The sequence below is a fragment of the Streptomyces sp. NPDC048172 genome, assembly GCF_043202595.1.
Lineage (GTDB): Bacteria > Actinomycetota > Actinomycetes > Streptomycetales > Streptomycetaceae > Streptomyces.
On the sequence record NZ_JBIDAT010000015.1, the window covers coordinates 1 to 112,466 of the forward strand.

The following is a 112,466-nucleotide window of genomic DNA, read 5'->3' on the forward strand; positions in this document are numbered from 1 at the left end:
CGGTACTTCGGGCACCACACCACGTGGAGCCCAAGGTCATACACGCCGCCGGAGAATCGGCGAACCTTCCTGGTCACAGTCACGCGATCAATATACACACGCCACAGGTCTAGTGCGGCAGAAAGGTCGCCTCAGGTGAAAACCGCGGATCCATGCACACCGCTGACGTCACAGCAGAGCTCTGAAGCCATCCCCCACCCCGCTGAAGCGGGGCGTCCCTGGCTAGGTTCTGATGGAGGGCATGACGGAAGAGGGACGGTCGGCGGACGAGGTGCTGGACATCGTGGACGCCGAGGACCGGGTCGTCGGGCAGCGCCCGCGCGGCGAGGTGTACGCGCGGGGGCTGCGCCACCGCAGCACGGCGATCCAGGTGCGGGACGCCGAGGGGCGGATCTTCGTCCACCGGCGCACCCCCACCAAGCTGATCTTCCCCTCGATGTACGACGTGGTGGTGGGCGGCGTCGTGGGCGAGGGCGAGGAGTACGACGCGGCGGCGCTGCGCGAGGCCGAGGAGGAGCTGGGCGTCAGCGGGCTGCCGACGCCCGAACGGCGGCTGAAGTTTCTCTTCGGCACGGCCGAGCACTCGTGGTTCCTCACCGTCTACGAGGTGGTGTGCACCCTGCCCGTACGCCCGCAGGCCGAGGAGGTCGCGTGGTGGGACTGGATGGCCCCGGACGAGCTGGAGCGGGCCCTTCCCGGCTGGGACGTGGTGCCGGACGGGCTGGAGTGCCACCGACGCCTGCGGCTCCTGCGCGAAGGGCGGACGTAGGCTCGGAACATGATCACCCGGTTCGCCGAGACCCTCCGCCTCTGGTTCGCGCCCCAGCGCATCAAGGCGGAGGGCACCACCCCCGACTACCGCTTCTCGCTCGCCAACGAACGTACGTTCCTCGCCTGGGTCCGCACGGCGCTGGCACTCGTCGCGGGCGGCATCGCGGTCGACCAGTTCCTGACGGGGCTGCGGTGGGGCGTCCGCACCACCATCGCGGTCGTCCTGCTGGCGGGGGCCGCGGCCTGCGCGTTCCGCGCGGTGAACCACTGGCTGCGCTGCGAGCGCGCGATGCGGCGCGGCGAGGACCTGCCCACCTCGCGCTTCCCCGTCCTGCTCGCGGCGGGCACGGCGGTGGCCGCGCTGGCGGTGATCGTGGTGGTCGCGTTCGGCTGGGCCGGGAAGTGACCACGCCGCCGGAGACGGAGGCCCCGGACCGCCCCGTCCGCGACCCGGGCGCGCAGCCGGAGCGCACCCGCCTGGCCTGGCGCCGTACGACCCTGACGTTCGCCGTCTCGGTCGGCCTCGCCCTCCGCACGGTGGTCGCGGGCGACACGGGCCCCCTCGCCCTCACGGGCGTCGCCCTCGCCGCGCTCGCCTGGCTGGCGTTCCTGGTCGTCGCCCACCGCCGCATCCAGGAGCTGGGCACCCGCGAGACACCCCGCGCCCTGCGCACCGGAGAGATGAGGGCGACCCTGGCCTGCGTCCTGCTGCTGGTCGCCGTGGGAGTGATGCTGCTGTGAAGCCGCTGGTCGTGGTGATGGGTGTGTCGGGGAGCGGGAAGAGCACCGTCGGGGAGCGGCTCGCCGGGCGGCTCGGGCTGCCGTTCGCGGACGCGGACGACTTCCATCCGCCGGAGAACATCCGGAAGATGGCGGCCGGTCAGCCGCTCGACGACGCGGACCGTACCCCCTGGCTGGCGGCGATGGCCGACTGGCTGAGCGAGCGGGTCCGGTCGGGAGAGGGCGGGGTGCTGGTCTGCTCGGCGCTCAAGCGGCGATACCGCGACCGGCTGCGCCGGGCCACGCCCGCGCTCTTCTTCCTCCACCTCGACGGGCCCGAGGAGCTGATCGCGGAGCGGCTGCGCGCCCGTAAGGGCCATTTCATGCCCGCGAGCCTGCTCCGCTCGCAGTTCGAGGCGCTGGAGCGGCTCCAGGAGGACGAGCGCGGCGCGGCGGTCCCGGTGGACGGCCCTCCGGAGGAGACGGAAGAGGCGGCCGCGGCGGCATTGAAACGCGCGGGAGCCGGGCAGCATCAGCCGCATGACCGACGCCCCTGAAGCCGCCGCCTCCGAAACCGCCGCCGCCGAAGCCGTGCCTGAAGCCGCCGCCGGCGCCCCGTTCCGCCGCGAACTCGCCCCCGGCGTGCACGCCTACGTCCAGCCGCACGGCGGCTGGTGCCTCAACAACGCCGGGTGGGTGACCGACGGCACGACCACGCTCCTCGTGGACACCGCCGCGACCGAGCGCCGCACCCTGGCGCTCCGCGAGGCGCTGCTCGCCTCCGGTGCGCCGCTGCCGCGCCTCGTCGTCAACACGCACCACCACGGCGACCACACCTACGGCAACTCCCTGTTCACCGCGGAGCCGCCCGGCGCGACCGTCGTCGGCCACACGTCCTGCCGCGCCGAGGTGCTCCGCGCGGGCCGCCAGCTCCACTCCATGTGGCCCGACGTCGACTTCGGGGAGATCGTGATCTCCCCGCCCACGCTGACGTACGAGGGCGAGCTGACGCTCCATGTCGGCGGGACCGAGGTCCGGATGCTCCACCCCGGCGTCTCCCACACCACGGGCGACACGGTGGTGTGGCTGCCGGAGCAGGGCGTCGTCTTCACCGGTGACCTGGTCTTCCACGGTGGTACGCCCTTCGTGCTGATGGGCTCCCTCACGGGGTCCCTGCGCGCCCTGGACCGGCTCCGCGCGCTGGAGGCGCACACGGTGGTCCCGGGCCACGGACCGCTGGGCGGGCCCGAGGTGTACGACGAGGTGGAGCGGTATCTGCGGTTCGTCGACGGCCTGGCCCGCGACGCGCACGCCCGGGGTCTCTCCCCGCTGGAGGCGGCCCGCGAGGCGGACCTCGGCGAGTTCGCCGGGCTCCCCGAACGCGAGCGCCTGGTCGCCAACCTCCGCCGTGCCCTCACCGAGCGCGCGGGGGCGCCGGAGGGCACGCCCGTCGACGTGCCCGCGGCGTTCGCCGACATGGCCGAGATGAACGGCGGCGTCCCGGTGCCGTGCGCGGCGGCGGTGGGGCCGTGAGCCCTGGCAGGCGCGTCACTCCGCGACCGTACGGGCGTAGTGCTCGGCGATCTCGTCGCTGGTGGTGAGCCAGACCCCGGGGTGCTGGGCGATGTGTTCCAGCGCCTGGTCCAGGTACCGGTGCCGGAAGGGCTGGTTGATGACGAACGGGTGGAGGACCAGGGACATCACACGCCCGCTGTCGGCCGACTCCTCGTAGAGCTGGGCGAGCTGGTCCTTGACGATCTGGAGGAAGTCGGGCCCGCTGAGGCTCTTGCCGACGAACATCTGGACGTCGTTGATCTCGATCGAGTACGGCACGCTCAGCATGCCCGGCACGTTGAGCCGGTACGGCTGGTCGTCGTTGGCCCAGTCGAGCACATAGGACAGGCCCAGCTCGGCGAGGAGTTCCGGCGTGCGGAAGGTCTCGGTGAGGGCGGGCCCGAGCCAGCCGCGCGGCCTGCGTCCGGTGGCCTTCTCGATGGTCCCGACCACCTCGGCGAGATAGGCGCGCTCCTCGTCGGCGGTCATGTCCGCCTGCAGGACGGAATTGTTCCGGCCATGTGCGGCCCAGACCCAGTCGCGCTCCAGGCCCGCGCGGACGATCTGCGGATAGCGCGCGGCCACATCGGAGTTGAGCATCACGCTGGCGCGCAGCCCGTGCCGGTCGAGGCTCTCGATGAGCCGCCAGATCCCGACGCGGGGCCCGTAGTCGCGCCAGCCGTAGTTGAGGGGGTCGGGGGCCAGGTTCCGGGTGTCGGGGAAGATGCTCGTGGACGGCCGGTCGATCTGGTAGTGCTCGACGTTGACCCCGACGTAGAACGCGACCCGCGCGTCCCCCGGCCAGCGGAGGGGCTCACGTTCGGTGATGGGGCTGTAGTCGAAGAGCTGGTTGTCCATGGGAGTCGACCTCGTCTCGCGGTGTGCTGCGGTGCGGTACGGCCCCATCGTCGAACCTTCACATCAATGAGAAGGTCAACCCGGGCGCGCGTGGGCGCCCGGGCCCGCGTGGGCGCCCGGGCGCCTTCTGCCGCATGCCTTACGCGACGGCCGCCGTCCGTACGCGCCGTCGCGCCGTGCCCAGGGCGAGGGCGACGACGGCGAGCGCCGCCAGCATCAGGGCCGCGCTCACCCACGCGGGCGCGCGGTGACCGAGGCCGATGCCGAGCGCGCCACCGAGCGCGGTGCCGCCGAGCCAGGGGCCGAGGGTGGCGCCGACGTTGAACGCGGCGGTGGCGTAACCGCCCGAGAGCGTCGGCGCCGCCTCGGCCTGCCGCAGGGCGCGCGTGATCAGCGCGGGCCCGGTGCCGAACGCGAGCATGCCCTGCACGAAGACGAGCGGCAGGACGACGGCCGCGCTGCCCGCGCCCAGCGCGAGCGCGGTCCAGCCGACGGTGAGGGCGACCATCCCGGCGACCATCATCCCGACCGGCCGCGCGTCGATGACACGTCCGCCGACCGTGACGCCCACGAACGAGCCGACGCCGAAGAGCGCGAGCACCCCCGGCACCCACCCCTCGGCGAGGCCCGTCACCTCGGTGACCAGCGTCGCGAGATAGGTGAACGTGCAGAACGTGGCGCCCTGCACCAGCGCCATCATCAGCAGCGTGAGCAGCAGCTGCGGCCGGGCGAGCACCCGGAGTTCGTCGCGCGCGCCCGCCCGCGACGGCGCCGGACGCCCGCCCGGGATCGCCCGCGCGAGCGCGAGGACTGCGGGCAGCGAGACCAGCGCGACGGCCCAGAACGCGGCCCGCCAGCCGAACTCCCCGCCGAGCACGGCCCCGGCCGGTACGCCCGCGACGCAGGCGATCGTCACGCCGCCGACCACCACGGAGGTGGCCCGCGCCTTGTGCCGGTCGTCGACCATGCCGACGGCGGTCGTCATGGCGACGGCCCAGAACCCGGCGTTGGCGACCGCGGCGAGCACCCGGGTGGCGAGCAGCACCTCGTAGTTGGGGGTGAGGGCGCCGACGACATGGACGGCGACGAAGACGCCGAGGAAGACCAGCAGCGCGCTGCGGCGCGGCCAGTTCCGGCTGAAGAGCGCCATCAGGGGCGCCCCGACCGCCATCCCGACGGCGAACCCGGAGGTCAGCAGTCCGGCGGCGCCGAGCGAGACACCGAGGTCCTCGGCGATGCCGGGCACGAGCCCGGCGAGCATGAACTCCGACGTGCCCTGGGCGAAGACGGCCAGCCCGAGCACATAGACGGCAAATGGCATGAAAAGGCTCCATGAAGGGAGAAAACAGACAGAAGAGGGCGTGCGGACGTACGGCAGGTACGGCAGATACGGCAGGTACGGCACCGGGGAACGGAAGATGACGTCGAACGTCAGAACACGCGGGAAGGCGTCAGAAACAGCCCGTGAAATGGCGGTCCGGCAAGGGCGGACGGCGGTCGCGCGTCAACAGTGCCTACTGGAGCGACGACAGCGGGTCAGCCACCGGACGACCGGTGGCTAGCGTTGATTCGCCTCGGGGCTGGACATGAGCGCGACGGTAACATCCCGGCGCGCCCGCCCTCCACCCCGTTCTTCCGGATCCGGACGACCCCTGGACTCCATACCGACTAGTCGGCATGATCGGTACGACCGACGCAGAGGAGCGCGCACACGATGAGCGAAGCAGACAGCGAAGCGGCCCACCCGCCGGGGCTCGACCTCGACAGGCTCGCCGGGCATCTGGCGCGTGAGCGCCCCGGGCTCGTCCAGGGGCCGCTGAGCGCCGAGGTGGTCCAGGGAGGCCGTTCCAACCTGACGTACCGGGTGACGGACGGGACGTCCCGGTGGGTCGTACGGCGCCCGCCGCTCGGCCATGTGCTCGCCACCGCGCACGACATGGGGCGCGAGCACCGGGTGATCAGCGCCCTGCACGACACCCCCGTGCCCGTGCCGGGGACGGTGCTGCTGTGCGAGGACCCGGAGGTGATCGGCGCGCCGTTCTACGTGATGGAGCACGTGGACGGGACGCCGTACCGCACGGCGGAGGAGCTGGCTCCGCTCGGCCCGGAACGGACCCGCGAGGTGGTGCTGGCGCTGCCGGACACGCTCGTCGCGCTGCACGCGGTGGACCCGGAGGGCGTGGGGCTGGGGGACTTCGGGCGGCCGGACGGCTTCCTGGAGCGGCAGCTCAGGCGCTGGAACAAGCAGTTGGAGGCCTCGCGCAGCCGCGAGCTGGCCGGTATCGACGAACTGCGCGCCGCGCTGGGCGAGAAGCTGCCCGCGTCCCCCCGGCCGACGGTCGTGCACGGCGACTTCCGGCTCGACAACGTCCTGGTGGACGAGGCCGACCGGGTCACGGCCGTGCTCGACTGGGAGATGTCCACCCTGGGCGACCCGCTGACCGACCTCGGCCTCCTGGCCATGTACAGCGAGGGTCTCGACGTCCCCGGCTCCCCCATCAGCACCACGAGCCACGCGCCGGGCCATCCGGAAGCGGCCGAGCTGATCGAGCGGTACGCGTGCGCGTCGGGCCGGGACGTGTCCCGTATCCACTGGTACACGGCGTTCGCGTACTTCAAGCTCGCCGTGATCCTGGAGGGCATCCACTACCGGTACACGCTCGGCCAGACCGTGGGCGCGGGCTTCGACCGGATCGGCGATCTCGTCCCGGTCTTCATCGACAACGGACTCACCACGCTGCGGAAGGGCTGAGAGATGGACTTCGCCTTCGACACCCGGACCGAGGAACTGCGCGCGCAGCTCTGGTCGTTCATGCGCGAGCACGTCCACCCGGCGGAGGCCGCGGCCGACGAGCAGCGTGAGGCGCAGGACTCGCCCTGGCGTACGCCGCCCGTGGTGGAGGAGCTCAAGGCCACGGCCCGCAAGCTCGGCCTGTGGAACCTCTTCCTGCCGGACCCGAGCTACGGCGCGGGGCTCACGAACCTCCAGTACGCGCCCCTGGCGGAGATCACCGGGCACAGCCCCCGGCTGGCGCCGACCGCGCTGAACTGCGCGGCGCCGGACACGGGGAACATGGAGGTCCTCACCGAGTTCGGCACGCCCGAGCAGCGCAGGCAGTGGCTGGAGCCGCTGCTGTCCGGGGAGATCCGTTCCGCCTTCGCGATGACCGAGCCCGACGTGGCCTCCTCGGACGCCACGAACATCGGGACGCTCATCCGGCGCGACGGCGACGACTACGTGATCAGCGGCCGTAAGTGGTACATCTCGGGCGCGATGAACCCCGACTGCAAGATCTTCATCGTGATGGGCAAGACCGACCCGGACGGCGAGGACGTGCGCCGCCAGCAGTCGATGATCCTCGTCCCGCGCGACACCCCGGGCGTCGAGGTGCGCCGCGCGATGCGGGTCTACGGGTACGAGGACCACTACCACGGGGGCCACGCCGAGGTCGTCTTCCACGAGGCGCGGGTGCCCGCGCGGAACCTGATCGGCGAGGAGGGCGGCGGCTTCGCGATCGCCCAGGCCCGGCTGGGCCCGGGCCGCATCCACCACTGCATGCGGCTGATCGGCATGGCCGAGCGCGCCATCGAGCTGATGTGCCGCCGCGCGCTGGACCGTACGGCCTTCGGCAAGCCGCTGGCCCGGCAGGGCGTGGTGCACGAGTGGATCGCCGACGCGCGGGTCCAGGTCGAGCAGCTGCGGCTGCTGGTGCTGAAGACGGCCTGGCTGATGGACACGGTGGGGAACAGGGGCGCGCACACCGAGATCCAGGCCATCAAGATCGCGACGCCGAGGGCCGTGGGGGACATCCTCGACCGCGCGGTGCAGCTCCACGGCGCCGGCGGCGTCAGCCAGGACTTCCCGCTGGCCGAGCTGTGGGCGGCGGCCCGCACGCTGCGCCTGGCCGACGGCCCGGACGAGGTCCACCAGCGCTCACTGGCCCGCCGGGAGCTGCGGCGCTACGCGTAGGCCGTGTCCGGTGGATCCTGGTTGCCCTCTGCCGTGGCTGCTGGGCAGGGGCTGCCCCGCCCGCCGGTCGCAGACCGCGGGTCGGGGGTGGTCGCTCGCGCAGTTCCCCGCGCCCCTGACGGGGCGCTCCGCTGACGGGGCGCTCCGGAGAGCGCCCTTTAGGGGCGCGGGGAACTGCGCGACAAGCCACGACACAGCCGCGCCCTGCGACGCGCGGCACGGGGCAGCCCCTGCCCAGCCCCGAGAAGAGGGCAACCACGATCCGCCGCACAAGGCCCAGGCCGACACGCGGGGCGGCCGTCCGGCCAGTGATCCCCTGGCCGGGTGGCCAGGGGATTCTGGCCGGTCAGCAGATGCCGGGGCTGATCGCCGCGCCTACCGTCGAGGGCATGGAAGATTTCGGCGGCGGCCAGACCGCTCAGCAGGACGTGCTCGTGGTGACGACGAACGAGGTGCCCGGGTTCCAGGTGCAGCAGGTGATGGGCGAGGTCTTCGGCCTGACCGTGCGCTCCCGCCACCTGGGCAGCCAGATCGGCGCGGGCATCAAATCGGTGTTCGGCGGCGAGCTGAAGGGCCTCACGAAGACCCTGGTGGAGTCGCGGAACGAGGCGATGGAGCGCATGATCGAGCAGGCCCGCCTCCGTGGGGCGAACGCGGTGCTGGCGATGAGATATGACGTGAGCGAGGCCGAGGACGTCGGCTCCGAGGTGTGCGCGTACGGCACGGCGGTGCTCCTCAGCGGCGAGCCGTCGTGACGGCCCGCCGCTGACCGCGCCTGTGCCGGGGGCTCAGGGGCGGACGCCTCGGGGTGGACGTCTCAGAGGCGGACGTCTCAGGGGCGGACGTCTCAGGGGTGGACGGTGACCCGGCCCGTCGTCACCCCGTCGAAGACCCGCTGGACGGCGTCCGCGGCGTCCTCCAGCCCGACCCGTTCGCTGACCAGCGGCTTGATCGCCCCGCTGTCCGCGAGCTTCGTCAGCTCCTCGTGGCAGGACCGGATCGCGGCGGGCTCCTTGGCGGCGTAGAGGCCCCAGTGCAGCCCGAGAATGGAGTAGTTCTTGATCAGCGCGTGATTGAGCCCCGGCGTCGGCACGGCGCCGCTGGCGAAGCCGACGACGACGATGCGGCCCTCGAAGGCGACGCACTTGACGGACTTGGCGTAGGCGTCGCCGCCGACCGGGTCGTAGACGACATCGGCACCGCGTCCGCCGGTGGCGTCCTTGACGGCGGCGACGATGTCGTCGGAGCGGCGGTCGATCACCAGGTCGCAGCCGAGCGCGCGGGCGGTCTCCGCCTTGGCCGTCCCGCCGACGACACCGATCACGGTCGCGCCCGCGGCCTTGCCGAGCTGGACGGCGGCGCTGCCCACTCCCCCGGCGGCGGCGTGCACCAGCAGCGTCTCGCCGGGCTGGAGGCGGGCGCGGCGGTGCAGGCCGAACCAGCCGGTCTGGTAGCCGATGTGCAGCGCGGCGGCCTCCGCGTCGTCGAGGGACTCGGGGACGGGCAGGGCGCTGTCGGCGCGGACGACGGTCCGCTCGGCGAAGCCGCCGCTCGGCAGCGTGGGCTGGGCCAGCACCCGGGTGCCGGGCTCGGGGCCGCTGTCCCCGCCGCGGGCGAGGACCTCGCCGCAGAGTTCGACACCGGGGGTGAACGGGAGAGGGGGACGGACCTGGTATTCGCCTCGGCAGAGCAGGGCGTCGGGGTAGTTGATGTTGGCGGCGCGGACCCGCACGAGGAGTTCGCCGGGGCCCGCCTCGGGCTCGGGTATCTCCTCCAGCCGCATCACGTCGCGCGGTTCACCGTTCGTGTGGACGCGCCAAGCCTTCACTTGATCTCCCTACCTCTCGCTCTTCGTTCACGGGCGCTCGGGGCCGTTCAGGGACGCAGCGCGCGCAGCAGGAGATCGGCGAGATGGTCGGCGACCTCCTGTGGCGTCAGCTTCCCGTCGGGCCGGTACCAGCTGCTGAGGTGGTGCACCGAGCCGAAGTGGTAGTCCACCACGAGGTCAGCGGGGGTGGCAGTGCTGAACACCCCGCTCTGCTGACCCTCTTCGACGAGCGCCCGGAACCGTTCGTGGTACCTCCGCCGCTCCGCGCGCACCTGCTTCTGCTTCTCCGGGGAGAGCTGGTGCATGGAGCGGAAGAAAATCATGGCGTCGTCGAGATTGTCGATGGTGGTGACGACGACGTCGGCGGCGGCCGCGCGCAGCCGCTGCTCGACGGGGGCCTTGTCCTCGGCGAGGAGGTCGAGCCGCTCCTGCTGGAGGCGGAGCAGCCGCCCGTAGATCTCGTGCAGGAGGTCGTCCTTGGAGCCGAAGTAGTGGTAGAGGGCGCCCTTGGTGACGCCCGCGGCCTCCACGATCTCCTGGACGGAGGTGCGGTCGTAGCCCTGCTCGGCGAAGAGGCGGGTGGCGGCGGCCAGCAGCCGTTGGGGGACGGGCGCCGCGGTGCCGTTCGCCCGGGGCTGCCGGGCGGTTCTCTCTGCTCCGGCGGTGCCGGTTCTCGTGTCGGCCCTGGTCATGGCCGTCACCTGCCTCTCGTTCGTGTGCTCGTTCTCGCGGTCTACAGGCGGGAACGCAGCTCCCGCCGCAGGATCTTCCCACTGGCGGTCTTGGGAAGTTCCGTCAGGATCTCCACCGCACGCGGGTACTTGTACGCGGCGAGCGCCGCCGCGCAGTGGGCCCGCAGTTCATCCGGGGTGGCCTCGGCCCCGGGCCGCAGGCTGACGTACGCCTTGACGGTCTCGCCCCGGTAGTCGTCCGCGACGCCGACGACGGCTGCCTCGCGGACGGCGGGGTGACCGTAGAGCACGTCCTCGACCTCGCGCGGCCAGACCTTGAAGCCCGAGGCGTTGATCATGTCCTTCTTGCGGTCGACGACGTAGAGCCAGCCGTCGCCGTCCATGAAGCCGATGTCGCCGGTGCGCAGTTCGCCGCCGGGCAGGGCCGCCGCGGTCTCCTCGGGGCGCCGCCAGTAGCCGGGCACGACCTGGGGGCCGCGCACCGCGATCTCGCCCTGTTCGCCGAACGGCACGGGCTCGCCCGCCTCGTCCAGGATCCGCACCACCGTGTCCGGCCCCGGCACCCCGACGGCCAGCGTGCCCGACACCGGGTCGACCGGCGCCTCGCGGCCCGGCGGGACGGAGGCGCAGGGGGCCGTGCACTCGGTGAGTCCGTAGCCGTTGGCGAGGTACGGGCCGAAGGCGGCGCGGAACTTCTCCACGAGCGCGGGCGGCAGCGGCGCGCCGCCGGAGGAGAGGTGGCGGAACGAGGCGAAGTGCTCGCGGGTGGCGGCCGGATGGGCGGCGAGCGCCATGAAGGCCGTGGCGGGGCCGACGGTGAAGACGGGCCGGTGCTCCAGGAAGGCGTCGAGCACGGCGCCCGCCTCGAAGCGGTACGCGAGAGCCAGCGTGCCCCGGTTGGCCAGGCACGAGGCGAGCTGCGCGACCATGCCGGTGATGTGGAAGAGCGGGGCCAGCGCGAAGACGCAGGCCCCGTCGGGGAAGGCGGCGCCGACGCGCTGCCGCTCGGCGTTGAAGGCGATGTTCGCGTGGGTGTTCCGGGCGCCCTTGGGGGTGCCGCTGGTGCCGGACGTGTAGCTGATCAGCGCCGTGTCGGCGCCGGTCGGCTCGCGCCCCTCCGGGGCCGGTCCGCCCCGGCGGGCGGCCTCCAGCAGGTCCTCCGCACCGTCCCGGTCCGTCCCGGGACCGGCGGCGCGGGAGAAGCCCAGCACGCGCGGGTCGTCGCGGCTCTGGAGGTCCAGCTCGCAGGCGGTCAGCACGGCCCGTACGGGCGAGCGCGCGGCCGTCTCCCGCAGACACGCCTCCCAGGCGCGGTCCGAGCAGATCAGCGCGGCGGCCCCGGAGTCCTCCAGGGCGTGCGCGACCTCGCGGTCCTTGTACATGGGGTTGAGCGGCACGACCGTCGCGCCCGCCTTCCAGGCGCCGAGCAGCGCGAGGACGAAGTGCGGGGAGTTCTGGAGCATCAGCGCGACGCGGTCGCCGCGCGCCACGCCCCGGGCCGCGAGGTGCGCGGCGACGCCGTCGGAGAGGGCGTCGGCCCCGGCGTAGGAGAGCCGCCCGTCGAAGTAGGCGAGCGCCGTGCGCTCCGGCACGGCGCGGGCCGCGTCGCGGAAGGCGTGCAGCACCGTCTCGGGCGGGGTGACGGGCCCGCGCTGCGCGGGGTTGAGCTGGGCCAGCCAGGGCTTGTCCTCGTACCGGAGCGGTACGTCCGGTGTGCTCATCGCCCGCCCTCCTCCGCGAGCCGGGCCTCGACCTTCTGCTGGAGGTGATTCATGCCCGTCAGCCAGCGGTCGGGCTCGGCGGCCCGGGTGGCGTAGTAGCGGGCCGTGTCCGGGTGCGGGGTGACGAGGAACCGGCCCTCCCCGATCGCCGCCAGCAGCGCGTCGGCGACGGCCTCCGGCTCGATCGCGCCGGGCGCGAGCACGACGTCGCCGTGGGTGCCCGTGGCGCTCAGCATGGCGGTGCGGACGCCCTCGGGGCAGACCGCGTGCACGTCGATCCCCCGGTGCCGGTAGGTGACCGACAGCCACTCGGCGAAGGAGAGCGCGGCGTGCTTGGTGACGCTGTAGGGCGCCGAGCCGACCATGGTCAGCAGCCCGGCCGCCGAGACGGTCGCCACGAACCGCCCGCTCCCCCGCTCCAGCCACTCGGGGACCAGCTCGCGCGCCGCCCGTACGTGCGCCATCACGTTGAGGTCCCACGAGGCGTCCCAGGCGGCGTCGGGGGCCTCGGGGCCGCCCTCGGTGGCGGAGCCCGCGTTGGCGCAGAAGATGTCGATCGTGCCGCCGAGCGCGGCGCGGGCGGGGGCGACGACGGACGAGGCGTCCCCGGGCACGGCCACACCGCCGATCTCGGCGGCGACGGCCTCGGCTCTGGCGGCGTCGAGATCGTTCACGGCCACCCGCGCTCCTCCGGCGGCGAACCGGCGCGCGAGCGCGGCGCCGATGCCCTGGCCCGCGCCCGTGACCACGACCGTCCTGCCTCGCACCGCTTCGCCCATTCCGGAGCCCTCCTCGTCGGTCTGGTGGTTGCTCTGCAGTCAGCTGCCATCAGCTGCCGTCGCGGCAGACTAACCAGTCGGTATGTTCCCTGGGAACCCCTGGTCCGGCCTCGGACGTTGGAGGGGGTACGCCGTACGGACCGGGCATGTGGGGCCCGTGACGCGGGCGCACGGCACAGCCCATGTGTGACGCGCGCGCCTCGCGTGGCCCTGTGCGGCGGGTGGTGCGAGCAATTGTCCCGAACAGGAATAGATGCCTTGATGAGGGGTATTCCGCCACGCCATAGCACGCAGCAACACGCCGCAAGGGAGTGGGATCCAAAGCGCCCGTCGGTACGTCACATCCCCGACGACTCGGGTCCTCTCCGCCGGAGGTGGGATGATTGGCCGGTTTCAGAGCTCTCGCCCAGCAAGTCCGTGATCCAGAGAGGGAGCCGTCCCAGCGTCGGCAGGCTCTCCGCAAATGTCTCGAACGGTTCGCGCCGTACGGCCACCGGGCCACCTGGCGGCACCTGTGCGCGAGCGCGGGCTTCCACCCCGACGACCGCGAGCCCGAACCCTCGCTCCTCGTCGCGGCACTCGAGGAGCTGGAGGAGGCACGCGCGGTCTGGCTCGCCTACGAGTCGGAGGTCGCGGACCGGCGCAGACGGGAGAAGCGCGAAGGAATCAGACAGCCGACGGCCCTCGACGCCTGGCACAGTCTCACCTGGGGCGGCCGTTCGCTGCTCCGCTGCGACCCCGCGCAGCCCCCGACGCCGCGCCTGGCCGAGGTGCTGCGCCGCATGATCCGCTCCATGGACGCACAGGAGGAGCGCGAAGCGCGCCAGGGCCGGCCCAACGGGCGGGCGGCACGCGCGAGTTCCGCCCGGCGTCGCGCGTATCGCGGCACCGTGGTGCCCACCTGACCCCGATGCGAGGATGCGCCGTACCAGCACCCGCCAGCCCCGCGCGGGGCGTGACCGGACGGACGGCGTCATGTCCTCACTGCACGACCTCACCGCGACCGAGCAAGCGGCGGCGATACGGGCGGGCACGGTCTCGCCCGTGGAGCTGACCGCCCACTACCTGGAGCGGACAGACCGGCTCGACGCGGAGCTGGGGGCGTATCTGACCGTCACGCCCGAGCTGGCCCGCAAGCAGGCGTCCGACGCCGAGGCCGAGGCGCTCGCCGCGCGTCACGCGGGGCGCGCCGACGAACTGCCACCGCTGCACGGAGTCCCGGTGCCGGTGAAGGACCTCAACAACGTCGCGGGCGTACGGACGACCATGGGCTCGGCCGCCTTCTCCGACCATGTGCCCGACCGCGACGACCATGTCGCCGCGCGGCTGCGCGCCGGCGGCAGCCCGATGCTCGCCAAGAGCAACACACCCGAGTTCGGGATCCCCTGCTACACCGAGAACCTGCTGGCGCCGCCCGCGCGGACGCCCTGGGACCTCTCGCGCTCGGCGGGCGGGTCCAGCGGCGGAGCCGCCGCGGCGGTGGCCGGGGGCCTGGCCCCGGTCGCGCACGCCAGCGACGGCGGCGGGTCGATCCGCATCCCCGCCTCGGTCTGCGGCCTGTTCGGCGTCAAGCCGAGCCGGGGCCGGGTGAGCGCGGGCCCCGTGCAGCACGACGTGGCCGGACTGGCGACCTCCGGCCCGCTGGCCCGTACGGTCGCGGACGCGGCCACGCTGCTGGACGTGCTCGCGGGCCGGATGCCCGGCGATCCGTACACGGCGCCGCCGCTGGCCGACGGGGACACCTTCGCGGCGTGGGCGGACCCCGCCCGGGTGCCGGGCAGGCTGCGCGTCCTCGCGCTCACGGGCGCGCCCGTCCCGGAGATCCAGCCGCACCCGGAGTGCGTGGCGGCGACGCGCGGCACGGCGGAGCTGCTGCGGGAGCTGGGGCACGAGGTGGAGGAGGCCGCGCTGCCCGCCGACGACTCGCTGCGGCGCGACTTCAGCATCGTATGGGCCGTGCGTGCCGCCTCCCGGGTGGTGCCGGAGGAGGGCGAGGGGCTGCTGACGCCGCTGACCCGGTACATCCGGGAGCAGGGGCGCACGATTCCGGTGCCGGACTTCGCCCGCGCGCTCGCCTCCTTCAGGTCCGTCGCGCAGCTGCTGGCCGACACGATCCTCGCCCCGGGCACGGGGTACGACATGATCCTCTCCCCCACGCTCGCGCAGCCCCCGATGCCGGTCGGCGCGATGCGGGACGACGCGGATCCGGCGGGCGAGTTCGAGCGGTTCGCCCGGTTCACCCCCTTCACTCCGCTCTACAACGCCACGGGCCAGCCCGCCGTCTCGCTCCCCCTGCACTGGACGGACGAGGGCCTGCCGATCGGCGTGATGCTGGGCGGGCGGCACGGGGAGGAGGGCCCGCTCCTGGCGCTGTCGGCGCAGCTGGAGGAGGCCCGGCCGTGGCGGGACCGCAGGCCCGCGATGTGGTGACGCCGGGTGCCGGGCGCCGGACGGGGCAGCGGCACGGGCTGGCGTGGGGCCGGTGCGGGTGGCATGCTGAGCGCGATGTGACTGAGCAATCGCTTATTAGGCTTGCGCGTGCGAGACGCGCGAGCGCGGGAGGTTGTACGCATGGCTGAGCCCCGGGTCTTCACCTCGGCCGCCGAACTCACGGCGGCGGTCGGCCAGGAGCTGGGCACCAGCGGCTGGCTGGAGATCGACCAGAAGCGGATCGACCTCTTCGCCGACGCGACCGGTGACCACCAGTGGATCCACGTCGACCCCGAGAAGGCAGCGTCGGGCCCGTTCGGCTCGACCATCGCGCACGGCTATCTGACGCTCTCGCTGCTGCCCTCGCTGGTGCCGCAGGTGATGCGCGTCGAGGGCATGCGGATGGGCGTCAACTACGGGGTGAACAAGGTCCGTTTCCCCGCCCCCGTGCCCGTGGGCTCCCGGCTGCGCGGCCGCGTCGAGCTGACCGAGGTGACGGAGACGAAGGACGGCGGCGTGCAGATCGCGGCCAAGGTGACGGTCGAGCGCGAGGGCGGCGAGCGGCCGGTCTGCGTCGCGGAGAGCGTCAGCCGCTACTACTGGTGACCCCCGGCGGGCCCGTGGCCCGCCATGCGCAGGGCGAGCTCGGCGTAGAACACACCGAGCTCGTCCGGCGTCCTGCGGCCGTCCGGGCTGAACCAGCGGGCCACGTCGATGCAGAGCGACATCATCGCGAGCGTCGTGCCCCGCAGGTCCGTGACCGCGAACTCGCCCGCCTCCGTGCCGTCCCGCAGCACCTCGCGCAGGATCTCCTCGCTGCGGCGGCGGAGGACCACGATCTCGGCGAGATGCGGCTCGCTCAGCGCCGCCAGCTCGTACTGCACGACCCGCGCCGTCGTGTGGTGCTCGGCGTGCCAGCGGACGAACGCGCGCACCGCGCTCGTCAGCCGCTCCGCCGCCGTACGGTCGCCCGCCGTGGCCTCCTCCAGGATCCGCACCGAACTCTCGTGACCGACGCGGCTGATGTGGTGGAGCAGCTCTTCCTTGGTCTTGTAGTGGATGTAGAGCGCGGCCGGGCTCATGCCCGCGCGGCCCGCGATGTCGCGGGTCGTGGTGGCGTGGAAGCCCCGCTCGGCGAACGCCTCCACGGCACCCAGCAGCAGCCGCCGCGCGGCGTCGGGCGTCACATCGCCGAAGGACTCGTCGGACTCAACCGTCATCCCGTCACCCTAACCCGCGAGTGAGCGTGCGCTTAGGTCGTGTCTTCAAAGTCCCGTCTGCCCGGTGGCGCCTGGCACGCACGCTCGCGGCGTTGTCGTCAGTCGCCAATGCTCCGCAGTGGCTCCTTCCTCCGCCTTGCGATCGCACGCACCAGACGCCACCGGGCCCGCCCTTCGGGCGGACGACGCTACTTTGAAGACACTCCCTAGAGCGCTACTCCCCGCCCTCCGGCCCGCCCTCCGCCCCGTCCTCGTCCGGCCCGTCCTCCGGGAACGCGATCTCGTAGTACCGCACCCGCTCGTCCTCCCCCACGTACCGCATACCCGCCGCCAGCATCACGCGCTGGGAGGCGACATTGCCGAGGTCGGCGTCGCCCTTCACGCAGGAGAGGCCGCACTCGCGCGCGAAGCGCAGCAGTCCGCGCAGGGCCTCGGCGGCATATCCCTTGCCGCGCTCCGAGGCGATCAGCCCGTAGCCGATGGTGACGGTGCCCTCGGCGTCCGGCAGCCGGTTGAAGCCGGTGCCGCCGATGGCGACGCCGTCCGCCCGGCGCCGTACCTCGTAGTCGCCGAACGGCTGCGGGTCACCCGTCGTCCGGCAGGCGTGCACGAACGCCGTCGCGCCCTCCACGTCCACGGCGGAGGGATAGCCGGGCGCCCAGCGGTCGCCCTCCGCCGGTTTGCCCGCGGCCACGCGCTCCGCCTCAGCCGGTGTCAGGGGGTGCAGCACGAGCCGTTCCGTGAGGAGATCGTCCATGACCGCTCAGAATACGATCAGTGAGCGCCCTCCCCGCCCGGCGAGCATCGCCTCGAAGGCACCGCCCACCTCGTCGAGCCCGATCCGCTCGGTGACCAGCGCGCCCAGATCGAGCCGCCCCTCGCGCACATGCCCGGCGAGGACCGGCAGATCGCGGGCCGGATCGCAGTTCCCGTAGACACAGCCGCTGAGCGTGCGCGCGAAGTGGAAGACCTCCAGCGCCGAGAACGAGACCCGCTCGTCCTTGCTCCCGACGCCCACGACAGTCGTCCGGCCGCCGCGCCGCGTGGAGTCCCAGGCCGCCCGGATCGTCTCGGCGCGGCCCACGCACTCGATGGCCACATCGGCACCGCGCCGCCCGTCGGTCACCGCGCGCACCGCCTTCGCCGTGGCGGCCGGGTCGGCGCCCGCGGCCACGAAGTCCGTCGCCCCGGCAGCCCGCGCCAGCTCCTCCTTCTTCTCCGACACGTCCACGGCGACGATCCGCTCCGCGCCCGCCAGCCGCGCCGACTGAAGGGTGGCGAGCCCGACGCCGCCCACCCCGAAGACGGCCACCGACTCGCCCGTCCGCACGCGGGCGCTGTGGTGCACCGCGCCGTACCCGGTGAGCATCGCGCAGCCGAGCAGCGCCGCCTCCTCCAGCGGCACGCCCTCGGGCAGCGGCAGCACGGCCCGCTCGGGCACCACGGTCTCCTCCGCGAACGCGGCGACGCTCAGCCCCGGATACAGCTCGTCCCCACTGCGCGTACGGGCATAGGGCACGGTCGTGGCGGCATTGGCCTCCGTGCAGAGCCAGGGCTCCGACAGCTCGGCGCAGAAGTGGCAGGAGCCGCAGGACGGCGCCCAGTTGAGCACCACACGGTCGCCGGGCAGCACACCCGTGACCCCCTCGCCGACCGAGAGCACGGTGCCCGCGCCCTCATGGCCAAGGACGGCGGGCACGGGCTGGCGCAGCGTGCCGTTGGAGAGCGACAGGTCCGAATGGCAGACCCCGGCCGCGGCGAGCCGGACCCGCACCTGGCCCGGGCCGGGCTCCGGCAGTTCGATCGAGGAGACGACGAGCGGCGCCGAGACGGCCGAGAGGACAGCGGCTCGGATCATGGCTGAACTCCTTGAGGAGAGCCCGGAGCAGGCCCGGGGAAAGGAGGCGGGGAGGGGGAGATCGGGAGAGGGGGAACGGGTCAGAACTGGAGCGACTTCGTCTGGAGATACTCCTCCAGGCCGTGGGCGCCCAGCTCCCGGCCGACGCCCGACCGCTTGTAACCCCCGAAGGGCGCCAGCGGGTTGAAGCGGCCTCCGTTGATGTCCACCTGGCCGCTCTCCATGCGGCGGGCGAAGGCGACGGCCTCCTCCTCGTCCTCGGACCAGACGGCGCCCGCCAGGCCGTACTCCGAATCGTTGGCTATCCGGAGCGCGTCCTCGGCGTCCTCGTATTTCAGGATCGACAGCACCGGGCCGAAGATCTCCTCGCGCGCCACCACCATCCCCGGGGTCACATCGGCGAGGACGGTCGCGCGGACGTAGTGCCCCGCCTCGTGTCCCTCGGGGACCTCCGGGGGCTCGGCGCCGCCCGCGACGACGCGGGCGCCCTCCTTCTCCCCCTGCTCGATGTAACCGGCGACGCGCTCGCGCTGCTTGGCGTTGACAACGGGGCCGAGCCGCGTGCTCCCGTCCCGGGGGTCGCCCGGCACGTACTTCGCCGCGGCCTCGGCGGCCAGCCGGACGGCTTCCTCGTACCGACCGGCGTCGACCAGCATGCGCGTCCACGCGCTGCACGTCTGGCCGGAGTTCGACATCACGTTGGCCACACCGATCTTGACCGCCTTGGTCAGGTCGGCGCCGGGCAGGATCACGTTCGCCGACTTGCCGCCGAGCTCCAGCGCCACGCGCTTGACGCCGCCGCCCGCGAGCGCCCCGATCCTCTGCCCGACGGCGGTCGAGCCGGTGAACGACACGAGGTCCACGTCCTCGTGCTCGGCCAGCGCCTGCCCCGCCACCGGGCCGAGGCCCGTCACGAGGTTGAACACCCCGGCGGGAACGCCCGCCTCGTGCACCGCCTCCGCGAAGAGCTGCGCGACGAGCGGGGTGTCCTCGGCGGGCTTGAGCACCACCGTGCAGCCCGCGGCGAGGGCGGGGGCCGCCTTGGCGACGATCTGGTGCAGCGGATAGTTCCACGGCGTGATCGCGCCGACGACGCCCACGGGCTCGCGCAGCACGCGGGAATTGCCGACCGTCTCCTCGAAGGCGAACTCGGCGGCCAGCGTGGCATAGCTCCCGCACACGAGCACCGGCAAGGACGCGTGTACCTTGCGCGAGAGCGTGACCGGCGAGCCCAGCTCCGCGGTGACCAGGTCCGCGATCTCCCCGGCCCTCGCCTCCAGCACGTCCCGCAGGGCTCCGAGCCGCGCCGCGCGCTCGGCGGGCGGTGTCGCCGCCCACCCGGGGAGGGCGGCCCGCGCCGCCTTCACGGCCGCGTCCACGTCCTCGGCACCGCCCGCGGACACGGCCCCCAGGACCGATCCGTCCGCGGGATTCCGGACCTCGATGGCCCCCTCGCCCTTGGCGCCCCGCCACGCCCCGCCGATGTACATCGCGTCGTGTGCCTTCATGTGGCTCAACCTAGTTCAGAGAATCCAGCGGCGCTCCCCCTGTGGATAACCCCCGGAGCCGACGGCTCCGGGGGTCGTTCGCGCACGGACCCCGTTCACGAACCCCGCACGCGGACCCGGCTCACAGGATCCCGAACAGCAGCCCCGCCGCCAGCACCACCAGCGACGTCAGCGCCGCCCACTTCACCGTGAAGCGGGTGTGGTCCCCGAACTCCACCTTCGCCATTCCGACCAGCACGTACACCGCCGGGACCAGCGGGCTCGACATGTGCAGGGCCTGGCCCGTGAGCGAGGCGCGGGCGATCTCCGCCGAGGAGACGCCGTGCGCCGCACCCGCCTCCGCCAGGATCGGGACGATGCCGAAGTAGAAGCCGTCGTTCGACATGAAGTACGTGAACGGGATGCTCAGGACGCCCGTCACGATCGTCATGTAGGGGCCGAGGCCCTCCGGGAGGGCGTTGACGAGGGAGCGGGCCATCTCGTCGACCATGCCGCTCTCGGTGAGGACGCCGGTGAAGACGGCGGCGGCGAAGACCATTCCGGAGACGTTGAGGACGTTGTCGGCGTGCGCGGCGATGCGGGCCTTCTGGTCCTTCATGTTCGGGAAGTTGACCGTCAGCGCGAGCGCGGCGCCGAGCAGGAAGAGCACCGGGATCGGCAGCGTCTGCATGATCAGCAGGGCGAGCAGCGTCACCGTGAGCGCGGCGTTGAACCACAGGAGCTTCGGGCGGAGGGTCTCGCGGTCGGGGTCCAGGCCGATGAGGTCCGCGTCGGAGCCGGAAGAGGAGCCGGAGCCGGAAGAGGAGTCGGAGCTGGCGTCCGTGCCCGCACCCGCCGAGCCCTTCGGCTTGTCGAGCACGGCAGGACCGGAGCCAGAACCCGTACCGCCACCCGCCCCCGCGAGGACCGTCTCCTGCTCGCGCTCCCCCTCGCAGTCCAGCGTCAGCATCCCGAGCCGCTTGCGCTCGCGCAGCCCCAGCACCCAGGCCAGGCCGAAGACGAAGAGCAGGCCGACCGCCAGTGCGGGGATCATCGGGACGAAGATCTCGCTGGGGTCGAGCTTCAGCGCGGAGGCGGCGCGGGCCGTGGGGCCGCCCCAGGGGACGGTGTTCATGACGCCGTTCGCCGTGGCGGAGACGCCGGTCATGATCAGCACGCTCATCTTCAGCCTGCGGTACAGCGGCAGCATGGCGGAGACGGTGATCATGAACGTCGTCGAGCCGTCGCCGTCCAGCGAGACGATCGCCGCGAGCACGGCCGTACCGACCACGACCCGCATCGGGTCCGCCTTGCAGAAGCGCAGGATGCCCCGGACGATCGGGTCGAAGAGGCCGACGTCGATCATCACGCCGAAGTAGATGATGGCGAACATCAGCATCGCGGCCGTCGGCGCGAGGTCCCCGATGCCCTTGAGGACGTAGTCCCCGAGGCTCGTCGCCTGCCCCGCGAGCACGCAGAAGACGGCGGGGATCAGCACCAGTGCCGCCATCGGCGACATACGCTTCGTCATGATCAGCGTCAGAAATGTCGCAATCATGACGAAGCCGAGAATTGTCAGCATACGGGTTCCTCTACGTTCGCCCTTGAACGGTCGTGAACGGGGTCGTGAACGGTCGCTCTCCCTCGCCGGGCGCCGGGCCCGGGGGCGGAATCTGGATGACCGTAGGCGCCCGCCGACACCCGCCACAAGATGTGCAGCCGTGAACACTAAGGACAAAACTCAAGGTCAGCGAGGTGCGGCGACAGGGCCGCCGTCCGGTTCGTTGACGGGGGCACGAAGGATTCCTATGGTCCTGCACAGGAATCCCTCACACAGGAGTCCCTCACACGGCGGGAGTTGGCGTTGACCGAGCAGGCACGCAAGACGGCGGAGGGTCTCACGTACCTCTCCGGTTTCGGGAACGAGCACAGCAGCGAGGCCGTCCCCGGGGCGCTGCCCCTGGGGCGCAACTCGCCGCAGCGCGCTCCCCTCGGGCTCTACGCGGAGCAGCTCAGCGGTTCGGCCTTCACCGAGCCCCGGGCGCACAACCGCCGCTCGTGGCTCTACCGCATCCGCCCCTCGGCCGCGCACCCCCGCTTCGTCCGCGCGGACAACGGAGCGCTGCGCGGGGCACCCTTCACCGAGGCGGAGCCCGACCCCAACCGGCTGCGCTGGGGCCCGCTGCCCGAGCCCCCCGAGGGCACCGACTTCCTGGCCGGGCTCTGGACGCTCGGCGGCAACGGGGACGCCGCGCAGCGCACGGGCATGGCGGTGCATCTGTACGCGGCGAACGCCCCGATGCGCGACCGGGTCTTCAGCGACGCGGACGGCGAGCTGCTCATCGTCCCCGAGCGCGGCGGGCTGCTGCTGCACACCGAGTTCGGGCTGCTGCGCGCCGAGCCGGGCCATGTGGCGCTGATCCCGCGCGGCGTGCGCTTCCGCGTGGAGCCGCTGGACGAGTCGGCGCGCGGCTACGTCTGCGAGAACTACGGCCGCCCCTTCGTCCTCCCCGACCTCGGCCCCATCGGCGCCAACGGGCTGGCCAACGCGCGCGACTTCCTCGCGCCGACAGCGGCCTACGAGGACGAGGACCGGCCGGTCGAGGTCGTGAACAAGTTCTGCGGCAACCTCTGGAAGGCCACCTACGACCACTCCCCGCTCGACGTGGTCGCCTGGCACGGCAACCATCTGCCGTACGTCTACGACCTGCGCCGTTTCAACGTCATCGGCAGCATCAGCTACGACCACCCGGACCCGTCGATCTTCACGGTGCTCACCTCACCCTCGGACACCCCGGGCCTGGCGGGCGTGGACTTCGTGGTCTTCGCGCCGCGCTGGCTGGTGGGCGAGGACACCTTCCGCCCGCCGTACTTCCACCGGAACGTGATGAGCGAGTACATGGGCCTGATCGAGGGCGCCTACGACGCGAAGGCGGAGGGCTTCGTTCCGGGCGGCGGTTCGCTGCACAACATGATGTCGGCGCACGGCCCGGACCGGGAGACGTATCAGAAGGCCAGCGCCGCCGAGCTGCGCCCGCAGAAGATCGACGACGGGCTCGCCTTCATGTTCGAGACCCGCTGGCCCGTGGTGCCCACCGCACAGGCCCTCTCCGGCGGCCACCTCCAGGACGGCTACGACGGCGTCTGGCAGGGCCTGGAGCGCCACTTCCGGGCCTGACCGCGTCCCGGCCGACACGGGGAGGTGCCCCCGGCGTCGGCCGGGCTGATTTCATCGGAGCCATGACCGACTTCGCGCCCGACTCGCTCGCGCTGAACCGCAAGCTGCCCCTGTGGTACCAGGTCTCCCAGTCCCTCCGGGCCTCCATACTCGGGCGCGCGCCGGACTCCCCGCTGCGGCTGCCCACGGAGGAGAAGCTCGCCACGCACTACGGCGTCAGCGTCCTGACCATGCGCCAGGCCCTCAAGGAGCTGGAGTCGGAGGGGCTGATCAGCCGTCACCGGCGGCGCGGGACCTTCATCGAGCCGGACGCCCGCCGCGCACGGCCCGTACGGCTGCTGGGCTCCGTCGACACGATCGTCGCCCAGCAGTCCGGGGACCGCACGACACTGCTGGGGCACGGCACGGAGCCCGTACCGGCGGAGCTGGCCGAGCACTTTCCGGGGCACACGGAGGTCATGGCGTACCGCAGGCTGCGCCACGACCGGGAGAGCGGCGAGCCCACGAACTGGGCGGTGAATCTGATCCATCCGCGGATCGCGGAGCGGCTCGACCCCGCCGACCTGCGCCGGGGCTGGCCGATGACCAAGGTGCTGCGGGACGGGGTGGGGGTGCGGATCAGCAGGATCACGGACACCGTCGAGGCGCGGCTCGCCGACCCGGAGACGGCCCGGCTGCTGGACGTGCCGCTGCTGAGCCCGATCCTGCACTACACGGGGGTGACGTACGACGACGGGGGACAGGTCGTGGATGTCGTACGCATCCACTACCGGGGCGACCGCTTCTCGTTCTCGGTGACGCTGGAGAACGTCACGAGCTAGGGGAAGCGCGCGGACACGCACGCTGAAACGGCCGCCAGGACAGTCCCCTCGCAGTCCAGGCGGCCCGGTTCAGCCGCGCCCGCCGAAGAGCGAGCGGCGCAGCTTGCGCAGCGGCGCGAAGAGCGAGACCCGTGCGCTCCGCTTGCGCGAACCACTCCGTGTGGTCGTGTCGCGCTGCGTGATCTCACGCATCAGCGTCGTCGCTTCCTCCGTCTCGACCTGCGGGACCGCGGGCCCCGCGAGCACGGAGAGATGCCGGTCGAGCCGCGAACTGGTCGCGCTCGTCCCGCATTTGATCGCAGGCACTCGCGCCCTGCTGCTCATTGTTATCTGTTCCATGTCACTCCCCACCCGTACGAGGGCACCCGGCCCGGGCAGAGTAACCCTATCTCCCGACTCCGACACGCGTGTATCCCGGTCACAGGATTCACCTGCCCCACAAGCCGGTTGACGAACACCGTACGAGCGCTCAGCATCCGTAGAAGACCCTGGAATCGGGTCAAGGGGGACACAATGAGCGCAGACCGGGTGCTCGCGGGACGGTACCGGCTCCTCGGCGAGCTGGGCCGAGGCGGGATGGGCCTCGTCTGGCGCGCGTACGACGAGACGCTGCGCCGCGAGGTCGCGGTCAAGGAGGTGCGTGCCCCCGAGGGCATGGAGGAGCGCGACGTCCGCCAGCTCTACACCCGGCTGGAGCGCGAGGGATGGGCCGCGGGCCGTATCGCGCACCGCAACGTCGTCACGGTCTACGACGTGGTGAGCGAGGAGGGCCGCCCCTGGATCGTGATGGAGCTCATACGCGGACTCTCGCTGGACGAGGTGCTGGACGCCGAGGGGCCGTTGACACCGGAGCGCGCGGCGGCGGTCGGCGCGGAGGTGCTCGCCGCACTGCGCGCCGCGCACTCCGCCTCCGTGCTCCACCGCGATGTGAAACCGGGCAACGTACTGCTTGCCAACGATGGTCGTATCGTGCTCACCGACTTCGGGATCGCCCTGATCGAGGGCAGTTCGGCGCTCACACTCACCGGGGAACTGGTGGGCTCGCCGGAATATCTCGCTCCGGAACGTGCTATGGGCCGCCCGCCGGGCCCCGCCTCCGACCTGTGGTCGCTCGGCGTGCTGCTCTACGCCGCGGTGGAGGGCGGCACGCCCTTCCGGCGCGACACGGCGCTGAGCACGCTGCGGGCCATCGTGGACGAGGAGTTGCCGCCGCCCCGCCGCGCCGGGCCGCTCACGCCCGTACTGGACGGGCTGCTGCGCAAGGACCCGGCGGAGCGCCTCCCGGCCGAGGAGACGGCGGAGATGCTCGCCACGGTCGCCGCCGGGGGCGCTCCGCGCGACCCGTCCGCCGTCCCGCACTCCACTCCACCCGCCTACACCCCCACCGTCCGCGCGGACCAGGGGCACTACGCCTCGGCGCCGACCCAGGCGGCCCCCTCCTCGGGCGGAACGGGGAGCTACGGCCCGCCGCCCGGCGGGGAGGGGGACCGCCGAAAGCGCGGCACCGTCTGGCTCGCGGTGCTCGCCGTGGTGGCCGCGATCCTGGCAGGAGCCCTCTTCTACGCGTTCGCGGACGACGGCGACGGCTCCAGCGGCGGCAACGAGGGCGGCTCCTCGGGCGACGGCGGCAAGAGCACGGGGGGCGACGGCGGCAAGGACAGCGGGCAGAACGGCGGGGACGGGGGCGACGGAGGGGGCGGCAGCGACGGGCAGACCGCCTCCGGAGGAGGGAACGGCGGGGACGGAAACGGCGGGAGCGGCGGAAACGGGGGAAACGGCGGCGACAACGGGACCGGGGGAAACGGAGGCGGAGGCAAACCGTCCCAGAAGGTCACCGTCACCGTGCACGCGATCCGCGACAGCTACGAGGGCACCTGCCCTCCCCCGCAGGCCGAGGCGCCCTACTTCACCGGGGTCATCACCGTCACGAAGCTGCCCGCGAAGGTCGAGTACCGCTGGTACACCGGCAGCGGAAAGAGCTCGGGGCCCGGCTGGAAGACCCTCGACTATCCCGCGGGTGGCGCGAAACAGCGCACGGTGAACCATACGGAGACGACCTACGCGCCGGGCGGCACCCACAGCGACTGGATCGCGGTGGAGGTCCGGGCGCCGCGGCAAGTGGAATCAGGTCACGTGAAGTTCACCGTCACGTGCAAGGCCAGCCCCACACCCACCGTCTATCAGTCACAGTGACCGCGCACGGTTGACGCCCCGACGCGGGCTACGCCAGATTGAATAGGCGTAACCTGCGCTTCAGGGGGCATTCCGGGGGGCCGGCCGCCCATGCAGACCATTCACAGATCCCGCGTCACAAGCAGATCACGCGTCACAAGCGACTCCGTTCCCGCGCTGGCGGGGGCCGCTGTGGGGGTCGGCGCGGCCGGCGCCGCGCTGGCCCTGGTGGACATCGACTCGGTGCTGCGTGCCCCGCTGACGCTGTTCTTCCTCGTCGCCGCACCCGCGGGGGCGCTGGCCGCCCTGCTGCCCCGGCTCGATCCGCTCAGCCGCACCGTCGTCGCCGTCACCGGCGCGCTCGCCGTCGACCTGCTCGTGGGGCAGGCCATGGTCGCGCTGCACCTGTGGTCGGCGCGCGGCGGTGTCGCCGCCGTCGCCGTACTGAGCACCGCCCTGCTGCTCCTCTCCCTCGCCCGCGGCCGCACCGCCCGGGGCCGCGAAAGACAGCGCGAAAGACAGGAAGCCTGACGTGGACATCAGAGTGTGCCGCCCCGGAGAACTCAGCGCCGCCGACCGGGCGGCGTGGTCGTGCTTGCAGGCCAAGGCACATCTCCACGGTTCACCGCAGCTCGCGAACCCCTTCCTCTCCCCCGAGTTCACCCTCGCCCTCGGCCGCTGCCGCGCGGGCGTGCGGATCGCGGTCGTACGGGACGGGGACGGGGAGCCCGCGGCCTTCTTCCCGTACCAGCGCGGGGCGCTCGGCGCCGGGAAGGCCGTCGGGCTCGGGGTCTCCGACTGCCAGGGAGCCGTCCACCGGCCCGGCTTCGCCTGGGACCCGAAGGAGCTGCTGCGTGCGTGCGGGCTGGCCGTCTGGGAGTTCGACCATCTCGCCGAGGGGCAGCCGGGGTTCGGCGAGGGGATCTCGGGCGCCTTCGCCTCACCCGTGATCGAGCTCGATCAGGGCTACGCACAGTATCTGGGCGAACTTCGCGCCCGTACACCCAAGTTCGTGCGCACCACGCTCTACAAGGAGCGCAAGCTGGGCCGCAGGGTCGGCGAGGTGCGCTACGTGCACGACGAGCGGGACCCGGAGGCGCTGCGCACCCTGATGGCGTGGAAGTCCGCGCAGTACCGGCGCACGGGGCGCAGCGACCGCTTCGCGCACGCCTGGATCGTGCGCCTCGCGCAGCACCTCTTCCACTCGCGCTCCGACCGGTTCGCCGGACAGCTCTCGGTGCTCTACGCCGGGGAGCGCCCGGTGGCCGCGCACTTCGGGCTGCGCTCCGACCGGGTGCACAGCTGCTGGTTCCCGGCGTACGACCCGGCGTTCGCGCGCTACTCGCCGGGGCTCGTGATGCATCTGCGCATGATCGAGGCGGCGGCGCGCGAGGGGATCTCGTACGTCGATCTGGGCCGGGGCCAGAAGGAGTACAAGGACCTCCTCAAGACCCGTGATCTCACGGTCTACGAGGGCTGGGTGACGCGCCGCCACCCGGTGGCGCTCGGGCACCGGGCGCACCGCGCCCCGGTCCGCGCGCTGCGCAACGCGGTGCAGGCACGGCCCGAACTCTTCGCGTCCGCCGACCGGCTGCTCAAGACGGCGGGCACGATCCGCACCGCACGGACCCGACGGACCTGACAGAACCAGCGGAGGTGAGGCACCGAGTCAGGGCAGCACGGGAGACACGTCCCGGGCCCTGCCCATGGCTCCGACGCACTGATGACGTCGCACATCCACCCGCATCGCCCCACTCCGGTGGGGAACGCAAGCGGCGGCTCCTGGGGAGGGCGCGGCCGCCGCGGACGGAGGGGTGCGGGGCGCGGTTGGGGGGTGCCGTCCTGGACGGGCCGCGCGGGAAGTGACGAGGAATGCCAGCGCTCCGCGGAGGGCGGAGCAGCAACCCCCCTTTCGAACCGGACACATTGCCGGACCGCTCAGGCGCGTGCGGTCCACCGGACGAGAGGGAACGGACTCATGACATCAGCGGCGCGTCCGTTAGCCGACGGCGCACAGGCACAGGCACAGGCGCAGGCACAGGAAGAGACGCAGCAGCAGGCACCGCAGCAGTCCCGGACGTACCGGCCGGTCTCCTCGCACCTGGCGATCGCCCCGCCCGTGAGCGTGGTGATCCCGGCGATGAACGAGGCGGAGAACCTGCCGTACGTCTTCAAGTCCCTGCCCGGCTGGATCCACGAGGTCGTCCTCGTCGACGGCAACTCCGCGGACGGCACCGTCGCCGTCGCGCGCGAACTGCGGCCCGACGTCAAGGTGGTCCAGCAGCAGGGCAAGGGCAAGGGCGACGCACTGATCAGCGGCTTCGCCGCGAGCACCGGCGAGATCGTGGTGATGGTCGACGCCGACGGCTCGGCGGACGGCACCGAGATCGTCAGCTATGTCTCCGCGCTCGTCGGCGGCGCCGACTTCGCCAAGGGCTCCCGCTTCGCGAACGGGGGCGGCACGGACGACATGACACCGGTGAGAAAGCTCGGCAACCGCGTGCTGACCACCCTCGTCAACCGTAAGTTCGGCGCCCGCTACACCGACCTCTGCTACGGGTACAACGCCTTCTGGCGGCACTGCCTGGACGACATCGACCTGGACTGCGCGGGCTTCGAGGTCGAGACACTGATGAACATCCGCATCGTCCGCGCGGGGCTGCGCGTGCAGGAGATACCCAGCCACGAGCACGAGCGCATCCACGGCACCAGCAATCTGCGGGCCGTGCGCGACGGGCTCCGGGTGCTGCGCGTGATCCTGCGCGAGCACGGCGGCAAGAGGTACACCGCACGAGCCGCCACCCGGGAGGCTTCGTGACCCGGCCCCCCTCGCCAGCGGAGCCGGAGCTTCCGGTCTCCGTCGTGATCTGTGCCTACACCGAGGACCGCTGGGGCGACACGCTCGCCGCCGTGGCCTCGGTACGGGCGCAGTCGTACCGGGCGCGCGAGACGCTGCTCGTCGTCGACCACAACCCGACGCTGCTGCGGCGGCTCGACGCGCGCTTCGCCGGGACGAAGGAGGTGCGGGTGCTCGCCAACGCGGGCCCCCGCGGCCTCTCGTCCGGCCGCAACACCGGGATCGCCGCGTCGTCCGGGGAGGTCATCGCGTTCCTCGACGACGACGCCGTCGCCGAACGGGACTGGCTGCGCCGCTTCGTCGCGGCGTACGCCGACCCGCGCGTGCTCGCCGTCGGCGGCCGTACGGAGCCGGTCTGGGCGTCGGGACGGCGCCCCGCCTGGTTCCCCGAGGAGTTCGACTGGGCCGTCGGCTGCATGTACCGCGGCCATCCGCGCGGCCTGGTGCCGGTGCGCAACGTGCTCGGCGGCAACGCCTCCTTCCGGCGCCGGGCCTTCGAACTGGCGGGCGTCTTCGCGACGGGCATCGGCCGCGACGGCACCGGGCTGCCGCTGGGCTGCGAGGAGACGGAGCTGTGCATCCGGCTGCGGCGCGCGGCGCCGGACGACGCGCTGCTGCTGATCGACGACCGCGCGATCATCCACCACCGGGTGCCGGAGGACCGGGAGCGGCTCTCGTACCTGCGGACGCGGGCGTACGCGGAGGGCCTCTCCAAGGCCACGGTCGCGCGGCTCGCGGGCGCCCGGGACGGGCTGTCCACGGAACGCGCCTACGCGACGCGGGCGTTGCCGCTCGGCGTCGCGCGGGGCGTACGGGACGCCCTGCTGCTCCGCGAGGGCGGCGCGGGCCGCGCGGGCGCGATCGTGCTGGGCGGGGGCGCGGCGGCGTGGGGCTACGCCCGCGGGAGGCTCTCCCCCGCGCTCCCGGACACGCCCCCTCCTCCAGCCGCCGGGCCCGGACGGTCCAAGGGCGCACCACCCGTACGGCATGGGGCGACGCGGCGAGCGGACCTCGGTACCGTGCCCGTGCTGATGTACCACGCGGTCAGCGAGGCGCCCGCGAGGGCGACGCGGACGCTGTCGGTGAGCCCGGGGGCGTTCGCCGAGCAGATGGAGTTCCTGGAGGACGGCGGGTTCACGCCGCTCACCACGGCGGAGCTGGGCGCGCTGTGGCGGGCGGGGAAGGCGGCGCCGGAGCGGGCCGTGCTGATCACGTTCGACGACGGCTACGAGGGCGTGCACCGGCACGCCCTGCCGCTCCTCACCAAGCACTCCTTCCCCGCCAGCCTCTTCGTCTCCACCGGCTGGCTCCCCGGACCGCACCACGCGGGCGGCGAGCTGGACACCATGCTCACCTGGGGCCAGGTGCGCGAACTGGCCGACGGCGGGGTCGAGATCGGCGGGCACAGCCATACGCACCCGCAGCTGGACCAGCTCTCCGACGAGGCGCTGCACTTCGAGATCGCGCGGTGCCGGGAGCTGCTCGTCCAGGAGACGGGGGCGGCCCCGGTGTCGTTCGCCTATCCGTTCGGGTACTCCAGCAGACGGGTGCGCCAGGCCGTGCGGGACACCGGCTTCCACCAGTCCCTCGCCGTCAACAACGCACCGGCCAGCGCCCGGCAGAGCCCGTTCGCACTGACCCGGCTCACGGTGCGGCGCGGCACGGGCATCGAGGAGTTCGCGCGGCTCGTGGAGGGCCGGGCGACCGGCCGCGACTTCGCCCGCGACCGGGTGCTGGGCAAGGGGTACGCGGTCGTCCGGCGCACGCGCCGCGCGCTCCGCGTCGCGCAGGGCGTGAGAGGAGAGCACGGACCACGTGAGTGAGACCACCACCCCCGCGCGGACGGCCCCCGGCCACACCGGTCAGGGGCCGCCCGGCGCCGTAGGGGCCCCCGCCGGGGGCGACGGCAAGGGCGGTGGCGGCCAGCTCTTCCGCAACGCCTACGCGCTGATGCTCAACACCGGCATCTCCGCCGTGCTGGGCCTCGGCTACTGGGTCGTCGCGGCCCGCTACTACTCGGACGACGCGGTCGGGCAGGGCTCGGCCGCGATCGCCGCCATGAAGTTCCTCGCGGGCCTCACGGCGGTCACCCTGATCGGCGCGCTGGCCCGCTTCATCCCGGTCGCGGGGCGTACGACGGGACGGCTGATCCTGCGTACGTACACGGCGAGTTCGGCCGTCGTCGCGTTCGCCGCGCTGGTCTTCCTGCTGACGCTGGACTGGTGGGGGCCCTCGTACGGCTTCCTGCACGGGCCGCTGCCCGGCGTCGGCTTCGTGCTGGCGGTCGTCGCCTGGTCCCTGCTGACGCTCCAGGACGGGGTGCTGACCGGGCTGCGCAGCGCGAAGTGGGTGCCGGTCGGCAACACCGTCTTCTCCACGGTCAAGCTGATCCTGCTGGTCGTGCTGGCTGCGGCGATCCCCGCGAGCGGGGTGTTCGTCTCCTGGGTGCTGGCGATCGGCCTGTCCACGGTCCCGCTGGGCTGGCTGGTCTTCCGGCGGCTGGTGCCCCGGCACGTCGAGGCCACCAGGGAGACGGCCAGGCCCGCCGGATACCGCGAGATGGGCCGCTTCCTGGCGGGCGACTACACGGGCGCGCTGTTCTCCCTCGCGGTGGTCTACCTCGTGCCGGTGATCGTCGCCTCGCAGGTCAGCTCCGCCGACAACGCGTACTTCTACATCACCACCACCATCGGCGGCACGATCAATCTGCTGGCGATCAACATGGGCGCCTCGCTCACCGTCGAGGGCTCGCACAGCCCCGCGCGGATCGCCGACAACTGCCGGGCCGCGCTGCGCCGGATGGCCCGCATCATGCTCCCGGTCTGCGGCGGACTGTTCCTCTTCGCGCCGCAGATCCTCGGCATCTTCGGCAAGGGGTACGCGGACGCGGCGACGCCGCTGCTCCGGTTCTACGCGGTGGGCGCCGTGCTCCGCGTCGTCATCGAGACGTACTACGCGGTGCTGCGCGCCCAGAGCCGCACCTCGGGACTCGCGTGGCTGCAGGGCCTGCTGTGCGTGCTGGTGCTCGGCCTGACGGTGGCGCTGCTGCCGTCCATGGGGCTGACGGGCGCGGGCCTCGCCGAGGCGGGCAGCCTCACGCTCGTCGCGCTGATCGCCGGAGGAAAGCTGCGCGGCATCCTCAAGGCCCATCCGCCCTCCAGCGACCGCGCCCCGGCCCCGTCGGCCGACGCCGGCGACGCCGGGTCCCCCGAGAACGGCCACGCACACGGCGGTACGGGCGAAGGGCGCGGCCCGAGCTGGGCGCGGGACGTGGACGAACCGACGCTGCACCTGCGCGCCGACCTCGAACACCTGGAGCGCCACCCGAGCGTGACGCCGCCGCACGGCACGCCGCTGCCGGGAACGGGCACAGGAACGGGCATGGGCACAGGAACGGGCACGGGCACGGACGCCTCGGGGCTCTTCCCGCAGGAGCAGTTCGCGTTCCTCAGCAGCGCGGCGACGACCCTGTGGACGCTGCTGGCCCTCGCCGTCGCGCTCTACTGGCTGCCGCTGAGCAGCATGGGCGAACTCGACCTGGAGGCCATGGGCGGGCTCGGGCTGGTCTCGGTGCTGCCGGGCGCCACGCTGCTCGGCGCGGCGCTGCTGGTCTGCGTCTTCGCGGGCGCGCTGTGGACCACGCGGCAGCACCGGCTGCTGCTCCTCGTCACGCTGGTGGTCACGGTCGTCTCGCTGCACGCGGTGCCCGCCGTGCTGGAGGACGCGCCGCGCTTCCCGACGGCCTGGCAGCACCTGGGATTCCTGGACCACCTCACCCGTACGGGTACCGCCGTGCCCGATCTCGACGCGCGGTGGAGCTGGCCCGGGTTCTTCGCGGGCGCCGCGTTCCTCGCACAGGCGTGCGGCGTGGACGTGAACGACCTGACGGGTCTGATCCGCTGGTGGCCCACGCTGATCCAGCTCGCCTACCTCGCGCCACTGGCACTGCTGCTGCGCGCCGTACGGGCGGGCTGGCGGGCCAAGTGGTGCGCCCTGTGGTTCTTCGCGCTCGCGGGCTGGGTCGGACAGGACTACTTCTCCCCGCAGGGCTTCACGTTCCTCTTCTACCTGCTCTTCGTGGCGCTGCTGCTGGTGTGGTTCCGCGAGTCGCGCGTACTGCGCGGCGGGCGCGAGCCGGGCGAGGCCGAGCCGCCCCCCGTCACCTCACGAGCCGAGCGCGGCGTGCTCCTGGCCGTACTCCTCGCGCTCTTCCTGGCCTCGGTCGCGGGCCATCAGCTCACCCCGTTCGTGATGCTGGGCGTGCTGACCGGGCTCGTCCTGGTACGCCGCAGCGTGCTGTACGGGCTGCCGCTGCTGTGCGCCGTGCTGCTCGCCGTCTGGATCGGTTTCCTCGCCGAGCCGTACTGGTCGGGCCACTTCGACGAGCTCTTCGGCGGGGTCGGCGGCGTCGGCGGCAACGTCTCCTCGTCGGTCTCCGGCCGCATCGAGGGCGGCAGCGAGACGCACAAGCTCGTGCTCTACGCGCGGGTCGCGCTGGCGGGCGGCACGCTCGCGCTCGCCGGTCTCGGCCTGGTGCGGCGGCTGCGCGGCGGCATCTCGGACCGGTCGCTGCTCGTTGTGACGACTCTCCCCTTCCTCGCCTTCGGCGCCCAGTCGTACGGCGGCGAGATCGCGCTGCGCGTCTTCCTCTTCGCGGCGCCCGGCGCGTGCGTGCTCGCGGCGCTCGCGCTCTTCCCGCGCCCGCACGCGCGCCGCCCGCACTGGCTCGCGGGCGTCGCGACGCTGCTCGTCGGGCTCGTACTGATGGGCGGCTTCCTGGTGGCCCGCTGGGGCAACGAACCCTTCGAGCGCGTACGGGCGGGCGAGGTCGCGGCCATGGAGTACGTCTACGCCCACGACAAGCCGACCGTCCGCGTTTTGTGGCCCACCAACGACACCGTCAACAACGTGACGCCCGCGATGCCGTGGGGCGCGCGAGACATGGAACGCGTCGAGTACGTCCCCACGCTGGCGCCGCTCACCTCGCACAGGGCCCCGGCCCTCGTCGAGGCCCTGCGCGAGGCGGGCCCCCATTCCTATCTCATGCTCAACAGGGGCCAATCGACCGCCCTCCACTTCGACGCGGGCTACCCGAAGGAGTGGCAGGAACGGATGAGTACGGCGCTGGACGCGCGGAAGGAACTGCGCCGGGTCTTCTCGAACGAGGACGCGGTGCTTTACGAGCTCCGCTCGCAGCCGAGGACGAAAGCTGAGCGTCCGTCGCCTGGCCCTGTCTGGCCCAGCGTCACGTGGACCGCCTGGTCCGTGATGGGTGGACTGGCGGCCGTCGTACTGGTGGTGCTCCTCGCTGCGCGTGAGGCGGTGCGTGTTGTTGTGCCGCCCTCCGAGCGCAAGCTCGCTTGGCTCCAGAGCACGTTCTGGTTCAGCCTCCCCTTGACCCTGCTCTTGTTGGCCTCGCTCCTCCAACGCTTCACCACACTGAAGTAACCCAGCGAAGGGTCCCTGACGGGACAGGCCCCTGCTCCTCCCTCCGCCCCCCCTGTGCTTGGGAAGTCTGCGCAAGGCGCAGGGTTGGCAAGCGCAGCCCCCTGCGCCGGGTGTCCCGCGTACAGGGCCGGGTTCGGGGTGCCCCGGGCTGTGGTTCGCGGGCTGCCGCCGCGTCGTGGCTTGTCGCGCAGTTCCCCGCGCCCCTTAACGGGCAAGCCCCGACGTGTCGTGACCGTCGCGCCCACGCGGCGGAGCCGCAAAACAAACACAGCCCCGCGCCCCTGGAGGGGCAAGCCCAAGAGTATTGGGCCCGGCGTGGCCTTGCGGCGCGGGTCAGCGGTTGAGCCATTTCACCTCGTGACCCTTCATGGCGAACGTGCGGCCGTCGACCCGCGCCTCGATGGCGCGCGGCAAGGTGTTGACGACCAGGACCGCGTCCTTGTCGGCGAGTACGCGGACGTTCGGGGCGTCGTTCTTCGCCACGGGGACGCGAGTGAAGTGCGTGCCCGGAGGGAACTCGCGGGAGAAGCGGGACAGCAGGCGCAGCATGGGGAGTGGCGTGCCGCCGTCGCGCAGACGGGTGCTGCGCCAGAGGCAGCCCGCGCACGACGCGCCGTCGTTCTGCGGGTTCCAGTAGAAGCCCGCGGCGGCGCCGCTCCGGGCGAGGGCCATGAGGGCGGAGGCCTGCACGGCGGCCCGGTGCCGCTCGCTCCAGCCGTCCCGTTCGTCCTTCGCGTCGGGGACCTCGACGTACCACTCGGCCCACCAGACCGGCAGCCGGGTCTCCCCGCGGACCCAGCGCGTCACCGCGGCCAGCTTGTCCGTCGCGGCGAACTCGTCCGGCAGCTGGCGGTCGTCGCTCGTGTAGCTGGAGCCGTCGACGACGGCGAAGTCGGCGCCCTTCTTGTGCTTGTTCCAGTACGAGACGGCGTCGAGGGAGCGCTGGTCGAGGGCTCCCCAGGGGCCGCGCACCTTCGAGGCGTTGTGGCTGGACTTGGCGACGCTGTCCATGACGGCGTAGGGGCCGCCGACGAGGTTGTCCTTGTCCGCCTTCTTCAGCTCGGCGTGGACGAGGTTGTAGAGGCGGGTGTAGGACGATGCGTCCCAGCGCTGGGACGCATCGTCGTAGAAGCCCTTCATCTCGTTCCAGACGAGGAAGTGCCGCACCTCGGGGTAGCGGCGGGCGACCTTGCCCGCGAGCTCGGCGAAGTCCTGGAAGTGCCGGGGCGAGGGCGCCTCCTCCAGCGCGGACCAGTCGGTGGAGCCCGCGCGTCCGCCGTCCTTCATCCAGTCCGGCGCGCAGCACAGGGTGATGACGGGGGTGCCGCCGCTCTTCCGTACCGTCTCGACGCGCTTGTCCAGCGCGTCGAAGTCGTACTTCCCGGGGGACGGTTCGGGGTTGTCGGCGCCCCAGCCCATGATGTGCTGATTCTGCGGCAGCCGGGTGGCGGAGAGGAGCTTCGCGGCGCGGTCCCTGGCCGCGTCCTCGCCCTCGTCGGCGCTGGACCGGGTGTGGGTGAAGCCCCAGCCGACCTGTGCGTCGGGGTGGCCGGGGGGCGGGCTCGGGTCGCCGTAGACCCCCGGAGCGCCGCTCCCGCCTCCGCCGTTCTCGTCGCTCCAGGGCGGGGCGCCGAACATGGCGAGAAGCAGACCTAACGCGATGATTCCCACGCCGAGCAGGCTGGCCAGCCGCCAGCGTCCGACGTTCATCGCGGCACGGCCCCCACTGTGCTGCCCCATGCGTCCCACCCCATGTGTCGGCGTACGGTCCGTCACACCCGGTCTGGGAGGTTCCCTGAAACCCGGGTGCGTACCCTGGCTTCATGCCGGATCATGACCAGCATGTGTTCCGACCTCCGGCCCGACGACGGGAGTGACATCCTGGCTTCCCAGACCCCCCGGGCGACGCGCCCCGAGCTGACTCTGCCCCCTCGGCTGACGATTGACGACAGCGACTCGACCGGTGACGTCATCGACGCGCTGTTTCTCGGCCGTTTCACGACGGGCGAGCAGCCCTTCTCGCGCAGCCACACCGTGGACCGCGTCAAGAAGGGCCGCACCCTGCTGCCGCCGGACGCGCAGGTGCTGCGCGAGGCCCGTGACGACAATTCGGGCGCGGTGCTCGCCGAGGGCGAGGGCTGGACGGTGCGGGTCTCGCGCTGGAGCCAGGGCGCGGAGGTCACGGTCACGGCGGTCAGCGACGAGCTGGCGGAGCAGCGGCTGAAGCAGGCCGTCGAGGACGCGGAGGACGAGCCGGAGCCCCAGGAGGACGAGGTGTCCATGGGGTTCTGGTACCACTCCCCCATGCGCGGCCCCCGGCGCACGACGCGCACGATCAGCGCGGGCACCTGGGAGGAGGTCCGGCCCAACTACACGACGCGGGTGGCCTCGGCCATGGACGAGCTGATGAAGATCACCCCGGACGACATCTCGGGCCGGCTCCTCCTGCTGCACGGGCCGCCGGGCACGGGCAAGACCTCGGCGCTGCGGACGCTGGCGCGCTCGTGGAGCGACTGGTGCCAGGTGGACTGCGTGCTGGACCCGGAGCACCTGTTCAACAACATCGGCTATCTCATGGACATCGCCATCGGCGCGGACGACTCCGACTCGGAGGGGAAGCGCTGGCGGCTGCTCCTGCTGGAGGACTGCGACGAGCTGATCCGCGGCGAGGCGAAGTACGCGGCGGGCCAGGCGCTCTCCCGGCTGCTGAACCTGACGGACGGCCTGCTGGGCCAGGGGCGGAACGTGCTGGTGGGGGTGACGACGAACGAGGACCTGGAGCGGCTGCACCCCGCCGTCGTCCGGCCCGGCCGCTGTCTCGCCCGTATCGAGGTGGGCGCCCTCAGCCATGAGGAGGCCACCTCGTGGCTCGGCACGGACGAGGGCGTGGGCCGCGAGGGCGCGACCCTGGCCGAGCTCTTCGCCCTGCGGAAGGGGAAGAGCCCGGCGTCGGTCCCGGCGCAGGAGAAGGCCGGGGCGGGCATGTATCTGTAGCGGGTCGTGCTACGGGCGGGTGGCGGGCTCCCACCAGCGCACATGCGCCGCGGCCTCCGCCACCGGCTCGATGATCTCCCACGCCTCGGCGACGAGCCCGTCCTCGAACCGCCAGAGGTCCACGACGGCGATCTCGGGCCCGCCGTCGGGCAGCGAGCGCCGCGTGTGGATCATGACGTACGCGCCGTCGGCCAGTACGTGCGCGATCTCGACCCGCATGCCCGCCAGGGGGACGAGCGCTGCGCGTACGGCGGCGAGCCACTCCTCCTTGGCCAGCGTTCTGCCGTCGGGCCTGTGGTGGAGGAAGCCGTCGGCCAGCAGGGGCGCGAGCGCCTCGGTGCCGCCGCTCTCCAGGAGTTCCGCGAGCCCGCGCTGGACGAGCTCCTTGTGCTGTTCGGGCGTGTTCTCGGTGGTCATGCGCCGAGTCTCGGCCGGTCGGGGCAGGGTGTCGATGAACTCCCGTTTCATGGCGCCCGTACCGGCATGGACGTAGCCTCCGGCACGTGGACACGGTCGGAGAATTGTTGCGGCAGTGGCGGCAGCGGCGGCGGCTCAGCCAGCTCGATCTGGCGCTCGCCGCCGACGTCTCGGCCCGGCACGTCAGTCTCGTCGAGACCGGCAGGTCGCGGCCGAGCGCGGAGATGGTGCTGCGGCTCGCGGCGCAGCTCGACGTGCCGCTGCGCGAGCGCAACCGGCTGCTGCTGGCCGCGGGCTTCGCGCCCCGGTACGAGGAGCGCCCGCTCGACGGCGACGCGCTGGGCGCCGCCCGGGAGGCGGTCGCCCGGGTGCTCCGCGCGCACGAGCCGTACCCGGCGGTGGTGATCGACCGGCGGTGGAACGTCGTGATGACGAACCGCGCCGTCGATCCGTTCTTCGCCGATGTCGATCCGGAGCTGCTGAGGCCGCCGGTGAACATGGTGCGGCTGGGGCTCGATCCGCGCGGCTTCGCCTCCCGGCTGGTCAATCTGGCCGACGTACGGGCGGTGTTCCGTGCCCGTCTCGGGCGCCAGCTCGCCGCCGTGCCCGACCCCGGGCTGACCACGCTCTACGAGGAGCTGCTGGCGCCCGGTGAAGGGGACGAGGGGGATGCCGTCACCGTCGCGGACGATGTCGTCCTGCCGATGGTCTTCCGGATCGACGGGCGGGAGCTGCGGCTCTTCTCGACGATCACCACGTTCGGCACCCCGAGGGACATCACGCTGGACGAGATCGCGATCGAGATGTACTACCCGGCGGACGAGGAGAGCGCGGCCTGGTTCTCCGCGCTCTCCGGGGACGTGCCCGCGGTGCGCATCCGGCCGAACGAGTAGACGCATCCGGCGAGGGCCAGCATGGCCAGCAGCATGTAGCCGATGGCGTAGGAGTCCTTCGCGCTGTAGATGGCGCCCATGACGATCGGCGGGACGAAGCCGCCGAGGCCGCCGACCGCGCCCACGATGCCGGTGACGCTGCCCACCCGGGGCTGCGGCGTGACCTGGGAGACGAGCGCGAAGACGCTGCCGCTGGTGGTGCCGAGCCCCGCCGCCATCACGAGCAGGCAGATCGTGCCGACGGGGTAGAGGCCGGGGTCGAACGCCTGGAAGACCGCGAAGAGGGCCACGACGCCCAGCGCCCAGGCCGTGACGACCGCCGGGTGGATCCGGTCGGAGAGGGAGCCGCCGATGGGCCGGAAGATCACCGTGACGAGCGCGAACCCGGCGGCCTTGGTGCCCGCGTCGGTCGGGCTCAGCTCGTACCAGGTCTTCAGGTACGTCGGCAGGTAGACCCCGAAGGCGACGACGCCGCCGAAGCCGATGGCGTAGAGCGCGGACAGCTCCCAGGTGACGCGGAGCTCCCCGGCCTGGGCCAGCCGCTTGCCGAGCGACGTGGTCGGGATCGTGCGGTCGGGGTGGTCGGTGATCAGCAGCGCGCCGATCACCGCGAAGGCGGCGAGGGCGATCGCGACGACGAGGAACGGAAGGTTCTCGCCGTGCTTGTAGATGCGCGGCGTGAAGTAGCCGGAGAGCGCGACGCCGCCCATGCCCATGCCGAAGACGCCGAGCGCGAGGCCGCGCCGCGCGGGCGGGAACCAGGAGTTGACGAGCGGGATGCCGATGGCGAACGTCGTGCCGCCCAGGCCGAGGAAGAAGCCGACGATCAGCAGTCCGGCGAACGAGTCCTTGACGACGGTGAGCAGCAGCACCGGCACGATGGTGAGCGCGGTGACGGCGGGGAACATCAGCCGCGCGCCGTAGCGGTCGGTGAGCGCGCCCGCCGGGATCCGGCCGAGGGAGCCGACGAGGACGGGGACGGCGACCATCAAGGACTGCGCGAAGGAGCTGATGCCGACGTTCTCCGCGAACTGTCCGGCGAGGGGCGCGATGAGGTTCCAGGCCCAGAAGGTCAGCGCGAAGCCGACCGTGGCCGTGATCAGGTTGCGGTAGGCCGCCGAGGACGACGTGCTGGTCACTGGATGCGCTCCCATCCCCGGCGCTCGGGGCGGGCCGCGAGCTGCCGCCGGTCCCGGCTGCGGTAGACGATGTACGGGCGGAACAGGTACTGCACCGGGGCGCTGAAGATGTGGATCAGCCTGCTGAACGGGATCAGGGCGATCAGCGCGAAGCCGACGACCACATGGATCTGGTAGAGCACCGGCACGTCGGCCATCCGCGCGGAGTCGGGCTGGAGCGTGAAGACGCTGCGCAGCCAGGGCCCGATGGTGGCCCGGTAGTCGTAGCCCTCGCCGGTGGAGTGGGAGAGCTTGGCCCACATGCCGAGCACGATCGCGCCGAGCAGCACGAGGTACATCAGCTTGTCGTTGCCGGTGGTGGCGCGGAAGACGGGGCCCGCGGTGCGGCGCCGGTAGATCAGCAGGGCGATGCCGAGGACGGCCATCGCGCCCGCGACGGTGCCGGAGTAGAGCGAGACGAGGTGGTACGCGTGCTCGCTGACGCCGATCTTGTCGGTCCAGGACGCGGGGATGAAGAGCCCGACGAGGTGTCCGGCGAAGACGAAGAGGATGCCGTAGTGGAAGAGCGGCGAGGCGAAGCGGAGCAGCCTGGACTCGTAGAGCTGCGAGGAGCGGGTGGTCCACCCGAACTTGTCGTAGCGGTAGCGCCAGGCGGTGCCCGCGATCAGCAGCACGATCACGACGTACGGCAGGGCGCTCCAGAGGGTGGTCATCGGTCTGCTCCTGTGGCCTGGGTCGTGTGCGGGCCGAACGGCTCCAGGCCGACGTCCTCGCGCGGGGGCCCGCCGCGCGCCATCGCGCGGGCCGCGGCGCGGTCCTTGGGCGAGGCGCCGGGCAGCGTGGCGCAGACGGCCGCGAGCACGTCGGCGTACGGGGTGCCGCAGTCGGCAAGGGAGAGGCGGAGCAGTTCGAGGGCCGGGCGGTGCCGCCGCAGCAGGGTGTCGGTGCCCGCGCGGGCCGAGAACTCCAGGACGGCGGGGAGGAAGTCGGGCAGCTCGTCGCCGTCGGTGAAGTCGAGGCCGTGGGCGCGGTAGGTCTCCTTGAGGCGGACCAGGGACATGCCGCGGCGGCGGGTGTCGCCGTCGGTCCACCAGGTGAGGTAGAGGCTGCGGCGGTTCTTGAAGTCGAAGACCTGCACGTAGTGCGCGGCGAGTTCGGCGCGCGGGGTGGCCTCGGCGTCGTCGAGGAAGCCGCGCAGCAGCCGGGCGGGTTTGCCGCGCGGCTTGCCGGTCGCCTCGCGCAGCAGCGGCAGGTCGTCGTGGAAGGAGGCGTCGGGGTAGGTCAGACAGCACGCGGCGGCCTGGTGGAGGACGGCGTGCCGGTTCACTGTTCGTCACCCCGTTCGGGGAAGAGGCCGTCGGGGCGGCCGTTGCCGTCCCAGTTGAGGAGGTTCACGCGGCCTTTCGTACGGTCGCCGCCGGGCTCGGCCGAGGCGTCGGCCGTCTGGCGCTCGCGCAGGGCGTGGAAGTTCTCGACGGCGACGGCGGTCTCCTGCCCGGAGCTCTCGCCGACCGGGCCCGAGCCGCCCATGCCGGGGCCGCCCTCGAAGTCGAGGCTGCACTCGTCGGGGAGCGCGGACTCCTCCAGCCGCTGGGCGTCGCCGACGGCGGCCGTCGGGATCACGTACCGCTCCTCGTACTTGGCGAGGGCCAGCAGCCGGTACATCTCCTCGATCTCGCGCCCCGCGGGGTCGTCGGATCCGGCGGCCGGGCCGCCGAGGTTGACGTTCCGCATGTGGGCGCGCATCGCGGCGAGCTTCTCCAGCGCGGTCCGCACGGGTCCGGTGTCGCCCGCGGTGAACAGCTCGGCCAGGTATTCGAGGGGGATGCGCAGGGTGTCGATGGCGCCGAAGAGGTTGTCGGCGTCCTCACCGTCGTGCCCGCTCTCGCTGATGGCGTCGACGACCGGGGAGAGCGGCGGGACGTACCAGACCATCGGCATGGTGCGGTACTCGGGATGGAGCGGCAGCGCGACCTTGTACTTGCTGATCAGCGCGTGCACGGGCGAGCGGCGGGCCGCCTCGATCCAGTCGTGCGGGATCCCGGAGCGCTCCGCCTCGCGCCGCACCTCGGGGTCCTCGGGGTCGAGGAAGACGCCGAGCTGTGCCTCGTAGAGGTCCTGGTCGTCGGGGGTGGAGGCGGCTTCGAGGACCTTGTCGGGGTCGTAGAGCATCACGCCGAGGTAGCGCAGCCGTCCGACGCAGGTCTCGGAGCAGACGGTGGGCTGCCCGACTTCCAGGCGCGGGTAGCACAGCGTGCACTTCTCGGCCTTGCCGGTCTTGTGGTTGAAGTAGACCTTCTTGTACGGGCAGCCGCTCACGCACATCCGCCAGCCGCGGCACCTGTCCTGGTCGACGAGGACGATGCCGTCCTCGCTGCGCTTGTACATCGCGCCGGAGGGGCAGCTCGCCACGCAGGACGGGTTGAGGCAGTGCTCGCAGATGCGCGGCAGGTAGAACATGAAGGTCTGTTCGAAGGCGAACTTGACCTTCTCCGAGGCCTGCTCGGCGGCCTGTTCGCGCAGCTTGGCGACGACGGGGTCCTGGTCGCCGTGCTCGGGCATGCCGCCGAGGTCGTCGTCCCAGTTGGCGCTCCACTCGATCTTCATGGGCTTGCCGGTGAGCAGCGAGTGGGGGCGGGCGACGGGGATGTCGTCGCCGAGCGGCGCGTCGGTGAGGTTCTTGTAGTCGTACGTCCAGGGCTCGTAGTAGTCCTTGATGCCGGGCATCTTGGGGTTGGAGAAGATCGTGGCGAGCTTCTTGAACCGGCCGCCCGCCTTGAGCTTGAGCCGCCCGCGCTTGTTGAGCTCCCAGCCGCCGCGCCAGGTGTCCTGGTCCTCGTAGCGGCGGGGGTAGCCCTGCCCGGGCCGGGTCTCGACGTTGTTGAACCAGACGTACTCGACGCCGCCCCGGTTGGTCCACGCCTGCTTGCAGGTGACCGAACAGGTGTGGCAGCCGATGCACTTGTCGAGGTTCATGACCATCGCGATCTGCGCCATGACTGCCATGTCAGTACGTCACCTCCGACTCGCGGCGGCGGATGACGGTGACCTCGTCGCGCTGGTTGCCCGTCGGGCCGAGGTAGTTGAACGCCCAGGAGAACTGCGCGTAACCGCCGATGAGATGGCTGGGCTTGAGGATGAGCCGGGTCAGCGAGTTGTGGAGCCCGCCGCGCTTGCCGGTGGTCTCGGTCTTGGGGACGTCGACGGTGCGGTCCTGGGCGTGGTGCATGTAGACGGTGCCCTGCGGCATGCGGTGCGAGACGACGGCACGCGCGGCGACGACGCCGTTGCGGTTGACGGCCTCGATCCAGTCGTTGTCGCGGACGCCGACCGACTCGGCGTCCTGCGGCGACATCCAGATCGTGGGTCCGCCCCGGGAGAGGGAGAGCATGAAGAGGTTGTCCTGGTACTCGGAGTGGATGGACCACTTGTTGTGCGGAGTGAGGTAACGCACGGTCACCTCGCGTCCGCCGTCCGGGCCGAGGCGTGGCTCGCCGAAGAGCTTGTTCATGTCGAGCGGCGGCCGGTAGACGGGCAGTTGTTCGCCCAGCTCGCGGATCCAGTCGTGGTCGAGGAAGAAGTGCTGACGCCCGGTGAGGGTGTGCCAGGGCTTGAGGTGCTCGGTGTTGAGGGTGAACGCCGTGTAGCGCCGCCCGCCCGACTCGCTGCCCGACCACTCGGGCGAGGTGATCACGGGGACGGGCGCCGCCTGGGTGTCCTCGTACGTGACGCGCTTGCCCTCGTGCTCGGCGGCGAGGTGCGCCATCTCCTGGCCCGTACGGGCCTCCAGCGTGTGGAAGCCCTGGGTGGCGAGGCGCCCGTTGGTGGTGCCGGAGAGGGCGAGGATGGTGTTGCACGCCTTGACGGCCGTGTCGAGGAGGGGCCGTCCGTCGGCGGGGCCGCCCGTCTTGGTGCCGTTGCGCAGCTTGAGCTGCTCGACCTCCTCGTCGGGGCGGAGCGCGATGCCCTTGGCGGGCAGGCCCAGCTTCTCGACGAGCGGGCCGAGGGTGGCCATCTTGTCGGCGACGGCCGTGTAGTCCCGCTCGACGACGGTGAGCGCGGGCATCGTCTTGCCGGGCACGGGCTCGCACTCCCCCGCGCGCCAGTCGAGCAGCACGCCGCCGGGCTGCGCCGTCTCGCCGGGGGTGTCGTGCTGGAGCGCGGTGGCGACCAGGTCGCGGCGGGTGCCGAGGTGGTCGCGGGCCAGCTCGCTGAAGCGGCGGGCGATGGCGTGGAACGCGTCGAAGTCGGAGCGGGCCTGCCACGGCGGGTCCACGGCCGGACTGAACGCGTGCACGTACGGATGCATGTCCGTGCTGGACAGGTCGTGCTTCTCGTACCAGGTCGCCGCCGGGAGCACGACGTCCGACATCAGCGTGGACGACGTCATCCGGAAGTCGAGGGAGAGCAGCAGGTCGAGCTTGCCCTCGGGCCCCTTGTGGTGCCAGCGCACATCGCGCGGCCGGACGTCCTCGGGGGCCTCCTCGGAGCGCAGCGCGGAGTCGGTGCCGAGCAGGTGGCGCTGGAAGTATTCGGCGCCCTTGGCGGAGGAGCCGAGGAGGTTGGCCCGCCAGAGGGTCAGCACGCGCGGCCAGTTGGCCTCGGCGTCGGGGTCCTCGCAGGCGAAGCCGAGCTTCCCGGAGCGGAGCTGCTCCACCACGTACGCCGCCGGGTCCTGGTCCTCAGCCGCCGCCTCGTCGACGAGGTCGAGCGGGTTGCGGTCGAAGGTCGGGTACGAGGGCATCCACCCGGCGCGGGTGGCGGCGGCCAGGCAGTCGGCGCCCGTCATCCCCGCGAACCGGCCCTCGCCCAGCGGGGAGGCGAGGACGTCGGCGGTGAAGCGGTCGTAGCGCCACTGGTCGGTGTTGAGGAACCAGTAGGCGGTGCCGATCATCTGGCGGGGCGGCCGGGACCAGTCGTTGGCGGAGGCCAGGGTGGCCCAGCCGGTGGAGGGGCGGCACTTCTCCTGGCCGACGTAGTGGGCCCAGCCGCCGCCGTTGCGGCCCTGGCAGCCGGTGAGCTGGAGGAGGGCGAGGAAGGCGCGGTAGATCGTCTCGGAGTGGAACCAGTGGTTGGTCCCGGCGCCCATGAGGATCATGCAGCGGCCCCGGGATTCCTCCGCCGTCCGCCCGAACTCCCGCGCGATCCGCACCGCCTGCGCCGCCGGTACGGACGTCAGCGTCTCCTGCCAGCCGGGGGTGCCGGGCGCCGCCGCGTCCTCGTACCCCTCGGGCCAGCTCCCGGGCAGGCCCTCGCGCCCCACCCCGTACTGGGCGAGGAGCAGGTCGTAGACGGTGGTGACCAGCGGGCCCTCCTGGCCGCCCAGCCGGGTGGCGGGGACCCCGCGCCGTACGACCGCTCCCCCGCCCTGGCCGTGTTCCGGGCCGTCGACGTCGAAGCGGGGCAGGAGGACCTCGGTGGGCGCCGAGGTCGCGTCCTCGTACAGGGACAGCCGGGGGCGTACGCCGTCGAGGTCCAGGTTCCAGCGGCCCTTGCCGCCCTCGGTCCAGCGGAAGCCGAGCGAGCCGTTGGGGACCACGGGCAGGCCCGTCACGTCGTCCAGGGCGACGGTCTTCCACTCCGCGCCCTCGCCCTCGTCCCCGAGGGAGTCGCCCAGGTCGGCGGCGCGCAGGAACTTGCCCGGCACGTAGGCCCCGTCCCGCTCCTCCAGGGTGACGAGGAAGGGCAGGTCGGTGAATTGCCGTACGTACTCGTCGAAGAACGGGACGGTCCGCTCGACGAAGAACTCCCGCAGCAGCACATGCCCCATCGCGAGCGCCAGCGCCCCGTCGGTGCCGGGGTGCGGGTGCAGCCACTCGTCGGCGAACTTGGCGTTGTCGGCGTAGTCGGGCGCCACCACCACGACCTTCTGGCCCCGGTACCGAGCCTCGGCCATCCAGTGCGCGTCGGGCGTCCGCGTCACGGGGACGTTGGAGCCCCACATCATCAGATACGCCGCGTCCCACCAGTCCCCCGACTCCGGGACGTCGGTCTGGTCGCCGAAGACCTGCGGGGAGGCGACGGGCAGATCCGCGTACCAGTCGTAGAAGGACAGCATCGGGGCGCCGATCAGCGACATGAAGCGGGCGCCGGAGGCGTGGGACACCATCGACATGGCGGGGATCGGGGAGAACCCGGCGACCCGGTCGGGGCCGCGCGTGGCGATGGTGTGCACATGCGCGGCGGCGACGATCTCGACGGCCTCTTCCCATCCCGCGCGCACCAGCCCGCCCTTGCCGCGCGTCTTCTGGTACGTACGCCGCAGCTCCGGGTCGTTCTGGATCGAGGCCCACGCCTCGACGGGGTCGCGCAGCCGCCGCTTGGCCTCGCGGTACATCTCCAGCAGCACGCCGCGCACGTACGGGTAGCGCACGCGGGTCGGCGAGTAGGTGTACCAGGAGAAGGCGGCGCCGCGCGGGCAGCCGCGCGGCTCGTACTCGGGCCGGTCGGGGCCGACGGAGGGGTAGTCGGTCTCCTGCGTCTCCCAGGTGATGATGCCGTCCTTGACGTACACCTTCCAGCGGCACGAGCCCGTGCAGTTCACGCCGTGCGTGGAGCGGACGACCTTGTCGTGGCTCCAGCGGTCCCGGTAGAAGACGTCACCCTCCCGGCCGCCTTCCTTGGAGACCGTGCGCAGGTCGGGCGAGACCACGCCGCTGGTGAAGAACCTCCCCGTCCTCAGCAGCAGTTGGCTGGCCGCGCCGTCGAGGCCGGGCCTGGTCCTGCGGGAACTGGGGGCTGTCACGGGCTGCTCCTCGGTGACGACGCGGCTGCGCACCAGCTAAGGCGGCGGGGACTGCGGACGCGCGCGGAGCACGTCCGTACGAGTGAGCCTCCCTGGTGGGACCGGGTACGGCCGAGGGCCGGACCGTCCATGATCCGAGGGCCGACCGGCCCCTTGCCGGGGACGTTCCGGTCCCGGCGGACGGGCCTAGGATGACGACGGGCGTTCGGCTCCACGGGTGAACGGAGACGGGATGCGTGAGGTCGTCTATCTCTCGGACGGCAAGCTGCGGCAGTTCCTGCCGATACGGGGACGGCGGTGGCCCCGGGCGAGCAGGGTGAACGTCACCACGCCGTTCGGCGGCGCCGAGATGGAGCGGGCCGCCGCCGACACCGAGGCGGAGCGGCTCAAGAGACTCGGCAAGGTGGTCGCCGAGATCCAAAGCAGGGTCAGGGTGCCCGAGGACCCGGGGGTCAGGGCCGGGCACTGGATCGAGTTCGAGGCCCGGCTCCACCAGCTCACGCCCCGCGAGTTCGCGGGCATGCTGCTGTTCCTGTCGGTCGCGGACGCGGAAGGGGACGCGCGCGCGAACGGGCCCAGGCTGCTGCTGCACGGCTCGGCCGCGCACCTGGCCAACGCGATACCGCAGCCCGTGGACGGGCCGGCGGACGAGACCGTCGTCACCGGGACCGACGGCTTCAGCTCCGGCCCGACGTTCTTCACCCAGGTCGTACGGGCGTCTCCCGGCCGGGCGTTCCTCTCCGACCTGGAGGAGCAGCCGTCGGCCACGGACGTCGGGCGGGGGCCCGGTCTCTCACCGCTGCCGGAGGCGGTCGGCGAGCTGGTCAGGACGCTCGACCGGCAGACCTTCCCGGAGACGGCGGCGCGGATGCGCGGATTCGCGCGCGTCTCCGCCGAACCGCTGACCGACCCGGGCACCGGCGCGACCTTCCTGGTCGCGAGCCCCCTGCTGGTGGAGTACGCGACGGCGGGTCAGTCCGAGCCGTAGACCGCGCGGAGCGCCGTGACCGCCGTACGGAGCGCGGCCTCCTGGTCGAGGCCCAGGCGCTGGGCGCGGAGCGCGAAGGTGTGGGCGGCGTCGGCCGCCTCCCGTTCGGCCGCGTCACCCGCGGAGGCGATGAACGTGCCGTTGCGGCCCCGCGTCTCGATCACCCCGTCGGACTCCAGCGCGCGGTACGCCTTCGCGACGGTGTTCGCCGCGAGGCCCAGCTCTTCCGCGAGTCCGCGGACCGTCGGCAGCTTGTAGCCCGTGGGCAGCGTCCCGGCGCGCGCCTGCTCGGCGATCTGGGCGCGCAGCTGTTCGTAGGGCGCCTGGGGAGCCGACGCATCGATGACGACCTTCATGCGGGTGATTCTCCCCCGCGCCGGGCCGGGCGGAAAACGGGAGGCGGGGGCCGGGGCCGTCCCCGTAGCGTCCGGGCGCATGACTGTGACGAGACCGGCCGTGCGTCCCTTCCGGCCACAGGACGCGGAGGCCGTGGCGGGGATCCGGCGCACGACCGAGCCCTTCCTGGTGCTGACGGCCGAGACCCTGCTGTGGAAGGTGACCTCGTCCCCGGCCTCGCAGCGGGTGCGCTGGCTGGTCGCCGAGGACGCGGACGGCACGCCGCTGGGCTGCGCGGAGACGGGGCTCGTGGCGGGCAGCACCCGGGCGGACGAGGGGTTCCTCCACGTGGCCGTCCCGCCGGACCGTACGGGGCACGGCGTGGGCGGCGCGCTGGTCACGGCGGGCGAGGCACGTCTGACGGAGATCGGCGCCAGACGGGCGCACACCTGGGTGCGGGACGAGCCGCACGCGCTCGCGTTCGCCGGGAACCGGGGGTACGAGCGCCGCCGCGCGGCCCGCTTCCTCGGCCTCGACCTGGTGCGCGCCGCGCTGCCGCCGCTGCCCGACCCGCTGCCGCCGGGCGTCGAGCTGCGCACGGCGGCGGACTTCGGCGAGAACCTGCGTCCGCTGTACGAGGCGGACCTGGAGTGCGCCGCCGACGAGCCGGGCGAGGTCGCGACGGGCCGGATGCCGTACGAGGACTGGCTGCGCCTCAACTGGGGGCGGCCCGACTACGACCGGGTGCTGACGAGCGTGGCGCTGGTCGGCGGCGAGGTCGCGGCGTTCAGCGTGGCGCAGACGGACGGCCGGGAGCGGTACTGGTCGGGGATGACCGGCACCCGCAGGCCGTTCCGGGGGCGCGGGCTGGCCCGGCTCGCCAAGCTGGACTCGCTGCGCCGCGCCCGCGCGGCCGGGATCCGCCACGCCTTCACCGGCAACGACGCGACGAACGCGCCGATGCTCGCGGTGAACCGGCGCTTCGGCTACACGGCGGTGGGCGAGCAGTGGCGGTGCGTCAGGAGGCTGCAGGGCTGAGGAGATGAAGCGCCCCATCAGGGGCGCGGGGAACTGCGCGACCGGCCACGGACGCGGGCGCGGCCCGCGACGCACCGCACGGGGCAGCCCCTGCCCGGAACACGGTCTACAGCGCCGACCTGTCCCCGGTGTCCACGGGGGCGGTGGCCTGCGCGCCGCGCCGCGCCTGGTCGCGGACCTGGTCGGCGGTGAGCGCGTACCCCGTTCCCGCGTCGCTCGTGGAGCGGGCGAAGATCAGGCCGTAGACCTTGCCGTCGGTGGTGAGCAGGGGGCCGCCGGAGTTGCCGGGGCGGACCTTGGAGCGCAGCGCGTAGATGTCACGGGTGGTCAGCGCGTCGCCGTAGATGTCCTGGCCGCGGGCGCGGGTCCGCTCGGCGACGGCGGCGGCGCGCAGGTCCAGGCCGCCGTTCTCCGGGTATCCCGCGACGACGCCCTGGTCGCCCCGGGTGGCGTCGCCCGCGAACGGCAGCGCGGGCGCGGTCAGCCCTGGCACGGCGAGCACCGCGACGTCGGTGTCGGGGTCGAAGACGACGACCCGCGCCTCGTACGCGCGTCCGGTGCCGCCCACGCGCACGGTGGGATCGTCGACCCCGGCGACGACATGGGCGTTGGTCATCACGCGCTCGCGCGTGTAGACGAAGCCGCTGCCCTCCTGGCCCTGCTGTCCGCCATTGACGTCCGCGACACCCTCGACCTTGACGGTGCTGCGCTGGGCTGCCGAGGTGGCGGCGCGGGTGACGGCGTCGCCCGAGGGCTCGGGGACCGAACCGCCGGGCTCGCTCTGGAACGGGTCGTACACCTGTGGGAATCCGGCGGTGGTGAGCGCGCTGGTGGCGCGGTTGAACCAGGTGGCCGCCCGGTCGGGCATCCGGTCGTGGACGCCCTCCAGCACCGCGGAACCCCTTATGGCCTGGTTGAGCGCGGGCGACGGGGAGGCCGCGAGGGCGCTGCCCGCCATCCAGCCGAAGACGAGCACCGCGATCACGTTGACGACCGCGCCGCCGACGCCGTCCACCCAGCGCACCGGGCCCCAGTCCAGCTTGCGGCGCAGCAGCCAGGCGAGCCGGTCGGCGAGCGCGTGCCCGGCGAGCCCGGGCACCAGGACGGTGAGCAGCGCGACGACGGTGGACGCGGTGGTGCCCTTCTCGACCAGGTCGAGCGTGAAGGGCAGGAACCAGACGCCGAGCACGGCGCCGCCGATGAACCCGGCGAACGAGACGAGCCCGGCGACCAGGCCGCGCCGGTACCCGGAGACGGCGAAGGCGACGACGGCCAGAAGGATCAGGAGATCCAGCAGATTCACACGATCCCCCGCTTTCGCCCTACTGTCGTACGTTCCGGCCACAGGGCCGTTCGGGGGAGAAAACGCGCAAGCACTCCTCGCCGGTTCCGTCTGTGACAGAACGCACGGGACCCGTTGTGCAGGTCCAGACCAATCGCTACGGTCTGCACGGCACAAGGTTCAACCAAGTCCCCGCACCGGCTCCAGGCGAAATCCGTCCCTTTCACCCCCGGCGTCCCGCCCGCAACCCCCCTGAGCACCTCGCGCGCGGGCCGCACCGACACAGGGAGCCCGACTCGCATGAACTCCCCCGACGTCACTCTCGGCGACTCTGCCACCTCTCCCCGCACCTCCCGCGCCTCCGCCTCCGCCGCCGCGCCCGCCGCGGCGGCCGACCGGACCGGTCTCGACACCGGGCTCCTGGTCATCCGGCTCGTGATCGGCCTCTCCCTCGCCGCCCACGGCTCGCAGAAACTCTTCGGCTGGTTCGACGGCAACGGGCTCGACGGCACCGAGCAGTTCTTCGCCTCGGTCGGCTATCCGTCGGCCCGCGCCATGGCCGTCGTCGCCGGGCTCACCGAGGCCCTCGGCGGGCTCGGCCTCGCGCTGGGCCTGCTCACCCCGCTCGCGGGGGCCGCGGCGCTCGGCACCATGATCAACGCGATAGCGGTCACCTGGGAAGACGGCTATCTCTCCCCGGACGGCTTCGAGTACGCCTTCGTGCTGGCCGCTGCCGCGGGGGCCCTTGCCCTGACAGGGCCGGGCCGGTACGCGGTGGACCGCGCGCTGCCGGTGCTGCGCGAACACCGCCTCAGCCACGGTGTGTTCGCCGTGCTCCTGGCCTGCGCCACGGCAGGCGTCGTCCTCCTGATGCGCTCGTAGCGCCGTACGGAGAGCAAGCCCCTGCCCTTTTGCCGGTGCTGGGCAGGGGCTGCCCCGTGCCGTGATGTGCAGGCTGCGGGTGCGTCGTGGCTTGTCGCGCAGTTCCCCGCGCCCCTAAAGGGCACTCCCCGGAGCGCCCCGTCAGGGGCGCGGGGAACTGCGCGAGCAACCACGCACGACCCGCAGCCTGCAACACAGCAGGCGGGGCACCCCCTTCGCAGCCCCGAAAGACGGCGGCGAACCTATTCACCGCTTAGACGGAGATTAAGCGGTCCCTAAGGATCGGCGGGAACCCCCTTTCGCAGGCGAAACGGCCATGCGACGTGGCTAACGTTCGGGATCACCGGGCGGCCGGAGTCATCCCGTCCGGAACCCCCCACGTCCTGCCCCGTCGAGAAGGAGACCCCCCAATGACCGTTCGCCGCAAGGCCGCTGGGATCGCCGCGCTGGGCTTCGCCCCGCTGGCCGTCACCACGGCGCTCGCCACCCCGGCCGCTGCGCACGGATCGATGCAGGACCCGGTCAGCCGCGTGTCCGCCTGCTTCGCCGAGGGGCCCGAGAGCCCGCAGTCCGCCGCGTGCAAGGCCGCCGTCAAGGCGAGCGGCACGCAGGCGTTCTACGACTGGAACGAGGTCAACATCCCGGACGCCGCCGGGAAGCACAAGCAGATCATCCCGGACGGCAAGCTGTGCAGCGCGGGCCGTGACAAGTACAAGGGTCTCGACCTGCCGCGCAAGGACTGGCCCGCGACGAAGATGAAGGCGGGCAAGCACACGTTCAAGTACAAGGCGACGGCCCCGCACAAGGGCTCGTTCGACCTCTACATCACCAAGGACGGCTACGACCCGTCGAAGCCGCTGAAGTGGTCGGACCTGGAGTCCAAGCCGTTCGCCACGGTCAAGGACCCCAAGCTGGAGAGCGGCAGCTACGTCTTCAACGGCACCATCCCGAAGAAGTCGGGCCGCCACCTGATCTACAGCACCTGGCAGCGCTCCGACAGCCCCGAGGCGTTCTACACCTGCTCGGACGTGACCTTCGGCGGCAAGAACGCCGCGAGCACCCCGGCGACCGCGCCCGAGAAGCCGAGCGACGCGCAGATCGACAAGGGCATGGAGAAGTCGACCGTGGACCACAAGGGCCACGGCGGCGACAGCCACGGTGAGCACGCCGACCACGAGAAGACTGCGGGCTCCGAGGCCAACGCGCCCAAGCCCAACGGCGGTTCGGAGAAGCTCGCCGAGACCGGTGGCGACGACAACACCGCGCCCCTCGCGATGGGCGGCGCGGCCGTCGTCGCCGTCGGCGGCGCAGTCGTGATCGCCACGGCCCGCCGCCGCGCGGCGAAGGCCCGCGGCTGACGTTCGCCCCGCAGGACCCCGCCGCCCCGCGCCCCTCTTTCCCTTCACCTCAGGGGGCGCGGGGCGGCGGCGTACGATCAGGCGTACGAGCGACGAGAGGCGGGCCGCACATGTCGGAGCGGACACAGGACGCACAGGACGCGCTGGCCGGAGCAGTCGAGATCACCAGCGAGGCGGAGCTGCGCGAGCTGCTCGGCGAGCCGAACCGGCACGCGCGGGAGAAGGAGCGCACCTCCCTCCATCCGCTGGACCGCGAGTGGCTGGCCCACTCCCCGTTCTGCCTCGTCGCCACCTCGGCGGCCGACGGCACCTGCGACGTCTCCCCGAAGGGCGACCCGCCCGGCTTCACCAAGGTGCTGGACGACACGACGATCGCGGTGCCCGAGCGTCCGGGCAACAAGCGGGTGGACGGCTTCCGTAACGTGCTGAGCAACCCGCACGTCGGGCTGATCTACTTCCTGCCGGGGCGCGGCGACACGCTCCGGATCAACGGCAGGGCCCGGCTGGTGCGCGAAGCGCCGTTCTTCGACGACATGATCGTCCGCCGGAACCGCCCCAAGCTGGCGCTGGTGGTCGAGATCGAGGAGGTCTTCCACCACTGCTCGAAGGCGTTCCTGCGCTCGCGCACCTGGGAGCCGGACACCTGGACGCCGGACGCGGTGCCCTCCCGCGCCCGGCTGGCCAAGGCGCTCGACCGCCCCGAGGACTCGCTGGAGTTCCTGGAGGAGTACTACGGCGCGAAGTACGCCGAGAAGATCTACCAGGGCTGAACGGGCGGACTAGGAGAGGCACTTCGTCGGGGTCGCGTTCGCCGGGTCCAGGGCGTTGGCGGTCTCATGGAAGGCCATGCGGTCGGCGAGCCCGATGGCCAGGTGCTCGGAGACGTTGACCGGGCACAGGTCCTGGAGCAGCACGTTCTTGACGTTCGGCCCGTTCAGGAACTGGGACTTGTACGGGGTGACGACCTCGTCGTACTTCGTGGCGATGACCGTGTAGTTCACGCCGGGCACCGTGTCGCCTCCCTCGTTGAGCCGCTTGAGGAAGTCGGAGCCCTCCTTCTGCTGGAGCAGGGAGGGGCCGATCTCGTCCACGACGTCGCCGACGGGCGGGAACTGGTCGGCGAGCCTGGCGAGTCCGCTGAGGCTGGTGCCGTGGTTGCTGGGCGCGATGCCGACGAGCGCGTTCACCTTGGCGGCGCCGCCGTGGAACTTGAGGTACTGGCGGGGCATCATCCCGCCCTGCGAGTGCCCGACGAGGTCGACCTCGCGGGTGCCGGTGGCCTTCAGCACCTTGTCGACGTAGGAGTCGAGCTGCTTCGCGGACTCCTCGATGGGGCCGAGCCCGTGGAAGAAGGGCTTGCCCGGCAGCTGCCCGTAGTCCAGGGAGAAGACGCAGTAGCCGCGCTTGACCAGGTACGGCGCGAGGCCGAGCCAGTTGTCGACGGAGTTGCCGAACGTGCCGTGCACGAGCACGACGGGGCGGGGGTGCGCGGCGGAGGGCTTGCAGCCGTAGTCGTTCCAGCCGCTGCTGTCCGCCTGCTGAGCCTGCGCCGCCGCGGGCTGGGCTGTGAGCGGGAGAGCGATGACCGCGACCGCCGTCGCCACGGCGGCCGCGGGTCTGCGTACGCGTTCCAGTGACAGCTTCATGGTGCGTCTCCTCACGGTGACGTTATTGAATCGCTGTCAACGTACGCACGAGTAAGGAAGTTGGCCATACTCCGCACCGCGCGGAGTTCAGTGCCCGTGGCCGCCGGATTCCTCACTCCCGTGAGTTCCCTCGCTCTTCACGGTGCCGCCTCCCGCGTCGACGGTGAACGCGGCCGTACGGACCTCGTCGCCGTGCTTGAAGTCGAGGAAGAGGCGGTAGCTGCCCTCGGTCGGCGCCGTGGCCATGAACGAGACCCGCGAGCCCGAGGCGCCGCTGGGGTGGACGTGCAGATAGCCGAGGTCGCCCGCGCGCAGCGCGACCAGGTGCCCGGAGGCGCCGAGGTAGGGCTGGAGACCGCCGGAGACGGGCTTGCCGTCCTTGGTCACGTTCAGCGTGAGCTTCCGCTCCTGACCGGCCTTGAGGTTCCCTTCGAGCCGCACGCGGTACCCGTCCTCGGCGGCGACGGTGCGTGTGGGCTGAGGCAGCGCCTTGGGCTCGTACTCCCCCTCGGCCGCGAGATCGGCGCCGAGCGTGAGGCCCTCGGAGGCGCCGTGCGGCACGAAGTCGGCGAGCAGCCGGTAGTCGCCGGCGCGCGGCAGCTCGGCGCGCACGCTCCACTCGCCGCTCTTGTCGCGCTCGGGGTGGAGGTGGCGGTACGTGCCCAGGTCACGGGAGGCGACGATGAGGTGCAGCTCCTTCGTCTGCTCCTCCTCGTACGCCTTGAGGGCGCGGCCCTTCTTGTCGCGCACGGTGAAGCGGAGCTCCTCCTTCTCGCCCGCGGAGACGCGCGGGGTGCGCAGGTCGAGACGGTAGCCCCCGTCGGAGACCTGGAGCCCGCCGGGCGGCTCGGGGGCCGCCTCGGAGCCTCCCCCTCCCTTGTCCCCCTTGTTCCCCTTGTCTTCCTTCTTCCCCGCGTGCGTGTCGTGGGCCTCCGTCTTCTTCGGCTCCTGGTCGACCGGCTCCGCGGCCGCACCGATGCCGTACGCGCCCGCGAAGGCGGCGGCGAGCGTGACGGCGAAGGCGGTGACCTTACCCGTGGTGTTCATGGTGGCTCCCTTCGGCAGCTCCGCCCCGTGCGGGCCGCCACACCAGGTAACCATACCCCTCGGGGGTATGAATTCAAGCGGGGACGGAGCTTGCGTTGGATAGGGGGCAGGGGTATACATGGAAGGGCGCTGGAGATACCCCCCAAGGGTATCGCCGGATGCCATCGGAATCGTTCAGTTCCAGAGAGGACAACACCTCATGTCGGAAACGACCACGGCCACGACCACCGCCTCCACGGGCTCCTGCTGCACCCCCGACGGCAGCTGCCACTCCGCGGGTGTGACCACCGTCTACCAGGTGTCCGGCATGACCTGCGGCCACTGCGTCTCGACCATCTCCCGGGCCCTCGGCGCGCTGCCCGGCGTCACCGACGTCGAGGTCGACCTGACCACCGGGAAGGTCACCGTCGCCGCCGAGAGCGAGCCCGACGAGAAGGCGGTCGCCGCCGCGATCGACGACGCCGGATACGAGCTGACCGGCCGCGCCTGACGCGGTGGAGCGGCGGGGCGCCCTCGCCCGTCGGCCCCGCCGCTCCAGCGTCCTCTTTTTCCTGATACACATGCGAATCTCTGAGCACGAGGAGCAGTGATGACCGTCACCACCCCCGCGAACGCCGACGAGAGCACCGAGGTCGAACTCGCCATTGGTGGCATGACCTGCGCCTCGTGCGCCAACCGCATCGAGAAGAAGCTGAACCGGATGGAGGGCGTCACCGCCACCGTCAACTACGCCACCGAGAAGGCCAAGGTCAGCTTCGCGGACGGCGTCGGTGTGGACGACCTGGTCGCCACGGTCGAGGCCACCGGTTACACGGCGGAGCCGCCCGCCCCCGCGCGTACGGAGGCCGAGGGTTCCAGCGGTGGCACGGAGGAGGACGCGAAGGACGCCGAGCTGGCCACGCTGCGCCAGCGGCTGATCGGCTCGCTGATCCTCTCCGTTCCCGTGATCGCGATGGCGATGGCCCCGGCACTGCAGTTCGAGTACTGGCAGTGGCTCTCCCTCACGCTGGCCGCGCCGGTCGTGGTCTGGGGCGCCTGGCCCTTCCACCGCGCCGCCTGGACCAACGCGCGGCACGGCGCCGCCACCATGGACACCCTGATCTCGGTCGGCACCTCGGCCGCGATGCTCTGGTCCCTGTGGGCGCTGTTCTTCGGTACGGCGGGCGAGCCCGGCATGACCCACCCCTTCGAGCTCTCCATCGCACGGACCGACGGCGCCGGGAACATCTATCTGGAAGCCGCGGCGGGCGTGACCACCTTCATCCTGGCCGGGCGGTACTTCGAGGCCCGTTCCAAGCGGAAGGCGGGCGCCGCGCTCAAGGCCCTGCTGGAGCTGGGCGCCAAGGAAGTCACGGTGCTGCGCGACGGCCGCGAGGTCCTGATCCGCACCGAGGAGCTGGCGGTCGGCGACCGCTTCGTGGTCCGGCCCGGAGAGAAGATCGCCACCGACGGCACGGTCGTCGAGGGCAGCTCCGCCGTGGACGCCTCCATGCTCACCGGCGAGTCCGTGCCGGTGGAGGTCGGCGAGGGCGACGCGGTCACCGGCGCGACGCTCAACGCGGGCGGCCGGCTCGTCGTCGAGGCGACCCGCGTCGGCGCCGACACCCAGCTCGCGCGGATGGCCAAGCTGGTGGAGGACGCGCAGAACGGCAAGGCCGCGGCCCAGCGGCTGGCCGACCGTATCTCCGGGGTCTTCGTGCCCGTCGTGATCGGGCTCGCGCTCGCCACGCTCGGCTTCTGGCTCGGCAACGGCGCGGGGCTGACCGCCGCCTTCACCGCGGCCGTCGCGGTGCTGATCATCGCCTGCCCCTGCGCCCTGGGCCTGGCCACGCCGACCGCGCTGATGGTCGGCACCGGGCGCGGCGCCCAGCTCGGCATCCTGATCAAGGGGCCCGAGGTGCTGGAGAACACCCGCAAGGCCGACACCATCGTGCTCGACAAGACCGGCACCGTCACCACCGGCACCATGACCCTGCTCGGCGTCCACACCGCCGAGGGCACCTCCGAGGAGGAGGTCCTGAAGCTGGCGGGCGCGCTGGAGAACGCCTCCGAGCACCCCATCGCGCAGGCCGTCGCCAAGGGCGCGAGCGAGAAGTACGGACAGCTGCCCGCCCCCGAGGACTTCGCGAACGTTCCCGGGCTCGGCGTCCAGGGCGTCGTCGAGGGCCACGCGGTGCTGGTCGGCCGCGAGAAGCTGCTCGCGGAGTGGGCGATGGCCCTCCCCGAGGACCTGGCGGCGGCCAAGCTCGCGGCCGAGAAGGCGGGCCGCACCGCCATCGCGGTCGCCTGGGACGGCGAGGCCCGTGCCGTGCTGGAGGTCGCCGACGCGGTCAAGCCGACCAGCGCCGAGGCCATCGAGCGGCTGCGCGGCCTGGGCCTGCGGCCCGTGCTGCTGACCGGCGACAACCAGGCCGTGGCCGAGACGGTCGCCGCCGAGGTCGGCATCGAGCCCGCGGACGTGATCGCCGAGGTCATGCCCGAGGACAAGGTGAGCGTCGTCAAGAAGCTCCAGGACGAGGGCCGTTCGGTCGCCATGGTCGGCGACGGCGTCAACGACGCGGCGGCGCTCGCCCAGGCCGACCTCGGCCTGGCCATGGGCACCGGCACCGACGCGGCCATAGAGGCGGGCGACCTCACGCTCGTACGGGGCGACCTGCGCGCGGCGGCGGACGCCATCCGCCTCTCCCGCAGGACGCTGGGCACCATCAAGTCCAACCTCTTCTGGGCCTTCGCCTACAACGTCGCGGCGCTGCCGCTCGCGGCGGCGGGCCTGCTCAACCCGATGATCGCGGGGGCCGCGATGGCCTTCTCCTCGGTCTTCGTCGTCGGCAACAGCCTCCGCCTGCGACAGTTCCGGGCCGCGGTCAACTGACCGTCTCCCTACGAGGGGCCCCGGGCTGAGTCCCCGGGGCCCCTCACTTTTCCCGCTGGGCACTGCCCGTAAGAGCTGCATCCGGGCTGCCCCCGCGCGTGCGCGGCAGGCTGCCGCGCCACCGTGGCCGGTCGCGCAGTTCCCCGCGCCCCTGACGGGGCAAACCAGGGAGCTCGGAAATCCGTTCCCCTGCCCCGGTCCTTCGCATCTACCGTCGGCGGATGGCCACGTCGCCGTGGCCGGGCGCGCAGTTCCCCGCGCCCCTGACGGGGCGAACCGGCGGGGCCCGGAAAACCGTTCCCCTGCCCCGGTCCTCCCCGTCTACCGTCGGCGGATGACCGAACCCGACCTCTCCCGTCTCGGACCGCCCATCGACGCCGGGCCCCTCTTCGCGCCCGAGCACGCGGCGCTCATGGCCACCTTGCGCGCGCTCCGGCCGGAGGAGTGGCGTGCGGAGGCGGTGCCGGGGTGGACGGTGCGCGAGCTGGCGGCGCATCTGCTCGGCGACTTCTACGGGCGCCTCGCGCGCGACCGCGACGGGCACCGCGAGGGCCCGGCGCCCGCGCCCGGCGAGACGCTGGAGGCGTTCATCCACCGGATCAACCAGGAGTGGGTCGACGCGCACGCCCGGGTCTCCCCTGCCTCGCTGCTCGACGCGCTGGAGACGGCGGGCGCGCAGGTCGCGCGGTTCTTCGAGGCGGCGGACCCGGACGCGCCGTCGCTGGGCGTCTCCTGGGCGGGCGTCGACCCGGCGCCGATGTGGCTGGACCGGGCCCGGGACCTGACCGAGTTCTGGACCCACCGCCAGCAGCTCCGGCACGCGACGGGCCGGGGAACCGACGACGCACCGCGCGTCCTCTCCGTCGTCCTCGACACCTTCTTCCGCGCCCTCCCCCACACCCTGCGCGCCGTCCCCGCTCCCCCGGGCACGCAGGTCCGGGTGACGGTGCCGGGACCGGCGGGCGGCGCCTGGACCGTCACCGCCGAGGGCGACGAGAAAGGGTGGACGCTGGCCGGGCCGCCCGCCGGCGAGCCCGTCACGCGTGTGGAGCTGGACGCCGAGACCGCCTGGCGGCTGTGCGTCCGGGGCGTCGAGCCCGCCGAGGCCCGGGCCCGTGCCCGTACGGCGGGCGACCCGCGTCTCGCCGACGCGGTCTGCGAGATCGTCTCGATCATCCGCTGAGGGGCGGGCGGGGACTCACGCCGCCACGGCCCCCGCCGGGTACGCCGCCGCCGCGCCGAACCTGACGCGTGCCCGGTCGGCCGCCGCCTCCGCGCGGCGGGCCCGTTCCTCGCGGGGGTCGAAGGAGAGCTGGCGGGCGGCGAGTTCGGCCGCCGTGAGGTTCTCGGCGCGCAGTGCCACGGACCGTACGCGGGCGCGCTGGAGGCCGAGTGCGTCGTGCAGCGCGTAGGCGGCGTGCGTCAGCGCGGGGGTGTGCGCCGTCGGTTCGGGCAGGGTGCGGGTGCGGGTGGTGGCCGACCGGTCGGCGTAGCGGACGGTGAGGCTCAGCCCGTGCGCGACCTGCCGGTCGGTCCGCATCCGGAAGCCCAGCCCGTCGGCGAGCGTGAGCAGCGCGCGCCGCCGCTGCTCCGGGTCCAGCTCGTCGTGGCCGAAGCGGTGCTCGGCGGCGGCCGAGCGCGCCGGGGCCGAGGGGACGACCGGTGTCGTGTCGTCCCCGCGCGCCCGTTCGGCCAGGCGGCGGGCCGTCGCGGCGCCGAGGATCCGCTGGAGCGTGGCGGGAGGGGCCGCGGCGAGGCGCCCGACGCTGTCCAGGCCGTACGAGCAGAGCGTACGGGCGGTCGCGGGGCCGACCCCGTGCAGCGCGGCGACGGGCTTGCGGTCGAGGAAGCGCGCGACGTCCTCGGGGCGCACCTCCCGTACGCCCCCGAAGTCCCCGTCGTGCGCGGCCATCCGCGCGAGCAGCGGGTTGGGGCCGACGCCGACGGTGCACCCCGTCCCGTACCGGGCCGCCGCGCGCAGCCGTACGAGGCGGGCGAGCCCGGCGGCGTCCTGCCCGAAGTAGCGCAGCGCGCCCCGGACGTCGGCGAGCGCGGCGTCGGGCGGCAGCGCCTGGACGACGGGGGTGATGTCGGCGAGCAGGGCGAGGAGCTCCGTGTAGGCGTCCTCGGAACAGCGGCCGAAGTGGACGTAGAGCACGGCGGATACGGTCGTCCCGCTCGCCCGGATCATCCGGCGCTCCCCGGGCTGGAGTGCCACATCTTGCGGACGCCCTTGGCGGTGTCCTCGCCGGGGGTGCGCAGATCGGCCCAGGCGTTCATGCGGACGCCGGGGGCGACCTCGATGGTGCGGCTCGTGGCCTCCCCGTCCTCTTCCGGCGCCGACGTCGCCGCCAGCCGTTCCGTGACCGCGTCGAGGCCGCCGGTGCGGCGCAGTTCGGCCAGTTCGGCCAGGTTCCAGGCGGCGGAGCCGACCACGCTGAGGCTGCGCGGGCCGCGCCGCTGCACCACGCCGCGCACCAGCAGCAGCCAGGAGTGGAAGACGGTGTGCGCGCAGGCGGCGTGGGAGTCGTCGAAGAAGGCGCAGTCGACCAGGCCCGTGCCGTCGTCCAGCGTCGTGAAGATGACGCGCTTGCCGGAGGGGATCGGCGGCGTCTGGGTGGCCGCCTTGGCGCCCGCGACCAGCACGGTCTCGCCGTGCCGCGCGTCGCGCAGCGTACGGGCCGAGCAGGCGCCCAGCTCCCGCAGGAAGTCGTGGTGGTCGCTCATCAGGTGCCGGGAGGCGTCCAGGCCGAGGACGCCGATCTCGGCGCCGAGCCGCTCGTCGCTGTCCATGTCGGGCAGGTGTGCGGGCTCGGGCGCGTCGGCGGGGCCCGACTCGCCCAGCGCGAGCTGGCCCTCGCGCGCGCCCGAGGCGCGCTGCGCGCGGTGCAGCTCGGCGAGGTGCAGCAGCAGGTCGCGCCGGTTGCCGCCGGGCGCGAAGGCGTCCAGCGCGCCGACCCGCGCGAGGCCCTCGGCGACGGGCCGGGGCGGGCGGGCGCGGCGCCAGAGGTCGGCGAGCGAGCCGTAGGGCTGTCCGGCCTCGATCCGCGCGGCGTCCGCCGCGCTGATGCCCTGCACCTCGGAGAGCGCGAGGCGGACGCCCCACAGCCCAGAATCAGACTCCAGTTCGATCCGATAGGACGCGGAGGACCGGTTCACGTCCAGCGGCAGCACCGGCACCCCGCGCCGCCGCGCGTCCGCCAGCAGCAGCCGCTTCGGGTACATCCCGGGGTCGTGCTCCAGCAGCCCGGCGTAGAACGCGGCCGGACGGTGCGCCTTCAGCCACGCCGACTGGTAGGTGGGCACCGCGAAGGCGACCGCGTGCGCCTTGCAGAAGCCGTACGAGCCGAAGGACTCGACGATCTCCCAGGTCGCGGCGATCACGGAGGGCGCGTAGCCGCGCCGTTCCGCCGCGTCGGCGAACCAGGCGCGCACCCGGGCCCGCCCCTCCTCGCCGTTCAGCGCGCGCCGCGCCTCGTCGGCCTTGCCCCGGTCGCAGCCCGTCATGACGGCGAGGATCCTGATCACCTGCTCGTGGAAGATCGCCACCCCGTACGTCTCGCGCAGCACCGGCTCCAGGTCCGGGTGCGGATAGCCCGGGGCGCGCCGCCCGTGCCGGGACTCGATGAACGGCCGCACCATGTCGCCGCCGACGGGCCCCGGGCGGAAGAGCGAGATGTCCACGACGAGGTCGTGGAAGTTCTCCGGCTGCAGCCGCCCCAGCAGGTCGCGCTGGCCCGGCGACTCGATCTGGAAGCAGCCCAGCGTCTCGGAGGACCGGATCAGTTCGTACGTCTCCGGGTCGCCCTCCGGCACCGCGTCCAGGTCGACGCGCTCGCCGCTCGCCCGTTCGACCTCGTCCAGCGCGTACGCCATGGCCGACTGCATCCGCACCCCCAGCACGTCCAGCTTGAGCAGCCCCAGGTCCTCCACGTCCTCCTTGTCGAACTGGGACATGGCGAAGCCCTCGCCGCTGGTCGGCACCACGGGCGTACGGGCGCGCAGCGAGGCGTCCGAGAGCAGCACCCCGCACGGGTGCATGGCCACGCCGCGCGGCAGCCCGTCCAGCCCCTCGACCAGGTCCCAGAAGCGGGGGCCGTGGGTCTCCTCGGCCACGCCCTTCAGCTCCGGCAGCTCGGCGAGCGCGGCGCGCGCGTCCTTCGCCCTGATGTGCGGGAACGCCTTGGCGAGCCGGTCGGTCTCCGCCGGGTCCATGCCGAGCGCGGCGCCCACGTCCCGGATCGCGTGCCGCACCCGGTAGGTCTCGGGCATGGCGACGGTGGCGACCCGCTCCTCGCCGAAGCGGTCGAAGATCGCGCGGTAGACCTCCAGCCTGCGGGCCGACTCGACGTCGATGTCGATGTCCGGGAGCGCGGCCCTGCGCGGGGAGAGGAAGCGCTCCATCAGCAGCCCGTGCGCGACGGGGTCGGCCTGCGCGACGCCCAGCAGGTGGACGACGAAGGACCCGGCGCCCGAGCCTCGCGCCGCGACCCGGATCCCCAGCTCCTTCACGTCCTCGACGACGCGCGCGACGGTGAGGAAGTACGAGGAGAAGCCCAGCTCCTCGATGATCCCCAGCTCGTGCTCCAGCCGCCGCCAGCGCCCCGGGTCCCGCTCGTACCGGCGGGCGACCATCCCGGCGGCGCAGCGCGAGCGCAGTTCGCGCGCGGCGGTGCGCCCGGCCGTGCCGGTCAGCCAGGGCTCGGGGAAGTGCACGCTGCCGATGCCGAGGTCGTCCCCCTGGTCCACGCGGCAGGCGGCGGCGGTCTCCTGGGTGAGGTCGAGCAGCCGGTGCGCGGTGTTCCGCCGGTATCCGGCCGCCTCCGCGACCCGCTCGGCGACGGCGTCCATCTCGGCCGGGCCCTTCAGCCAGCGCTCGCCGCCGTCGAGCCCCCTGCGCGGATCGACGGGGACGAGGCGACGGGCGGCGTCCAGCACGTCGGCGACGGGGCCCTGGCCCGGGTCGGCATAGCGCACGGCGTTGGTCAGCACGGGCTTGACGCCCTCCTGCGCAGCGAGGCCCAGCGCGCGGGCCGCCTCGCGCAGCGGCCCGGAGCCGTCGACGGCGAGGCGCAGATCGTCGCCGAAGACCTCGCGCCACGCGGTCAGCAGCCGGGCCGCGCGGTCGGGCCGCCCGGCGGCGAGCGCGCGGCCCACGTCGGAACCGGCGCCGAGCAGCACGGTCAGCGCGTCCCCGTGGGCCCCGGCCCACGGCAGCAGCGGGCGGTCACCGCCGGGCGGCCCGGCGGCCTCCCGCCCGGCGTGCGCGGCGGTCACCATCCGGCACAGCTCGGCCCAGCCGCGGGCGCCGTCCCGGGCGAGGAAGACGGCGCGCTGTGCCGATTCATCGACAAAGGACCCGCCCCTGACCGGGGTCTTCCTGCGCCGTACGGTCCCGTCGCCGCGCCGCTCCTCCGGCTGCCCGACGGCCAGCTCCACGCCGTACACCGGGCGCACCCCGGCCCGCGCGCTCGCCTTGGCGAAGCGCACTGCTCCCGCGAGGGTGTCCCGGTCCGTCAGCGCGACCGCCTCCATCCCCCGCTCGGCGGCGCGCTCGGCCAGCTTCTCGGGGTGCGAGGCGCCGTACCGCGCGGAGAAGCCGGAGGCGACGTGCAGGTGCACAAAACCGGCCACCGGTCGTCAGCACCTCCCGCCACGTCAGCCCCCTTCTCGTTCTCTGGGACCACCATAAACCAGCCATCGAACTTTTATTCGAATGGCGAGGCGAGAGGGCCTCGGGGAGCCGCCCCCCTCACAGCTCCCGGCGGAAGACGACCCGGTCCAGCGAGGGGCCGTCGTAGTCGGCGACCGGGGCCGAGGCCGTGAAGCCCATGGCCTCGTGGAAGGCGATGGAGCGGGCGTTGACCGGGGAGGTGACGGCCTTGACGGCGGTACGGCCGTCCTCCCGGGCCCGTACGAAGAACCGCTCGTACAGGTCGCGGGCGAGTCCTGTCCTGCGCATGGCGGGCGAGACGCCGGTGAAGTGGATGTAGGCGTAGGCGGGCTCGGAGGGCGACAGGAAGCCGACGACGAAGCCCGCCAGCTCCCCGTCGGCGTCCTCGGCGACGAGGCTGGTCGCGAAGAAGTGGTCGAGGAAGACCCGGGTGAGGTCGCGGGAGGCGGGGCGGCCCCACCAGTCGTCGACGACGGCGATGATCGCGTCGAAGTCGGCGGGCCGCGCGGTGCGGACGGTGTACGGGAGTTCGGCGTCATTCATGATCCGCACGCTACAACTCCCGTACCGGCACACTCACATGGGTTCACATGTGCGTGCCGCCGTCGATCCGCAGCTCCGTGCCGGTGATGAACGCGCCGTCGTCGGAGGCGAGCATCGCGATGGCGCCCGCGACGGTCTCGGGCCCGGCGAAGCCCTTGCCGAGCGCCGGAGTCAGCTTGGCGATCAGCGAGAAGTCCGTGTCCTCCGGCAGCCCCGGGGCGCGCGTCATGCCGGAGTCGATGGAGCCGGGCGCGACGCAGACCGCGCGCAGCCCCTGCTTGCTGTACTCGGAGGCGAGGGCGTGCGTGAAGGACTGGATGCCGCCCTTGGTCGCGGCGTACGCGGCCATGTAGGGGTGCGCGAAGCTCGCCGAGGTCGAGCTGAAGTTGACCAGCACGCCCTTGCCCGTGGCGAGCAGCGCGGGCAGCGCCTGACGGGTCACCAGGAACGTGCCGGTGAGGTTGACGCCGATGATCCGGTTCCAGAAGTCGAGGGTCATGGTCTCGGTGTGCGCGGAGTCCAGGATCCCGGCGGCGTTCACCAGGACGTCCAGGCCGCCGAGGCCCTCGATCGCGCCCCCGACGGCGTCCCGCACGGACGCCTCGTCGGAGATGTCCACGGTGACCGTGGTCAGACGGGCGTCGGTCCCGGCCTGGACGGCCGCCGCACGGGTCTTCTCCAGGCCCGGCTCGGCGATGTCGGCGGCGACGACGGTGCCGCCCTCGTCCAGCAGCCGCGCGACGGTGGCCTGGCCGATACCGGATCCGCCGCCGGTGACGAGGACGCGGCGGCCTGCGAAGCGAGGGAGTGACATGGGTGGTGCTCCTTTTCCGGGAGGGCTGTCCCCCGAGGGATCGCTGTCCACCGTACGCCTGAGTGGCACAACGTGCCACAGTGGCGCAGGACGCAGACTTGCCCGCCGCCTGACGTACGCTTCCCCTATGTCCGCACGTGCTCCTTACGGCCCCACCCTCACCGAGCGGCGCAAGGCCGAGACCGAGTGGGAGATCGCCCGCTGCGCCGCCGACCTGTTCGCCGAGCACGGCGCCGGGGGCGTCACGGCCGAGGACATCGCGCGGGCCGCGGGGGTCTCGCTGCGCACCTTCTACCGGTACTTCCGCACCAAGGAGGAGGCCGTCACCCCGCTCCTCACCGGCGGCGTCCGGCGGTGGCTGAAGGACCTCGCCGCCGCGCCCGGCGAGCTGCCGGTCGCCGAGGCGCTGGAGCGGGCCGTCCGCAGGGCGCTCACCCCCGAGGACGAGGCGGAGGCCGAGGCCCTGCACCGCACCCGCGGGCTGCTGCGCGCCGTGCCCGGCGACCCGGGCCTGCGCTCGGTCTGGCACCGCGTCCACGCCACCACCGAGGAGTCACTGATCCCGGTGCTGACGGCGCTGGCGCGCGAGGACGCCGACCCCCTGGACGTACGGCTGCTCGCGGCGGCGGCGAACTCCGCGATGCGGATCTCCGTGGAGACCTGGGCCGGGGCGGAGGACGACGACGGGGACGGCCCCGCGGAGACCGGCGTCCGCTGCCTGCGGAAGCTCACGGCGGGCCTGGACGTCCCCCGGGCCTGAGCCGCCCGCTGTGACCGAAGTCAAAGAATTGGCCCCCCGTGCCCGCTCCGAGGCAGGGTAGAGGGCACTCAGGAAGGCGCACAGCACAGCGCAGCGCACAGGCATGACATGAAGGAGCCCCATGAAGATCGGGATCGTCGGAGCCACGGGTCAGGTCGGCAGCGTGATGCGCGAGATTCTGGCCGAGCGGGATTTCCCGGTCGACGAGCTGCGGCTGTTCGCCTCGGCGCGTTCCGCCGGGCGGACCCTGCCGTGGAAGGACGGCGAGATCACGGTCGAGGACGCGACCACCGCCGACTGTTCCGGGCTGGACATCGTCCTGTTCTCCGCGGGCGGCGCGACCTCCAGGGCCCTCGCCGAGAAGATCGCCGCCCAGGGCCCCGTCGTGATCGACAACTCCTCGGCCTGGCGGATGGACCCCGAGGTGCCGCTGGTCGTCTCCGAGGTGAACCCCGAGGCCGCGAAGCGCCGCCCGAAGGGCATCATCGCCAACCCGAACTGCACCACCATGGCCGCCATGCCGGTGCTGCGCCCGCTGCACGCCGAGGCGGAGCTGACGGCCCTGGTCGTCGCCACCTACCAGGCGGTCTCCGGCAGCGGCCTCGCCGGTGTCGCCGAGCTGGACGGCCAGGTGCGCAAGGCCGTCGAGGGCGACGCGGCGCGGCTGACCTTCGACGGGGACGCGGTCGACTTCCCCGCCCCCGACAAGTTCAAGCGCCCCATCGCCTTCAACGCGCTGCCGCTCGCGGGCTCGGTCGTCGACGACGGGCTGAACGAGACGGACGAGGAGCAGAAGCTCCGTAACGAGAGCCGCAAGATCCTCGACATCCCCGCCCTGAAGGTCTCCGGCACCTGCGTCCGCGTGCCCGTCTTCACCGGCCACTCCCTCCAGGTCAACGCCCGCTTCGCGCGCCCGATCAGCCCCGAGCGCGCCCGCGAGCTGCTCGCCGGGGCGCCGGGCGTGGAGCTGTCCGACATCCCGACCCCGCTCCAGGCGGCCGGGAAGGACGCGAGCTACGTCGGCCGTATCCGCGCCGACGAGACCGCCGAGAACGGCCTCGCGCTCTTCCTCTCCAACGACAACCTCCGCAAGGGCGCGGCGCTGAACGCCGTGCAGATCGCGGAGCTGGTGGCGGCCGAGAAGAGCTGACCCCGGGCCGCCGGATCCGGCGTACGGACGCACAGAACCCCCGGACGGTGTCCGGGGGTTCCGTGGTGCGTGGGGGGATGTCACTCAGGTCCGCACGGGACCGTCCGACCGGCCGTGTCAGCCGATCTCGGCACCCAGGGCCTCCAGCGCGGTGGTCGCGGGCTGGAAGTAGGTCTCGCCGCCCGCGGAGCAGTCGCCGCTGCCGCCGGAGGTGACGCCGAGCGCCTTGTCCTCGGCGAAGAGCGAGCCGCCGCTGTCACCGGGCTCGGCGCAGACGTCGGTCTGGATCAGCCCGTCGACGGTGCCCTCCGGGTACGAGACGGAGGCGTCGACGGCCTTGACCGAGCCGTCGTGGAGCTGCGTGGTGCTGCCGCTCCGCTGCACCTTCTGGCCGACCTCGGCCTCGGCCGCGCCCGAGATCTTCTGGGTGCTGCCGTTGTAGAGGTTGACCTCGCTCGGGTGGTCGGTGTCGCCCTTGTACATGGCGATGCCGTAGTCGTTGCCCGGGAACTTGCCGTCGCCGCTGTCGGCGATGGCCTCCCCGCCCTCCTTGTCGGACCAGCTCTTGATCGCGGTGGTGCAGTGGCCCGCGGTCAGGAAGCCGGCCTTGCCGTCCTTCGTGACGTTGAAGCCCAGCGAGCAGCGCCCGCCGTCGCCCCAGATCGCGTCGCCGCCCGCGATCTTGGTGGTGAACTTGCCCGCGGTCTGCTTCAGTTCGGCCTTGCCGCCCTGAGCCTTGATCTGCTTCTTGAGCTGGGCGAGCTTCGCGCCCTTGACCGTCTTGTCGGCGGTGACGACGACCTTGTTGGTCTTCACGTCCACCGAACGGGCCGTGCCCGTGACGTCCTTCGCGGTGAGGGCGTCCTTGACCGTGGTCAGCTGGGCCAGGGTGTGCTCGACGACCCGGGCCTTGGCGCCCGCGTCCTCGACCTTCGCCTTGGCGTCGCCGTCGGTCACGTTGACGACGAGCTGCTTGGCCTTGGCGTCGTAGTACGCACCGGCGTCGCCCTTGATGTCCTTCTGGAGGGACGTGGCCAGCTTGGAGGCCGAGGCGGACGACAGGCTCTTCGGAGTGGAGGAGTCCTCAGAGGCGTTGGCGGTGGTGATGGTGAGGGTGCCGGCGGCGAGGGCCGCGACAGCCGCACCCGCGATCGCGACGCGCCGCTTGGATATCTTGTGCTCTCTCAACTCTTTTACCTCCTGTGGGGGGTTGGGCCCGGCGAGGGACTGAGGCCGGTCCCGGAGGAAGTACGGACACACACTTCATTCCCAAGAAGAAGTCGCGTCCATGCCAACTCGTGGCGCCGAGTATTGCGAGAACGTCGGTTAACACACAACCCCCCAGATCGCGTCATCCGTCCCGGCGTTGTCTCCCCGCCCCCCACGGCGCACTCGCAACTCCCCTCGCACGTCGTCCCGGCGCACGCTCGCGGCCGGACACGCGGGGCGACGCCGCGTACTCCCCACGTAAGGTGTACACCTGTCCGGATAACGTCCCTCCGGTACCGGAACACGGAACCAAGGAACCCCCGGACGACGTCCGGGGGTTCCGCCTGGCGTGGGTTGACGTGCTGCTGGTGGAGCTTCGCGGTTACGGGATGGAAGCGCCGTACGCCTCAAGGGCCGGGCCGACGGGCTGGAAGAAGGTCTGGCCGCCGGAGGAGCAGTCGCCGCTGCCGCCGGAGGTGAGACCCAGGGCCTGGTCACCCGCGAAGAGCGCGCCGCCGCTGTCGCCGGGCTCGGCGCAGACGTTGGTCTGGATCGTGCCGCGGACCGTGCCCTCGGCGTAGTCGACGTCCACGTTCAGCGCCTCGACCGTGCCGTCGTGGACCTGGGTGGTGCTGCCGCTGCGCTGTACCTGCTGGCCGACCGTCGCCTCGCCCGCGCCCGAGATCTCCTGGGTGCTGCCGTTGTAGAGGTCGACCGCGCTCGGGTGGTCGGTGTCGGCGGTGTACATCGCCAGGCCGTGGTCGCTGCCGGGGAAGGTGCCGCTCTGGGTGGCCGCGATCTCGCCGCCGCCCTGGGAGTCGGACCAGCTCTGGACGATGTTCGTGCAGTGACCGGCCGTCAGGAAACCCGGCTGGCCGTTGACGGTGACGTTGAAGCCGAGGGAGCAGCGCGCCCCGGAGCCCCAGATGGCGTCGCCGCCCGCGATCTTGGTGCTGAACTCGCCCTTGACCCGCTTGAGCTCGGCCTTGCCGCCCTGTGCCTTGATCTCCTTCTTGAGCTGGGCGAGCTTCGCGCCCTTGACCGTCGAGTCCGCGGTCACCAGGACCCTGTTGCCCTGGGTGTCCACGCCGCGCGAGGTGCCGACCGTCCGCGTCTCGCCCAGCGCGGCCTTGGCGTCCTTGAGCTGGGCCATCGAGTGGTCGACGAGTCTGGCCCTGGCGCCCGCCGCCTCGGCCTTCGCCTTGCCCGCCGCGTCCGTGACGTTCACGACGAGCTGCTTGGCCTTGGCGTCGTAGTACGCGCCCGCGTCGCCCTTGATGTCGCCCGTGAGCGTGGGGGCGAGCTCGGACGCCGCCTTGGCCGACAGGGTCCTGGCGGTGGGAGCCGCCTGGTCGGCACTGGCGTTCGTGGCCAGGGTGAGCGTCCCGGCCGTGAGGGCGGCGATGCCCGTACCCGCGATCAGGACCCGCCGCTTGGATATGCCTCGGTGCTTTCTCAACTCGGTACCTCCGGTGGGGGTGGGGCCCGCCCGAGGGGCAGGTGGACCCGGGAGGAAGTACGACATGGGCGCATTCCCCGTGAGGAAGACGCGTGCATGCCAACTTGTGACGCCGAGTATCGCGAGAACGCCTGTTAACCCACAAGGTGCAGTTCTCGTCATCCGCAAGGGAGTTGGGGAAGTCTTTACCGGATCACTTCCGGCCGTGCCCCCGCACGTCGCCTCCGCGTGCGGACACGGACAGCGACCCCGCGTACCGCGTACGTAGGGAATAGACCTGTCCGGTTATCGCCCCTCAGCCCTCGGATTCCGGCCGGGAGCGGGGCGGTTCGCCCGTCTTCAGCTCGCCGAGCACCTCTTCCGGCAGCTCGGCCGGCGCGGGCTTCCCGGGCTCCACGGCGTCCTCCAGCTCATCGGCCTCGGCCTCGGCGTCGAGGTCCAGATCGATCGCGCCGTCGCGCGGCGCCGCGCTCGCACTCGTACGCGCCCGGGGGCCGCCGCCTCCCCCGCCCCCGCTGTCGTCCCGCGAGCCCTCCAGGAAGCGGAGCAGCTCGACGGGGAAGGGCAGCACCAGCGTGGAGTTCTTCTCCGTGGCGACCGAGGCCACGGTCTGGAGCAGCCGGAGCTGGAGCGCGGCGGGCGTCGCGGACATCCGCTCGGCGGCCTGCGCGAGCTTCTCGGACGCCATCAGTTCGGCGTCGGCGTTGATCAGCCGGGCCCGACGGTCGCGGTGCGCCTCGGCCTGGCGCGCCATCGAGCGCTTCATGGTCTCCGGCAGCGAGACGTCCTTGATCTCGACGCGGTCCACCGTGACGCCCCAGTCGACGGCCGGGCTGTCGATCATCAGCTCCAGGCCCTGGTTGAGCTTCTCGCGGTTGGAGAGGAGGTCGTCCAGCTCGCTCTTGCCGATGATGGAGCGCAGCGAGGTCTGCGCCATCTGCGCGACCGCGAAGCGGTAGTCCTCGACCCGCACGATCGCCGGGACCGGGTCGACGACCCGGAAGTAGACCACGGCGTCCACGCGCACGGTGACGTTGTCCCGGGTGATGCCCTCCTGGGCGGGCACCGGCAGCGTCACGATCTGCATGTTGACCTTCTGCAGCCGCTCGACCGCGGGGAGGATCATCGTGAAGCCCGGCCCCTTGACGGTCTCCCTGAGCCGTCCGAGCCGGAAGACCAGTCCCCGCTCGTACTGCCGGACGACCCGCGCCGCCGCCATCACGTACACGGCTCCCGCGGAGAGTCCCGCGACCACCAGCTCCACGACCATGACGGCCTCCTGTCGACGTCAGCCGACGCGCTCCCGGCGCCCGGGGAATCCCGGGCCATTCGGGAGATTCAGGTGAGTATCTCCACGGTAGCCCCGCGTGGAGACCTCAGTCGATACCCCGGTCAGGACCCCGCCCGCGGCGGGCGGCCGCGGGCGGGGAACGGCGTGCGGTCAGGTCAGTAGACGCTGACGTTGTACGCGCGCAGGGCCTCGGTGACCGGCTGGAAGAAGGTCGTCCCGCCGGAGGAGCAGTTCCCGCTGCCGCCCGAGGTCAGCCCGTGGGCCGTGCTGCCGGAGTAGAGCGGCCCGCCGCTGTCGCCGGGCTCGGCGCAGACGGTGGTGCGGATCAGGCCGTAGACGATGTCACCGCCGCCGTAGTTGACCGTGGCGTTCAGCGCGGTGACCCGGCCGCTGTGCGTGCCGGTGGTGCTGCCGCGCCGGGTGACGGTCTGGCCGACCGTGGGGTCGGCGGCCCGGGTGATGTCGACGCTCCCGACGGTGCCCGGGTGCGCGACGCCGGAGCTGTAGCGCACGAGCCCGTAGTCGTTGGTGGGGAAGCTCGATCCGGCGCTCGGGCCGATGAGGGTGGTGCGTCCGGAGTTGGTGTACCAGTTGCCCGCGCCGTCGGTGCAGTGCCCGGCGGTCACGAAGTAGTACGTGCTGCCGTTGCGGACGTTGAACCCCGCGGAGCAGCGCCAGCTCGTCGCGTAGATCGCGTCGCCGCCCGAGAGGAACTTCTTGAACGTTCCCTTGGTGCGCTGGACGTCCAGGGCGCCGGCGCTGCCACCCGCCGCGCGCTCGATCTTCGCCAGGTCGGCGGCCGACACCCTGCTGTCGGCCGTGACGACGAGGCGGTTGGTCTTCTGGTCGACGTGCCATGCCGTGCCCGCGACATCGGCCTTCAGCACGGCCTCGGAGGCCGCGCCGAGCTGGTTCGCGGTGTAGGCGTGGGGGGACGGAGCTTCTGCCGACGCCGTAGCGGGCACCATGAGCGCCCCGGCGGCGGCCATCCCGGAGGCGGCGGCGATCAGCCGTGCCCGTCTCCCTCGTAACCCGCTACTGCGGGCGGTAGTGCGCTTGATCCTCACTTTTCCTCCCGATCAGGGAAATCAAAGCGTGCTCCTGACAAACGCTGCATGGAGTATTCGCAGTGAAATTCCGGACGCGCAAGTGCCTCTTTCGGACGGATGCCGTCCCTTTCGCGTCAGATCGGGCCCCCCGGCGCATACCTCGCCTCAGCCGTCGCTCAGGCGTCGCTCACGTTCCGCTCCCCCGCCGGGACGTCGAACTCCAGCCTGTTGCCGGGCGGCGGGAAGGGGCACAGGAAGTTGTCCGTGAAGGCGCACGGCGGCAGCGTCGTCCTGTTGAAGTCGACGGTCACCTCGTTCCCGGCGCGGGGCGCCCCGGTGCGCAGGAAGCGGAAGGGGTAACTCGTCCTGCCGCTCGTGCCGTCGGCGAGCACGGCCCACAGCCCGCCGCCCGCGACGACGGAGACCTGGAGCGTGTGCTCACCACCGCCGGGTTCGGTGAAGATCAGGTGCCCGGCGAGACCCAGCCCCCGCTCCCGCCCGTCCGCGTTCCCGACGAGCACGCTGCGCGCCCCTTCCTCGTACGGCCGGAAGGTCCCGGACCGTACCCACGCGGGGTCGTACGGGAAGGCGTCGATCCCCCGGAACGCGCGCCGGGAAGGCGCCTCGGGGTCGAACACCCGCACAGCCCACTGACCCTCACGGCGCATCAGGACCAGCCGCCGCGGCCCGTAGGAGACCCGGGAGGAACCGGGGTCCCCCTCGTCGTCCTCGCCCAGCCTGACCTGACCCGCCAACAGCTCGTCGTCGACGGCCAGCCCGTCCGCCACACCCGCCTCCAGCAGCACCGATGCCCCGTCCGCCGACTCGGCCCACCGGCCCGGGAGTCCGGGGACGGCACCGTCCTCCGCCTCCGCGACCCAGTGCGTGCCGGTCACCGACAGCGGCCCGTACGGCGCCGCGACGGCGGCGGTGCGCTTCTCCCTCCAGCGCTCCCACTCCCGCCGCAGATCCGCCGCGTCCGGCCCGTCGTTCGCTTCCGCGCGCTCAGTGCTCATGGTGATCAACTTACGGCGGGCCTCACCCGTCTGTCCGCCCGGGCCACCCGTCCGGACGGATGGGACAAAAGCGGATGATCTGTCACTCCGTCAGCTTCCGTGCTGGACAAGAGCCCTGATCGAGCGCCATATGTTGTGCACCAGAACCGTCACGAATCACGTCTGGAACGGGTATCCGCTTGGCGCATCATCAGCATCATGGACGACCATAGGAGTTGCGGACGCTGACGAAGCAGTGGGACCCCGCGCAGAAGGAGAGGAGGCGTCCATGGGATCGGTGCGCAAGGCGAGTGCCTGGCTGGGCCTCGTCGACGACAGCGAGATGCGTTACTACGACGACGACTACGCCGAGGGACCGGAGCCCGGAGACGCCGCGCGTGAGCCGTGGGTCACGGATCCCCGGGTGCAGGTGACGGCCGAGGCGGCGCAGGACCAGGGCACCAGAATCGCGACGGTGACCCCGGACGGCTTCCGGGACGCGCGCGGCATCGGCGAGCTGTTCCGGGACGGCGTCCCGGTGATCGTCAACCTGACGGCCATGGAGTCCGCCGACGCCAAGCGCGTCGTCGACTTCGCCGCGGGCCTGACCTTCGGCCTCCGCGGTTCCATCGACCGGGTGGCGACGCGGGTCTTCCTGCTGACCCCTCCGGATTACAAGATCGTGAGCGGTGAGGAGCGTCGCGCCACCGAAGGCGGCTTCTTCAACCAGAGCTGAGCCGGTGGGGAAGGGGGAGGCCCCCTTCCCCACCGGCTCGGCGCCCGTACGGCGGTGTGCCTAGCCCCGGAAGGCGTCCAGGCCGGTCAGGGCCTTGCCCAGGATGAGCTGGTGCATCTCCACGGTGCCCTCGTAGGTGAGCACCGATTCCAGGTTCGTCGCGTGCCGCATGACCGGGTATTCGAGCGAGATCCCGTTGGCCCCCAGCACCGTGCGGGACGTGCGGCAGATCTCGATGGCCTCGCGCACGTTGTTCAGCTTGCCGAAGCTGATCTGCTCCGGCCGTACCGTCCCCGCGTCCACGCGCAGCCCCAGGTGGTGCGCGAGCAGGATCCCCTTGTGCAGCTCGACCGCCATGTCGGCGAGCTTCGCCTGCGTGAGCTGGAAGCCGCCGAGCGGCTTGCCGAACTGCTCGCGCGAGGTCGCGTAGTCGAGCGCCGCCTCGAAGCACGTACGGGCCGCGCCCATCGCGCCCCACACGATCCCGTAGCGCGCGTGGCTCAGACAGCTCAGCGGACCGCGCAGCCCCGAGACCTCCGGCAGCACGGCCTCGGCGGGCAGCCGGACCTCGTCCATCACCAGTTCGCTCGTGACGGAGGCCCGCAGTGACCACTTATGGGTGATTTCCGGTGCCGAGAACCCCGGGCTGTCCGTCGGCACGACGAAGCCCCGGATGCCGTCGTCCGTACGCGCCCACACCACGGCCACGCCCGCGACCGAGCCGTTGGTGATCCACATCTTGCGGCCGGTCAGCACCCAGTCGGAGCCGTCCCGCTTCGCGTACGTCCGCATCCCGGCCGGGTCCGAGCCGTGGTCCGGCTCGGTGAGCCCGAAGCAGCCGATGACCTCGCCGGAGGCCATCCGCGGCAGCCACTCCTGCTTCTGCTCCTCGCTGCCGAAGCGGTGGATCGCGTACATCGCGAGGGAGCCCTGCACCGAGACGAGGGAACGGATGCCGGAGTCGGCGGCCTCCAGCTCCAGACAGGCCAGCCCGTACTGGACGGCGCTGGCGCCCGCGCAGCCGTACCCCTTCAGGGACATGCCGAGGGCGCCGATCCCGCCCAGCTCACGGGCCAGCTCCCGGATGCCGGGCAGCTCACCCTTCTCGTACCAGTCGGCGATGTGCGGCAGCACACGGTCGGCCGCCCAGGAACGCAGAGTGTCACGGACCGCGCGGTCCTCGTCGCTCAGCAGATCGTCGATCCCCAGGGGATCACGCGGGTCGAACGGGGTCTTAGGACTCATGATCCGACGCTACGTTCGAGTAACCCCTTGAACAAGAGCCCCCGCGAGGAGCGCCCCGTCAGGGGCGCGGGGAACTGCGCGGCCAACCACAACGCACCCGCGCACGCGGAACGACATCAGGGGGCAGTCACGGAGGGCGCCTCCGCACGGGCGGCCCGCTGCTCCTTGGGGGCACACTCCATACGCCCCGGCAACCGAAGCGCGGCAAGCGCACCCAGAAGCAGCAACCCGGCACTCACGTACAACGTGACATGCAGCCCCTGCACAAACGCATCGCGCGCGGCAGAGCGAAGGGCAGAGCCCTGTGCCCCTCCAAGCCGCGCAGCGACCTCGTACGCCTCGCCCAGCGAGTGACTCGCGTCGGCGCTCGCGGCACCGGGGACGCCATGGACCTCCCGCACTCCCGGCCCGTACGCGGCGTTCATCACACTGCCGAGGAGCGCGATCCCGATGCCCGCACCGAGCTGGTACGCGGTCTCCCCCACGGCCGCGGCCCCGCCGGACTGCTCGGCGGGGGCCTCGCTCAGCATCGACTCGTAGCAGCCGAAGAGCGTGGTCTCCAGGCCGAAGCCGAGCAGCACGAAGCCGCCGATCAGGATGGGGGGCTTGTCCTCCTGGCCCACGGCGGTCAGGCAGAGCACGGCCAGCGCGGTGACGAGGAAGCCGAGCGAGACCATCGTGCGGGGCCCCAGCAGCCGCAGCATCCGGGAGCCCGCGAGCCCCGCGGCGATCGCGGCGACGGAGAGCGGCAGCAGCCGCAGCCCCGTCTCCAGCGGTGAGAGCCCGAGGACGAGCTGGAGGTACTGGGCCGCCATGAGCGCGAGCCCGACCAGCGCCAGCACGGTGAGCACGATGCAGCCGACCGAGGTACCGAACGCCGCACGGGTGAGCGTCCCGAAGTCGATCAGCGGATACGGGCGCCTGCGCTGGCGGCGTACGAAGAGCGCGATCAGCGTGACGCCCACCACCAGCGGCAGCAGCGTGGCGGGCGAGAAGAGCTCGCCGCTGCCCGCGCGCTTGACGCCGAGGATCACGCAGCAGAGCCCGGAGGCGGCCATGAGCGCGCCGAACACGTCCCAGGGCCCGTTGCGGTCGCTGACGGACTCGGGCAGCAGCCAGCGTCCGACGGGGAGGCTCGCGGCCATCAGCGGGATGTTGATCAGGAAGACCGAGCCCCACCAGAAGTGCTCCAGCAGCAGCCCGCCGACCAGCGGGCCCACGGCTGCCCCGACGGCGGCGACGGCGCTCCAGATGCCGACGGCGAGGGCGCGCTCGCGGCGGTCGGGGAAGACCTGGCGGAGTATCGAGAGCGTCGCGGGCATGATCATCGCGCCGCCGACGCCGAGCAGCGCCCGGGCGGCGATGAGGACCTCGGGCGTGTGCGCGTAGGCCGCGAGGGCCGAGGCGACGGCGAAGAGCGCGTATCCGAACAGCAGCACGCGCCGTCGCCCGACACGGTCGCCGAGCGTGCCGAAGAGGATGAGGAGGGAGGCGCACACGAGCGGGTAGGCGTCGACGATCCAGAGGAGCTGGATGGAGCCCGGACGCAGGTCCTCCGACACCGCCGGCACCGCGACGTGCAGGACGGTGGCGTCGATGGCCACGAGGAGCAGGCTGGCGCAGAGGACGACGAGCACGGTCCAGCGATTGGCACTGCCCGCGGTGCGCGGGCCCGCTCTGTGTTCGGGGACGTCCGCCGCCTCTCGCGCTCCGGCCGTGGTCGTCCCGGACATCTACGCACCTCCTCTTGCTCTCGCACCCGCTGGGGCCATGGGGGGAAATGCCGCGGGGGGACCGTGGCGGCATACGGGCCCGGTACAGACGAGGGGCGAGTGGCCGTTAGCGTACGCGAGTCGGCGGAGTGCCCGCCGTGCCCCCGCCCGTCCGGGCAGCCTGACAGACGACCCATAATCTCCGCCGTGACCGATCTCTCCGCCTCCCCTTCCCAACGCTCCTCTGCCCGCAGACGGGCACGTGACACATGTGTGCGAGCGGCCCCCGCGCTGCTGGCCTACGCGGGGGTGAGGCTGCTGGGTGTGCTGGTGCTGGCGCTCTGGGCGGCCGCTTCGGGGAAGAGCGCGCACCAGTTGCTCTCCGCGCGCTGGGACTCCCTCTGGTACACCCGGGTCGCCGAGGGCTGGTACGGCTACACGGTGCGGCTGCCCGACGGCGGCGTCCACTCCGACCTGGCCTTCTTCCCGCTGCTGCCCGCGCTGGAGCGGGGCCTGTCCGAGATCTCGCCGCTCTCCCCCGCCGACGCGGGGCTGCTGGTGAGCGGGGTCTCCTCGCTCGCCGCCGCCTGGGCGCTCTTCCTCATCGGCGACCGGCTGTACGGGCGAAGCGCGGGGATCTGCCTCGCGGTGCTGTGGGCGGCGCTGCCCGTCGGGATCGTGCAGTCGATGGCGTACAGCGAGTCGCTCTTCACGGCGCTCGCCGCGTGGTCGCTCTGGGCGGTGCTGGACCGGCGCTGGCTGCTGGCGGGGGCGCTGGCCTCGTGCGCGGGGCTGACCCGGCCGGTGGGCGCCGCCGTGGTGGCCGCCGTGTGGCTGGCGGCGCTGGTGCCCTGCTGGCGCGAGCGGCGCCGCCCGGAGGGGCGGGTGGTCCTCGGGCTGCTGCTGGCGCCGCTGGGCTGGTTCGGCTACTTCGCGTGGGTCGGGGTCCGCGAGGGGAGCGTCACCGGCTATCTCGACATCCAGGGGCAGTGGGGCAACGGCTTCGACGGGGGCTGGGCGTTCCTCGGCTTCATCGGGAAGAACCTCACGGGCAGCGTCGTCGGCGGCCTCGGGCTGATCGCCGGGGTCGCGCTGGTGATCTGGCTGTACGTGCTGTGCCTGCGGCAGCGCCAGCCGCTGCCCCTGCTCGTCTACGCGGGCATCGTGCTGGTCCTCGCGCTCTGCGCCAAGGGCTACTTCGGCTCGAAACCGCGGCTGATGATGCCCGCCTTCCCGCTGCTGCTGCCCGCCGCGGTCGCGCTGGCGCGGCTGCGCCCGGTGCGGGCGGGGCTGACGCTGGGCGCGCTGGCGCTGGTTTCGGCCGTCTACGGCGCGTGGTGGCTGCACGGATCCGGCCCGCCGTAAGCGTCCCGGGGCTGTCCGGCGGGCCGTCGCGGTAATGGGCGGAATAAGAACCCCGGCTGGATCCTGAGTGAAGTGTCTTCGTCATGCTCTTCGTCCGGACTTCACGGCTCTCGTGCCCGGAAACCACCGCTCGGAATCAGCCGGTATAAACGACGGCTAAGTCCGGAGCGGCGGCTATTGCACATCACATCGGCATCACGAAGACGCCGCCCTTGGCAGGAGCGCTCTTCACGCGCGGTAATCTCGATTGAGTGCGTACCGACCGAATCTTCTCCCGGCTGGAGCAGGAGCCGCACAGGCCCTCTGCCCCGCCCCCGCGGATGAGCCGTGTCCGGCTGGGTCTGTTCAGCGCGACCTTCGTCTTCTACGTGGCGATCGTGGTCGCCGTGCTGGGCACGACCTGGCTGGTCCAGCTCGACTGGCAGGTCATGCTCTTCCGCCCGTACAAGCAGTGGCCGGAGTGGCACGGCGCGCTCGACGCGTTCGTGGTGATGGGGCAGCGCGCCCCGACGGCGGTCCTGGTCGCCTCCTGGCTGGGCTGGCGCTCCTGGCGGCAGCGGACGCTCCGTCCGCTGCTGGCGCTGGGCGTCTCGCTGCTGCTGCTGAACGTCACGGTCGGTGCCGTCAAGATCGTCACGGGCCGCCTCGGCCCGCACTACGCGACCTCGGTCGGCTCGGCCGAGCTGTACGCGGGCGGGGATATATTTCCCTCGGGCCACACCGCCAACGCCGTGGTGACCTGGGGCATCCTCGCCTACCTCGCCACGACCCCGCGCGCCCGCCGGGTGCTCTCCGTGGTCGCCGGTGTCCTCACCCTCGGCGTCGGGGCCACCACCGTCTATCTCGGTACGCACTGGGTGAGCGACGTGCTCCTGGGCTGGGCGGCGGGGCTGCTGATCCTGCTGGGGCTGCCGTGGTGCGAGCCCGCCATCGCCCGCGCCGAGGCCCTGATCTTCGCGCTCCGCGAGCGGTTCGCGGCCGTGGGGCCGCCGCTCGCGCCCTCGCCCGCCTCGCGGCCCGTCACCGCGCGCCAGCCCCGGCAGCCGCTGGTCAAGCCGCGCACGCTCCCCTCCCACCAGGAGTCCGCGAGCGAGAAGCGGGCCCCCGACCCGGTCGCGTCGCGCTACTGAGGGCGCGGGGGCCGGCGCAGGCGCAGGGGCCTCGCTGGCCGCTCTAGCCCTTCCAGCAGCGCACCACCTCGCCGTCCTTCACGGCGAGGTTCAGGCGTCCCACCAGGAACTCCATCGTGATGATCGCGTCCGGCTCAAGCTGCCGCACGGTGGTCCAGCCCCGCTCGTACGCGCGCCGTTCGGCGTCCTCGGCGGGCAGTCCCACGTAGCTCTCGGTGTCGTCGGAAGGGGACTGGGGGGTTGTGGATTCCGGTGCCATGACAGCAACCGTAGGCCCTGGGTCATACAGCCGGAAGTCCCGCCCGGACGGCAGCCGAGTCACGCTTCTGTCACAACGCCCGTCACTCGTACGTGCCTTCTCCTCACGCGTATTAACCCGGTGCCCGCAATGAGGATTCCGGGCGTTCATGGAATTCGCGGGCACAACGAGAATCCAGTCTTAAGCGGAGTCGAAATCCCGGCGAAGGGCGCCTTAACCCGCGGCAATTCGGCCACCGCCGCGCACCGGCGGAAGTTCTTCCGCACGCACCCTCGCGCCCGCCCGTCTCCTGCCCGCATCATGGCGTGAGCCCGGACGCACGGCACACACCGACGGCGAGGGGGCACGATGGCGACGCACACCGCCGAGGTCACGGCCGAGGGAGGCGGTGCGGCGCCGCGCCCCCGCCGCCCCGGACGGATCGTCGTGGACTGGCTGACCACCACGGACCACAAGAAGATCGGCCACCTCTATCTCATCACGTCGTTCGGCTTCTTCCTGATCGGCGGGGTGCTGGCGCTGGGAATGCGCGCCGAACTGGCACGCCCTGGGCTCCAGCTCATGACGAACGAACAGTTCAACCAGGCGTTCACGCTGCACGGCACGATCATGCTGCTGCTCTTCGCGACGCCGACGTTCGCGGGGTTCGCCAACGAGATCATGCCGTTGCAGATCGGTTCGCCCGATGTGGCGTTCCCGCGGCTGAACATGTTCTCGTACTGGCTCTTCCTCTTCGGCGGGCTGATCGTGGTCGGGAGCATGCTGACGCCCGCGGGGCCCGCCTCCTTCGGCTGGTTCGCCTACGCGCCGCTGAACTCCCTCACGCGCTCGCCCGGTGTCGGCGCCGACATGTGGATCATGGGCCTGGCGCTCGCGGGCTTCGGCACGATCCTGGGCGCGGTGAACTTCCTGACGACCATCATCGGGATGCGCGCGCCGGGCATGACGATGTTCCGGCTGCCGGTCTTCACCTGGAACACCCTCTTCACCTCGATCCTGATCCTGGTGGCGTTCCCGGTGCTGGCGGCGGCGCTGCTCTGCCTGGAGTCCGACCGGCGGTTCGGCTCGACGGTCTTCGCCGCGGAGAACGGGGGCGCGCTGCTGTGGCAGCACCTCTTCTGGTTCTTCGGGCATCCGGAGGTCTACATCATCGCGCTGCCGTTCTTCGGCATCGTCACGGAGATCATTCCGGTCTTCTCCCGGAAGCCGATCTTCGGCTATGTGATGCTCGTCGGCGCCACGATGGCGATCACCGGCCTCTCGCTCGTGGTCTGGGCGCACCACATGTTCGCGACGGGGGCGGTGCTGCTCCCGTTCTTCGCCTTCCTCTCGTTCCTGATCGCGGTGCCGACGGGGGTGAAGTTCTTCAACTGGATCGGCACGATGTGGCGGGGCTCGGTCTCGTTCGAGACGCCGATGCTCTGGTGCGTCGGCTTCCTGGTGAGCTTCCTGTTCGGCGGGCTGACCGGGGTGCTGCTGGCCTCGCCGCCGCTGGACTTCCACGTCACGGACTCGTACTTCGTGGTGGCGCACTTCCACTACGTGGTCTTCGGCACGGTCGTCTTCGCGACGTTCGCCGGGTTCTACTACTGGTGGCCGAAGTTCACGGGCAAGATGCTCGACGAGCGGCTCGGGAAGATCCACTTCTGGACGCTCTTCGTAGGCTTCCACCTCACGTTCCTGGTGCAGCACTGGCTCGGCGTGGAGGGGATGCCCCGGCGGTACGCGGACTATCTGGCCGCCGACGGCTTCACCGCGCTCAACACGCTCTCCTCCATCGGCGCCTTCCTGCTGGGCCTCTCCACGCTGCCGTTCCTCTACAACGTCTGGCGCACGCACAAGTACGGGGAGAGGGTCGAGCTGGACGACCCGTGGGGCTACGGCCGTTCGCTGGAGTGGGCGACGTCCAGCCCGCCGCCCCGGCACAACTTCGTGACCATGCCCCGCATCCGCTCCGAGTCCCCCGCCTTCGACCTGCACCACCCGGAGGTCACGGCGCTGGAGGCGGAGCAAGAACGCGGGACAGCCGGTCCCGCATAGTCCGCAGGTGGTCGTTCAGCGCGTCCGGCTCGCGCACCTCGAAGTCGACGCCGAGCATGAGGAGGTAGACGACCATGCCCTCCAGCGAGGGGGCGCCCGCGTGCAGCAGGCAGGTCTCGTCGTCGACGGCCTCCAGGATCCCGGAGGAGAGCGAGATGTGCTCCGCGGCCCGCTCCATCGGCGTGTGCAGCAGCACCGTGGCCCGCTCCGGGTAGGCGCGCAGCGAGACGCCCTCGGCGACCCACGCCGCCAGGTCCTCGGCGGGCGGCGTACGTGGCTCGAAGCGCGGGCCGTGCGGCGGGGTGAGCGTGATCCGGTCGGCGCGGTACGTGCGCCAGTCCTCGCGGTCCAGGTCCCAGCCGACCAGGTACCAGCGGCGGTGCGTGGTCACCAGCCGGTACGGCTCGACGTCGCGCCGCGAGGGCGTGCCGTCGTGCGTCCGGTAGCTGAAGCGCAGCCGCTCGTGGTCGCGGCAGGCGTGCGCGAGGTCGGTGAGCAGCCCGGCCTCGACGGCGGGCCCCCAGTGCTCACGCAGCATCGGCACCGTGAACTCGGTCAGCGCGCCGACCCGGCGGCGCAGCCGGTGCGGCAGCACCTGTTCGAGCTTGGCCAGGGCGCGCGCGGAGGACTCCTGGATGCCCTCGATGCCGCCGTCGGCCGAGCCGCGCAGCCCTACGGCGACCGCGACGGCCTCCTCGTCGTCCAGCAGCAGCGGCGGCAGTTCGGCACCCGCTCCCAGCTGGTAGCCGCCCGCCGTGCCGCTGGTGGAGTGCACGGGGTAGCCCAGCTCGCGCAGCCGGTCGACGTCCCGGCGCACCGTGCGCGGGCTGACGTCGAGCCGGTCGGCGAGATCGTTCCCGGACCACTCGCGGTGGGCTTGCAGCAGCGAGAGCAGGCGCAGCAGACGTGCCGAGGTCTCCAACATGCGGCAGAGTCTGGCACCCCTCGCGGACAGGTCACGTCCGCGATCCCTCAGTGCGGATGGTCGACGCGGACGGCGAGGTCGTTGTTGAGCGTGTAGTACGGGGTGGCCGTCGCGGTCTTCTCGTCGCCGAGCGCGATCCCCGGGTCGAGGGGCTGCGCGGGGTAGGTGAAGATCCGCTTCTTGTCGGGCACGTCGTCGAGGATCCGCGCGATCCGGACGCCCTCGGCGTCCTCGGCGGGCCGCAGCCACAGGTCCCACAGCGGATGCCCGGCCAGCTCGTGGTAGGGCAGCACGGCGGTGAACTCGGGCCCTTCCGCCGCCACTTCCGCCAGTACGGGCGCCGCCCCGCCGCCGCGCCGCGCACGGGCCTCCAGCCGGGCCGTCTCCGCGAGCTCGGCGCCGTACAGCCGCCCGCACAGCACCAGCCCGCCGTCCATCACGCGCAGCGCCCCGGCCTCGGCGTGCGGCCAGCGCAGCCAGGAACGGACGCTGAGGTTCCCGTGCTTGGTGGCGTACGGGATGCGCACGCCCAGCCAGGTGCGGTCGGCGCGCGGGGTGCGGTCGACGAGCGAGCGCAGGTCGTTGACGCCGGGCACCAGGCGGCGCGGCTCGCCGCCGTCCAGCACGAGGAAGGCGTTCCAGCGGCCCTCCGCGAGCTGCACGGTGCTCGGCAGCGCGGCGCGCAGCGTGCTCGCGTCCTCCCCGACGGGGGCGAGCGGCAGCCGCACGGTGTCGCTGACGCCGGACCTGCCCGGGCGGCTGCGCAGCAGCAGCGCGGCGTCGAGCGGCCCGTCGGCCGGGACGGAGGCGGCGGGCAGCCGTACGTCGAAGGTGAGGCCGCCCGCGATGTCGGCGGTGCAGTCGGCGCGCGGCCCGCGCTGCGCCTGCTTCTTGGGCGGCGCGGCGGACGGCGCGGCGTCGGGCCGCGGCTCGGCGTCCGGGGTCCCGGCGGCTCTGGCCGGGGTCTCGGTCCGCGGGGGCTCCACGGTGGGGAATTCCATGGCTGAGGGCTCCAGGACGGGGGGTGTGGGGGGCGGGGTCGCGCGGCCCTTCGCGGTCGCCGTCCTCGTGCTGCCGGTGCTGGTGGCGCTCACGCGCGTCCCCCCTGTAGTGCGGTGCGGTTGGCTCCGTTCAGCGCGTCCTTGACCGCGTAGGCGCCGCCGAGGAGCGTGCCGCGCGTGCGGTGCAGGCCACGGCTGCCGCGGGTCATGAGGTCCCGCATCAGCTCCTCGTAGCGCGCGCCCACGCGGGACGGGTCGAAGCGCTCGGAGTCGGCGAGCGCGGCCCGGCCCATGCGCTGGCGCAGCTCGTCGTCGTTGATGAGCCGGAGCAGCGCGTCGGCGACGGCGTCCTCGTCGCCCATGGGGACGAGCGTGCCGTCGACGCCGGAACGGATGATCTCGCCGGGGCCGTGCGGGCAGTCGGTGGCCACGACGGGCAGGCCGCAGCGCATGGCCTCCACGATGGTCATCCCGAAGGACTCCAGGCTGGAGGTGACGGCGCCGATGGACCCCTTGGCCCACTCGGGCTCCAGCGGGTGCGCGGGGCCCATCAGATAGACGTGGTTGTAGAGGCCGAGTTCGTCGATGAGGGTGCGCAGGCCGTCGCGCTCCCGGCCGCCGCCGTAGATCCTCAGCTTCCAGTCCGGGCGGTCGACGACGACCTTGGAGAACGCCCGTATCAACAGGTCGTAGCGCTTGGCCGGGGCCAGGCGGCCCGCCGCGACGACCCACTTGCTGGTGCCGTCGGAGGGGCCGATCCCGGGGGTCGGAACGCTGTTGGGCAGGGCCTCGACGCGGACGCCGGGGAGCCGGAGCTTGCTGCGGTAGTCGGCGGCGTCGGCCTCGGTGACGGTGGTCAGCGCGTCGAGCCGGGGATAGACGCCGCGCAGCACGAGCTTGAGGCGGCGGGAGTGGGTGGCGAGCGTGAGGTGCTCCTGGCCGAGGCGCACGGGGCCGCGCCGGGTCTGCCGCGCCACGTGCACGTTGAGCCCCGGCCGGGTGCCGATCACGACGTCCGCCTCGGTGGTGCGCAGATGCTCGCCGATCAGGCGGTCGGTGAGCGCGCTGTACATGGGGTACTTCCCGTCCTCGGGCGGGAAGACCTCGGCCGGGTGGGCGTGCTCGGCGCCCAGCCCGTCGCCCGCGCGCGCCGGTCTCCTGCGGGTGTCCACGAGCGACCGCAGCCGCACCCCGGGCCCCGGGTCGAAGACCGGGCGGTCGCGGTGCCGGAAGACCGAGACGACCTCCACGTCATGGTGCTCCGCCAGCGTGCGCGCCAGGTTGTAGGTGGTCCGGACGGTCCCCCCGATGGCGTACCCGTTGTGGAGCAAGAAAGAGATGTGCATTTTCCCCGAGTCCCACGGATCCTTGCGGACAGTCCCCCTCTGTCCGCCTGTCGCCTGCGTAGACCCTTTGGTCGCCGACAGGGTTGGATGTCTCAGCCATCTTGTTTCACAAGAGTTCGAAAGCGTACGCACATTGTGATCTCTTAAAGGGAACGTTTCCGATCACGTGACCGTTCCCGCTGATACCTCCGCCCTAGGGCCGGTAGCCGAGCTGGGGCACCGTGAAGCAGTTGCGGTCCATGTCACCGCCCTGGCCGACCCAGCCGTCCCCGTCCCGCCAGCGCGCCACGGAGAGACAGGTACGCCGCTCTTCGGGCGGTTTCGACCGCTTCTGGAAGGATACGGGCAGCAACAGACCGCGCGCGGTGTAGGGCTTGTCCCGCTCCATGTACCGCTCGACGCACGCGCGCGTGAGCCGGTCCCCGCAGGAACGCGCCGCGTCGCTGAACCACATCGCCGCCGCCCAGCCCTCCAGCTGCCACTGCGAGAGCTGCTTCTTCCCCGCCTCCGTGCGCTTCATCGCGGCGCGGAAGGCGCGGACCTGGGGATGAGAGGTGTCCTCGTAGTTGCGGCTGCTGCCCGTCGCCCAGAGCTCGTTGCGGCAACGGGGCGAGTTCTTGTACTCGTCCGGGACCGCCGACGACCAGTTCTGCACGTTCGTGACCTTCGCCGTGAGCTTCACCTTCGCCTCGTCGATCGCCTCGCAGAGCTGCGCGTTGCCGTGCGTGTCCATCGCGTCGAAGACGAGATCGACTTTCTGCGCCCGCAGATCGGCCGCGACCGCGCGGAAGTTCGGCAGCGCGAAGTCGACCTGCTCGGTCACGACCTCGTACCCCTCCTTCTTCAGGCCCCGGCTCACCAGCCGCGCGTACGCCGCCGACGCCGACTGGTTGTAGGAGACGACGGCCGCCCGGCGGGCGCCCTGCTCGCGCTTGAAGTAGCGGTAGACCTCGGTGCCGCCGTACAGCTCGCCGCCCCAGCCCGGATCGCCGCCGTCGCGCGGGGCGAGGCTGCCGTAGATCCCGTAGAGATGCGGATACGTGTCGTACGCGGGCCCGACCGGCTGGCCGCCGATGTCCGGCACGCCCGCCTTGGCGACCTGCGGAGCGCCCGCGTAGTCCAGCGAGGCCCCGGCGACGAGCGCGAAGACCTTCTCCTTCTGGACCAGCCGCTGCACGCACTCGTTGCTGCCGACGCCGCTCCCGCCGTCGTCGCAGGTGACGACCTCGACCTTACGGCCCCCGAGCCCGCCCTTCGCGTTGAGCGCGTCGAAGTAGGCGCGGGCCCCGTCGCGCGGGCCGGTGAAGGCCGATCCGCCCACCGGGCTGGTCGCGCTGGTGATGATGCCGACCTTGACCGGCTCGGTCGTACGCGGGCCGGGTCCTGGGCCGCGTCCGTCGCGCCGCTCGAAGTCGCTCTCGGGCAGCCTGCTGCCGCACCCCGCGGCGAGCAGCACCCCCACCAGAATCGCGAGCGCGAGAACGGCCCGCCCTCGCTCAGCAGCCCGGAGCCTTGGGGACATCGGTCCCGCTCATCTTCACCAGCGCGCACAGCGTCTTGACGGACACCTTCCAGGTGTCGTCCTGCTGGACGGCCGCGCCCTTGGCGTTGGGCAGCGCGGTCGCCTTCTTGAGCAGCAGCGTGTAGTCCACGTCGGCGTCGGAGGCCGAGGTGAAGGTCACCTTCGTCACCTCGGCCCGCACCTGCTTGCCGCGCTCGTCGTTGTTGAACGCCTCCAGGAGCAGCTTCATCTGCTCGCCGTTCTCCAGGTACTCGGCCTTCTCGTCGTTGGAGACCTTGGGGTCGAAGAACTTCTCCCAGTTCTCCTTGACCTGCTTCTCGGCCTTCGCCGGGTCCTTCGGCGCCTGCGCTCCCGTGCCCTCGCCGGTGCCGTCCTCGTCGCCGCCCTCGCTGGAGGCGCTGCTGGACGCGGGCGGCGGTTTCGGCTCCGCCGCCCGGTCCTCGCTGTCGTCCCCGCACCCCGTCACCCCAGCCCCCAGGACCAGGACCGCCGCCAGAACGGCGGCGCTTCCCCCTCGACCCATCTGCCTCACCACCACGTGGAGTTGGTCGTCCAGAAGTTGGTCTACTCGGTCCGCCGCGGCCCCCCGCGGCCTTCTGCCGTCGGCTTCCTCACGGCATAGTGCCTTCCATCGTGTGCCAAGGACAGGCACAGGGGGTGGAATGCGGACGCTGATCTCACGCTGGGGCGGCTGGGGTTCCCTCGCCGCCGGGGCGGTGCTCTGCGCGATCGGCTGGTACGGCGTCTCGGGCGAGCGCTTCGCCGAGCGGCAGATCCCGTACCTGGCCTCGTGCACGATCCCCGGGGCCGCGCTGATCGTCGCGGGCGCGGTGCTGCTCGCGGCGTACGGCGCCGAGCCGCCGTTACGGCCGGGCCCGCCGCCCCCCGCCACGCTGGCCGAAACCGCCCCCACACCGGAGGGTGGCACGGACCACCGTACGGGCGGTCCCCCGCTCGCCGTCCCCGGCGGCACCCTCGCGCACGACCCCGGCTGCCCCCTGGTCGACGGCAAACCGGAGGCCGTACCCCTGGACGAGGCGGCCCTGCGCGAACGCGCTCTGAGCCCCTGCCCGATCTGCGAACCGGATCTGGCGGAGCGGCGGAGTTGAACTCCCTCACCTACGACCTCACGCTGGCCGGGCTCGCCGTCGGCAGCGCGGCCGCGCTCACCGGCATCGGCCTGATCGTCACCTTCCGTGCGACGGGCGTCCTCAACCTCGCGCACGGCGCCCTCGCGATGGTCTGCGCGTATCTGCTGCGCCAGCTCGCCGTCGACTGGGGCTGGCCGCTCTGGCTCGCCGCCGCCGTCACCCTCCTCCTCTTCGCGCCCGCGCTCGGACTCCTCCTCGACCGCGCCGTCTTCCGCCCGCTGGAGGGCAGCACGGTGCCCGCGCTGGTCGCCTCGCTCGGCGTCTTCGTGCTCCTGATCGGCCTCGCCACCCTCCTCTGGGGCACGGGCGCCCGCGCCGACGCGCCCGAACTGCTGCCCGAGGACCCGTGGATCCAGCTCGCCACCGCCGTCCTCCTCGCCCTCGCCGTCGCCGCCGTCACCCGCTGGACCCGGCTCGGCCGCGAGCTGCGCGCCGTCGTCGACAACCGCGACCTGGCCGGCCTCTCCGGGATCGACGCCGGACGGGTCTCCGCCGCGGGCTGGGCCTTCGGCACGGTGACGGCCGGGCTCACGGGCGTACTCCTCGCGCCCCAGCTGCGCCTGGACCCCTACGGGCTGCCGCTGCTCGTCATGGAGGTGATGGCGGTCGCCGTCGCGGCGCGGATGCGGAGCCTGCCCCTCGCGGTCGGCGCGGCGCTCGCCGTCGCCGTCGCGCAGAGCCAGCTCACCCGCCTCCATCCCGAGGGCTCCGCCCAGCCGTTGGTGCAGGCGGTCGGCTCGAACCTGTTCGCCGTCGCGCTGCTCGTCGCGGCGCTCGCCCTGCCCGCCGTACGGGCCTCCGGCGAGGGCCCGGTCCTCCCTCCGGCACCTGTGCGGGGTGCCCCCGCTGTGCCGATACCCCTGGTCGCGGGCATCCTCTTCCTGCTCCCCCTCGGCTTCGCGGGCAGCGACCTGCACACCTCGGTCCAGGTGCCCGCGCTCGCCGTCATCCTCCTCTCGCTCGTCGTCGTCACCGGGCGCGGCGGCCAGATCTCCCTCGGCCAGGCCGCGTACGCCGGGCTCGGCGCGCTGCTCACCGCACAGCTCTCGCCGCACATGCCGAACCTGCTGGCGCTCCTCTGCGCCGTCCTCGTGATCGCGCCGCTGGGCCTGCTCACCGGCTGGCCCGCGATCCGACGGCGCGGCCTCGCCCTCGCGCTGACGACGCTCGCGATCTCCCTGCTGGTCAGCCGCTTCGTCCTCGAACAGCCCTACGCGCTGGAGGGACTCGTCCCCGACCGCCCCGCGGCCTTCTCCGGTGACCGCGCCTACTACGCCCTCGAACTCGTCCTCCTCGTCCTCGCCGCCCTGACCGTACGGACGCTGCGGCGCGGCCGGTACGGGCGCGCGCTCGCCGCCATCCGCGACCACGAGCAGGGCGCGGCGGCGGCCGGCGTCCCGGTGCCGGCCCTCAAGCTGACGGCCTTCGTGACGGGTGCGGCGCTTGCCGCCCTGGGGGGCGGGATGCTGACGATGGGCGTCCGCGCGTTCGATCCAGGGGCCTTCGATCCCGTACGGGGCCTGCTCTGGTTCGCCGCGATCGTCGTCCTCGGCTCCGACAGTGTCATCGCGGCGATGGTGGGCGCGGCGCTTCTCGTCGGGCTCGACGCGGGGACCCAGGGCGGCTGGGCCGCCGCCGTCATCGGCGTCCTGGCCGTTCTGACGGGACGCCTCCCCTCCCTACGAGAGGGTTTGCTCCCGGCGCTGGGTCTCCGGGGACCTGCTCCGGGAAGAGACAGCCCCCTCACGCGCGTCGCGGACCGCGGGCACACCGTGGCTCGTCGCGCAGTTCCCCGCGCCCCTGACGGGCAAGCCCCGACGCCCCGTGAGGGGGCACCCCCGCCTCTCCCTGCTGTGCTTGGGAGGTCTGCGCTGAGGCGCAGGGCTGGCAAGCGCAGCCCCCATGCCGGGTACGAGAGCCGCTCCGGGGACGTCCTCCACGTACGGGGCTTAGCCGCAGGCTACGGGCGGCACACGGTGCTGCGTGACGTGTCGCTCGACGTGCCGAGAGCACACGTCACCGCGCTCGTGGGGCCGAACGGGGCAGGGAAGAGCACGCTCTTCCACTGCCTCGCGGGCACCCTGCGCCCCCGCGCGGGCAGCGTGCTGCTCGGGGAGCGGGACATCACGCGCCTGCCCGCGCACGCCCGCACGCGCCTCGGCATCGCCCGTACGTTCCAGCAGCTGGCCGTCTTCCCCTCCCTCACCGTCGCCGAGAACGTCCGCGTGGGCGCCGAGCAAGCGGAGCGGACAGCCTCCGGCGCGACCGGCCGCGCGCTCCGGCTCTTCGCGCTCGAAGCCCTCGCCGACGCGCCCGCCGCCGGGCTCCCCACGGCCACGCTGCGCCGTCTCGAACTCGCCCGCGCGCTCGCGACGGAGCCGCACACGCTGCTGCTGGACGAGCCGACGGCGGGCCTGGACCCGGCGGAGACGGCGGCGCTCATCCGGGTGCTGCGGGCGCTCGCCGCCGACGGGATGGCGCTGCTCGTCATCGAGCACGACCGCGAGCTCGTCGCCGAACTCGCCGACACCGTCCACGTCCTGGAGCCGTCGTCATGACCGTCGAGCTGGCGCTGGAGCGGGCCCGGGTGCGGTACGGCCCCGTGGAGGCCCTGCACGGGATCGCGCTCGCGGTCCCGGCGGCCCGCGTCACCGTGCTGCTGGGCCGCAACGGCTCGGGGCGTACGAGCGCGCTGCGCGCCCTCGCCGGGACCGTGCCCCTCTTCTCCGGCCGGGTGGTGTGGGGTGGCGCGGACGTGACCCGTACCGCCGCGCACGTACGGGCCCGGCGCGGGATGGCGTTCGTGCCGGACAGCCGCGCGGTGTTCGGCTCGCTGACGGTGGCGGAGAACCTGGAGCTGGCGGCCCCGCGCGCCCGACTGCCCGGCACGCTGCCGTACGAGGCGCTGGCCCGGCTCCTGCCCCGTACCGCCGCGACGCTCTCCGGCGGCGAGCAGCGGATGCTGGCGGTGGCGCGGGCGCTGCTCTCCCCCGCGCGGGTCCTGCTGCTCGACGAGCCCACGCAGGGCATGTCCCCGGCGACGGCGGCCAGGACGTACGCGCTGCTGCGGGAGGCCGTGCGGGACGGGCGGCGTACCGTCCTGGTCGCCGAGCAGCGGCTCACGGCGCCGCTGCGCGAGGCGGCGACGGTGGTCTACGGACTGCGGCGCGGCACCGTCGCCTTCGCCGGGGAGCCCCAGGAGACGCCCCAGGAGACGGCGGACCCCGCCGGGCCCGGGGGCCCGGCGGGGCGTTCAGCGTGACGCCGAGGGTCGGAGCCGCGTCACACGTGCAGCCGCTGCCCGGGCAGGATGAAGTTCGGGTTGCCCCCGATCACACCCCTGTTGGCGCTGTAGACGGCGCTCCAGCTCGTACCGTGCGCGGCCGCGATGGAGCCCAGGGTGTCTCCGGCCTTCACGGTGTAGTTGCCCGAGCCGCCGCGTACGGCGCCCCTGTTGGTGTGGGCGGCTGAGCGCTCCCGCACCGTGGGCTGGTTCTGTGGCTGGGTCTGCGGCTTGGCGGCCTTCTTGGGCTGCGCCTGCGGCGCGGGTGCCGCCTGGGGCGCCGAGGGCGCCCGCCCCGAGGCACCGGCCTTGGCCGAGCAGGTCGGCCACGCGCCCCAGCCCTGGGCCGCCTGGACCTTGCTGGCGACGGCGATCTGCGCGGACTTGCTGGCCCCTGCGGCGGTCGGCGCGTATGCCGTGCCGCCGTACGCCCGCCAGGTGCTGGCGGAGAACTGGAGTCCGCCGGAGTAGCCGTTGCCTGTGTTCGTGCTCCAGTTCCCACCGCTCTCGCACTGGGCGATGCGGTCCCACACTCCGTCGTTCGGCGCCGCCGTGGCCGTGGTGGCCGAGGCGGCGAGCAGCGCGAGCGGGGCGGCGATTCCGGCACCCGCGAGCAACGCGGCGTTACGACGTATGGACAAAGGAATCCCTCTCCACGTACCCGGGAGCCCCCGTACCTCCCCCGACGCGGAAGAGCGCTGTGCGCATCGGGCGCCCGCACTCCGCTCCGCTGTCCCGGGTGGTGCGCGTTGCACCGCCGTGGAATGTATGGACGCCCTCGCCCCGCTATCAACCATCTCCTTGTCTTTCCAGGCCAGTTGCCGGTTACCCGCTATAACGGCGGTTTCCGGACACCCACCAAAGGGCGCTATATGCGGAAGTAGCGCCCAGCACTTCCGTAGATCTGTGACCCAGCTCACTCTTCGAACTTGCGTGCCCCTCGCAGGAGTTGACGGGGAGTGACGGATTCCGCCGCGCCGGTCACGGCCGGTATCGAACAGACCGATTTCGCTGTGCGAGTCGCGTGACCACGGCCACAGATCGCCCGTTGTCCACACGAACAGGAACCGAAAGCCAGGAGCCTCCGTGTCCCCCATGCTCGATGTCAGCGACGCAGTACGCGCCGAGATCGGCGAAGCCGAAGCCGAGCGGCTGCTCGCCGGAGAGAACGCCCCGGGCAGCTACGACTGCACCTCTTGCCGCGCCCCGGGCGACACCCATCAGGAGCGCACCAGCACCGTGCTCTTCGTGGGCGAGGAGACGGCCGTGCTGGCCTTCGCCCATGCCGCCTGCATCCCCTCCCAGGTGGTGAGCCTCTCCGAGGAGCAGCTCAAGGGCGCCGTCCGCAACCTCGCGCCCGACGCGCCGGCGCCGACACCTCCGCAGCAGCAGTCGGCACCGTCCGCCCCCCAGCCGGCCCGCCCCCCGGCCCAGGCCACCTCCCCCGAGTCCCTCCCCAGGACCGACCGGCGCCAGGCCGTCCTGGGCGTCACCTGCGGCCAGGTGCTCATCGGCGAGACCCTGCACCCGGCCATCGTCGTCGAGCCCACGGGACCCATCTCCCGGCCCGGCTCGGACGGCCCCGGGGACGACTTCCTGCCGCTCCTCATCGAGCAGGGCTTCCTGCCGGTGACGGACGTGGCGCAGGCGCCCGCGCACGTCCCCGGCTGGTCCGTGCTGCTCGCGATGGGCCAGCTGCACGCGATCCTCATGCCCCCGGCCGGGCCCGGGTCGCAGCCCGTCGCCTGGTGGCAGGCGCACCAGCCGCTCGCCGTCACCGACGGCTGGCGCAGCGCGGCGACCAAGGGGCACAAGATCCTGGTGTACGCGGCCCCCGCGGGCTCCATCGGCCAGCAGCCCCGCGAGGACCTGCTCCGCGACGCGCTGGAGAAGGCCGCCGCCGGAGGAGTCCTGGTCGCCGCCGCCATGCCGCTCGCCGGAACGTAACGCCACATCCGGAAGAACGCGGCGGCAATACGGACAGAACCTGGTCGATCAGGTCATTTGCCGCCCGGCCCCGCATCCGCCGGGCGGCACGTTCGTTGGCACAGGCGTGCAGCCTTACGAACCGCCCCGAGCCCATGACCCGCACCTCAACCAGGGACAGATTCCCGGAATGCGCCCGCCGAACGGCATGTCGCCGGAGAGCTCCTCCACTCCGATCTACGACTCGCTGTACGCGGAGTACCGCAGGCTCTTCCGGGCCCTGCCGGGTGACCGGTCGGACGAGGAGGAGCTGCGGTTCGAGGGCTTCGGCACGCGCTACGGGACCGGCACCGGCTCCTGGCGCGTGACCGAGCCCGGCACCGGCTCCTGGTCCTCCCTCGCCTGGCAGGGCGACGGGCACGGCACGGGGCACTTCTCCACCGCGCTGCCACTGCCCCCGGCCCCCCGCGACGGGCACGCGTACGGGTGACCGCCGCGGGGGCCGGGGGCAGCGGGGCGCGCTACTTCTTCTTGCCGCGCTTCTCCCGCACCCGGACCGAGATCTGGATCGGGGTCCCCTCGAAGCCGAACTCCTCGCGCAGCCTCCGCTCGACGAAGCGGCGGTAGCCCGCCTCCAGGAAGCCGGAGGCGAAGAGCACGAAGCGCGGCGGCTTCGTACCCGCCTGGGTGCCGAAGAGGATGCGGGGCTGCTTGCCGCCGCGCACCGGGTGGGGGTGCGAGGCGACGATCTCGCCGAGGAACGCGTTCAGCTTCCCCGTCGGCACCCGCGTCCCCCAGCCCTCCAGGGCCGTCTCGATCGCCGGGACCAGCTTCTCCATGTGGCGCCCGGTCCGCGCCGAGACGTTGACCCGGGGGGCCCAGCGGACCTGGACGAGGTCCCGCTCGATCTCCCGCTCCAGGTAGAAGCGGCGCTCCTCATCGAGGGTGTCCCACTTGTTGTAGGCCAGGACGAGCGCCCGTCCGGCGTCCACGGCCATCGTGATGATGCGCAGGTCCTGGACGCTGATGGACTCGCTGACGTCGACCAGGACGACCGCGACCTCGGCCTTCTCCAGCGCGGCGGCCGTACGCAGCGAGGCGTAGTAGTCGGCGCCCTCCTGGAGGTGGACGCGGCGCCTGATGCCCGCGGTGTCCACGAACTTCCAGGTCTTGCCGCCCAGTTCGATCAGCTCGTCCACCGGGTCGCGGGTGGTGCCCGCCTGCTCGTTGACGACGACGCGGTCCTCGCCCGCCACCTTGTTCAGCAGGGAGGACTTGCCGACGTTCGGACGGCCGATGAGCGCCACGCGGCGGGGGCCGCCCGGCGCCGAGCCGAAGGTCTGCTCCGGCGCCTCCGGCAGGGCCTTGAGGACCTCGTCGAGCATGTCGCCCGTACCGCGCCCGTGCAGCGCCGAGACGGGGTGCGGCTCGCCCAGGCCGAGGGCCCACAGGTAGGAGGCGTCGGCCTCGCCGGAGGGGCCGTCCACCTTGTTGGCGCAGAGCACCACGGGCTTGCCCGAGCGGCGCAGCAGCTTGACGACGGCCTCGTCCGTGTCGGTCGGGCCGACGGAGGCGTCCACGACGAAGACGACCGCGTCGGCGGCCTCGATCGCGAACTCGGCCTGCGCGGCCACGGACGCGTCGATGCCGAGCACGTCCTGCTCCCAGCCGCCGGTGTCGACGACCTTGAAGCGGCGGCCCGCCCACTCGGCCTCGTAGGTGACCCGGTCGCGGGTGACGCCCGGCTTGTCCTCGACGACGGCCTCGCGGCGGCCGATGATCCGGTTCACCAGCGTCGACTTGCCGACATTGGGGCGGCCGACGACCGCGAGGACGGGGAGCGGCCCGTGCCCGGCCTCGCCGAGCGCGCCCTCCACCTCCTCCAGGTCGAAGCCCTCCTCGGCGGCGAGCTCCATGAACTCCGCGAACTCGGCGTCACCGAGCTCGCCGTGCCCGTGCCCCTCGTCGCCGGAATGGTTCTGGTCCGTCATGGTGTCTCGTCCTCGTCGTTCTGTGTGCGCGTGCGGCCGGTGAGCCGCCTGGCGTCCGCCAGGTGCCCGCTCAGCCGCCGCTGAAGCTGTACGGTCGCCTCGTCCAGCGCCCGTTTCGTACGGCGTCCGCTCCCGTCGCCGACCGCGAACGGATCGCCGAAGACCACGTCGACCCGGCCGCGCAGCGGGGGCAGCGCCCGTATCAGCCGCCCGCCGCTGTCCGTGCTGCCCAGCACGGCGACGGGCACGACGGGCGCGCCCGACCGCAGCGCGAAGTACGCCAGCCCCGAGCGCAGCGCCGCGAAGTCGCCCTCGCCGCGCGTGCCCTCGGGGAAGATGCCGAGGACGCCGCCGCGCTTCAGGACGCCCAGCGCGTTCCCGATCGCGGCGCGGTCGGCGGTGGTGCGGTCGACCTTGAGCTGCCCGATGCCGCGCAGGAACGGGTCGAGCGGGCCGACGAACGCCTCCTGCTTGATCAGGAAGTGCACGGGCCGGGGCGCGGTGCCCATCAGCATCGGCCCGTCGATGAGATGCGAGTGATTGACCGCGAGGATCGCGGGGCCGCTGGGCGGCATCCGCCAGGCGCCGAGCACGCGGGGCTTCCAGAGCCCGTACATGAGCCCGATGCCGATCCGCCGCCCGACCGCGGCCCCCCGCGCCGGGGGGAAGGAGTCGGTGTCGGCCACCTAGACCTGCCCCGCCTTCTCCAGGCGCTCGGCCTTCCGCGCCGCCGCCTGCTCGACGAGGGTCACCACGCACTCGATGACCTGTTCGAGGGTGAGCTCGGTGGTGTCCACCTCGACGGCGTCGTCCGCCTTCTTCAGCGGCGAGGCCTTACGGCTGGAGTCGGCCTTGTCGCGCTGCGCCAGGGCCTGCTGGGTGGCGGCCAGGTCGGTGGCCTCCTTGCCCTTCAGCTCCCCGCTGCGGCGCGCGGCACGGGCCTCGGCCGAGGCGGTGAGGAAGACCTTGAGGTCGGCGTCGGGCAGCACGGTCGTACCGATGTCGCGGCCCTCGACCACGATGCCGCCCTCGGCACCCGCGGCGATGGTGCGCTGCAGCTCGGTGATGCGGGCCCGCACCTCGGGCACGGCGCTGACCGCGCTGACCGCCGAGGTGACCTCCTGGGTACGGATGGGGCCCGAGGCGTCGGCGCCGTCGGCGGAGATCGCCGGGGCCTCCGGGTCGGTGCCGGAGACGATGGAGGGCTTGCCCGAGGCGGCGGCGATCTCGGACGCGTCGGCGAGGTCGATGCCGTTGGTGAGCATCCACCAGGTGATCGCGCGGTACTGCGCGCCCGTGTCGAGGTAGCTCAGCCCGAGCTGGGCGGCGACGGCCTTGGACGTGCTGGACTTGCCCGTGCCGGAGGGGCCGTCGATGGCGACGATCACTGAAGACGCCAGGGTTGCAGACACGGTGAGAGACCTTTCGCGATACGCACGGGCCAGAGGGGAGGGCCGGAATGGCCCCGCCCAAGGCTACCGGCTACCGCGACCGGACCTGCCCGGGCCTGTGCGTCGGCGGCCTGCGGCCTTCACTGTGATTGCTCGCGCAGTTCCCCGCGCCCCTTCGGGGCGCCTTCCGCAGCGCGCCCTGAAGAGCGCCCCGAAGCGCGCCCCGAAGGGGCGCTTCAGGGGCGCGGGGAACTGCGCGAGCAACCACGGCGAAGCCGCAGACCGCGTGGCACGGGCCTGGGCAGCCCCTGCCCGGCAGCCGGCGAAGCCCGCAGACCGCAAATCACGGCCGGGGCAGCCCCTGCCCAACGGCCGGGCCCAGCCAAGCTACGGCTGGCGGATCGACCAGCCCCGGTCCCGCAGCGAAGCCTGCAGCGGGCGTACCGCACGGGGCTCGACCATGAGCTGCACGTAACCGGCCTGCTGGCCCGTCGCATGCTCGATGCGCACGTCCTCGATGTTGACCCCGGCGGCACCGGCGTCCGCGAAGATCCGGGCGAGCTCGTTCGGACGGTCGCTGATGAGGACCACGACCTCCTCGTACACGGTCGGCGCCTGACCGTGCTTGCCGGGGACGCGGGCCCGCCCCGCGTTGCCCCGCCGCAGCACGTTCTCGACGCCCCGGGAGCCGCCGCCGCGCTTCTCCTCGTCGGCGGACTCCAGCGCGCGCAGCGCCCGTACCGTCTCGTCCAGGTCGGCGGAGACCTCCGCGAGGATGTCGGCGACGGGGCCCGGGTTCGCGGAGAGGATGTCCACCCACATCGCCGGGTCGGAGCCCGCGACGCGGGTCACGTCGCGGATGCCCTGACCGCACAGGCGTACGGCCGTCTCCGCGGCGGACTCCAGGCGGGCCGCGACGAGGCTGGAGAGGAGCTGCGGGGTGTGCGAGACGAGGGCCACGGCCTTGTCGTGCGCGTCCGCGTCCATCACCACGGGGACGGCGCCGCAGAGCGCGATCAGCTCCAGCGCGAGGTTCAGCACCTCCGTGTCGGTGTCCGGGGTGGGCGTGAGCACCCACGGCCTGCCCTCGAAGAGGTCGGCGGTGGCGGCGAGCGGCCCGGACTGCTCGCGGCCCGACATGGGGTGGCTGCCCAGGTACGTGGTGAGGTCGCCGCCCTTCTCGCCGACCTCCCGGCGCGGGCCGCCCTTGACGCTGCCCACGTCGATCACGCCGCGCGCGAGCCCGCGCCGCTGGACCTCGGCGACGGTCTCGGCGATGTGCGCGGGCGGCACGGCGACGATCGCGAGATCGACGGGCCCCTCGGGCTCCTCCTCCGTGCCCGCGCCCAGCGACGAGGCCGTGCGGACGCGCTCCTGGTCGCGGTCGCTCAGGTGCACGCGCACGCCGCGCGCGGTGAGTGCGAGCGCCGCCGAGGTGCCGATGAGACCCGTGCCGAGCACGAGGGAGGTTCGCATGCCGTACAGCCTAATTCGGCCTCCGCGCGGCTGTCCGCGCCGCCCGGGGGGCGAGACGGTACAAGGGAGGCATGATCTTCCATGTGGTCCCGCTCGACGACTGGCTCCTCGCCCCGGACCGCCCCTACGCACCCCGGGTCCTCGTCAACGGCGGCTTCATCCCGTGCACGGCCGACGAGCACGAGGCGCTGACCGTGGCCGACGCGCGCTTCCGTGACGCCGTCGGCCCGCTCATGGTGCTGATGATCGACGAGCGCAAGCTGGACGCCCGCGTGCGCTGGGAGCCCGCTCCGCAGATCTACGGCCGGATCAACCGCTCGGCCGTCGCCGGGATGATGGAGATCGAGCGCGACCATGAAGGCCGCGCCCTCTCCCTCGCCGTCTGGTCGTGAGGCTGCCGTAGGGGCTACAGCCCGACCTCGTTCATCAGCATGCCGACCTCGGTGTTGGTCATCCGCCGCAGCCAGCCCGACTTCTGGTCGCCCAGCGCGATCGGCCCGAAACGGGTGCGGACCAGCTTCTCCACCGGGAAACCGGCCTCGGCCAGCATGCGCCGCACGATGTGCTTACGGCCCTCGTGCAGCGAGACCTCGACCAGGTAGTTCTTGCCCGTGTTCTCCACGACCCGGAAGTGGTCGGCGCGCGCGAAGCCGTCGTCCAGCCGGATGCCGTCCTTCAGCCGCTTGCCGAGGTCGCGCGGCAGCGGGCCCTGGATGGCGGCCAGGTAGGTCTTCTTCACCCCGTACCGCGGGTGGGTCAGCCGGTGGGCCAGCTCGCCGTGGTTGGTGAGGAGGATCAGGCCCTCGGTCTCGGTGTCCAGACGGCCGACGTGGAAGAGGCGGGTCTCCCGGTTCTGGACGTAGTCGCCCAGGCACTGGCGCCCGTCCGGGTCCTCCATGGAGGCCACGACCCCGGCGGGCTTGTTCAGCGCGAAGAAGAGGTACGACTGGGTGGCGATCGTCAGCCCGTCGACCTTGATCTCGTCCTTGGCCGCGTCCACGCGCAGCCCCTGCTCGCGCACGATCTCGCCGTTGACCTCGACCCTGGCCTGCTCGATCAGGTCCTCGCAGGCGCGCCGCGAGCCCATGCCCGCACGCGCGAGCACCTTCTGGAGGCGCTCGCCCTCCACCTCGCCGAAGGTCTTGGGCAGATTGACCGGGCCCTTGCTGTGCCGCTCCCTGTTCCGCTCCTCGATCTTCGCGTCGTACTCACGGGGCCGCGCGGGCGCCGACGCCTTGCGGTTGCGCGCCTTGGGGGCTCCGCTCTTGGTGACGTCCTTCCGGACGTTCTTCCCCGAGCCCCCCGCCTTGCCCCCGCCGGGCTTGCCCCCGCCGCCGGGCTTGCCGGTGCCGCCACCCGGCTTGCCCGCGCCCGCGGGCTTGCCGGGCGCGCCGGGCTTGCCGCCCTGGGTGTGGCGGCGCTCCTCGGGGCGCGGCTTGCCTGGCTGCTTCTTACGGCCCTGCCCCTGGCCCTGGCCCTGGTTGCCCCGGCCGCTGCCGCCGCCGCCTGTGTTCCTGCCGCTGCTTCGCATCAGTGTTCCGTCGTCTGGGTTCCGCTGGAAAGGTCGTCTACGTCGAACGACGGCATGCTCTCCTGGGACTCCCCCTCGACGGCCTCCGCCTCCGGAAGGAAGGGCGCCAGCTCCGGAAGCTCGTCCAGGCCCCGCAGGCCCATCCGCTCCAGAAAGTAATGCGTCGTCCTGTACAGGATCGCACCTGTCTCGGGTTCTGTTCCCGCCTCCTCCACCAGCCCCCTCTGCAGCAGGGTGCGCATGACCCCGTCGCAGTTCACCCCGCGCACCGCGGAGACCCGGGAACGGCTGACCGGCTGCCGGTACGCCACGACCGCCAGCGTCTCCAGGGCCGCCTGGGTGAGCCGGGCCTGCTGCCCGTCCAGCACGAACCGCTCGACGGCGTCCGCGTACGCGCTCCGCGTGTAGTACCGCCAGCCCCCGGCGACCAGCCGCAGCTCGAAGCCGCGCCCCTCACGGACGTACTCGTCGGCCAGCTCGCGCAGCGCGTCCGAGACCTCGCGGGGGCGCCGCTCCAGCACCTTGGCCAGGTGCTCGGCGCTCGCGGGCTCGTCGACGACCATGAGCACGGCCTCCAGCGCGGGCTTCAGCTCCAGCCCGGCCACGCCCGAAGCACCGGCGGGCGCCGCGTCCGGGGCCTCGTCGGCGGCCTGCTGGACCTCGTACGTCTCACTCATCCCTGGGCTCCTCGGCCTCTCCGGGCTCCTGGTCGAATTCGTCGGTCACCGTCGGCTCGGCGCCTGCCCCGCCGCTCCAGCGGACGAGGAGCGTCCCCAGCGCCTCGTCCTGCTCCAGCCCGACGGCCCGCTCCCGGTACAGCTCCAGCAGCGCCAGGAACCGCGCGACGACGGTGAGCGTGTCCGGCGCGTCCGCGGTCAGCTCCTGGAAGCTCGCCTCGCCCCGCTCGCGCAGCACGGCGACCACGACCTCGGCCTGCTCCCGCACGCTGACCAGCGGCGCGTGGATGTGCTCCACGTACACGGTCGGCTTGGGCTTCGGCCGCATCGCCCGCACGGCGAGCTTCGCGAAGCCCTCGGGCCCGACGCTGATCACCACCTCGGGCAGCAGCTCCGCGTGGTGCGGCTCCAGCCCGACCGTACGGGGGTAGCGCCGGGACTCCTCCTCCCAGCGGCCCGCGAAGATCGTGGCGATCTCCTTGTACGCGCGGTACTGGAGCAGCCGGGCGAAGAGCAGGTCACGGGCCTCCAGCAGCGCGAGATCCCCCTCGTCCTCGACCTCGGCCTGCGGCAGCAGCCGGGCGGCCTTCAGATCGAGCAGGGTCGCGGCCACGACCAGGAACTCGGTGGTCTGGTCGAGGTCCCACTCGGGGCCCATGGCACGGATGTGCACCATGAACTCGTCGGTGACCTTGGAGAGCGCGACCTCGGTGACGTCCAGCTTGTGCTTGGAGATGAGCTGGAGGAGGAGATCGAAGGGCCCCTCGAAGTTGTCGAGCACGACCCGGAACCGCCCGTCGTCGGGCTCGGGTTCCGACGGTTCGGACTCGGGCTCCTGAGCCTCCTCCGGCTCCGGCTCCTCGGGCGGCGTGCCGGGCCCCCGCCCCAGAGGTCGGCGGGAGGAGGCCCGGTGCGGAGCCGTGTCGGAGGGGAGGTCAGGACTGAGCATCGCTGGCAGCGTACTGGCAGGCCGTTCAGCGCCCGCGCAACCGCCGTACGAGAATGCTCGCGTCCCCTCGCGACTCCAGGTCGGCGAGGACGACGGCCACCGCCTCGCGCACGATGCGCCCGCGGTCGACCGCGAGTCCGTGCTCGCCGCGCAGCACGAGCCGCGCGTGCTCCAGGTCCATCAGCTCCTCGGCGGAGACATAGACCGTGATCTTCTCGTCGTGGCGCTCGCGCCCGCTGGGTCGGCGGTTGGCCGCACGGCGGCGTGCCGCGGACCCGCCGGACGCCTGCCGCCCCTTGGGGGCCCCGCGCCCGCCGGACGCGCCCTGCTGCGGCGCGGCGGAGGACGACGCGGGGGCCCGCTGCTCCTCCGTCTTGCCGGAGGGGGCGGAGGAGGCGGAGGGAGCGGTGGAGGACCGGGTGTCGCGGCCTCCGTGCTCGCCGCCGCTCCCGGTGCCCGCGCCCGTCTCGCCGTCGCCCTCGCCCGCGGAGGCGTGCTCCTGGCGCGTGGCGCCGCCGGACTCGGGCTCGGTGGACTGGGCGGGCACCTTGGGCGCCTCGCCGTTCACCTGGCCCTGCTGCTGGGGAGCCGACGGCTGGACCGCGGATCCCCCTGTCGTACGGAACAGTTCGTCGGCTGCCGGCAGACTCACTCGGCGTGGCACCGGGCGAGCACCTCCCTGGCGAGCTGGCGATAGGCGGCGGCGCCGACGGAGTTGGACGCGTACGTCGTGATGGGCTCGCCCGCGACCGTGGTCTCGGGGAAGCGCACGGTACGGCCGATGACCGTGTGGTAGACGTTGTCGTCGAACGCCTCCACCACGCGCGCGAGCACCTCTCTGCTGTGCACGGTGCGCGAGTCGTACATCGTGGCCAGGATCCCGTCGAGCTCCAGCTCGGGGTTGAGCCGCTCCTGGACCTTCTCGATCGTCTCGGTGAGCAGCGCGACGCCGCGCAGCGCGAAGAACTCGCACTCCAGCGGGACGATGACCTTGTGCGCCGCCGTCAGCGCGTTGACCGTGAGGAGGCCGAGCGAGGGCTGGCAGTCGATGACGATGAAGTCGTAGTCGTTCATCAGCGGGCCCAGGGCGCGCTGGAGAGTCGACTCGCGCGCGACCTCGCTGACCAACTGCACTTCGGCGGCAGACAAATCGATATTGCTGGGAAGCAGGTCCATGCCCGCGACCGCCGTCTTCAGCAGCACCTCGTCGGGCGCGAGACCGCGCTCCATCAGGAGGTTGTAGACGGTGAGGTCCAGCTCCATCGGGTTCACGCCGAGGCCGACCGAGAGCGCGCCCTGCGGGTCGAAGTCGACGAGCAGCACCCGGCGTCCGTACTCCGCGAGCGCGGCGCCCAGGTTGATGGTCGAGGTGGTCTTGCCGACCCCGCCCTTCTGGTTGCACATCGCGATGATCTTCGCGGGACCGTGCTCGTTCACCGGGCCCGGGATCGGGAAGTACGGGAGCGGGCGGCCGGTCGGGCCGATGCGCTCGCGGCGCTGGCGCGCGGCGTCCGGCGCGAGCGTGGCGGCGTACTCGGGATCCGGCTCGTACTCGGCGTCCGGGTCGTAGAAGTGCCCCTCCGGCAGTTCGTTGTAGGAGTTGTAGGAGGGGTCGTAGTTCGGTTCACTGTAGTCGGCGAAGCGCTCGGCGGACTGACCGTTCGTAGCGTCGCCGGCCATGGCGTTCACGTGGTGGCCGTCCATGCTCTGGTGGGCTGTCATGCTCGGTGAGTGATTCTGGTGGGCTGCGAAGGTGCGGACAGCGACGGAGCCGACAGCCTCGGACCGCGAGGAATCCACTGAGGTCCCCTGGCCTCGCACAGGCGCTCCTGGTTGACCACCCCCGGGAGAAAATGTCGACTCATTCACAAGTCGTCCTACCTCCTTGGTGACCAGGAAATTTCTAGACAGGTCAGCGTGACACCATGCCGACGCTTGGGGACTCTATGGCGTGTCGGCGGTCCGCAGCAACACAATCCGCCGGAGACGGCACGATGTGTCGGTAACCGCACGGCCGGATGTCAAGAGGCTCTGAGTCCCCCGAGGGCGGTTTCGCGGGTACGCAAAACGGTTAGACAGTTACGTTCACGGCGAGTTGGGGACCCCTTGCACGGGTCTGATTACGCCACCGGCCGAACCTCGTCATCAAGGTCCGGCCGGTTACGTGATGTTGCTGACGTTGACGCCCGCTGTTGACCCCAACGCCTCGCGGGCTCAGCCGAGAAGCGTGGCGATGTCCCGCACCGGAAGGCCGTGCGCCTCGGCGACGGGGCCGTAAACGACGTCGCCGTCGTGGGTGTTGAGCCCCTTGGCGAGCGCCGCGTCCCGGCGCAGCGCCTCGCGCCAGCCACGGTTGGCGACCTCCACGATGTACGGAAGTGTCGCATTCGTCAGGGCGTGCGTGGAGGTGTTGGGTACGGCACCCGGCATGTTCGCGACGCAGTAGAAGACCGAGTCGTGGACGCGGAAGGTCGGCTCGGCGTGCGTGGTCGGCCGCGAGTCCTCGAAGCAGCCGCCCTGGTCGATCGCGATGTCGACAAGCACACTTCCCGGCTTCATCCGCGAGACCAGCTCGTTGCTGACGAGCTTCGGGGCCTTGGCGCCCGGGATCAGCACGGCGCCGACGACGAGGTCGGCGTCGAGGACGGCGCGCTCCAGCTCGTACGCGTTGGAGGTCACGGTCCGCACCCGGGTGCCGAAGATCTTGTCGGCCTCGCGGAGCTTGTTGACGTCCTTGTCGAGGAGCGTGACGTGGAAGCCGAGGCCCACCGCGATCTGCGTCGCGTTCCAGCCGGAGACGCCGCCGCCGATGACGACCGCGCGGCCCGCGTTCACACCCGGGACGCCGCCGGGCAGCACGCCGCGGCCGCCCGCGGAGGCCATCAGGTGGTACGCGCCGACCTGCGGGGCGATCCGGCCCGCGACCTCGGACATCGGGGCGAGCAGCGGCAGCGCGCGGTTGGCCAGCTCGACGGTCTCGTAGGCGATGGCCGTCGTGCCCGACTCCAGCAGCGCGTCGGTGCACTCGCGGGAGGCCGCGAGGTGGAGGTAGGTGAAGAGCGTCTGGTCCTTGCGCAGCCGGTGGTACTCCTCGGCCACCGGCTCCTTGACCTTCAGCAGCAGGTCGGCCGTGGCCCAGACCTCGTCCGCCGTGGCCAGGATGGCGGCGCCTGCGGCGACGTACTCCTCGTCGGGGATGGAGGAGCCGGTTCCGGCGCCCTCCTCCACGAAGACCTGGTGTCCGTTCCGCACCAGCTCGTGCACCCCGGCCGGGGTGATGGCCACACGGAACTCGTTGTTCTTGACCTCGCGGGGGATGCCGACCTTCACATCGATCACGGTCCTTGACTCAGGTTGCAGAAAGGCAGAGGTGGCCGGGTCGCGCATGCGAAAGCTGCCGGTGTGACCGCGGCTCGACCAGTTTAATGAAGGATGTTCACCTGTCTAGCCTTACAAAGGTGCGATCTTTTACGGGATCACTAGGTGATTCGTAGGTTACTGGGGGGTCAGGGGGCGTCTGCGCCGGTCACGTGCCCCTCCTCGGCCCTCTCCCGCCCCGCGGGCTCCAGCAGACGGTCGGCCTCCGCTCTGTGCGCGCGGGCCGCGCGCAGGTCGCCCACCCGCTCGCAGGCGTCGGCCACGCGCAGCCGCAGTGCCGCCTCCAGCCTGTCGTCGCCCGCCTTCCGCGCCGCCTCCAGCGCCTGCCCGCAGGTGCGCAGCGAGTCGTGCGGACGGTCCGCGTACTCCTGGACCCGGGCGATCTCCGCGAGCGCGCGGGCGTGCGCGCCCGAGTCCCGCAGCCTGCGGAAGGCCGCGGCGGCGGCCCGCCACTCGCGCAGCGCGTCGCCCCAGCGGCCCGCGTAGGTGTGGACGGCGCCGATCCTGCCGTGCAGCCGCGCCGCCGCCTCCCGGTCGGCGGGCTCGGCGCGCGTCAGCCGCAGCGCCAGCGCCCGCCCGTACCAGTCGGCGGCGCGGCCCCAGTCCTCCAGCTCGGCGTGCGTACCGCCCAGCGACTCCAGGGCGCGGGCCGTGGCGACCTGGTCCTGCCCGGCGCGCGCGGCGTCCAGCGCGGTGCGGTACCGGACGAGCGCGTTCCGGAGCCGGTCCGTACGGGCGTCGAGGTCGCCCAGGTTCAGCAGCGCGGCGGCGCGCTCGCGGTGCAGCTCGCCGCGCTCGGCGACGTCGAGGACCAGCTCGTGCAGCCGGTACAGCTCCGGAGCCGACTCGTCCGGATCGCGGTGCGCCTCGAACGCGCGGGCCAGCGCGGAGATCAACCGGCGGGCGAGCGTGTCGAGTTCACCGCCCGCCTCCTCCACCGCCGTCCGCGTCGCGGCGAGCAGCGCGTGCCGCCGCGCCTCCAGCCAGCCGCGGGCCTCGGCCGGGCGCGAGAAGCGCAGCGAGCGCGGCATGCACGAGAGCCGCTTGCGCGCCTCGGAGCCCGGGGGCTGGCAGATCGCGTGGCACGCCCGCAGCTGGCGCACCGTGCGCTCCAGCATCCGCGCCCGCGCGAGCAGCACCTCGGACGGCCGCTCGTGGGCCTCCAGCTCGGCACGGAGCAGCGGATCGAGACAGCCCGGCACCGCGTACCGCCCGGAGCCCGTCTCGCGCAGCAGTCCCAGCCGTACGAATTCGGCCAGAGACGAGGCGGCCGAGGAGACCGAGCAGCCCGCGAGCGCCGACGCGATGTGCGCGTCCACGAACCCCGCGGGGGCCAGCACGAGCAGCCGCAGCATCCGCGAGGGCGCGGTGGACAGCGAGCCGTGGACGAGCCGGAAGGCCCGCCCCAGCGGACCGGCCCCCTCCTGCGGCTCCTCCGTCTCCACCAGCCGCTTGGCGGCGTCCGCGACGGACATCTTGGGACGGGCGCCGAGCCAGCCGCCCATCATCACCAGGGCGGCCGGCAGGTCCCCGCACGCCTCGGCGAGCGCCTCCGCGCTGCGCGGATCGACCGTCACGCGCGGGGCCGCGCCCACGCGCCGGGCCAGCACGTCGACGGCGGCGGCCCGGTCGAGCCCGCCGAGCGCGCACGGCCGCACGTCGGGCACCCCGGTCAGCGGCCCCCCGGCCACCGCGACGACCAGGCACTCCCTGCTCTCCGGCAGCAGATCGAGGACCTGCTCGGCCCGGGCGACGTCATCGAGGAGGAGCAGCGCCTTCCCCTTCTCGCCCCGGGCCGCGAAGGCCGTACGGAACGCCTCGGTCAGCGCGTCCTCGTCGGCACCGGCGGGCGGGGGCGCGGCGGTCCCCAGCGCGGCGAGCAGGTCACGGGCCGTGCGCTCGGTGGGGACGGCGCGCGCGCCCGGGTCCGTGAGCCGGGCGCGGTACACCCCGCCGGGGTAGCCGTCCGCGATCTGGCGGACGAACTCCTCGGCGAGCGTCGTCCGGCCGGAGCCGGGGGCGCCCGCGATCAGCAGGACGCGGCTGTGCGGCAGGGGGTGGCCGGAAAGCGTGTGCAGACCGGCGCTCTCGATGTCCTCGCGCAGCGCGCGGAGTTCACGCTCCCGTCCGGTGAATGCGGGCTGCGCCGCGGGGTCCGTCACGCTCCCGAGCGTAGTTCACAAGCCGTCCCTTTCCCTGGGCCCCGCTGCGCCGGACCGGCCCGAAAATCACCTCATCGGCCCAGCGCGATACCTCGGGGCTCGCCCCTTTGCCCTCAGGAGCGCGGGCCTGTGCGGTTCAAGACTTCGGGGCTCGCCCCTTCTCCCTAGGGGCGCGGGGCTGTGTTTGTTTTGCGGCTCCGCCGCGTGGGCGCGACGGTCACGACACGTCGGGGCTTGCCCCTGTTCCCTCAGGGGCGCGGGGAACTGCGCGACAAGCCACGACGCGGGCGCGCCCCGCGAAGCACAGCCCGGGGCACCCCGAACCCGGCTCTATTGCCGGGGCACCCGGCGTGGGGGGCTGCGCTTGCCAACCCTGCGCCTTGCGCAGACTTCCCAAGCACAGCAGAGGGAGAAGCGCAGGTGCCCCTCCCCGGTGGGTGGGCCGGAGAGGGGGACGCGCTCTTACTTCTCGTACGGGCGAGCCGGCCACTCCGCGTCCGCGGGGCGGAGGGCGTTCACGCCGCCGCCACCGGAGAGCGCGGCACTCAACGCGAGGGCGCCTACCACCAGGCAATTGTTGTGCAGCTCGCCCGCCAGCGCCCCCCGAACCAGCTCCTCCAGGGGGACCCGGGCCTGCTCCATGTCGGCCTCCTCCTCGGAGACCTCGAAGCGCTCGCCGTCGGCCTCGGAGAGCTGCTGGGCGAGGAAGATGCGGACCGCCTCGTCGCTGCCGCCCGGCGTCGTGTAGACGTCGACGAGGACGCGCCAGTCCTCGGCCTTGACGTGGGCTTCCTCGTACAGCTCGCGCTGGGCCGCGTGCAGCGGGTTCTCGCCGGGGATGTCGAGGAGCCCGGCGGGGATCTCCCACAGCTTCTCGCGGACCGGGTGGCGGTACTGGCTCAGCACCAGGACGCGGTCCTGGTCGTCGAGGGCCAGGATGGCGACCGAGCCGGGGTGGATCTGGTAGTCGCGGCGGGCGACCGTGCCGTCGGGCATGACGACGTCATCCGTACGGACGCCCGTCTTGTTGCCCTGGAAGGGGGTGGTGGAGGCGGTGACCTCCCACTCCTCGGGGACGTCGGCGATGCGGCGCGAGGTCATTCCGGTCACTCCCCTTCCTGCTGGCGGGCGACCGCGGCCTTCACCAGGCCCGCGAAGAGCGGGTGCGGGCGCGTGGGCCGGGAGCGGAGCTCGGGGTGGGCCTGGGTGGCGACCATGTAGGGGTGGACGTCGCGCGGGTACTCGACGTACTCCACGAGCTTGTTGTCGGGCGAGGTCCCCGAGAAGAGGATTCCGGCCTTCTTCTCCAGCTCGGTGCGGTAGTGGTTGTTGACCTCGTAGCGGTGCCGGTGGCGCTCCTCCACGTACGGCTCGCCGCCGTAGGTCTCGCGGACGATGGAGCCCTCGGCGAGCTTCGCCGGGTACATGCCCAGCCGCATGGTGCCGCCCATGTCGCCCTCACCGGCGACGATGTCGAGCTGCTCCTCCATGGTGGAGATCACGGGGTGCGCGGTGCCGGGCTCGAACTCCGTCGAGTTCGCGTCCGTGATGCCCGCGAGGTTCCGCGCGCCCTCGATCACGATGCACTGGAGGCCGAGGCAGAGGCCGAGCAGCGGGATCTTGTTCTCGCGGGCGTACGTGATCGCGCCGACCTTGCCCTCGACGCCGCGGTCGCCGAAGCCGCCGGGGACGCAGATCGCGTCGCAGTCGCCGAGCTGGCGCTTGGCGCCCTCGGGCGTACGGCAGTCGTCCGAGGTGACCCACTTGATCTTCACGCGGGCGCGGTTGGCGAAGCCGCCCGCGCGCAGGGCCTCGGTGACCGAGAGGTAGGCGTCGGGCAGGTCGATGTACTTGCCGACCAGGGCGACCTGCACCTCGTGGTCCGGCTCGTGGACGCGGCGCAGCAGGTCGTCCCACTGGGTCCAGTCCACGTCACGGAAGGGGAGGTCGAGCTTCCGGACGACGTAGGCGTCCAGGCCCTCGGTGTGCAGCACCTTCGGGATGTCGTAGATCGACTTGGCGTCCTTGGCGACGGCCACGGCGTTGTCGTCCACGTCGCACATCAGGGAGATCTTGCGCTTGATCGCGACCGGCACCTCGCGGTCGGCGCGGAGCACGATCGCGTCGGGCTGGATGCCGATGTTGCGCAGCGCGGCGACCGAGTGTTGGGTCGGCTTGGTCTTCAGCTCGCCGGAGGGGCCGATGTACGGCAGCAGGGAGATGTGGACCACGAAGACGTTGTCCCGGCCGACCTCGTGGCGGACCTGGCGGACGGCCTCCAGGAACGGGAGGGACTCGATGTCGCCGACCGTGCCGCCGACCTCGGTGATGACGACGTCGACGTCGTCGGTGGCCATGCGGCGGATGCGGTGCTTGATCTCGTTGGTGATGTGCGGGATCACCTGGACCGTGTCGCCCAGGTACTCGCCGCGGCGCTCCTTGGCGATCACCGAGGAATAGACCTGGCCGGTGGTCACGTTGGCGGAGCCGTCGAGGTCGACGTCGAGGAAGCGCTCGTAGTGCCCGATGTCGAGGTCGGTCTCGGCGCCGTCGTTGGTGACGAACACCTCACCGTGCTGGAAGGGGTTCATCGTGCCCGGGTCGACGTTCAGGTACGGGTCGAGCTTCTGCATCGTGACCCGCAGGCCCCGGGCCTTGAGCAGGGCACCCAGGCTGGAGGCGGTGAGCCCCTTGCCGAGCGAGGAGGCGACACCCCCGGTGACGAAGAGGTGCTTGGTCGTCATGGACGTAGGCGGCATGGCCAAGAGGGGGCTCCCGTGGTCGCTTGGTGGGGTGCGGAGCGGTTCCCTGGCGTCTGTGCTCAGGGGTGCCACCGCTGCGGTTCGGGGGGCTGTGGAGTCGAACAGATCGAGTCGCGTGCCCCTCGGTCCACGGGCTTCAAGCCTAACAGTGCCGCCGCCGGGCCGCGTCGCACGTGGCTTCCGTGACGGCCGTCGCACAGCCGTGACACCCCAGGGTGACAGCGAAGTCGCAGCAGGTGAGCGCGGGTAGGAAGCTCACCCCATCGGCGCATCCGGACTGCGCCAACCGTCGGGCGTGGGGCATCCCTGCGTCGTATATTGCTCGGAACTTGCCTGGGCAGGGAGAGCAACACACAGGCCATTGAGCGCGTCCCACGGGGCGTAGCAGCAGTTCGTTCGACTGGAGATGCACGTGGCTGGGCGCATCGAGGATTACGCACTCATCGGGGACATGCAGACGGCAGCTCTGGTCGGCAGGGACGGGAGTGCCGACTGGCTGTGCCTGCCCCGTTTCGACTCCCATGCCGTCTTCGCGGGGCTGCTGGGCACCGAGGAGAACGGTTTCTGGCGTGTCGGACCCGCGCACCCCGCGGACGGCGAGCCCGCGCCGGCGGACCGCCGCCGCTACCGCGGGGACTCGCTGGTCCTGGAGTCCGAGTGGGACACCCCGCGCGGCACCGTCCGCGTCATCGACTTCATGCCGCCCCGCGAGGACCACGCGCCGCAGCTCGTGCGGATCGTGGAGGGCGTCAGCGGCCGGGTGCCGATGCGCTCGGCGCTGCGGATGCGCTTCTCCTACGGCTGGGTCGTGCCGTGGGTGCACAAGGTGGGGCAGCGCACGGTGGCCGTCGCGGGCCCCGACTCGGTGTGGCTGGACACCGAGGCGGAGACGTACGGCAAGGACCTCACCACGTACTCCGACTTCACCGTCGGCCCCGGCGACCGGATCGCGATGACGATCAGCTGGCAGGCCTCGCACCGCGAGCCGCCGCCGCTGCCGGACGCCGAGGACGCGCTGAGCACGACCGAGGACTTCTGGCGCGAGTGGGTCGAGCACTGCACGTACCACGGTCCGTACCGGGAGGCCGTGGTCCGCTCGCTGATCACGCTGAAGGCGCTGACGTACGCGCCGACCGGCGGCATCGTCGCGGCGCCCACGACCTCGCTGCCGGAGGCCATCGGCGGCTCCCGGAACTGGGACTACCGCTTCACCTGGCTGCGCGACGCCGCGATCACGCTCTCCTCCCTGCTGCGCACGGGATACCGCGAGGAGGCCCGCGCCTGGCGCGAGTGGCTGCTGCGCGCGGTCGCGGGCGACCCGGAGAACCTGCAGATCATGTACGGCATCGCGGGCGAACGGGAGCTGAGCGAGGCCGAGTTGGACTGGCTGCCGGGGTACGAGGACTCCAAGCCCGTCCGTATCGGCAACGGCGCGGCGGGCCAGCTCCAGCTCGACGTCTACGGCGAGGTCACCGAGGCCCTGCACCTGGCGCACCAGACGGGCCTGGCGCGCAACGACTACGCGCAGCTCCTGCAGATCAAGCTGATCGGCTATCTGGAGAAGCACTGGTTCGAGAAGGACGAGGGCATCTGGGAGGTGCGCGGCCCGCGCCGCCACTTCGTGCACTCCAAGGTGATGGCCTGGGTCGCCGTCGACCGCACCGTCAAGCTCATCGAGTCCGGCGACGTGGACGGCCCGCTGGAGCGCTGGCGCGATCTGCGCGACGAGATCCACCGCGAGGTCTGCGAGAAGGGGTACGACAAGGAGCGGAACACCTTCACGCAGTCCTACGGCTCCAAGGAGCTGGACGCCTCCCTGCTGCTGATTCCGCAGATGGGCTTCCTGCCGCCGGACGACAAGCGCGTGATCGGCACCATCGAGGCCATCCAGCGCGAGCTGTCCACCGAGGACGGCTTCGTCATGCGCTACCCGACCTCCTCCGAGGGCGGGGAGAACGTGGACGGCCTGGAGGGCGACGAGGGGGCCTTCCTCGCCTGCTCGTTCTGGCTCGCCGACGACCTCGCGATGATCGGCCGCGTCGAGGAGGCCCGCAAGCTCTTCGAGAAGCTGCTCGCGCTCCGGAACGACCTGGGGCTGCTCGCCGAGGAGTGGGACTCCCGGCTGCAGCGCCAGGTCGGGAACTTCCCGCAGGCGTTCAGCCACGTGCCGCTGATCGACACGGCACTGCGGCTGACCGCCTCGGGAGCGTACGGAGTCTGACTCAGGTCATCAGAACGGGGTCAGCGTGAGCGTGATGCTCTCGGGGGCCCCGTCCTCGATGTAGGAGGCGAAGCCGCCCACGTCGTCGAAGGCGAAGCCGTACGCCTTGCCGTCCTTGGTGGCCTCGTGCATGGCCTTCGCGTAGTGGTGCGTCACGTCGCCGCCGTAGAAGCCTCCGGGGTCGTCGGTGGGCTGGCTCGCCTGCGCCGCGAGCGTCGTGCGGTTGAAGGCGGCACCGAGGATCGCCGCGACGGGCCCGGTGACGCCGTCGTTGGGCGCGGCGAGGGTGCCGTCGCAGAACAGCACGTCCTTGGTGCTGGGCTTGTCGAAGGAGACCTCGCCGGGCCCGGTGAAGGCGAGCTTCCCGCCGCTGACCTTGCCGGTGAACTTGCCCGCGTTGGTGGTGACGGTGAGGTCCTTGCCCTCGTAGGTGCTCCAGACCTCGTCGATGTACTTGGCGAAGTAGTCGTCGGCGAAGCGGCCTTCGCCGATGCCGTGGCCCGGCGCTATGACGCGCTTGTCGTCGACGACGAGCTTGTCGAAGCCCGGGGCGCCCTTGACGGACTCGAACACCTTGGCGCGCGCGCCGTCCTTGAGGGTGCCGGTCGTCTGGTCCTTGGCGCCCTTGAGCTGGATGCCCATCGGGACGCTGAACATGTCGACCATGGTGGTGTTGCAGTACATGCCGTCGGGCTTGAACGTGAACTCGGCGCAGTCGTGGACCACTCCGTAGTTCGGGTCGCCCTCGACCCAGCCCGCGGGGTAGGCGAGCGCGGCCTTGCCCTCGCCGTCCTCCACGGCCTTGATCTTGAGCTTGCCGCCGAGCGCCACGTAGATCCGCCCGGACATGTGCGGGAGCTGGATGGTGGTGTCCCCGCTCCCGGAGAGCGGTATCGCGTAGTCCGTGAAGCCGTCGCCGCCGTTGTCGGACATGGCGACGGGCTTCAGTTCACCCTCGGGGGTGACACGGACCTGGTTGGTGCCGTCGTTGCCCACGATGTAGAGGTGGACGGAGGAGTTCTCGTACTCACCCGTCTTGTTGACGATCGTCAGCGGCATTCCGGCCTTCGCGCGGCTGCCGGTCGTCCCGGCGCCCGCCTGGTTGACGATGAGCCCGGCGGCGGGCGCGGCAACGGCCGTGGCGGCTGCCGTACGGAGCAGGGTCCTGCGGCTGATCACTTGGAGGCACCTCCTGTGCGCTCGACGGAGACGGAGTCGACGAGCAGCGAGGCTCCCGGCTTCGTCGCCGCCGTGGGGGTCTTCTGGCCGGCGACACCGTCGGGGAACGCGCCGCCCATGGCGAGGTTGAGCAGGATGAAGTGGCCGTGGTGGGTGGCCTTGG

Annotated in this window: 98 protein-coding genes and 1 pseudogene (1 of these 99 running past the window's edge); 43 read left to right on the top strand and 56 right to left on the bottom strand. The window is 72.4% G+C overall.

Features of this window, described 5'->3' with window-relative positions:
- Positions 1-241 precede the first annotated feature (241 nt).
- From ACGF3A_RS41400 to ACGF3A_RS41420, 5 genes are read left to right on the top strand one after another with little or no spacing between them, the layout of a single operon-like run.
- The gene (locus ACGF3A_RS41400; RefSeq protein WP_393736008.1) at positions 242-769 is read left to right on the top strand and encodes an NUDIX domain-containing protein; all 528 of its coding nucleotides are present in this window, start codon (positions 242-244) and stop codon (positions 767-769) included.
- 9 nt (positions 770-778) lie between these two features.
- Positions 779-1,177: a YidH family protein gene (locus ACGF3A_RS41405; RefSeq protein WP_393736010.1), complete on the top strand. Its 399-nt coding sequence runs from the start codon at positions 779-781 to the stop codon at positions 1,175-1,177.
- Entirely contained in the window at positions 1,174-1,512 is a 339-nt protein-coding gene (locus ACGF3A_RS41410) for a DUF202 domain-containing protein (protein ID WP_393736012.1), read from the top strand. The genes ACGF3A_RS41405 and ACGF3A_RS41410 overlap by 4 nt, the downstream gene beginning before the upstream one ends.
- Before the next feature lie 17 nt (positions 1,513-1,529).
- Positions 1,530-2,048, top strand: coding sequence for a gluconokinase (locus ACGF3A_RS41415; RefSeq protein WP_393736230.1), 519 nt, complete (start codon positions 1,530-1,532; stop codon positions 2,046-2,048).
- Positions 2,032-3,024 carry an MBL fold metallo-hydrolase gene (locus tag ACGF3A_RS41420; protein WP_393736014.1) on the top strand — a complete coding sequence of 331 codons (993 nt, stop codon included), beginning with the start codon at positions 2,032-2,034 and terminating at the stop codon, positions 3,022-3,024. The genes ACGF3A_RS41415 and ACGF3A_RS41420 overlap by 17 nt, the downstream gene beginning before the upstream one ends.
- A 15-nt stretch (positions 3,025-3,039) precedes the next feature.
- Here ACGF3A_RS41420 and ACGF3A_RS41425 read toward each other — a convergent pair whose 3' ends face one another.
- Positions 3,040-3,903, bottom strand: coding sequence for a polysaccharide deacetylase family protein (locus tag ACGF3A_RS41425; protein WP_393736016.1), 864 nt, complete (start codon positions 3,901-3,903; stop codon positions 3,040-3,042).
- 139 nt (positions 3,904-4,042) lie between these two features.
- Positions 4,043-5,224 carry a Cmx/CmrA family chloramphenicol efflux MFS transporter gene (locus ACGF3A_RS41430; RefSeq protein ID WP_393736018.1) on the bottom strand — a complete coding sequence of 394 codons (1,182 nt, stop codon included), beginning with the start codon at positions 5,222-5,224 and terminating at the stop codon, positions 4,043-4,045.
- A gap of 393 nt (positions 5,225-5,617) precedes the next feature.
- On the opposite strand from ACGF3A_RS41430, the gene ACGF3A_RS41435 reads away from it, so the two are divergent.
- The 3 genes from ACGF3A_RS41435 (at position 5,618) to ACGF3A_RS41445 (ending at position 8,628) form a co-directional block, all read left to right on the top strand.
- Positions 5,618-6,655 (top strand): phosphotransferase family protein, encoded by a 1,038-nt coding sequence (locus ACGF3A_RS41435; protein ID WP_393736020.1) that lies wholly within the window; start codon positions 5,618-5,620, stop codon positions 6,653-6,655.
- A gap of 3 nt (positions 6,656-6,658) precedes the next feature.
- Positions 6,659-7,873 (top strand): acyl-CoA dehydrogenase family protein, encoded by a 1,215-nt coding sequence (locus ACGF3A_RS41440; RefSeq protein ID WP_393736022.1) that lies wholly within the window; start codon positions 6,659-6,661, stop codon positions 7,871-7,873.
- 389 nt (positions 7,874-8,262) lie between these two features.
- Positions 8,263-8,628, top strand: a complete 366-nt coding sequence (locus ACGF3A_RS41445; protein WP_393736024.1) for a YbjQ family protein — start codon at positions 8,263-8,265, stop codon at positions 8,626-8,628.
- Between the two features lie 92 nt (positions 8,629-8,720).
- Here the strand turns inward: ACGF3A_RS41445 and ACGF3A_RS41450 are convergent, their stop codons facing one another.
- Genes ACGF3A_RS41450 through ACGF3A_RS41465 form a run of 4 tightly spaced genes read right to left on the bottom strand, consistent with a single transcriptional unit; the run spans position 8,721 to position 12,893 of the window.
- The gene (locus ACGF3A_RS41450) at positions 8,721-9,701 is read right to left on the bottom strand and encodes an NADPH:quinone oxidoreductase family protein (protein ID WP_393736026.1); all 981 of its coding nucleotides are present in this window, start codon (positions 9,699-9,701) and stop codon (positions 8,721-8,723) included.
- 47 nt (positions 9,702-9,748) lie between these two features.
- Positions 9,749-10,393, bottom strand: a complete 645-nt coding sequence (locus ACGF3A_RS41455) for a TetR/AcrR family transcriptional regulator (protein WP_393736028.1) — start codon at positions 10,391-10,393, stop codon at positions 9,749-9,751.
- 41 nt (positions 10,394-10,434) lie between these two features.
- The gene (locus tag ACGF3A_RS41460) at positions 10,435-12,114 is read right to left on the bottom strand and encodes a class I adenylate-forming enzyme family protein (RefSeq protein ID WP_393736030.1); all 1,680 of its coding nucleotides are present in this window, start codon (positions 12,112-12,114) and stop codon (positions 10,435-10,437) included.
- Entirely contained in the window at positions 12,111-12,893 is a 783-nt protein-coding gene (locus ACGF3A_RS41465; protein ID WP_393736032.1) for an SDR family oxidoreductase, read from the bottom strand. Before ACGF3A_RS41465 ends, ACGF3A_RS41460 begins: the two co-directional genes overlap by 4 nt.
- Positions 12,894-13,276: 383 nt before the next feature.
- On the opposite strand from ACGF3A_RS41465, the gene ACGF3A_RS41470 reads away from it, so the two are divergent.
- From ACGF3A_RS41470 to ACGF3A_RS41480, 3 genes are all read left to right on the top strand, one after another.
- Positions 13,277-13,798: a hypothetical protein gene (locus tag ACGF3A_RS41470; RefSeq protein ID WP_393736034.1), complete on the top strand. Its 522-nt coding sequence runs from the start codon at positions 13,277-13,279 to the stop codon at positions 13,796-13,798.
- Between the two features lie 70 nt (positions 13,799-13,868).
- Complete coding sequence (locus ACGF3A_RS41475; protein ID WP_393736036.1) at positions 13,869-15,323, top strand: amidase; 1,455 nt, start codon at positions 13,869-13,871, stop codon at positions 15,321-15,323.
- A 141-nt stretch (positions 15,324-15,464) separates the two neighbouring features.
- The gene (locus tag ACGF3A_RS41480; protein ID WP_393736038.1) at positions 15,465-15,929 is read left to right on the top strand and encodes a MaoC family dehydratase; all 465 of its coding nucleotides are present in this window, start codon (positions 15,465-15,467) and stop codon (positions 15,927-15,929) included.
- Here ACGF3A_RS41480 and ACGF3A_RS41485 read toward each other — a convergent pair.
- From ACGF3A_RS41485 to ACGF3A_RS41505, 5 genes are all read right to left on the bottom strand, one after another.
- The gene (locus tag ACGF3A_RS41485) at positions 15,920-16,543 is read right to left on the bottom strand and encodes a TetR/AcrR family transcriptional regulator (RefSeq protein ID WP_393736040.1); all 624 of its coding nucleotides are present in this window, start codon (positions 16,541-16,543) and stop codon (positions 15,920-15,922) included. The two genes, ACGF3A_RS41480 and ACGF3A_RS41485, sit on opposite strands and share 10 nt — an antisense overlap.
- A gap of 214 nt (positions 16,544-16,757) precedes the next feature.
- Positions 16,758-17,300 carry a GNAT family N-acetyltransferase gene (locus ACGF3A_RS41490; RefSeq protein WP_393736042.1) on the bottom strand — a complete coding sequence of 181 codons (543 nt, stop codon included), beginning with the start codon at positions 17,298-17,300 and terminating at the stop codon, positions 16,758-16,760.
- Positions 17,301-17,306: 6 nt separating this feature from the next.
- A complete protein-coding gene (locus ACGF3A_RS41495; protein WP_393736044.1) occupies positions 17,307-18,401 on the bottom strand; it encodes an alcohol dehydrogenase catalytic domain-containing protein in 1,095 nt (364 codons plus the stop codon).
- Between the two features lie 80 nt (positions 18,402-18,481).
- Positions 18,482-19,909 carry an aldehyde dehydrogenase family protein gene (locus ACGF3A_RS41500; protein WP_393736046.1) on the bottom strand — a complete coding sequence of 476 codons (1,428 nt, stop codon included), beginning with the start codon at positions 19,907-19,909 and terminating at the stop codon, positions 18,482-18,484.
- Between the two features lie 121 nt (positions 19,910-20,030).
- Positions 20,031-21,470 carry a CitMHS family transporter gene (locus ACGF3A_RS41505; protein ID WP_393736048.1) on the bottom strand — a complete coding sequence of 480 codons (1,440 nt, stop codon included), beginning with the start codon at positions 21,468-21,470 and terminating at the stop codon, positions 20,031-20,033.
- Between the two features lie 282 nt (positions 21,471-21,752).
- On the opposite strand from ACGF3A_RS41505, the gene hmgA reads away from it, so the two are divergent.
- Together hmgA and ACGF3A_RS41515 are read left to right on the top strand one after the other, a co-directional pair.
- Entirely contained in the window at positions 21,753-23,066 is a 1,314-nt protein-coding gene (gene hmgA, locus ACGF3A_RS41510) for a homogentisate 1,2-dioxygenase (protein WP_393736050.1), read from the top strand.
- A gap of 62 nt (positions 23,067-23,128) precedes the next feature.
- The gene (locus tag ACGF3A_RS41515; RefSeq protein WP_393736052.1) at positions 23,129-23,887 is read left to right on the top strand and encodes a GntR family transcriptional regulator; all 759 of its coding nucleotides are present in this window, start codon (positions 23,129-23,131) and stop codon (positions 23,885-23,887) included.
- Between the two features lie 69 nt (positions 23,888-23,956).
- Here the strand turns inward: ACGF3A_RS41515 and ACGF3A_RS41520 are convergent, their stop codons facing one another.
- Positions 23,957-24,226 carry a hypothetical protein gene (locus tag ACGF3A_RS41520; protein WP_344529795.1) on the bottom strand — a complete coding sequence of 90 codons (270 nt, stop codon included), beginning with the start codon at positions 24,224-24,226 and terminating at the stop codon, positions 23,957-23,959.
- A 174-nt stretch (positions 24,227-24,400) separates the two neighbouring features.
- On the opposite strand from ACGF3A_RS41520, the gene ACGF3A_RS41525 reads away from it, so the two are divergent.
- The 7 genes and pseudogenes from ACGF3A_RS41525 to ACGF3A_RS41555 all read left to right on the top strand — a co-directional run bounded on the left by ACGF3A_RS41525 (position 24,401) and on the right by ACGF3A_RS41555 (position 34,364).
- Entirely contained in the window at positions 24,401-26,080 is a 1,680-nt protein-coding gene (locus ACGF3A_RS41525; RefSeq protein ID WP_393736055.1) for a protein kinase, read from the top strand.
- Between the two features lie 171 nt (positions 26,081-26,251).
- On the top strand, positions 26,252-26,590 hold the full coding sequence (locus ACGF3A_RS41530; RefSeq protein ID WP_393736057.1) for a hypothetical protein: 339 nt from the start codon (positions 26,252-26,254) through the stop codon (positions 26,588-26,590).
- A 1-nt stretch (position 26,591) separates the two neighbouring features.
- Positions 26,592-27,701, top strand: a complete 1,110-nt coding sequence (locus tag ACGF3A_RS41535; RefSeq protein ID WP_393736059.1) for a GNAT family N-acetyltransferase — start codon at positions 26,592-26,594, stop codon at positions 27,699-27,701.
- A gap of 336 nt (positions 27,702-28,037) precedes the next feature.
- Positions 28,038-28,877, top strand: a complete 840-nt coding sequence (locus tag ACGF3A_RS41540; RefSeq protein WP_393736061.1) for a glycosyltransferase family 2 protein — start codon at positions 28,038-28,040, stop codon at positions 28,875-28,877.
- Positions 28,874-29,821: pseudogene (locus ACGF3A_RS41545) on the top strand (glycosyltransferase family 2 protein); the annotation flags it as partial. The gene ACGF3A_RS41540 and the pseudogene ACGF3A_RS41545, both read left to right, overlap by 4 nt.
- Before the next feature lie 126 nt (positions 29,822-29,947).
- Positions 29,948-30,739 carry a polysaccharide deacetylase family protein gene (locus tag ACGF3A_RS41550; protein ID WP_393736232.1) on the top strand — a complete coding sequence of 264 codons (792 nt, stop codon included), beginning with the start codon at positions 29,948-29,950 and terminating at the stop codon, positions 30,737-30,739.
- Positions 30,732-34,364 (top strand): lipopolysaccharide biosynthesis protein, encoded by a 3,633-nt coding sequence (locus ACGF3A_RS41555; protein ID WP_393736063.1) that lies wholly within the window; start codon positions 30,732-30,734, stop codon positions 34,362-34,364. Before ACGF3A_RS41550 ends, ACGF3A_RS41555 begins: the two co-directional genes overlap by 8 nt.
- A gap of 333 nt (positions 34,365-34,697) precedes the next feature.
- On the opposite strand, the gene ACGF3A_RS41560 is transcribed toward ACGF3A_RS41555, so the two are convergent.
- On the bottom strand, positions 34,698-36,104 hold the full coding sequence (locus tag ACGF3A_RS41560) for a xylan 1,4-beta-xylosidase (RefSeq protein ID WP_393736065.1): 1,407 nt from the start codon (positions 36,102-36,104) through the stop codon (positions 34,698-34,700).
- A 102-nt stretch (positions 36,105-36,206) separates the two neighbouring features.
- Between ACGF3A_RS41560 and ACGF3A_RS41565 the strand changes: the two genes are divergently transcribed.
- Entirely contained in the window at positions 36,207-37,358 is a 1,152-nt protein-coding gene (locus ACGF3A_RS41565; protein WP_393736067.1) for a DUF5925 domain-containing protein, read from the top strand.
- A 9-nt stretch (positions 37,359-37,367) separates the two neighbouring features.
- On the opposite strand, the gene ACGF3A_RS41570 is transcribed toward ACGF3A_RS41565, so the two are convergent.
- Complete coding sequence (locus ACGF3A_RS41570; protein ID WP_393736069.1) at positions 37,368-37,775, bottom strand: nuclear transport factor 2 family protein; 408 nt, start codon at positions 37,773-37,775, stop codon at positions 37,368-37,370.
- An 86-nt stretch (positions 37,776-37,861) separates the two neighbouring features.
- Between ACGF3A_RS41570 and ACGF3A_RS41575 the strand changes: the two genes are divergently transcribed.
- Positions 37,862-38,668 (top strand): helix-turn-helix domain-containing protein, encoded by an 807-nt coding sequence (locus tag ACGF3A_RS41575; protein WP_393736071.1) that lies wholly within the window; start codon positions 37,862-37,864, stop codon positions 38,666-38,668.
- Here ACGF3A_RS41575 and ACGF3A_RS41580 read toward each other — a convergent pair.
- The 5 genes from ACGF3A_RS41580 to ACGF3A_RS41600 are packed head-to-tail and all read right to left on the bottom strand — an operon-like array spanning position 38,584 to position 46,552.
- Positions 38,584-39,822, bottom strand: coding sequence for a nitrate/nitrite transporter (locus ACGF3A_RS41580; protein WP_393736073.1), 1,239 nt, complete (start codon positions 39,820-39,822; stop codon positions 38,584-38,586). The genes ACGF3A_RS41575 and ACGF3A_RS41580 overlap by 85 nt on opposite strands.
- Positions 39,804-40,520, bottom strand: a complete 717-nt coding sequence (gene narI, locus ACGF3A_RS41585) for a respiratory nitrate reductase subunit gamma (protein ID WP_393736075.1) — start codon at positions 40,518-40,520, stop codon at positions 39,804-39,806. The genes ACGF3A_RS41580 and narI overlap by 19 nt, the downstream gene beginning before the upstream one ends.
- Positions 40,517-41,134, bottom strand: a complete 618-nt coding sequence (gene narJ, locus ACGF3A_RS41590) for a nitrate reductase molybdenum cofactor assembly chaperone (protein WP_393736077.1) — start codon at positions 41,132-41,134, stop codon at positions 40,517-40,519. The genes narI and narJ overlap by 4 nt, the downstream gene beginning before the upstream one ends.
- Positions 41,131-42,813 (bottom strand): nitrate reductase subunit beta, encoded by a 1,683-nt coding sequence (gene narH / locus ACGF3A_RS41595; protein WP_393736079.1) that lies wholly within the window; start codon positions 42,811-42,813, stop codon positions 41,131-41,133. The genes narJ and narH overlap by 4 nt, the downstream gene beginning before the upstream one ends.
- Position 42,814: 1 nt before the next feature.
- Positions 42,815-46,552: a nitrate reductase subunit alpha gene (locus tag ACGF3A_RS41600; RefSeq protein WP_393736081.1), complete on the bottom strand. Its 3,738-nt coding sequence runs from the start codon at positions 46,550-46,552 to the stop codon at positions 42,815-42,817.
- A 232-nt stretch (positions 46,553-46,784) separates the two neighbouring features.
- Between ACGF3A_RS41600 and ACGF3A_RS41605 the strand changes: the two genes are divergently transcribed.
- Positions 46,785-47,540: an SAVMC3_10250 family protein gene (locus ACGF3A_RS41605; RefSeq protein WP_393736083.1), complete on the top strand. Its 756-nt coding sequence runs from the start codon at positions 46,785-46,787 to the stop codon at positions 47,538-47,540.
- Here the strand turns inward: ACGF3A_RS41605 and ACGF3A_RS41610 are convergent.
- On the bottom strand, positions 47,525-47,896 hold the full coding sequence (locus ACGF3A_RS41610; RefSeq protein ID WP_393736085.1) for a GntR family transcriptional regulator: 372 nt from the start codon (positions 47,894-47,896) through the stop codon (positions 47,525-47,527). The two genes, ACGF3A_RS41605 and ACGF3A_RS41610, sit on opposite strands and share 16 nt — an antisense overlap.
- A gap of 79 nt (positions 47,897-47,975) precedes the next feature.
- Between ACGF3A_RS41610 and ACGF3A_RS41615 the strand changes: the two genes are divergently transcribed.
- Positions 47,976-48,914: a GNAT family N-acetyltransferase gene (locus tag ACGF3A_RS41615; protein WP_393736087.1), complete on the top strand. Its 939-nt coding sequence runs from the start codon at positions 47,976-47,978 to the stop codon at positions 48,912-48,914.
- 106 nt (positions 48,915-49,020) lie between these two features.
- Here ACGF3A_RS41615 and ACGF3A_RS41620 read toward each other — a convergent pair whose 3' ends face one another.
- Positions 49,021-50,217 (bottom strand): MarP family serine protease, encoded by a 1,197-nt coding sequence (locus ACGF3A_RS41620; protein WP_393736089.1) that lies wholly within the window; start codon positions 50,215-50,217, stop codon positions 49,021-49,023.
- 279 nt (positions 50,218-50,496) lie between these two features.
- On the opposite strand from ACGF3A_RS41620, the gene ACGF3A_RS41625 reads away from it, so the two are divergent.
- The 3 genes from ACGF3A_RS41625 (at position 50,497) to ACGF3A_RS41635 (ending at position 53,206) form a co-directional block, all read left to right on the top strand.
- Positions 50,497-51,078, top strand: a complete 582-nt coding sequence (locus tag ACGF3A_RS41625; RefSeq protein ID WP_393736091.1) for a DoxX family protein — start codon at positions 50,497-50,499, stop codon at positions 51,076-51,078.
- Between the two features lie 410 nt (positions 51,079-51,488).
- On the top strand, positions 51,489-52,436 hold the full coding sequence (locus ACGF3A_RS41630) for a lytic polysaccharide monooxygenase (RefSeq protein ID WP_393736093.1): 948 nt from the start codon (positions 51,489-51,491) through the stop codon (positions 52,434-52,436).
- A 110-nt stretch (positions 52,437-52,546) separates the two neighbouring features.
- On the top strand, positions 52,547-53,206 hold the full coding sequence (locus ACGF3A_RS41635; RefSeq protein ID WP_393736095.1) for a pyridoxamine 5'-phosphate oxidase family protein: 660 nt from the start codon (positions 52,547-52,549) through the stop codon (positions 53,204-53,206).
- Between the two features lie 9 nt (positions 53,207-53,215).
- Here ACGF3A_RS41635 and ACGF3A_RS41640 read toward each other — a convergent pair whose 3' ends face one another.
- A complete protein-coding gene (locus tag ACGF3A_RS41640; RefSeq protein WP_393736097.1) occupies positions 53,216-54,082 on the bottom strand; it encodes an esterase/lipase family protein in 867 nt (288 codons plus the stop codon).
- Between the two features lie 87 nt (positions 54,083-54,169).
- A complete protein-coding gene (locus ACGF3A_RS41645; protein ID WP_393736099.1) occupies positions 54,170-55,129 on the bottom strand; it encodes a hypothetical protein in 960 nt (319 codons plus the stop codon).
- Between the two features lie 199 nt (positions 55,130-55,328).
- On the opposite strand from ACGF3A_RS41645, the gene ACGF3A_RS41650 reads away from it, so the two are divergent.
- The 3 genes from ACGF3A_RS41650 to ACGF3A_RS41660 all read left to right on the top strand — a co-directional run bounded on the left by ACGF3A_RS41650 (position 55,329) and on the right by ACGF3A_RS41660 (position 59,184).
- Positions 55,329-55,619 carry a heavy-metal-associated domain-containing protein gene (locus ACGF3A_RS41650; protein ID WP_393736101.1) on the top strand — a complete coding sequence of 97 codons (291 nt, stop codon included), beginning with the start codon at positions 55,329-55,331 and terminating at the stop codon, positions 55,617-55,619.
- 99 nt (positions 55,620-55,718) lie between these two features.
- Positions 55,719-58,001: a heavy metal translocating P-type ATPase gene (locus tag ACGF3A_RS41655; protein ID WP_393736103.1), complete on the top strand. Its 2,283-nt coding sequence runs from the start codon at positions 55,719-55,721 to the stop codon at positions 57,999-58,001.
- Positions 58,002-58,335: 334 nt separating this feature from the next.
- A complete protein-coding gene (locus tag ACGF3A_RS41660; protein WP_393736105.1) occupies positions 58,336-59,184 on the top strand; it encodes a maleylpyruvate isomerase family mycothiol-dependent enzyme in 849 nt (282 codons plus the stop codon).
- 15 nt (positions 59,185-59,199) lie between these two features.
- Here the strand turns inward: ACGF3A_RS41660 and ACGF3A_RS41665 are convergent, their stop codons facing one another.
- The 4 genes from ACGF3A_RS41665 to ACGF3A_RS41680 form a co-directional block, all read right to left on the bottom strand.
- Positions 59,200-60,192 (bottom strand): helix-hairpin-helix domain-containing protein, encoded by a 993-nt coding sequence (locus tag ACGF3A_RS41665; RefSeq protein WP_393736107.1) that lies wholly within the window; start codon positions 60,190-60,192, stop codon positions 59,200-59,202.
- Complete coding sequence (locus ACGF3A_RS41670; protein ID WP_393736109.1) at positions 60,189-63,635, bottom strand: DNA polymerase III subunit alpha; 3,447 nt, start codon at positions 63,633-63,635, stop codon at positions 60,189-60,191. Before ACGF3A_RS41670 ends, ACGF3A_RS41665 begins: the two co-directional genes overlap by 4 nt.
- Before the next feature lie 118 nt (positions 63,636-63,753).
- Positions 63,754-64,218 (bottom strand): GNAT family N-acetyltransferase, encoded by a 465-nt coding sequence (locus ACGF3A_RS41675; protein ID WP_393736111.1) that lies wholly within the window; start codon positions 64,216-64,218, stop codon positions 63,754-63,756.
- A gap of 43 nt (positions 64,219-64,261) precedes the next feature.
- Complete coding sequence (locus tag ACGF3A_RS41680; RefSeq protein ID WP_393736114.1) at positions 64,262-65,032, bottom strand: SDR family NAD(P)-dependent oxidoreductase; 771 nt, start codon at positions 65,030-65,032, stop codon at positions 64,262-64,264.
- Positions 65,033-65,159: 127 nt separating this feature from the next.
- On the opposite strand from ACGF3A_RS41680, the gene ACGF3A_RS41685 reads away from it, so the two are divergent.
- Together ACGF3A_RS41685 and ACGF3A_RS41690 are read left to right on the top strand one after the other, a co-directional pair.
- Positions 65,160-65,792, top strand: a complete 633-nt coding sequence (locus ACGF3A_RS41685; RefSeq protein WP_393736116.1) for a TetR family transcriptional regulator — start codon at positions 65,160-65,162, stop codon at positions 65,790-65,792.
- A gap of 121 nt (positions 65,793-65,913) precedes the next feature.
- Positions 65,914-66,942 carry an aspartate-semialdehyde dehydrogenase gene (locus ACGF3A_RS41690; protein WP_393736118.1) on the top strand — a complete coding sequence of 343 codons (1,029 nt, stop codon included), beginning with the start codon at positions 65,914-65,916 and terminating at the stop codon, positions 66,940-66,942.
- 117 nt (positions 66,943-67,059) lie between these two features.
- On the opposite strand, the gene ACGF3A_RS41695 is transcribed toward ACGF3A_RS41690, so the two are convergent.
- The 5 genes from ACGF3A_RS41695 to ACGF3A_RS41715 all read right to left on the bottom strand — a co-directional run bounded on the left by ACGF3A_RS41695 (position 67,060) and on the right by ACGF3A_RS41715 (position 72,966).
- Positions 67,060-68,130: a S1 family peptidase gene (locus ACGF3A_RS41695; protein WP_393736121.1), complete on the bottom strand. Its 1,071-nt coding sequence runs from the start codon at positions 68,128-68,130 to the stop codon at positions 67,060-67,062.
- A gap of 403 nt (positions 68,131-68,533) precedes the next feature.
- Positions 68,534-69,610, bottom strand: coding sequence for a S1 family peptidase (locus ACGF3A_RS41700; protein WP_393736123.1), 1,077 nt, complete (start codon positions 69,608-69,610; stop codon positions 68,534-68,536).
- 295 nt (positions 69,611-69,905) lie between these two features.
- Positions 69,906-70,880: a slipin family protein gene (locus ACGF3A_RS41705; RefSeq protein ID WP_393736125.1), complete on the bottom strand. Its 975-nt coding sequence runs from the start codon at positions 70,878-70,880 to the stop codon at positions 69,906-69,908.
- A gap of 176 nt (positions 70,881-71,056) precedes the next feature.
- The gene (locus tag ACGF3A_RS41710; RefSeq protein WP_393736127.1) at positions 71,057-71,968 is read right to left on the bottom strand and encodes a S1 family peptidase; all 912 of its coding nucleotides are present in this window, start codon (positions 71,966-71,968) and stop codon (positions 71,057-71,059) included.
- Between the two features lie 158 nt (positions 71,969-72,126).
- Entirely contained in the window at positions 72,127-72,966 is an 840-nt protein-coding gene (locus ACGF3A_RS41715) for a DUF1684 domain-containing protein (RefSeq protein WP_393736129.1), read from the bottom strand.
- Positions 72,967-73,234: 268 nt separating this feature from the next.
- On the opposite strand from ACGF3A_RS41715, the gene ACGF3A_RS41720 reads away from it, so the two are divergent.
- Positions 73,235-73,681 carry a cell division protein SepF gene (locus ACGF3A_RS41720; protein WP_393736131.1) on the top strand — a complete coding sequence of 149 codons (447 nt, stop codon included), beginning with the start codon at positions 73,235-73,237 and terminating at the stop codon, positions 73,679-73,681.
- Between the two features lie 60 nt (positions 73,682-73,741).
- On the opposite strand, the gene ACGF3A_RS41725 is transcribed toward ACGF3A_RS41720, so the two are convergent.
- Both ACGF3A_RS41725 and ACGF3A_RS41730 read right to left on the bottom strand, forming a co-directional pair.
- A complete protein-coding gene (locus ACGF3A_RS41725) occupies positions 73,742-74,926 on the bottom strand; it encodes an acyl-CoA dehydrogenase family protein (RefSeq protein ID WP_393736133.1) in 1,185 nt (394 codons plus the stop codon).
- Between the two features lie 116 nt (positions 74,927-75,042).
- A complete protein-coding gene (locus tag ACGF3A_RS41730) occupies positions 75,043-76,659 on the bottom strand; it encodes an MFS transporter (RefSeq protein ID WP_393736135.1) in 1,617 nt (538 codons plus the stop codon).
- Between the two features lie 186 nt (positions 76,660-76,845).
- Here ACGF3A_RS41730 and ACGF3A_RS41735 point away from each other — a divergent pair, with 186 nt between their 5' ends.
- On the top strand, positions 76,846-78,003 hold the full coding sequence (locus tag ACGF3A_RS41735; RefSeq protein WP_393736137.1) for a glycosyltransferase family 39 protein: 1,158 nt from the start codon (positions 76,846-76,848) through the stop codon (positions 78,001-78,003).
- 251 nt (positions 78,004-78,254) lie between these two features.
- Entirely contained in the window at positions 78,255-79,133 is an 879-nt protein-coding gene (locus ACGF3A_RS41740; RefSeq protein ID WP_393736139.1) for a phosphatase PAP2 family protein, read from the top strand.
- Positions 79,134-79,176: 43 nt separating this feature from the next.
- On the opposite strand, the gene ACGF3A_RS41745 is transcribed toward ACGF3A_RS41740, so the two are convergent.
- A complete protein-coding gene (locus tag ACGF3A_RS41745) occupies positions 79,177-79,392 on the bottom strand; it encodes an I78 family peptidase inhibitor (protein ID WP_393736141.1) in 216 nt (71 codons plus the stop codon).
- Between the two features lie 348 nt (positions 79,393-79,740).
- Here ACGF3A_RS41745 and ctaD point away from each other — a divergent pair, with 348 nt between their 5' ends.
- On the top strand, positions 79,741-81,432 hold the full coding sequence (gene ctaD, locus ACGF3A_RS41750; RefSeq protein WP_393736143.1) for a cytochrome c oxidase subunit I: 1,692 nt from the start codon (positions 79,741-79,743) through the stop codon (positions 81,430-81,432).
- Here the strand turns inward: ctaD and ACGF3A_RS41755 are convergent.
- From ACGF3A_RS41755 to ACGF3A_RS41775, 5 genes are all read right to left on the bottom strand, one after another.
- The gene (locus ACGF3A_RS41755; RefSeq protein ID WP_393736145.1) at positions 81,383-82,357 is read right to left on the bottom strand and encodes a helix-turn-helix transcriptional regulator; all 975 of its coding nucleotides are present in this window, start codon (positions 82,355-82,357) and stop codon (positions 81,383-81,385) included. The genes ctaD and ACGF3A_RS41755 overlap by 50 nt on opposite strands.
- A gap of 47 nt (positions 82,358-82,404) precedes the next feature.
- Complete coding sequence (locus ACGF3A_RS41760; RefSeq protein ID WP_393736147.1) at positions 82,405-83,358, bottom strand: hypothetical protein; 954 nt, start codon at positions 83,356-83,358, stop codon at positions 82,405-82,407.
- A gap of 89 nt (positions 83,359-83,447) precedes the next feature.
- Entirely contained in the window at positions 83,448-84,704 is a 1,257-nt protein-coding gene (locus ACGF3A_RS41765; protein ID WP_393736149.1) for a glycosyltransferase family 4 protein, read from the bottom strand.
- A 193-nt stretch (positions 84,705-84,897) separates the two neighbouring features.
- Positions 84,898-86,226, bottom strand: coding sequence for an ABC transporter substrate-binding protein (locus tag ACGF3A_RS41770; RefSeq protein WP_393736151.1), 1,329 nt, complete (start codon positions 86,224-86,226; stop codon positions 84,898-84,900).
- Complete coding sequence (locus ACGF3A_RS41775) at positions 86,201-86,749, bottom strand: hypothetical protein (RefSeq protein WP_393736153.1); 549 nt, start codon at positions 86,747-86,749, stop codon at positions 86,201-86,203. Before ACGF3A_RS41775 ends, ACGF3A_RS41770 begins: the two co-directional genes overlap by 26 nt.
- Before the next feature lie 139 nt (positions 86,750-86,888).
- On the opposite strand from ACGF3A_RS41775, the gene ACGF3A_RS41780 reads away from it, so the two are divergent.
- The 3 genes from ACGF3A_RS41780 to ACGF3A_RS41790 are packed head-to-tail and all read left to right on the top strand — an operon-like array spanning position 86,889 to position 90,639.
- Entirely contained in the window at positions 86,889-87,335 is a 447-nt protein-coding gene (locus tag ACGF3A_RS41780; RefSeq protein WP_393736155.1) for a hypothetical protein, read from the top strand.
- On the top strand, positions 87,332-89,935 hold the full coding sequence (locus tag ACGF3A_RS41785) for an ATP-binding cassette domain-containing protein (RefSeq protein ID WP_393736157.1): 2,604 nt from the start codon (positions 87,332-87,334) through the stop codon (positions 89,933-89,935). Before ACGF3A_RS41780 ends, ACGF3A_RS41785 begins: the two co-directional genes overlap by 4 nt.
- The gene (locus tag ACGF3A_RS41790) at positions 89,932-90,639 is read left to right on the top strand and encodes an ATP-binding cassette domain-containing protein (RefSeq protein WP_393736159.1); all 708 of its coding nucleotides are present in this window, start codon (positions 89,932-89,934) and stop codon (positions 90,637-90,639) included. The genes ACGF3A_RS41785 and ACGF3A_RS41790 overlap by 4 nt, the downstream gene beginning before the upstream one ends.
- Before the next feature lie 20 nt (positions 90,640-90,659).
- On the opposite strand, the gene ACGF3A_RS41795 is transcribed toward ACGF3A_RS41790, so the two are convergent.
- Positions 90,660-91,301 carry a transglycosylase family protein gene (locus ACGF3A_RS41795; protein ID WP_393736161.1) on the bottom strand — a complete coding sequence of 214 codons (642 nt, stop codon included), beginning with the start codon at positions 91,299-91,301 and terminating at the stop codon, positions 90,660-90,662.
- A 454-nt stretch (positions 91,302-91,755) separates the two neighbouring features.
- On the opposite strand from ACGF3A_RS41795, the gene ACGF3A_RS41800 reads away from it, so the two are divergent.
- The gene (locus tag ACGF3A_RS41800) at positions 91,756-92,607 is read left to right on the top strand and encodes a hypothetical protein (RefSeq protein WP_393736234.1); all 852 of its coding nucleotides are present in this window, start codon (positions 91,756-91,758) and stop codon (positions 92,605-92,607) included.
- A gap of 169 nt (positions 92,608-92,776) precedes the next feature.
- Positions 92,777-93,076: a hypothetical protein gene (locus ACGF3A_RS41805; protein ID WP_393736163.1), complete on the top strand. Its 300-nt coding sequence runs from the start codon at positions 92,777-92,779 to the stop codon at positions 93,074-93,076.
- Positions 93,077-93,107: 31 nt separating this feature from the next.
- Here ACGF3A_RS41805 and der read toward each other — a convergent pair whose 3' ends face one another.
- The 4 genes from der to ACGF3A_RS41825 all read right to left on the bottom strand — a co-directional run bounded on the left by der (position 93,108) and on the right by ACGF3A_RS41825 (position 97,444).
- Positions 93,108-94,577 carry a ribosome biogenesis GTPase Der gene (gene der / locus ACGF3A_RS41810; protein WP_393736165.1) on the bottom strand — a complete coding sequence of 490 codons (1,470 nt, stop codon included), beginning with the start codon at positions 94,575-94,577 and terminating at the stop codon, positions 93,108-93,110.
- The gene (locus ACGF3A_RS41815) at positions 94,574-95,194 is read right to left on the bottom strand and encodes a lysophospholipid acyltransferase family protein (protein ID WP_393736237.1); all 621 of its coding nucleotides are present in this window, start codon (positions 95,192-95,194) and stop codon (positions 94,574-94,576) included. The genes der and ACGF3A_RS41815 overlap by 4 nt, the downstream gene beginning before the upstream one ends.
- Before the next feature lie 69 nt (positions 95,195-95,263).
- Complete coding sequence (gene cmk, locus ACGF3A_RS41820) at positions 95,264-95,989, bottom strand: (d)CMP kinase (RefSeq protein ID WP_393736167.1); 726 nt, start codon at positions 95,987-95,989, stop codon at positions 95,264-95,266.
- A gap of 366 nt (positions 95,990-96,355) precedes the next feature.
- Positions 96,356-97,444: a prephenate dehydrogenase gene (locus ACGF3A_RS41825; protein WP_393736169.1), complete on the bottom strand. Its 1,089-nt coding sequence runs from the start codon at positions 97,442-97,444 to the stop codon at positions 96,356-96,358.
- A gap of 71 nt (positions 97,445-97,515) precedes the next feature.
- Between ACGF3A_RS41825 and ACGF3A_RS41830 the strand changes: the two genes are divergently transcribed.
- Positions 97,516-97,836: a DUF952 domain-containing protein gene (locus ACGF3A_RS41830; protein WP_393736171.1), complete on the top strand. Its 321-nt coding sequence runs from the start codon at positions 97,516-97,518 to the stop codon at positions 97,834-97,836.
- 14 nt (positions 97,837-97,850) lie between these two features.
- On the opposite strand, the gene ACGF3A_RS41835 is transcribed toward ACGF3A_RS41830, so the two are convergent.
- The 9 genes from ACGF3A_RS41835 to ACGF3A_RS41875 form a co-directional block, all read right to left on the bottom strand.
- Positions 97,851-98,975, bottom strand: coding sequence for a pseudouridine synthase (locus ACGF3A_RS41835; protein WP_393736173.1), 1,125 nt, complete (start codon positions 98,973-98,975; stop codon positions 97,851-97,853).
- Positions 98,975-99,652, bottom strand: coding sequence for an SMC-Scp complex subunit ScpB (scpB, locus tag ACGF3A_RS41840; protein ID WP_393736175.1), 678 nt, complete (start codon positions 99,650-99,652; stop codon positions 98,975-98,977). Before scpB ends, ACGF3A_RS41835 begins: the two co-directional genes overlap by 1 nt.
- Complete coding sequence (locus ACGF3A_RS41845) at positions 99,645-100,601, bottom strand: segregation and condensation protein A (protein ID WP_393736177.1); 957 nt, start codon at positions 100,599-100,601, stop codon at positions 99,645-99,647. The genes scpB and ACGF3A_RS41845 overlap by 8 nt, the downstream gene beginning before the upstream one ends.
- 25 nt (positions 100,602-100,626) lie before the next feature.
- Positions 100,627-101,253 (bottom strand): hypothetical protein, encoded by a 627-nt coding sequence (locus tag ACGF3A_RS41850; protein WP_393736179.1) that lies wholly within the window; start codon positions 101,251-101,253, stop codon positions 100,627-100,629.
- Positions 101,250-102,323 carry a ParA family protein gene (locus tag ACGF3A_RS41855; RefSeq protein WP_393736181.1) on the bottom strand — a complete coding sequence of 358 codons (1,074 nt, stop codon included), beginning with the start codon at positions 102,321-102,323 and terminating at the stop codon, positions 101,250-101,252. The genes ACGF3A_RS41850 and ACGF3A_RS41855 overlap by 4 nt, the downstream gene beginning before the upstream one ends.
- 492 nt (positions 102,324-102,815) lie before the next feature.
- Positions 102,816-103,931 carry an alanine dehydrogenase gene (gene ald / locus ACGF3A_RS41860; protein ID WP_393736239.1) on the bottom strand — a complete coding sequence of 372 codons (1,116 nt, stop codon included), beginning with the start codon at positions 103,929-103,931 and terminating at the stop codon, positions 102,816-102,818.
- 176 nt (positions 103,932-104,107) lie between these two features.
- Positions 104,108-106,141, bottom strand: coding sequence for an AAA family ATPase (locus ACGF3A_RS41865; protein ID WP_393736183.1), 2,034 nt, complete (start codon positions 106,139-106,141; stop codon positions 104,108-104,110).
- A gap of 462 nt (positions 106,142-106,603) precedes the next feature.
- Positions 106,604-107,242, bottom strand: coding sequence for an NUDIX domain-containing protein (locus ACGF3A_RS41870; RefSeq protein ID WP_393736241.1), 639 nt, complete (start codon positions 107,240-107,242; stop codon positions 106,604-106,606).
- A 5-nt stretch (positions 107,243-107,247) separates the two neighbouring features.
- Positions 107,248-108,900 (bottom strand): CTP synthase, encoded by a 1,653-nt coding sequence (locus tag ACGF3A_RS41875; protein ID WP_393736186.1) that lies wholly within the window; start codon positions 108,898-108,900, stop codon positions 107,248-107,250.
- Positions 108,901-109,309: 409 nt separating this feature from the next.
- Here ACGF3A_RS41875 and ACGF3A_RS41880 point away from each other — a divergent pair, with 409 nt between their 5' ends.
- Positions 109,310-111,124, top strand: coding sequence for a glycoside hydrolase family 15 protein (locus ACGF3A_RS41880; RefSeq protein ID WP_393736188.1), 1,815 nt, complete (start codon positions 109,310-109,312; stop codon positions 111,122-111,124).
- 9 nt (positions 111,125-111,133) lie between these two features.
- On the opposite strand, the gene ACGF3A_RS41885 is transcribed toward ACGF3A_RS41880, so the two are convergent.
- Positions 111,134-112,303 (bottom strand): beta-1,3-glucanase family protein, encoded by a 1,170-nt coding sequence (locus ACGF3A_RS41885; RefSeq protein WP_393736190.1) that lies wholly within the window; start codon positions 112,301-112,303, stop codon positions 111,134-111,136.
- Positions 112,300-112,466, bottom strand: partial view of a glycoside hydrolase family 16 protein gene (locus tag ACGF3A_RS41890; protein ID WP_393736192.1) — the 3' end only. Its footprint extends 778 nt past the window's final position; the window shows 167 of its 945 coding nt (coding positions 779-945); its start codon lies beyond the right edge, outside the window; the stop codon is at positions 112,300-112,302. Before ACGF3A_RS41890 ends, ACGF3A_RS41885 begins: the two co-directional genes overlap by 4 nt.

Excerpts from the sequence above, each read along its gene's own strand:
- ACGF3A_RS41400 (WP_393736008.1), top strand. The coding sequence starts at position 242 with ATGACGGAAGAGGGACGGTCGGCGGACGAGGTGCTGGACATCGTGGAC.
- ACGF3A_RS41405 (WP_393736010.1), top strand. The coding sequence starts at position 779 with ATGATCACCCGGTTCGCCGAGACCCTCCGCCTCTGGTTCGCGCCCCAG.
- ACGF3A_RS41415 (WP_393736230.1), top strand. The coding sequence starts at position 1,530 with ATGGGTGTGTCGGGGAGCGGGAAGAGCACCGTCGGGGAGCGGCTCGCC.
- ACGF3A_RS41420 (WP_393736014.1), top strand. The coding sequence starts at position 2,032 with ATGACCGACGCCCCTGAAGCCGCCGCCTCCGAAACCGCCGCCGCCGAA.
- ACGF3A_RS41425 (WP_393736016.1), bottom strand. The coding sequence starts at position 3,903 with ATGGACAACCAGCTCTTCGACTACAGCCCCATCACCGAACGTGAGCCC.
- ACGF3A_RS41430 (WP_393736018.1), bottom strand. The coding sequence starts at position 5,224 with ATGCCATTTGCCGTCTATGTGCTCGGGCTGGCCGTCTTCGCCCAGGGC.
- ACGF3A_RS41435 (WP_393736020.1), top strand. The coding sequence starts at position 5,618 with ATGAGCGAAGCAGACAGCGAAGCGGCCCACCCGCCGGGGCTCGACCTC.
- ACGF3A_RS41440 (WP_393736022.1), top strand. The coding sequence starts at position 6,659 with ATGGACTTCGCCTTCGACACCCGGACCGAGGAACTGCGCGCGCAGCTC.
- ACGF3A_RS41445 (WP_393736024.1), top strand. The coding sequence starts at position 8,263 with ATGGAAGATTTCGGCGGCGGCCAGACCGCTCAGCAGGACGTGCTCGTG.
- ACGF3A_RS41455 (WP_393736028.1), bottom strand. The coding sequence starts at position 10,393 with ATGACCAGGGCCGACACGAGAACCGGCACCGCCGGAGCAGAGAGAACC.
- ACGF3A_RS41460 (WP_393736030.1), bottom strand. The coding sequence starts at position 12,114 with ATGAGCACACCGGACGTACCGCTCCGGTACGAGGACAAGCCCTGGCTG.
- ACGF3A_RS41465 (WP_393736032.1), bottom strand. The coding sequence starts at position 12,893 with ATGGGCGAAGCGGTGCGAGGCAGGACGGTCGTGGTCACGGGCGCGGGC.
- ACGF3A_RS41475 (WP_393736036.1), top strand. The coding sequence starts at position 13,869 with ATGTCCTCACTGCACGACCTCACCGCGACCGAGCAAGCGGCGGCGATA.
- ACGF3A_RS41480 (WP_393736038.1), top strand. The coding sequence starts at position 15,465 with ATGGCTGAGCCCCGGGTCTTCACCTCGGCCGCCGAACTCACGGCGGCG.
- ACGF3A_RS41485 (WP_393736040.1), bottom strand. The coding sequence starts at position 16,543 with ATGACGGTTGAGTCCGACGAGTCCTTCGGCGATGTGACGCCCGACGCC.
- ACGF3A_RS41490 (WP_393736042.1), bottom strand. The coding sequence starts at position 17,300 with ATGGACGATCTCCTCACGGAACGGCTCGTGCTGCACCCCCTGACACCG.
- ACGF3A_RS41495 (WP_393736044.1), bottom strand. The coding sequence starts at position 18,401 with ATGATCCGAGCCGCTGTCCTCTCGGCCGTCTCGGCGCCGCTCGTCGTC.
- ACGF3A_RS41500 (WP_393736046.1), bottom strand. The coding sequence starts at position 19,909 with ATGAAGGCACACGACGCGATGTACATCGGCGGGGCGTGGCGGGGCGCC.
- ACGF3A_RS41505 (WP_393736048.1), bottom strand. The coding sequence starts at position 21,470 with ATGCTGACAATTCTCGGCTTCGTCATGATTGCGACATTTCTGACGCTG.
- ACGF3A_RS41515 (WP_393736052.1), top strand. The coding sequence starts at position 23,129 with ATGACCGACTTCGCGCCCGACTCGCTCGCGCTGAACCGCAAGCTGCCC.
- ACGF3A_RS41520 (WP_344529795.1), bottom strand. The coding sequence starts at position 24,226 with ATGGAACAGATAACAATGAGCAGCAGGGCGCGAGTGCCTGCGATCAAA.
- ACGF3A_RS41525 (WP_393736055.1), top strand. The coding sequence starts at position 24,401 with ATGAGCGCAGACCGGGTGCTCGCGGGACGGTACCGGCTCCTCGGCGAG.
- ACGF3A_RS41540 (WP_393736061.1), top strand. The coding sequence starts at position 28,038 with ATGACATCAGCGGCGCGTCCGTTAGCCGACGGCGCACAGGCACAGGCA.
- ACGF3A_RS41550 (WP_393736232.1), top strand. The coding sequence starts at position 29,948 with ATGTACCACGCGGTCAGCGAGGCGCCCGCGAGGGCGACGCGGACGCTG.
- ACGF3A_RS41560 (WP_393736065.1), bottom strand. The coding sequence starts at position 36,104 with ATGGGGCAGCACAGTGGGGGCCGTGCCGCGATGAACGTCGGACGCTGG.
- ACGF3A_RS41565 (WP_393736067.1), top strand. The coding sequence starts at position 36,207 with ATGTGTTCCGACCTCCGGCCCGACGACGGGAGTGACATCCTGGCTTCC.
- ACGF3A_RS41570 (WP_393736069.1), bottom strand. The coding sequence starts at position 37,775 with ATGACCACCGAGAACACGCCCGAACAGCACAAGGAGCTCGTCCAGCGC.
- ACGF3A_RS41580 (WP_393736073.1), bottom strand. The coding sequence starts at position 39,822 with ATGGGAGCGCATCCAGTGACCAGCACGTCGTCCTCGGCGGCCTACCGC.
- narI (WP_393736075.1), bottom strand. The coding sequence starts at position 40,520 with ATGACCACCCTCTGGAGCGCCCTGCCGTACGTCGTGATCGTGCTGCTG.
- narH (WP_393736079.1), bottom strand. The coding sequence starts at position 42,813 with ATGGCAGTCATGGCGCAGATCGCGATGGTCATGAACCTCGACAAGTGC.
- ACGF3A_RS41605 (WP_393736083.1), top strand. The coding sequence starts at position 46,785 with ATGCGTGAGGTCGTCTATCTCTCGGACGGCAAGCTGCGGCAGTTCCTG.
- ACGF3A_RS41610 (WP_393736085.1), bottom strand. The coding sequence starts at position 47,896 with ATGAAGGTCGTCATCGATGCGTCGGCTCCCCAGGCGCCCTACGAACAG.
- ACGF3A_RS41615 (WP_393736087.1), top strand. The coding sequence starts at position 47,976 with ATGACTGTGACGAGACCGGCCGTGCGTCCCTTCCGGCCACAGGACGCG.
- ACGF3A_RS41625 (WP_393736091.1), top strand. The coding sequence starts at position 50,497 with ATGAACTCCCCCGACGTCACTCTCGGCGACTCTGCCACCTCTCCCCGC.
- ACGF3A_RS41630 (WP_393736093.1), top strand. The coding sequence starts at position 51,489 with ATGACCGTTCGCCGCAAGGCCGCTGGGATCGCCGCGCTGGGCTTCGCC.
- ACGF3A_RS41635 (WP_393736095.1), top strand. The coding sequence starts at position 52,547 with ATGTCGGAGCGGACACAGGACGCACAGGACGCGCTGGCCGGAGCAGTC.
- ACGF3A_RS41640 (WP_393736097.1), bottom strand. The coding sequence starts at position 54,082 with ATGAAGCTGTCACTGGAACGCGTACGCAGACCCGCGGCCGCCGTGGCG.
- ACGF3A_RS41645 (WP_393736099.1), bottom strand. The coding sequence starts at position 55,129 with ATGAACACCACGGGTAAGGTCACCGCCTTCGCCGTCACGCTCGCCGCC.
- ACGF3A_RS41650 (WP_393736101.1), top strand. The coding sequence starts at position 55,329 with ATGTCGGAAACGACCACGGCCACGACCACCGCCTCCACGGGCTCCTGC.
- ACGF3A_RS41655 (WP_393736103.1), top strand. The coding sequence starts at position 55,719 with ATGACCGTCACCACCCCCGCGAACGCCGACGAGAGCACCGAGGTCGAA.
- ACGF3A_RS41660 (WP_393736105.1), top strand. The coding sequence starts at position 58,336 with ATGACCGAACCCGACCTCTCCCGTCTCGGACCGCCCATCGACGCCGGG.
- ACGF3A_RS41665 (WP_393736107.1), bottom strand. The coding sequence starts at position 60,192 with ATGATCCGGGCGAGCGGGACGACCGTATCCGCCGTGCTCTACGTCCAC.
- ACGF3A_RS41675 (WP_393736111.1), bottom strand. The coding sequence starts at position 64,218 with ATGAATGACGCCGAACTCCCGTACACCGTCCGCACCGCGCGGCCCGCC.
- ACGF3A_RS41680 (WP_393736114.1), bottom strand. The coding sequence starts at position 65,032 with ATGTCACTCCCTCGCTTCGCAGGCCGCCGCGTCCTCGTCACCGGCGGC.
- ACGF3A_RS41685 (WP_393736116.1), top strand. The coding sequence starts at position 65,160 with ATGTCCGCACGTGCTCCTTACGGCCCCACCCTCACCGAGCGGCGCAAG.
- ACGF3A_RS41690 (WP_393736118.1), top strand. The coding sequence starts at position 65,914 with ATGAAGATCGGGATCGTCGGAGCCACGGGTCAGGTCGGCAGCGTGATG.
- ACGF3A_RS41705 (WP_393736125.1), bottom strand. The coding sequence starts at position 70,880 with ATGGTCGTGGAGCTGGTGGTCGCGGGACTCTCCGCGGGAGCCGTGTAC.
- ACGF3A_RS41715 (WP_393736129.1), bottom strand. The coding sequence starts at position 72,966 with ATGAGCACTGAGCGCGCGGAAGCGAACGACGGGCCGGACGCGGCGGAT.
- ACGF3A_RS41720 (WP_393736131.1), top strand. The coding sequence starts at position 73,235 with ATGGGATCGGTGCGCAAGGCGAGTGCCTGGCTGGGCCTCGTCGACGAC.
- ACGF3A_RS41725 (WP_393736133.1), bottom strand. The coding sequence starts at position 74,926 with ATGAGTCCTAAGACCCCGTTCGACCCGCGTGATCCCCTGGGGATCGAC.
- ACGF3A_RS41730 (WP_393736135.1), bottom strand. The coding sequence starts at position 76,659 with ATGTCCGGGACGACCACGGCCGGAGCGCGAGAGGCGGCGGACGTCCCC.
- ACGF3A_RS41745 (WP_393736141.1), bottom strand. The coding sequence starts at position 79,392 with ATGGCACCGGAATCCACAACCCCCCAGTCCCCTTCCGACGACACCGAG.
- ctaD (WP_393736143.1), top strand. The coding sequence starts at position 79,741 with ATGGCGACGCACACCGCCGAGGTCACGGCCGAGGGAGGCGGTGCGGCG.
- ACGF3A_RS41755 (WP_393736145.1), bottom strand. The coding sequence starts at position 82,357 with ATGTTGGAGACCTCGGCACGTCTGCTGCGCCTGCTCTCGCTGCTGCAA.
- ACGF3A_RS41760 (WP_393736147.1), bottom strand. The coding sequence starts at position 83,358 with ATGGAATTCCCCACCGTGGAGCCCCCGCGGACCGAGACCCCGGCCAGA.
- ACGF3A_RS41765 (WP_393736149.1), bottom strand. The coding sequence starts at position 84,704 with ATGCACATCTCTTTCTTGCTCCACAACGGGTACGCCATCGGGGGGACC.
- ACGF3A_RS41770 (WP_393736151.1), bottom strand. The coding sequence starts at position 86,226 with ATGTCCCCAAGGCTCCGGGCTGCTGAGCGAGGGCGGGCCGTTCTCGCG.
- ACGF3A_RS41775 (WP_393736153.1), bottom strand. The coding sequence starts at position 86,749 with ATGGGTCGAGGGGGAAGCGCCGCCGTTCTGGCGGCGGTCCTGGTCCTG.
- ACGF3A_RS41780 (WP_393736155.1), top strand. The coding sequence starts at position 86,889 with ATGCGGACGCTGATCTCACGCTGGGGCGGCTGGGGTTCCCTCGCCGCC.
- ACGF3A_RS41790 (WP_393736159.1), top strand. The coding sequence starts at position 89,932 with ATGACCGTCGAGCTGGCGCTGGAGCGGGCCCGGGTGCGGTACGGCCCC.
- ACGF3A_RS41800 (WP_393736234.1), top strand. The coding sequence starts at position 91,756 with ATGCTCGATGTCAGCGACGCAGTACGCGCCGAGATCGGCGAAGCCGAA.
- ACGF3A_RS41805 (WP_393736163.1), top strand. The coding sequence starts at position 92,777 with ATGCGCCCGCCGAACGGCATGTCGCCGGAGAGCTCCTCCACTCCGATC.
- der (WP_393736165.1), bottom strand. The coding sequence starts at position 94,577 with ATGACGGACCAGAACCATTCCGGCGACGAGGGGCACGGGCACGGCGAG.
- ACGF3A_RS41815 (WP_393736237.1), bottom strand. The coding sequence starts at position 95,194 with ATGTACGGGCTCTGGAAGCCCCGCGTGCTCGGCGCCTGGCGGATGCCG.
- ACGF3A_RS41825 (WP_393736169.1), bottom strand. The coding sequence starts at position 97,444 with ATGCGAACCTCCCTCGTGCTCGGCACGGGTCTCATCGGCACCTCGGCG.
- ACGF3A_RS41830 (WP_393736171.1), top strand. The coding sequence starts at position 97,516 with ATGATCTTCCATGTGGTCCCGCTCGACGACTGGCTCCTCGCCCCGGAC.
- ACGF3A_RS41835 (WP_393736173.1), bottom strand. The coding sequence starts at position 98,975 with ATGCGAAGCAGCGGCAGGAACACAGGCGGCGGCGGCAGCGGCCGGGGC.
- scpB (WP_393736175.1), bottom strand. The coding sequence starts at position 99,652 with ATGAGTGAGACGTACGAGGTCCAGCAGGCCGCCGACGAGGCCCCGGAC.
- ACGF3A_RS41845 (WP_393736177.1), bottom strand. The coding sequence starts at position 100,601 with ATGCTCAGTCCTGACCTCCCCTCCGACACGGCTCCGCACCGGGCCTCC.
- ACGF3A_RS41855 (WP_393736181.1), bottom strand. The coding sequence starts at position 102,323 with ATGACAGCCCACCAGAGCATGGACGGCCACCACGTGAACGCCATGGCC.
- ACGF3A_RS41870 (WP_393736241.1), bottom strand. The coding sequence starts at position 107,242 with ATGACCTCGCGCCGCATCGCCGACGTCCCCGAGGAGTGGGAGGTCACC.
- ACGF3A_RS41875 (WP_393736186.1), bottom strand. The coding sequence starts at position 108,900 with ATGCCGCCTACGTCCATGACGACCAAGCACCTCTTCGTCACCGGGGGT.
- ACGF3A_RS41880 (WP_393736188.1), top strand. The coding sequence starts at position 109,310 with ATGCACGTGGCTGGGCGCATCGAGGATTACGCACTCATCGGGGACATG.